Here is a 110113-nt window from a genome sequence, read left to right as displayed (position 1 = left end):
GCTGGCCCTGACGCCGGCGGGCACCGGCGAGCGTGCTCGCGAGGTCGCCGAAGCGGGCAGTGGCTTGATGCCGCTCGCCTCCGGCCTTGCCCCGCAAGAGAGTCGGATCAGCCCGGCGATGGCGAGCCTCGATATCCAGGGGGTGAGCGTCTCCCAAGGGCGTGAGGGCGTGACCCTGCGCATCGACGACAGCCTGCTGTTTGGAAGCGGCGCCGCCGAGCTGACGGCCCAAGGCGAAGCGGTGCTGGAGGGGCTTCGCGAGGCGATCGGAAGCTTCGACGGCGAGGTCTCCGTGGAGGGGCACACCGACGACGTGCCGATCGCCACTGCGGCGTTCGCCTCCAACTGGGAGCTCTCGACCGGGCGGGCGATCGCTGTGGTGCGCTACCTGGAAAGCGAGGGGGTGGCGCCGTCACATCTGCGCGCGGTGGGCTACGCCGATACCCGGCCGCTTCAAAGCAACGCCACCGCAGACGGGCGCGCCGCCAATCGGCGCGTCGAGCTGCTGCTGCGCCAGCCGCTCGCCGACGACGTCACGCGTTAGGCATCCGCACAGCGCTGGCGCATCTCGGCGAGCGCCTCTCCGGCGCCGTCGAGGTCGAAGGTCATGGTCCAGGGCTCGGCTTCGCCCTGATCGAAGCCGATGAAGAGTTTCTCGCCGCCGCTCATCTGGGAAAGCAGGGTATCGAGCTCGCCGAGATAGAAGTGGCTGTAGAAGCCGTCGTCGCCCCGCTCGACGATGAACTCCGCCATGGTGTCCACCAAGGGCTCGCGATCGACGCGCAGCCGCGCCGGCACCAGGTTCACTGCCCGGTCGTCGGTCTGGGTTTCTTCCAGGGTGACGCGCATCTCGAGCCAGGGCAGGTGGCATACGCCCTGAGTCGCGTTGACGCTGAGCGTGGCATCCGAGTAGCTTGTGGCCTCGACGGCGCGAAAGTGGCGCTTGTCGCCGTCGTCGAGGGTCAGCGCCTGCCAGGCGCCATGGTCGTGCGGCTCGCTGATCGTCAGCGGCGCAGCAAAGGCCCCGGCGGCGAACACGAGCCCCGCCGCGCCGAAGGCGAAAGGGGCGAGGGAGCGGTACAGCGGTAGGGTCATTCGGGCGAATCCAGCAGCGGGCGTACGTTGTCGCTCAAGTAGCAATCGTCGAACTCGCCTTCGGCGGCCAGCGCCGCGAGGTCGGGAATGTTGACGTGGTGGCGGTCGCGGTAGACCAGTCCATCCTCGCTGAGTGCGGTGAAGGTGCGGCTGACGTGCACCGGGCTCAGACCGAGCACGTCGGCGAGCTGCTCCTGGGAGAGCGGCAGGCGAAACTGGCCGCCCAGCCCCGGGTTGGTCTGGCTCAGGCGAGCGTGCATCTCGTTGAGAAAGTGCGCCATCTTCTGGCGCGCGCTGCGCCGTGCGAGATTTACCAGCCGCTCGGTCATCATCGCCTGCTGGCGGCTGCTGATGGCGAACATCACCGAGGTGAGCGGAAGCGACTGGCGAAACAGGTCGATCATCCGCTTGTGGGGAAAGCGACACGCCACCCCGTCGGTGATGAAGCGCACGTTCTCCAGGTGCTGGGAGAAGGCGAATTCACGCAGCCCGATGATGTCGCCGGGCAGAAAGATCTCGAGAATGTGACGATCGCCGTTCTCGAGATGGCGGTAGGAGTAGGCCCAGCCGCTCTTGATGGTGCAGAACTCGTGGGCATGATCCTTCATTTCCCACAGCAGCGACCCCGCCTTGTACTCGGCGGGGCTATCCTCCAGCGAATCCAGCAGTTCCTCGTCTTCCTTCGAGATCGAATAGTAGTGATCGAAGTGACGTGCCAGGCAGCTTCTTTCCTTTCCCATGTTACTGCTCCTTCAAGCGGGTCGTCCGAAAACGATGACATGTTTCAGCGCCGCCATCCCTGGCGTCGCGTGCAGACTATCGGCGCTTCAAGAGCGGCGCCAGGAACCGCCCGGTGTGCGATGCCTGCTTTTTCGCCAGCTGCTCCGGCGTGCCTTCGGCGATGATGCGCCCGCCGCCGGAGCCGCCTTCCGGGCCGAGATCGACGATCCAGTCCGCGGTCTTGATCACGTCGAGATTGTGCTCGATGACCACGATGGTGTTGCCGTGATCGCGCAGGCGGTGCAGCACCGTCAACAGCTGGCGAATATCCTCGAAGTGTAGACCAGTCGTGGGCTCGTCCAGAATATATAGCGTCTGGCCGGTATCGCGCTTGGCGAGCTCCCGAGCGAGCTTGACCCGCTGGGCCTCGCCGCCGGAGAGCGTGGTCGCGCTCTGGCCCAGGCGAATGTAGGAGAGCCCCACGTCCAGCAGTGTCTGCAGCCGCCGGGCGATAGCCGGTACCGGGCTGAAGAACTCGAGCCCCTCCTCGACGGTCATCTCGAGCACATCGTGGATGTTCTTGCCCTTATAGTGGATGTCCAGAGTCTCGCGGTTGTAGCGCTTGCCCTTGCACACGTCGCAGGGCACGTAGATGTCCGGCAGAAAGTGCATCTCCACCTTGATCATGCCTTCGCCCTGGCACGCCTCGCAGCGCCCGCCCTTGACGTTGAAGCTGAAGCGGCCGGGCTTGTAGCCGCGCGAGCGCGCCTCCTGGGTGCCGGCGAACAGCTCGCGAATCGGCGTGAAGATGCCGGTGTAGGTCGCCGGGTTCGAGCGCGGCGTGCGTCCGATCGGGCTCTGGTCGATATCGATCACCTTGTCGAGCTGATCGAGCCCCTCGATCGCCTGGTAGGGCGCCGGCGTCATGGTGGTGGCGCGGTTCAGGTCGCGCGCCGCGATCGGCATCAGCGTGCCGTTGATCAGCGTTGACTTGCCCGACCCGGAGACGCCGGTGATGGCGATGAACAGCCCCAGCGGAAGCGACAGCGTGACGTCCTGCAGGTTGTTGCCGGTGGCGCCGCGCAGCACCAGCGCCTTCTCCGGGTTGCCGGGAATGCGGTGCGGCGGCACCGCGATCTCGCGGGTGCCACACAGATACTGGCCGGTCAACGAGTTCTTGTTGTCCATGATCTGCTGGGGAGTGCCTTGGGCGACGATCTGGCCGCCGTGGACGCCGGCACCGGGGCCGATGTCGAGCACGTGGTCGGCGGCGCGGATGGCGTCCTCATCGTGCTCGACCACGATCACGGTGTTGCCCAGGTCCCGCAGCCGCTCCAGGGTCTTCAGCAGACGGTCGTTGTCGCGCTGGTGCAAGCCGATCGAAGGCTCGTCAAGGATATACATCACCCCGACCAGCCCGGCGCCGATCTGGCTCGCCAGGCGGATGCGCTGGGCCTCGCCGCCGGAGAGCGTGTCGGCACTGCGCTCGAGGGTCAGGTAGTCGAGCCCGACGTTGACCAAAAACTCGAGCCGCGAGTGGATCTCGTTGACGATCTTCTCGGCGATCTCGCCGCGTCGCCCGGGAAGCGCGAGCTCGGCAAAGTAGTTCCAGGCCTCGCCGATCGGCGTGCGCACGATATCGGCGATGTTGCGGTCGTCGACGAAGACGTGGCGCGACTCGCGGCGCAGCCGCGAGCCGTGGCAGGTCGAGCAGGTCTGGACCGCGATGTACTTGGCCAGGTCGTCGCGCACCATGTTCGACTCGGTTTCGCGGTAGCGGCGCTGCATGTTGGGCAGCACGCCCTCGAAAGCGTGTTCGCGGGTCACCTTGCGGCCGCGGTCGTTGACGTAGCTGAACGCCACCGGCTCGCTGCCGCTGCCGTTGAGGATGACATCGCGCTGGCGCTTGGTGAGCTCCTTCCAGGGCGTCTCAAGGGCAAAATCGTAGTGGCTGGCCAGGGCCTGGAGCTGGGTAAAATAGTAGATGTTGCGCCGGTCCCAGCCCTTGATCGCACCTTCGGCCAAGGAGAGCTCGTCGTGGCTGATCAGCTTCTCCGGGGCGAAGTACTGCTGGATGCCCAGGCCGTCGCAGGTGGGGCAGGCGCCGGCGGGGTTGTTGAACGAGAACATGCGCGGCTCGAGCTCGGAGAGCGAGTAGCCGCACACCGGGCAGGCGAAGCGCGAGGAGAAGGCGAGATCCTCGCGCTCGCCCTCCATGAAGTGGATCATTGCCGTGCCGTCGGCCAGGTTGAGCGCGGTCTCGAAGGACTCGGCGAGGCGCTGGGCGATATCGTCGCGCACCTTGAAGCGGTCGACCACCACGCTGATGTCGTGCTTCTTGCGCTTGTCGAGCGGGGCGATGTCGTCGAGCTCGAGCACCTGGCCGTCGATCTGCACGCGCACGAAGCCCTGGGCGCGCAGCTCCGATAGAAGCTGCAGATGTTCGCCCTTGCGGCCCTTGATCACAGGCGCCAGCAGCATGAGTTTCGTGCCTTCTTCCAGGTTCATCACCTGGTCGACCATCTGCGAAATGGTCTGCGCTTCCAGATCCTCGCCGTGCTCCGGGCAGCGGGGCGTGCCGGCGCGGGCGAACAGCAGGCGCAGGTAGTCGTAGATCTCGGTGATCGTACCCACCGTCGAGCGGGGGTTGTGGGAGGTGGATTTCTGCTCGATGGAGATCGCAGGCGACAGCCCCTCGATGTGATCCACATCGGGCTTCTCCATCATCGACAGGAACTGGCGGGCGTAGGTCGAGAGCGACTCCACGTAGCGGCGCTGTCCTTCGGCATACAGCGTATCGAACGCCAGCGACGACTTGCCCGAGCCGGAAAGCCCGGTGATCACGATCAGCTTGTCGCGCGGCAGTTCCACATCGATCTGCTTGAGGTTATGAGTGCGGGCACCTCTGACCAGAATGCTGTCCATCAACACCTCGAATCGCGTGGCAAAAGCGTAAGTATATGTTTGACGTCCCGGATACGGCAAAGCGGCAGGGACGCTTTGTCGCAAGGGCGGCGTTTCCAGCGTCAGTGCAAAGCGCTAGAATGGAGGGCTTTCCCGGGCCTTGGTCCTCTACCGTTTCAACCGGGCACTTTGTCAAAAGGGCATTATGCGCAACGTTTCCACCCTGCTGCTGGGCTCTGAACGCCGTGCAATCAGCGGGCTGGCGGGGCTCTACGCATCCCGCATGCTGGGGCTGTTCATGGTGCTGCCCGTGCTCGCCCTCTACGCCGACGCGCTGCACGGCGCCACGCCCTTGCTGATCGGCGTGGCCCTGGGGGTCTACGGGCTCACCCAGGCGGCGCTGCAGATTCCTTTCGGGCTGCTTTCGGACCGCTTCGGGCGCAAGCGCATCATTGCGCTGGGACTCGTCGTCTTCGCGCTGGGCAGCGTCGTGGCGGCCTCGGCGGACTCCATCGGCGGCATCATCGTCGGCCGCGCCCTTCAGGGCGCTGGCGCCGTCGCTGCTGCCATCATGGCGCTTCTGGCCGACCAGACCCGCGAGCAGGTGCGCACCGCCGCCATGGCGACCATCGGGCTCTCCATCGGCGTGTCCTTCGCCATCGCCATGGTGCTCGGGCCCTGGCTCGCCGGTTGGGCGGGCCTGTCCGGCATCTTCTGGGCCACGGCGCTGCTCACGGTGATCGGGCTTCTGGTGCTGTGGCGCTGGGTGCCGCCGGCGCCACGCCGGGTCCGACACAAGGATGTGGGGATGGATCGCGCCCAGTTCAAGAGCGTGGCCGCGCGAAAGGATCTGTGGCGGCTCAACGGTTCGATCTTCTCGCTGCATCTGGTATTGATGGCGATCTTCGTGGCGATTCCCTTCCGGCTGGTCGACGCCGGCGTTGCGATGGAGTACCACGGCCTGGTCTATCTTTCGATCATGGCGCTGTCGTTCGTTGCCATGGTGCCGCTGATCATCGTCGGCGAGAAGCGCCAGCGCATGAAGGCGGTCTGCCTGCTGGCGATCGGCGCCATCGCCGTGAGCCTGGCCGCGCTCGCCTTGCCAGCGTTTCACGGCAAGGCGCTGTTCGTCGGACTGTTCGTGTTCTTCACCGGTTTCAACCTGCTGGAGGCCACGCTGCCCTCGATGCTCAGCAAGCTCGCCCCGGCCGGTGCCAAAGGCACCGCCATGGGCATGTACTCCACCAGCCAGTTTCTCGGCGCTTTTCTCGGCGGCACCCTGGGCGGGGCGCTCTCCAGCGCCTTCGGGCTCGACGCGGTGTTCATCGGCTGCGCGCTGCTGGGCGCGGTGTGGTGGCTTGGCATGTGGCACCTGCCGTCGCCGCCGCCGCTTTCGAGCGAGGTAGTGGCGCTGGAGGATACCCATCCGGACACCTTGGACATGCTGATGCAGCGTCTGGCCGACGTGGTCGGCGTCGAGGACGTGATGGTCGTGCCCGAAGAGCGGCTGATGTATCTTAAGGTGAATCGCCAGGCGCTCGATCGGGCGGCGCTGGACGAGCTGATTCCCCCCTCCAAGCCGTGACCGGCGAGTTTACACAGGGTGAATCCGTGCCGAGTCAATCGGTGATACCCTAACGAGCAACGACGGCGCGGCGCAGCTTCGCCGCCCACGACATCGAACGATCCAATCAACGAGGAGCGAGCCATGGCGCGCGGTATCAACAAAGTCATCCTGATCGGCAACCTGGGCCAGGACCCGGAAGTACGCTTCACGCCGTCCGGCACGGCGGTGGCGAACCTGAACCTGGCGACCTCGGACACCTGGACCGACCGCCAGAGTGGCCAGCGCCAGGAGCGCACCGAGTGGCACCGTATCGTGCTGTTCAACAAGACCGCCGAGATCGCCCAGCAGTACCTGAAGAAGGGCTCCAAGGTGTACATCGAAGGCCGCCTGCAGACGCGCAAGTGGCAGGACCAGAACGGCCAGGACCGCTTCAGCACCGAGATCGTCGCCAACGACATGCAGATGCTCGACGGTCGCAGCGGCGATTTCCAGGGCGGCGGCGCCCCGCAGCAGAACTATCAAGGCGGCGGCTACCAGAACGGTGCTCCCCAGAGTGCGCCGCCCCAGAACCAGGGCTATCAGAACGCGCCGGCGCAGAGCAACCAGTACGCTGGTGGCGCAGCCCAGGGCACGCCGCCCGGCCAGTACGGCCAGAACCCCCAGCAGGGTGGTCAGGGCGCACCCAGCCGGGGTGGCCAGCCGCAAGGCGACAACAACCGCTTCGGCGCGCCGGATCCGGGCAACTTCGACGACTTCGACGACGAAATCCCGTTCTGACGACGCCATGACCCGGTCGGCCGGGTAACAGGAGGCCTTCCGCCTTGAAGCTTTTGATACTGGATGCCGGGCACTGTCTGAGTCTGGCGCTCGCCCGGGAAGCCAGCCGGCGCGCCGATACCGAACTGGTCATCGAGCAGGGGTTCGGCGTGGGCGCGACCGAACTTGCAGCGATCGACCCGGATGCGGTGATCGTGCCGCCCATGACGCACCCGGGTCGACGTCCACCTGCCGAGGTGCAGGCCCACGCCGATGCGGTAGAGGCGTGCATGGAGGCGTGCAAGGCCAATGGCGTGGCGCTGGTGTGGTGCGTGGCCGACGAGCTCTACGAGGAAGGCTTCGAGATTCCCATCGACGAGCACGTGGTGCCCGCTCCGCGGGATGAGTCGCTGCGCCGGCTGGTGACCACCGGCGATCGCATTCGCGCCGAGTACCACCGCCACCTGATCGTGCGTCTGGGGCCGCTGTTCGCCCTCGAAGGCAGCCACGCCTGGCTCAGCGAGATCATCGATAGTCTGATGTTGGGGCAGAGCGTGCGCGCCGCCGAGGACGTGATCTGTTGCCCCACCTCGGTCGACGCGGTCGCCATGGCGCTGATCGGCATGCTTGCCCAGCAGGGGTGTGGTGCCGATGCCTGGGGCGCCTACCATCTGGCGGGCATCGAGCCGGTCAGCGCGTTCACCTTCTCCTCGGTGGTGCGCACTCAGCTCGCCACGCATCTCGAAGGACGCGGCGAGACGGTGGCGCTGGGGGCGGTCCAGGCGCTCAATCATCACCACGATGCCAAGCTGCGGCGTGTGCTCAACTGCCGCCGGGTGCTGGACGTCTTCGGCGTGCACCAGAAGCCGTGGCGCCTGGAAGTGGGGCGCATGCTGGATGCGTGGTGCCTGACCCGCGACGAAGCGCGCCCGCCACAAGGAGAGACGGCTTGACCAACGCTTTTCGCAGCCTGGTGTTCTATCTGGGCTACTTTTCGGCGATGCTGCTGTGCGGCGTGCTGTTTTTGCCGCTGGCGCCGTTTCTGCCGCTGGCCGGTCGCTACCGGCTGCTGAACCTGTACAACTACTTCCTGATCTTCTGGTTCCGTGTGGCGTGCAACGTGCGCTACGACATCCAGGGTCGCGAGCACATTCCGGCCGGGCCTTGCGTCATCCAGGCCAATCACCAGTGCGAGTGGGAGACGGTGTTTTTGCAGGTGATGAAGCCGCCGGTCTGCACGGTGCTCAAGCAGGAGCTGTTGCGCATCCCCATCTTCGGTTGGGGGCTGCGCCTTCTGCGTCCGATCGGCCTCGACCGCTCCAAGCCCGCCCGGGCGATGAAGCAGGTGTTGACCCAGGGCGTGGCGCGGCTGCAGAGCGGGCTATCGGTGCTGATCTTTCCCGAGGGGACTCGGGTGGATCCTGGGCAGCGCAAGCGCTACAACAAGAGCGGTACGGTGATCGCATGCCGCGCCGGCGTACCGGTGCTGCCGGTAGCGCACAACGCCGGCGAGCGCTGGCCCGGGCGCTACTGGATCAAGCGTCCTGGCGTGCTGCGAGTGCGCATCGGCGCGCCGATCCCGACTGAAGGCCGCACCCCGGACGAGGTGCTGGCGGAGGTCGAGCGCTGGATCGAGATGACTCTGGAAGAGATCTCCGATGTGCCGCGCGGCGAAACGCCAACGGCGCTGGAAGCCGCACCCACGGCGAAGTAGCAAGCGAGGGTAGAGGTAGAAACGAGAACGGCGCCCCAAGGGCGCCGTTCTCGTTATCGCGGGTCGATCGGAATCGTCAGTCGACGTAGCGCTGGAGCACCAGGCTCGCGTTGGTGCCGCCAAAGCCGAAGCTGTTGGAGAGCGCACGCTCGATGGCAACGTTATCGCGGCGCTGGGTGACGATGTCGAAACCGTCCGCCTGCTCGTCGAGGGTGGTGACGTTGGCCGAGGCGGCGACGAAGCCGTGCTGCATCATCAGAAGCGAGTAGATCGCCTCCTGCACGCCGGTAGCACCCAGCGAGTGGCCGGTCAGCGACTTGGTCGAGCTCATCGCCGGGGTGGAGTCGCCGAACACCGCGCGGATCGCCTTGAGCTCCGCCACATCGCCCACCGGCGTCGAAGTGCCGTGGGTGTTGATGTAGTCGATGTCGCCATCGACGGTGGCCAGCGCCTGGCGCATGCAGCGCATCGCGCCCTCGCCGGAGGGGGCGACCATGTCGACGCCGTCGGAGGTGGCCCCGTAGCCTACGACCTCACCGTAGATCTTGGCGCCGCGCGCCTTGGCGTGCTCGAGCTCCTCGAGCACCACCATGCCGCCGCCGCCGGCGATGACGAAGCCGTCACGCGACTGATCATAAGGCCGCGAGGCCTTGTCCGGGGTATCGTTGTAGTGGGTCGAGAGCGCGCCCATGGCGTCGAACAGGCACGACAGCGTCCAGTGCTCTTCCTCGCCGCCGCCGGCGAACACCACGTCCTGCTTGCCCAGCTGAATCTGCTCCATGGCGCTGCCGATACAGTGCGCCGAAGTGGCGCAGGCAGAGGAGATCGAGTAGTTCACGCCCTTGATCTTGAAGGGCGTGGCCAGACACGCCGAGACGGTGCTGCCCATGGTGCGGGTGACCCGGTAGGGCCCCACGCGGCGCAGGCCCTTCTCGCGCATCACGTCGGCGGCTTCCACCTGATTGGCGCTGGAAGCGCCGCCGGAGCCAGCGATCAGGCCGGTACGCTCGTTGGAGACCTGTTCCGGCGCCAGGCCGGAATCCTCGATCGCCTGGGCCATGGAGACGTAGGCGTAGGCTGCCGCATCACCCATGAAGCGCAACAACTTGCGGTCGATCAGTGACTCGAGGTCGATGTCGACGCTGCCGGCGACCTGGCTTCGAAAGCCGCGCTCGGCGTACTCCTCTTTGAAGCGAATGCCGCTGCGTCCGCTTTTCAGCGCGTCCAAGACTTGGTGCTGGTCGTTGCCCAGGCAGGAAACGATGCCCAGGCCGGTGACTACCACTCGTCGCATGGAAGCCTCCTGTCAGAAATTCGCGGTGGAGGTGAATAGGCCAACGCGCAGGTCATTGGCCTGGTAGATATCGCGGCCATCCACGGAGACCGTGCCGTCGGCGATACCGAGAATCAGACGCCGCGTGATCACCCGCTTGATGTTGATGCGGTAGGTCACCGTCTTGGCATCGGGCATGATCTGGCCGCTGAATTTCACTTCGCCACAGCCCAGCGCCCGCCCGCGACCGGGGTGGCCCAGCCAGCCCAGGTGAAAGCCGACCAGCTGCCACATGGCGTCCAGACCGAGGCAGCCCGGCATGACCGGGTCGCCCGGGAAGTGGCAGTCGAAGAACCACAGATCCGGGGTGATATCGAGCTCGGCGATCAGTTCGCCCTTGCCGTGCTCGCCGCCTTCTTCGTGAATGCGCGTGATGCGGTCAAGCATCAGCATGTTGGGAGCCGGAAGCTGTGCGTTGCCGGGGCCGAACAGCTCGCCGCGGGAGCAGGCCAGCAGTTCTTCGCGATCAAAGGAGTGTTGCTTGGTCACTGAATCGTTCCGAGTATCAGGGTGGTCGTTGGCCGCCTAAGGCGCTTGACCTGAAGGATGGCGCTCAGGTCAAACGTCGCAAGCGGCTGGCAAGGCCACGCCTAGTCTACTTCCGGAAACCGCCGAATGCACGCCATCGTCGACTTAACGTCGCGCCAGCGGCGCTAGAGCGCCTTGAAGGCCTCGAGCGCCCGGGCGCGGGCCGCCTTGTGATCGACGATGGGCTCGGGGTAGTCGAGCTTGGTCAGCATGTCGCGTGGGGGGGCGTGGCGCGCCTTGGTGGGAAGCTCTTCAAGCTCGGGCAGCCAGTGGGCGATGAACTCGCCGTCTGGGTCGAAGCGCGTCGACTGGGTAGTGGGGTTGAAGATACGAAAGTAGGGGGCGGCATCGGTGCCGGTGGACGCGGCCCACTGCCAGCCGCCGTTGTTGGAGCAGAAGTCGCCGTCGATCAGGTGCTCGAGAAAGAAGCGCTCGCCGCGGCGCCAGTCGATCAGCAGGTGCTTGCTCAGAAACATTGCCGTGACCATGCGCAGGCGGTTGTGCATCCAGCCGGTATCGACCAGTTGGCGCATGGCGGCATCCACCAGCGGGTAGCCGGTGCGCCCTTCGCACCACGCCTTGAAGCCCTCGTCGTCGTCGCGCCACTTGAGCGCCCGCGTGTGCTCCTGGAAGGGTTCGTGGCGCACCACGCGAGGAAAGCCGAAGGCCACGTGCTGGTAGAACTCGCGCCAGACCAGCTCATTGACCCAGGTGGTCAGGCCCTTTGCGCCGTCGGCAAGGTGCCCGCCGTTGCGGCTCATCACTGCCTGCAGGCACTGGCGGTAGGAGATGATGCCGAGCGCCAGGTACGCGGAGAGCTCGCTGGTACCCGCTACGGCGGGAAAGTCGCGCTGTTCGCCATAGCGCTGGGCACGCTGTTGCAAGAAGCGCTCGAGGCGGTCGGCGGCGGCCTCCTCGCCGGCCGGCCACGCGTTCTTGTCCACCGGCGTACCACCGAGATCCGGCAGCGCGGCGATGGCATTGTTGCCGATGGAGAGCGGCTTTTGCTTGGCTGGGGTATCGCGCAGCGAGAGCTGTGCCTCGGTGACGTTCTTGTGCCAGGCCTTGGCGAACGGCGTGAAGACGCTGTAGTACTCGCCCTTGCCGGTCGAGAGCGTGCCCGGAGCGAAGGCAATGGCATCGTGGTGGCCGTGAGCGGAGACGCCCTTGGCCTTGAGCGCCTCGAGCACCGCCAGATCGCGCCGACGCTCGTTGAGCGGGTACTGATGATTGAAGTGAACGCGCTCGATGTCGTGCTCGGCCACGATCTCGGTGATCGCCTTGGTGGCGCCGTCGTAGGTGCCGATGTCACGAAACAGCAGCGGAATGTTCAGCGCGTTCAGACTCTCCTTGAGCGCGCGGACGTTGCGGTGCCAGAAATCGATCTTGTTGGCGCCGTGGCCATGGCGCTGCCACTGCTCGACGCTTCTCAGAAACACGGCCACCACCGGCCCCTGGGCCGCGGCGGCGGCAAGGGCGGTGTTGTCGTGAACGCGAAGATCAGTACGAAACCAGACCAGCTGTAATCCCATGGCTCCCTCCTTGGAGACTAGATCGTGGACGCGAATCTACAGGATGCCGGACTCACGCAGCAGCGGACGCAGCCGGGCGATCGCCTGGGGCAGGTCGTCGCCGAGCATGTGCACGTCGCTGTCGCGAAGCTCGGCGTCGCGCAGGCGCGCCACTTCGCCGCAGACGCCGAGCGGTACGTTCAGGGTCTTGGCAGTGTCCGGCAGGGCACGGCGAACGTAGTCGTCCGCTTCGCGCTGGCCGCTGGTGAGCAGCACCATGGAGCAGTGCAGGCGCTTCACCGCCTGAGGCAGCTCGGCAAGCGGCAGGGTGTGATCGAGAAGCTGTACGCGGTAGCCCTGTTCGCTGGCCATCAATGCGGCCATCAACATCCACAGCGGCCCCGGGTCGTCGGGCATGGCGTTGAGCAGGATCAAGGGGCCGCGAGTGGCCTGGTTGGCGTAGTGCAGGCGAATACCCACCTGGCTGCGCAGAAACGCCTCCAGCGCCCGGCGCACCAGCTCGTCCGGCTCGATGGCCCACTTGGCCTCGAGCGTCTTGACCACCGGCTGCCAGAGCTCGTTGATCACCATGCTCAAGGGATAGAGCGCCAAGCTCTGCTGGTAGAGCGCCTCGAGCCTCGGCAGGTCGATGGTCTCGATGGTGGCGAGCAACTGCTGGCGCTGGCTCGCCCAGTCGCCGGCGTCCGGCACGGGCGCTTCCACGGTTTCCGGCTGATCGAGCAGGTCGGCCACCTGGCTCACCGGTACGCCGCGATTGAGCCACTGCAAGATCCGCTCGATGCGGATGATGTCGTCCTGAGCGTAGAGCCGGTGCCCCTTGGGGGTACGCTGGGGGCAGATCAGACCGTAACGGCGCTCCCAGGCGCGCAGGGTCACCGAGTTCACGCCGGTCAATCGGGAAACCTCCCGAATGGGATAGAGGGGCGTGTCGGGTGGGTGGGTCGCCTTGGTACTCATGGGCGCCAGTGCCTCTTGGTTGCCTGCTGCAGATGCCTCAGGGGTCGGTCGTAAGTGGCGGCAACAAAGGCAGCGATCGCTGCTTGTTGCCCAATCGAATCGGGAAAAACCTTTTTTCGCTGAGCTACTTTGTACAACTTTTAGACGTCGGGTACAACCTTGGTTAGCTTGTTCGCCCTATTCTTTCTTTGTTTATCACCGTCCGGGGTCGCAGGCGTAGCGCCGCTGTAGCACCATACCAAGATCAAAATCATACCGGAATCAAAACCATGTTCGGCAGGGCGGCGCCGACCGGGCGGGGGCGGTGTGCGCTACGCGTAGCGGTAGTGCAACCATTCGTCCTTCTTCGGGCCCTCGATGCGCCACTCGAGATCAATGCCCGCCGCGCTCAGCGTCAGGTGCGCGGTATACAGGTCGGCAGCGCACTGATGGCCCTCGAGGCTTGCCAGGCGGTCGTCGTCGAGCGGGTGCAGGTCGAACAGGTGCACCGCTGCATCGGCACCGCGGCGCTCGTGGGAGAGCGCCACGTGGGTAGCGTGGATGTGCCAGCGAAACGCGTTGGTGATTGCCACGGGCGAGGCCTGACCGGCGAGCGCGAAGGTGCCGGTCTCGACGAAACGCACGCCATCGTCGAGGAGCTCGACGGCGACCTGCCCCTGGCCCTCGCCCTGCCAGCCGGTCACGGAGCGCGGGCCGGGGCGCGAGACGAAGTGCATCGAGCGCACCCGATTCAAGCGCTCCTGCAAACGTTCGATGAGTGTCAACGCTGCGTCCTCGACTGAATAAAGGGGGCTAGCTTACCCGCTCGCCGGCGCAAGTGCAGTACCTCGCGACCGGCGAACTCTACTTGTACACTGGATGTAACGGTTCGGTGCGTTGCTTGTACAAACTTACCCCTGCGAGGAAGGAGATTCACGATGCGCGTTCTCATCACCGGCGGCTCCGGCTTCGTCGGCCGGCGTCTCTGCGAACGGCTGCTGGCGCGTGGCGACCGGGTCGACGTGGTCTCCCGCTCGCCCTCGAAGGCGGCTCGGACGCTGCCTGGCGAGTGCCAGGTGCGCGACAGCGCCATGGGCTCCATCGAGACGCCGCCGGAGGCGATCGTCAACCTGGCCGGCGAGTCGATCGCCGGCAAGCGCTGGAGCGAGACGCAGAAAAAGCGCCTGCTCGCCTCGCGGGTGGAGGCGACCACGACGCTGGTCGAGTTCTGCCGGGCGATCGAGAAGACGGGCAAGCCGCTGCCCACGGTCATGGTCAGCGGCTCGGCGATGGGCTACTACGGAGATCAGGGCAGCCGCGTGGTCGACGAGCAGACCCCGCCGCACGCGGAGTTCGCCCATCGGCTCTGCGCCCAGTGGGAAGCCGCCGCCGAGCCGGTCACGGCGCTCGGGGTACGTCTGGCGCTGCTGCGCACCGGGCTGGTGCTGGACGCAGACGGCGGCACGCTTGCCAAGATGCTGCCGCCGTTCAAGTTCGGCCTGGGCGGGCGTTTCGGCGATGGCCGCCAGTTCATGCCTTGGGTGCATCGCGACGACCTGGTCGAGGCGATCCTCTATCTGATCGACCAACCGTCGCTGGAGGGGCCCTTCAACGGCTCGGCCCCACACCCAGTGACCAACGCCGAGTTCACCCGCACCCTGGCGCGCCAGCTTCACCGCCCGGCGCTCTTCCCGGTGCCCGCCTTCGCACTGAAGGCAGGCCTTGGCGAGATGTCGCGGCTATTGCTCACCGGAGCGGACATGCGCCCGGCGCGCCTGCAGGGGGCCGGCTTCGACTTCCGCTATCCAACGCTCGAAGACGCGCTAAAAGAGATCCTCGCCGACGCCTAGGCGTTGGGGTCGACGGTGATCACCACGCGCACCGCGTCCAGGCGCAGCCTTGTCGCGGCCAGGGCCTCCTCCAGCGCCTGACGCTCGCGCTCCAGCGCCTCGATCTCTTCGCTGCGCACCGCCGGGTTGTGGCGGGCCAGCGCCCGCAGACGGTCGAGCTCGCCGTCGAGCTGCTCGCGCATGCGGGCGCGGGCGGCATCGACGAGCCCGGGCAGCGATGTCTCCGCCTCCTGCTCGCCCTGGGCAAGAAGCCCGCGCAGCGGTTCGAGACGGCTCTTGATCAGATCCCGCGCCAGTGACTTGTTGACCTTCTGAAGGTTCTTGGAGAGCCCGGTAAAGGAGATGCTCGCGGTCAGGTTGGCGCCGGACTCGTCGAGCAGCACGCGCACGGCGGTCGGCGGCAGGAAGCGATTGAGGTGCAGCGCCCGGGGCGCCGGGCAGTGGGTGCGAAACACCAGTTCCGCCATCAACCGGCCGCTGGGAATCGCCGGGTGACGCAGAAGCGCCAGCGCCGTGTTGCCCATGGTACCGTCGAGCACCCGGCCCATCATCTCGCGCACCAGCGGATGCTCCCAGGAGAGCCGATGAACGTCGTCCCGGGCCAGTGCCGTCTCGCGGCGGTAGGTCGCCGAGAAACCCTCCTCGCCCTTGACCAGCCCCGGCAGCCCGTCGAGCATGTGCGAACCGGGCTTGAGATGCACGAGACCCGCACCGATCTCCTGGCTGTCGACGCCGAACACGTCCAGCGCCCGCTCCACGTAGCGCGGCAGGGCGGTGTCGTCGTCGAGCTCGCGCACCGCCTCGATCACCGCGCTTGCGCGGTGCGGGCGGCAGGCGTTGAGCTCTAAAAGGCGGTTGCGCCCGGCTTCGCGCTCGGCGAGCTTGGTCTCGAACAGTGCCCGGGTGTCGGTAATGATCTCGTCGAGCGCCTCGTCGTCCAGCAGCGCGTCCGCCAGGTCGTCGCCGAAGGCATCGAACAGCTCGCTGCCCACGCCCGTGGGGGCGCCGAAGGCGCGCATGCCCTCGTGATACCAGCGCGCGAGGCGCGCGCCGGGGCTGGCCGCGAACATCGGCACGTGCAGCTCGATGGCGTGGCGCTGGCCGATCCGGTCGAGGCGGCCGATGCGCTGTTCGAGCTGATCCGGATGCTGGGGCAGGTCGAACATCACCAGGTGGCGGCAGAACTGGAAGTTGCGCCCCTCGGAGCCGATCTCCGAACACACCAGCACCTGGCTGCCATCCTCCTCGTCGGCGAAGGCGGCGGCGGCGCGGTCGCGCTCGATCAGCGACAGCCCCTCGTGGAACACCGGCGCATGGTAGCCGCCGAGCACGCGCAGCGCCTCGGACAGGCCCTCGGCGGTCTCGCGGTGGTGCGCGATCACCAGCACCTTGTCGCCGGCCAGGCCATCTTCGCCCGTGTCGGCGAGCTTCTCGAGCAGCCAGTTCACGCGCGGGTCGATCTGCCACCAGGGCTCACCGTTGAGCGGATCCTCCGAGAGCGCCCGGTAGGTGGCGTCCGGGTAGATCAGCACGTCCGGGTGATCCATGCCGGTCTCGATCAGAAGCTCGTCGAGGTAGTCCTCGTCGCGCTCGACCCGGCGCTGCACGCGGCGGTAGGCCGATGGCAGCTCAAGCTCGCTCTGGTGCAGGCGCCGCTCCGGGAAGCCGCCAACGTGGCGGCGGCTGTTGCGAAACATCACCCGCCCGGTACCGTGGCGATCGAGCAGCGCGTTCTGCAGCTGCTCGCGAGCCTGGGCCTTCTGCTCGTCGCTCGCGGCGGCGTCGCACAGCGTGGCCAGCAGCATCTGGCTGTCCGGGTCGTCGGCCACCGCCGCCACAGCGTCGCGCGTGGCGGGCAGCGTCTCCAACGCCTCGATGGCGGAGGCCACCTCAGCGTAATGGCTCTCTTCCTGCTTGAAGCGGGCGATGTCGTGGTAGCGCTCGGCGTCGAGCAGGCGCAGGCGGGCGAAGTGGCTTTCGAGCCCCATCTGCTCCGGGGTCGCGGTCAGCAGCAGAAGCCCCGCGATCTGGCCGGCGAGCTGCTCGACGCAGCGATAGCCGGCGCCGCCGCCCTCCTCGACGCTCCAGTCGAGGTGGTGGACCTCATCGACGATCAACAGATCGAAACGGCTCTCCAGCGCCTGGGCCTGGCGGGCGGCATTGGCGAACAACCACCCCTGGCTTGCCAGGATCAGCTGGGCGCTCTCGAAGGGGTTGTGCTCGCCGTGGGCCTGGCTCTGAGTCTCGTCGAGCAGCGTCACCTCCAGCGAGAAGCGGCGCAGAAGCTCGACCAGCCACTGGTGGGTGAGGCTGTCCGGCACCAGAATCAGCGCCCGCGAGGCGCGCCCGGTCATCAACAGGCGATGCAGGATCAGCCCGGCTTCGATGGTCTTGCCCAGGCCTACCTCGTCGGCGAGCAGCACGCGCGGGGCGTGGCGGCGCGCCACTTCGTCGGCAATAAAAAGCTGGTGAGGAATCAAATCGATGCGCGGCCCGCCAAAGCCGAGTGCGGCGTGCTGCTCGATGCGCTGGTAGTGGTGCAGCGTGCGAAAGCGCAGGTCGAACCAGTCGTTGCGATCCACCTGCCCGGTGAGCAGGCGATCGCGGGCCTGGTTGAACTGCATGGTGTCGGCCAGCTTGGTTTCAGGCAGTTCACAAGCGGTGCCCTCGGCATCCTCGCCGTAGTAGGTGATCAGGCCGCGGTGCTCCTGGCTTTCGCTGACGGTCATCTGCCAGCCGTCGGCGGCGAGCACGCTGTCGCCGGCGCCAAAGGCGACCCGGGTCAACGGCGCCTGGCGGGTGTTGTAGGTGCGGGTTTCCTGGCTGGCACTGAACAAGATGGTCACGCTACGGGCGTCGCAGTTCAGGACGGTGCCCAGTCCAAGCTCGGCTTCACCGTCGCTGATGAAGCGCTGGCCGGGGGTAAAATCGCTCATGATGCCTCGAGGAAGTTCACAAAACGGGGGCGGCCGCCTGGAGCAGGCGGCTACGGGGCGGGGGATTCTAACGCAAAGCCTGGCGGGGATTAAGCGGTGACTGCGCTATTCGCCGAGCCAGCGCTCGAGGTGTGAGCGGGTCAGCTCACCGACATGGATGTCGCGGGTGCGCCCGTGAATGTCGAACAGCAGCGTGGTAGGTAGCCCCGGAGCGTTCGAGCGCGCCATCAGTGTCTGGCTCGGGTCGAGCAGAGCGTGGCGAAAGTCGAGCGACTGCTCGTCGAGATAGCGCACCACCGGTAGGAGCTCCTCGCCCTGGTTGACGATCACCACGCTTACGCCGTCGCGGGCGTCGGCCTCGGCCAGCAGCGGCATCTCGCGCAGGCACGGCGGGCACCAGGTGGCCCACAGGTTGAGCAGGATCACGTCGCCGCTGTCGGCAAGATCCGGCAGATGGACGGCATTGCCGTCGAGATCCTCGAGGGTAACGTCCGGAAGCTCGGCCAGGGCGAAGCGCTCGCTCGACACGGTGAGCGTGATGGCGAGCAGCCACAGCGCCGAGGCGGCGGTGAACAGCGCCATGGCCACCGCCATCGGTTTCAGGGTGTGGCGCAGGTACCAAGCGCTCCAGGCGAGCCCGGCGAGGAAACCGCCGAGCGGATGATAGCCCGGCTGCCAGAACTTGAGCGCCTCGAGCGGCGCCGGGGCGAAGCTCTCGAGGTTGAGCGCCACGTAGGTGAGCCGCGCGCCCAGAAGCCACGTCAGCAGCAGGCCGTTGAACCAGTGGCGCTGGCGATGACCGGGCAGTGACAGCAAAAAATGGCAGGCCAGCAGCAGGGCGAGCGCGCAGCCCACGGCGTAGAGCCTGGGCAGTGAAATTAATAGCGGCCCGAGAGCGATCGCGTTCATGGTTTTCCCGTTAAGCGGTTACACTGGATCACCATATCATGCACGTGACCGATTACGGAGTTGTCTATGCACTCGCCCGGCGTTGATGTACTGCGCGCACTGGCCATTGGATCGCAGGCACTGGGCCTTGCACTGATCATCACCCTGGAAACCGTGATGGGCAACGCCGCCCGGCCCTGGCAGGGCGTGGTGCTCGGTGCCATGGTGGCCTTCGCGCTCGCCATCGCGCTGGTGCGTCTCTACCGGCGCAACCGCCAGCGCAAGGCCGCCGATGCTCGCCAAGGCGAGGCGGGGCGGCTGGATGGCTAGCCGGCGGCGCGCGCTCGGCGCGCTGCTCGCGATCACGCTGTTGGCGCTCGTCGGCTGCGTCGACGAGGACGCCCCTCGCGAGCCGAGCGCCGCCCTGGAGCGCTCGCTTGCCCGCGATACCTGGCTCGGGGAGCAGGTCGCCCAGGCCTTCGAGGGGCAAAGCGCGCCGGACGGCTTTGCGCTGCTGGCCAACGGCCAGGAGGCCTTCGCGGTACGCGTCGAGCTGATCCACCAGGCCGAGCGCACCCTCGACATCCAGACCTACCTGTTCGGCGACGGCCAGACCACGCGGCTGGTCATGGAGGAGCTGCTCAGCGCCGCCGAACGCGGCGTGCGGGTGCGCCTGCTGCTCGACGACATGGGCGCCATCGGCCAGGGCGATCGGCTGGCCGCACTCGCCAGCCACCCCAACGTCGAGGTGCGGGTGTTCAACCCGGTCGCTTTCGGGCGCGGCTATCTGGTCACCCGAGTGCTGGCCTCGCTCACCGACCCTGCCCGTCAGCACCGTCGCATGCACAACAAGCTGTGGATCGCCGACAACAGCGTGGCGATCGCCGGCGGACGCAACCTCGGCGACGAGTATTTCGACGCCAACGACGCGGTCAACTTCGCCGACCTGGATCTGGTCAACCTGGGCGAGGTAGTGCCCGCGCTCTCCCAGAGCTTCGACGACTACTGGAACCATGCGCTTGCCCAGCCGATCGCCCGCTACCACGCGGCAAGCGACGACGCCTGGCAGCCGCTGGCCCATGATCTGTCCGCCTGGCTCGACGACAACGCCGACGACGCCTACATTCGCGAGCTGCGCGAGACGCCGAGCGACACGCCCCCCTGGCAGACGCTCTACTGGGGCGAGGGCGTTGCCCTTTACGATTCGCCGGACAAGCTCACCCACGCCACCGCCCCCCCCTGGCAGGAGACGCTGCTGGGAGATTTGATGGCGCGCACTACCACCCGCGAGCGGCTGGTGCTGGTCTCGGCCTACTTCGTGCCCACCGAGGCCGGGGTCGAGCGGCTGGTGGCGCTGGCCGGCGACGGCGTCGAGGTTGACGTCATCACCAACTCGCTGGAGTCCACCGACGCCGCCGTGGTGCATGGCGCCTACGCGCCCTGGCGCAAGACGCTGCTCGCGCACGGCATCCGCCTGTTCGAGCTGCGCCCGGAGCAGGAGCCCGGCGACGGCAATGGCGAGGAGGAGATGCGCGTGCCCGGCGCCTCCGCCTCGGCGCTGCACATCAAGGCGCTGCGCATGGACGACCAGGTGTTCATCGGCTCCTTCAACGTTGATCCACGCTCGATTCTGTGGAACAGCGAGATCGGCGTGCTGGTACGCAGCGAAGGGCTCCAGACAGCCTTCGACGAGCTGGTGGAGGTGGGCCAGGAGCCGACCATCAGCTACCAGGTGCTGCTCGATGACGACGAGGAGCTCGTCTGGCACTACGAGCATCGTGGCGAGCCGCTGGCCGCCGAGAAGGAGCCCGGTAACGCTTGGCGCCACCTGAATGCGTGGGCGAGCCACACCTTCCGCTTGGAGCGCTGGCTCTAGCGCAAGCGTTAACAGCCCGCGCTTGTGTTTTTCACGCGGCGGTTCCAGATTAGAGGCAGCGTCGGCGAAGGCCCGCGCGCACCTCACATTGGGAGCGATGAACAACATGATAAATAAACGCGCATTAGTGACCGCCGTGGCGGCGTCTTCCCTGGCCCTGGCGGCAAGCGCCCAGGCCGAGGTCAAGATCGGTTTTCTGGGGGGCTTCACCGGCGGCATCGAGAGCCTGACGCCGCCGATCTTCGAAGGTGCCAAGCTCGCCGTGGCCCAGGTCAACGAGCAGGGCGGCATCCTCGATGGCCAGACGCTGTCGATGCCCTCCGGCGACACCACCTGCTCCGACGCCTCGGCGGCCTCGAATGCCGCCGACCGCATGGTCAACTCCGAAAACGTCACCGCGATCGTCGGCGCGCTTTGCACCGGCGCGACCATCGCCGCGGCCAACAACGCTGCCGTGCCCGGGGGCGTGGTGATGGTCTCGCCGGCCTCCACCGCACCCGCGGTGACCGAGCTCGATGACAACGACCTGGTGTTTCGTACCGTGCCGTCGGACGCCTTCCAGGGCGATATGCTCGCCAAGCTCCTGCTCGACAAGGGCATCGACGTCGTGGCGGTCACCTACGTCAACAACGACTACGGTCAGGGGCTGTCGGACGCCTTCGCCACTGCGTTTGAAACCGGCGGCGGCGAGGTGGTGGCGAATCTCGCCCACGAAGACAACCGCGCCGACTACCGCTCGGAGCTTGGTTCGCTCTCCGCCGGCGGCGCCGACACCCTGGTGGTGCTCGCCTACGCCGACACCTCCGGCCAGACCGTGCTGCGCCAGGCCTATGAGAGTGGCATGTTCACCCAGTACGTGGGCGCCGACGGCATGGTCGGCGATAGCCTGGTCGAGGCGATCGGCGCCGACGTGCTCGACGGCATGATCGCCACCCGCCCGGGCAGCCCCGAGCTGCCCGGTACCGAGATCTTCGAGAGTGCCGCTAATGATGCCGGCTTCGACCCAAGCGCGGTGTTTGCCGCTCAAGCCTATGATGCCGCCTTCCTGCTGGCGCTGGCCATCCAGCAAAACGGCAGCGCCGAGCGTGAAGGGCTGTCTGAGGCGCTTCGAAGCGTCGCCAGCGCCCCGGGCGAGGTGATCCTGCCCGGCGAGTGGGAGAAGGCCGTGGAGCTGATCGCCGCGGGCACCGAGATCAACTACGAAGGCGCCTCCGGCTCTCACGAGTTCGACGAGAACGGCGACGTGCCCGGCGTGGTGGTCGAAATGGCAGTAGAAGAGGGCCGCTTCGTCACTAAAGGACAGCTCGACCTGTAAGCCACGAGGCGTAGCGCCTGGACAAAAAAACGCCCCGAGTCGACTCGGGGCGTTTTTCGTGGTGCCTTTGCTTAGCCGTGGGCCTTGATGTTCTCCGGCAAGAGCCCCTTGGGCGCGAAGCGCAGCACGACGGTGATCAGCATGCCGATCACCAGCACCCGGGCCTGCAGCGCGCGGCTGTCCAGGTTGCTCGGAAGCGTCCATCCGGCGCTCTCGCCCAGGGTCGCCACCAGCTGCATGACGTAAAGCGCCAAAGGCTCCGACATGATCCAGATGATGTAGACCGCCACGGCGCCGAAGATCGTGCCCAGGTTGTTGCCCGGCCCGCCGAGGATCACCATCACCAGCACCAGGAAGGTGTGATTCAACGGCAGATACCCCTGGGGGTCGAACAGGCTGTTGAAGGTGCCGAGCACCCCACCGCCCAGGCCCATCAAAATGCAACCGAGCACGAAAATCTCGAGGCGGCGCTTGTTGATGTCCTTGCCCATGGCCGCCGCCGACACCTCGTTGTCGCGAATGGCGCGGATCATCCGCCCCCAGGGCGCGTGGTAGGCGCGGTGGAGCAGAAAGAAGATCACCGCGATGATCACTGCGGTCAGCGAGAGATAGATCGCCCGCGAAAGCGTGAAACCGAGCTCGGAGGGTCCTGGCGTCGGCCAGGGCAGCGGCGAGACCGTGGCGGTGCCACGGGTCAGCCAGTCGGAGTTCTTCAGAAACGCCTTGATGATCTCGGCGATACCGAGAGTGGCGATCGCCAGGTAGTCGCTTCTAAGCCCCAGGCAGATATGGCCGATGAAGTAGCCCACGCCACCGGCAAGCGCTCCGCCGACGATCCAGCCGACCCAGGGCGGCAGGCCGAAGCCGCCGACGAAGCCCGCACGGCTCTGGATCTCCCCGGTCACCTCGCGCAGCATGCTGATCACGATCAGATACAGCACGACGGCCAGTATTACGGCGATAAGGGTGCGTAGAAGCTTGGGCACGCCGAAGCGGTCGAGCCGGGTGGCGCCGATGACCACCACGATGGCGGCAAGGCCATAGAGCAGCACCCGGCCGAGCTCGCCGGGCAGCTCCGTGCCCCAGAAGGCGTCGTTGACCGGCACGCTGAACAGCATGGCGCTAAAGCCGCCGAGCGCGACGAACCCCATGACGCCGGCGTTGAACTGCCCGGCGTAGCCCCACTGGATGGTGAGGCCCAGGGCCAGAATGGCGTAGCAGGCGGCCTCGACCAGCATGCGCGTGCTGTAGGCCGCGCCCATCAGCGCGTAGACGCCGAGCACCGCCACCAGAAGGGCGGCGAACAGTACCACCTCGCGCAGCGGAAAGCGCCGGGCCACGGTGGTATCGCGGGGCGTGTAGGAAGCGGTTTTATCGTTCATCAGATCACCTTGCCCTTGAACAGGCCCGTGGGGCGCCAGACCAGAATGGCGACCAGGATGAAAAACGGCACCACGATCTTGTACTCGGTGCCCACGAAGGCCAGATTCGAGGGAAGCTCCAGCCACGCAGGGAAGCTCTCCTGGAACGGGCGCAGCAGCACGTTCCAGTTGAATACCGCGAGCGTCTCGGCAAAGCCCACCACGAAGCCGCCGGCGATCGCCCCGTAGGGGTGGCCCACGCCGCCGACGATGGCGGCGGCGAAGATCGGCAGCAGCAGAAAGAAGCTCAAATCCGGCTTGAAGGTCACGTCCAGCGAAAGTAGCGTGCCCGCAATGGCGGCAAGCCCCCCGGCGATCACCCAGGTCACCGCCACGATAGTGTTGGTGTTGATACCCGAGGCCTGGGCGAGCTCCGGATTGTCGGACATGGCGCGCATCGCCTTGCCCAGGCGCGAGCGGTTGAGAAACAGCGCCAGCGCCACCACGCAGGCGATCGTGATCACGAACAGGTAGAGCTGCGGTTCGGTGACCACGATCGGCGCACGCGCGCCTTCGAAGGGCAGACCGAGGCGAAAGATCTCCTTGCGATCACCCACGTAGAGGCTCTGACCGCCGGTGCCGGCGAACAGGCGAATCAGCCCCTGGAGCATCAAGGTGACGCCGAGAGAGCCGATCACCATGACGATCGGCTTGACGCCGAAGGCGCGCAGCGGCTTGTAGAACGCCTTGTCGATGCCGACGGCCAGAAGCGCGGTCAGCACCATCGCCAGGGGCAGCATGATCAGCGCGGTCGGCACGCCGATCGCCGTGCCGGCGGCGGGGAACGCCGTGGTGAGCAACAGCACCATGAAGGCGCCGAAGGTCATCATGTCGGCGTGGGCGAAGTGGGCAAAGCGCATGATGCTGAAGATCAGCGTCACGCCGATCGCGCCGATGGCGTAGATCGAGCCGGTGACGCTGCCGGCGATCACGACGTTGTTGATGAAAAAGACCAGTTCGTTCACGAATTCCTCCCCCGGGCTAGCCGCCCAAAAAGCTTCTGGCGACGTCCGGGTCGGCGAGCAGTGCCGCGCCCGTATCGGTGAAACGGTTCTGGCCGGCGGCCAGCACGAAGCCCTTGTCGGCGATGGCGAGCGCTTGCTTTGCGTTCTGCTCGACCATCAGGATGCCGACGCCGGCGGCGTTGATCTTCTTCACCCGGTCGAAGATCTCGTTCATGTAGAGCGGCGAAAGCCCGGCGGTGGGCTCGTCGAGCAGCAGAAGTGTCGGTTCGGCCATCAGCGCGCGGCCCATGGCCACCATCTGGCGCTGGCCGCCGGAGAGCTCGCCGGCGCTCTGGTGGCGCTTCTCCTTGAGCGGCGGGAAGAATTCATACACCTGCTCGAGCATGCGCTTGACGTTGTGCGGCTTCAGGTACGCCCCCATCTCCAAGTTCTCCTTCACCGAGAGGCTCGGGAAGACGTTCTTCTCTTGGGGGACGAAGCCCATGCCGCGCTTGACCAGCTGGTTCGGCGCCAGATTGTGGATCGGCTCGCCCTTCAGCAGGATCTCGCCCTGGTTCACGTTCAGAAGGCCGAACACGGCCTTCAGCATGGTGGACTTGCCGGCGCCGTTGGGGCCGACGATGACGCCGACTTCATCGGCGTGAAGCGTCATCTCGACCCCGTTCAATATGTTCATGCCGCCGTAGCCGCCGTGCACGTCCCGCGCGCACAAAAGCGGCGTGGCGCCGGGGGGGCCGGCCTTGGGTGACGTATTACTCGTCATGGTATCGGTGTCTCGTGAAATGATCGGTGTTGTTATGGGTGATGCTGCCGCGTCAGGCGGCGTCGCTGCCGAAGTAGGCCTCGATCACCTCGGGATTGCGCTGGATCTCGTCGATGGAGCCCTCGACCATGACGCTGCCCTGGGCGAGCACGATCACCGGGTCGCACAGCCTTGCGATCATCTCCATGTCGTGTTCGATGACCAGGAAGGTGTAGCCCATCTCGCGGTTGAGTCGCTCGATATTGCCCATCAGGTCGCCCAGAAGCGTGCGGTTGACCCCGGCGGCGATCTCGTCGAGCAGCACCACCTTGGCGTCGGTCATCATGGTGCGGCCAAGTTCCAGGAGCTTCTTCTGGCCGCCGGAAAGATTGCCCGCCAGCTCGTTTCTGACGTGGTGCAGGCCGACGAAGTCGATCACCTCCAGTGCCCGGCGGCGCACCTCGTCTTCTTCGCGGCGCACCAGCCCCGGCTTGAACCAGGTAGCGAACAGGCGCTCGCCGGCCTGGTGCGGCGGCACCATCATCAGGTTCTCGAGCGCACTCATCTGGCCGAACTCGTGAGCGATCTGAAAGGTACGCAAAAGCCCCTTGTGGAAACGCGCATCGGCGGGGAGGGCGGTGATCTCCTCGCCGTCGAGCAGGATATGGCCGCTGTCCGGGGTGAGAGCGCCGGCGATCAGGTTGAACAGCGTCGACTTGCCGGCGCCGTTGGGGCCGATCATGCCAGTGATCGAGCCCTTCTCGACCTGGATCGAGCAGTCGTTGATGACCTTGAGCCCGCCAAACGCCTTGTTGACGCGCTGTACTTCGATGATGGGAGTCATGCATTCCTCGTAGGAGCAGGGCAGGCGCCCGACCCGGGGTTGGCTATTATTGTTGATCGCGTGGCGCCAAGTGGCACGAGCCAAACGTTTGTATGAATTCTTGGCGAGTCGTACGTCGCGGCGCGATCTGCTTTTCACTGTGCGCCAGAACGCGCGCGCTTTCCAGCCCCCTAGCGTTTAGGCTGCGTTAATCCCGGCCCGACGAAAGGCTTTACCGCAGGCCGTATACGCGCCGGACACGAAAAAGCCCGCACGAGGCGGGCTTTCGGGGGCATGGCGGCGAGCGCTTACTTCTTGCCGGCGCGCTTGCGCTCGTTCTCGGTCAGGTGCTTCTTGCGCAGACGGATGTGGCTCGGGGTGACTTCCACCAGTTCGTCGGAGTCCAGGAACTCGATCGCCTGCTCGAGGGTGAACTTGATCGGCGGCGTCAGCACGATGTTCTCGTCGTTACCGGTAGAGCGCATGTTGTCGAGCTTCTTGCCCTTGGTGGGGTTGACCACCATGTCGTTGGCTCGGTTGTTGATGCCGATCAACATGCCTTCGTAGACCTCGGTGGCGTGATCGATGATCAGCTTGCCGCGATCCTGAAGGGCGTAGAGCGCATAGGCCAGCGCCTTGCCACCGACCATGGAGACCAGCACGCCGTTGCGACGCTCGATGGAGGCATCGGGCTTGAGCGGGCCGTAGTGATCGAAGCGGCTGGTCAGGATGCCGGTGCCGGAGGTCAGGGTCAGGAATTGGCCACGGAAGCCGATCAGGCCGCGCGCGGGGATGATGAAGTCCAGACGAACGCGGCCCTTGCCATCCGGGTTCATGTTGGTCATCTCACCCTTGCGGTAGCCGAGCTCTTCCATGATCGAGCCCTGGTGCTGCTCTTCACAGTCGATGATGACCTCTTCGTAGGGCTCCTGCTTGACGCCGTCGATCTCCTTGATGATGACCTCCGGGCGGCCCACGGCAAGCTCGAAGCCTTCACGACGCATGGACTCGATCAGCACCGACAGGTGCAGCTCGCCACGACCGGAAACCTTGAACTTCTCCGGCGTCTCGCCCTGCTCGACCCGCAGCGCCACGTTGTGGATCAGCTCCTGGTCGAGGCGGTCCTTGATGTTGCGGCTGGTGACGTATTTGCCGTCCTTGCCGGCGAACGGCGAGTCGTTGACCTGGAAGGTCATGGAGACGGTAGGCTCGTCCACGGACAGCGGCGGCAGGGCTTCGACGGCGGTGTTGTCGCAGAGGGTGTCGGAGATCGCCAGATCTTCGATGCCGGTGATGCAGACGATATCGCCGGCGGTGGCTTCGGTGGTCTGGACCCGCTCGAGACCCATGTGAGTCATGACCTGGCCGACCTTGCCCTTGCGGGTATTGCCTTCCTTGGTGATGACGGTGATCTGCTGGCCCGGCTTGACGCTACCGCGCTTGATGCGGCCAAGACCGATGACGCCGACGTAGCTGTTGTAGTCGAGAGCGGAGATCTGCATCTGGAACGGGCCGTCGATCTCGACCGCCGGCGGCTCGACGATGTCGACGATCGCCTGGAACATCGGGTTCATGTTCTCTTCGAGCGCGTCCGGCTCCATGCCGGCGATGCCGTTGAGCGCCGAGCAGTAGATGATCGGGAAGTCGAGCTGCTCATCAGAGGCGCCGAGGTTGTCGAACAGATCGAAGATCTGGTCGATGACCCAGTCCGGGCGCGCGCCGGGACGGTCGATCTTGTTGACCACGACGATCGGCTTGAGGCCCTGAGAGAACGCCTTCTGGGTCACGAAGCGGGTCTGCGGCATCGGGCCGTCGACGGCGTCGACCAGCAAAAGGACCGAGTCGACCATCGACATGACGCGCTCGACCTCGCCGCCGAAGTCGGCGTGCCCGGGGGTGTCGACGATGTTGATGTGGTAGTTCGTGCCCTTGCCATCCTGCCACTGGATCGCGGTGTTCTTGGCCAGGATGGTGATGCCGCGCTCCTTCTCCTGGTCATTGGAGTCCATGATCCGCTCCTGGCCTTCGGCCTTGCGGTCGAGGGTGCCGGACTGGCTGAGCAGCTTGTCGACCAGGGTAGTCTTACCGTGGTCAACGTGGGCGATAATGGCAATGTTACGAAGATTCTCGATCACGACGCGATCCTGCTGGAAAAATAGGGCGGCATTATAGGGTCTGGGGTGGGCCGACTACCAGCGCTGTCTTAAACAAAGGATCAAGTCAATAACCCGAAGGCGGCAGTTTTCGCCGTGATGACGCATCCGGTAAGATAGGCGTTTTCCCAACTGGGGCAAGGACATGACCATCGGTAACCTGATGCGTTTGTTGAGCGATGGCGAGGTCCATTCCGGCGAGGCGCTGGGCGAGGCGCTGGGCGTCTCCCGCGCCGCGGTATGGAAACAGCTGAAGAAGCTCGACGCCATGGGCGTTGCGCTGATCGCCGTGAAAGGGCGCGGCTACCGGCTGGCGCATCCGCTCGAGCCCCTGAGCGGGCAGCGCGTGGTCGCGGGGCTCCCCGCCGAAGCGCGCCATCTGCTTGCCCGTCTATTCGTCGAGGATCAGCTCGATTCGAGCAACGAATTCCTGCGCGCACGTTTCACCCAGGGGGCCGGCCACGGCGAGGCGTGCCTGGTCGAGCGCCAGAGTGCCGGGCGCGGGCGGCGCGGCCGGGCGTGGAGTACCGCCTGGGGGCAGGGACTTCTGCTTTCGCTTGGCTGGCGCTTCGATGCCGGCGTCGCCTCCCTCGAGGGCTTGAGCCTCGCGGTCGGCGTGGTGGTGGCCCAGGTGCTCGAGCGCCACGGCGTGGCACCAAAGCTCAAGTGGCCCAACGATATCCTGCTGCCGCTGGAGGGCGGCGAGCTCGGCAAGCTCGCCGGTATCCTGATCGAAGTGACCGGTGACGCCGCCGGCCCCTGCGAGGTGGTGATCGGCCTGGGCATGAACCTGACGCTTCCCGAGGAGCTTCGCCGGGCGATCGACCAGCCTGTGGCGGCGCTTTTCGATACCTGCCCCGGGCTTTCGCGCAACCAGCTCGCCGCCGACGCGGTCGCCGGGCTCTTGACGATGCTGGCGGACTTCGAGGCGAGCGGCTTCGCCGCCTGGCGCGATGAATGGAACGCCCGCCACGCCTTCGCCGGCAGCGACGTGCGCATTCTCCAGGGCGCGAAGGAGAGCGAGGCGGTCGCTGGCGACGTCGATGACAGCGGCAACCTGTGGGTCAGCGAGGGCGGCCAGGCACGGCGCCTGTCCGGCGGTGAGATCAGCGTGCGCAGGCGGACATGATTCTAGATCTGGATATCGGCAACACGCTCTCCAAGTGGCGCCTCAAGGACTCGGTGAGCAGCGAGATACGCTCGCGCGGAGCCGTGTGGACTCGCGAGGAGTGGCGCCCCGGCGCGGACATCCCGGATCTCGACGTGGTCGAGGCGGTGCGCATTTCGAGCGTGGCCCGCGCGGCGGTGCTCGACGACACGGTGGCGCTCTTGCGTCGTCAGGTGCGTCATGTGTTCGTGGCCCGGTCGCTGCCGGAGTCGCTCGGGGTGATCAACGGTTACGACGAGCCGGGTCGGCTGGGTGTCGATCGCTGGATGGGTGTGCTGGCCGGCTACCAGCTGGCCGGCGGCTGCTGCGCGGTGGACTGTGGCAGCGCCATCACCATCGACTTCGTGCTGCCCGGCGGCACCCACCTGGGGGGATTCATCATCCCCGGACTGCGCTTGATGAAGGAGAGTCTCAAGCTCGGCACCCGCAACGTCGCCATCGACCCGGACAGCGAAGCCGATGCGTTGCTTGAGCCTGGCCGGCGCACCGTGGACGCGGTGAATCACGGCATCTACATGGCGGCGGTGAGCGCGATCAACCGCATCTACAGCGAGGTGTGCGACCAGCAGGGCGTGGCGCTGCCGATGCTCTTGACCGGCGGCGATGCGCGGGTGGTCTCGCGCGGGGTGCGCGTGCCCCACGCGGTATGGCCGGACATGGTCTACGGCGGGCTCGAGGCCATCTGCCCGCTCACCTTTGCCGAACGCGCGGGCCGGCTGGCTGGCGCTCCGCGTGTGCCCGAACCGGTGTCGCTGGAAAAAATTCGTGCAGCGCTTGCATTCTCGGCGCTGCTTTGACAGAATGCAGCGCGTTCCAAGGCGGTGGGTGGCGCTCGGGCGCTGCAAGCTACGATAAATCAAGTAACTATCGAGCTTGACACCGAATTGGAGGCTGGCATAATGTGCCGCCACAGATGGAGAGGTTCCCGAGTGGCCAAAGGGAGCAGACTGTAAATCTGCCGCGAAAGCTTCGAAGGTTCGAATCCTTCCCTCTCCACCAGTTCGACGACAGTGCGATGGCAGTAATGCGATAGTGCTGTTCGGAGTTGAAAGCCGCAAGGCGCGTTTTCAGTTGAGCTTGCCGGTTTTTGATTCTCGATAGATCAAGCGGGCGTAGTTCAATGGTAGAACCTCAGCCTTCCAAGCTGATGGTGCGGGTTCGATTCCCGCCGCCCGCTCCAGTCGAACGGTTGTTGTGTTTAGCTCATGTAGCTCAGGGGTAGAGCACACCCTTGGTAAGGGTGAGGTCGACGGTTCAATTCCGTCCATGAGCTCCATATTCAGGAAAAAGCGGGCTTTGCTCGCTTTTTTCGTCTTTGCCGCCACGCCCGAGTGGTGGCAAGAGTGACAGGGTTGTCAGGCGGAGCTTTCTCCGCTACCATGGCGCCCGCTGTAGCGTAGGTGTCTTTGCGCACACGACGATACAGGCCAGTAGCTCAATTGGCAGAGCAGCGGTCTCCAAAACCGCAGGTTGGGGGTTCGATTCCCTCCTGGCCTGCCAACCTTCCCCAGGTTGGCATGTCTTTTTTCCAGAATTCCAAGTCGCTCGTTGCACCCTGAGGAGTCTCGTTTTTATGAAGCCTAGTTCCGTAAAACATGGCGCCGAGGTGCAGCAGTCGGGTCATGACGGGCTCAAGTGGGCGGCAGTCGTGGCGCTGCTTGCCGTTGCCGTTGTCGGTAATACTTATTTCGTCGATATCGCGCTTCTCTACCGCGTGCTGGGTGTCGTGGTGCTGTGCGCCGGCGCCGGTCTGATCGCGCTGACCACCACCAAGGGTCGTGCGCTGATGGAGCTTGCGGTGAGCGCCAAGAAAGAGATCCAGCGCGTCGTCTGGCCGACACGCCCCGAGACCATCCAGACCACCGCCATCGTGCTGGTGGCCGTGCTCGTGGTCGGGCTGATGCTGTGGTTGATCGACACTCTTCTTGGCTGGGCAATGTCCGGCGTAATCGGTTAGGAGTTTTCATGTCCAAACGTTGGTATGTCGTCCACGCCTATTCCGGCTTCGAAAAGCACGTGATGCGCTCGCTGATCGAGCGGGTGAAAATGCACGGCATGGAAGACCGCTTCGGCGAGATTCTGGTGCCAACGGAAGAAGTGGTCGAAATGCGCGACGGCAAGCGCCGCAAGAGTGAGCGCAAGTTCTACCCCGGCTACGTATTGGTCGAGATGGAGATGGTCGACGAGACCTGGCACCTGGTCAACGAGACGCCTCGCGTGATGGGCTTCATCGGGGGCACCAAGGAGAAGCCGGCGCCGATCACCACCCGCGAGGCCGAAGCCATCCTGCATCGCGTCAAGGACGGCACCGACAAGCCACGCCCCAAGACCATGTTCGAACCGGGCCAGTCGGTGCGTGTCATCGACGGGCCGTTCGCCGACTTCAACGGCGTGGTCGAAGAGGTGAACTACGAGAAGAGCCGCCTGCAGGTGAGCGTGCTGATCTTCGGTCGCGCCACCCCGGTGGAGCTCGAGTTCTCTCAGGTCGAGAAAGAGTAAGTCGAGAAAGAGTAACGAGCAGGTTCGCGCCCTCGGCGCCTGACATCGATTTTCATGTGAAGCGGCGCTGCCGCTTCACGTACACCGGGGAGCCGCAAGGCGTTATCACCCAATTGGAGTAAACAGCATGGCCAAGAAAGTACAGGCTTACATCAAACTGCAGGTCGCTGCAGGTAAAGCCAACCCGAGTCCGCCCGTGGGCCCCGCGCTGGGTCAGCACGGCGTGAACATCATGGAATTCTGCAAGGCGTTCAACGCAGAGACCCAGGACATCGAGCCGGGCCTGCCGACGCCGGTCGTGATCACCGTCTACTCCGACCGCAGCTTCACGTTCGTCACCAAGACGCCGCCTGCTGCCGTGCTGCTGAAGAAAGCCGCTGGCATCAAGTCCGGTTCCGGTGAGCCGAACAAGAAGAAGGTCGGCACCGTGACCCGCGAGCAGCTCGAAGAGATCGCCAAGACCAAAGAGCCGGACATGACGGCGGCGGATCTCGACGCTGCGGTACGCACGATCGCTGGTAGCGCTCGTAGCATGGGCCTAAACGTGGAGGGTCTCTGATCATGGCTAAGCTGACCAAGCGCGCGAAGAACATTCGCGAAAAGGTAGATTCCAACAAGGCGTACTCCCTGGAAGAAGCGGTGGCACTGCTCTCCGAGCTTTCCACCGTGAAGTTCAAGGAGTCCGTCGACATCGCCATCAACCTGGGCGTCGATCCGCGTAAATCCGACCAGGTCGTGCGTGGCGCCACCGTGATGCCCAACGGTACCGGTAAAGACGTGCGCGTTGCCGTCTTCACCCAGGGTGCCAATGCCGATGCCGCCAAAGAAGCCGGCGCCGACATCGTGGGCATGGATGATCTGGCCGAGCAGGTCAAGAAAGGCCAGATGGACTTCGACGTGGTCATCGCCTCTCCGGACGCGATGCGCGTGGTCGGCCAGCTGGGTCAGATCCTCGGCCCGCGCGGCCTGATGCCGAACCCGAAAGTCGGCACCGTGACGCCGGACGTCGCCACCGCGGTCAAGAACGCCAAGGCCGGCCAGGTACGTTTCCGTACCGACAAGAACGGTATCATCCACACTACCCTCGGCAAGGTCGATTTCGACGCTTCTGCCGTTGCCGGTAACCTGGAAGCGCTGGTCGCCGACCTGAAGAAGCTCAAGCCGAGCTCTTCAAAAGGCATCTACTTCAAGAAGATGACTCTGTCCACCACCATGGGCCCGGGTCTGACCATCGACCATTCCGCTTACGTCTAAGTCGGAATCGTCGGTTGGCGCATGGCGCCACAGGCAGTAGGGTAGATTCAAGAGCAAGAACTTTGCGGTCCTCCACGTACGCGTGGAGCGCCGTCAAAGACCGCAGGTGCCGCCTTCGTCACGAAAGCGGCTTAATCGCGAAAGCGCCTGCGCAGATGGTGTGGCCGCCAGTTGGTTGATGCTTTTCAAGCAGGGCTTGTCTGGTGAGCACCATCCCCAAGGCTTTCGGGGAGCAGTCAGCCTCGAAAGAGATGGTAACCACCGGGCCCTTCGGGTCCGGCACGAAGGAGTGATCACTGTGCCACTAGCACTTGAAGGCAAGAAAGCGATTGTTGCCGAGGTGAGTGAAGCGGCCAAGGGCGCACTCTCCGTCGTAGTTGCCGATTCTCGCGGTGTCACGGTCGGTAAAATGACCGACCTGCGCAAGCAAGCGCGCGAGAATGGCGTCCAGCTGCGTGTTGTTCGCAACACCCTGGCACGCCGCGCCCTCGAGGGCACTCAATGGGAGTGCCTGAACGAGAGCTTCGTTGGTCCGACTCTGTTGGCTTTCTCTTCTGAGCATCCGGGCGCTGCCGCTCGTCTGTTCAAGGATTTCGCCAAGACCGAGCAGAACTTCGAAGTGAAGGCACTGGCCTACGAAGGCGAGCTGATTCCGGCTGCAGACATCGACCGTCTGGCAAGTCTGCCGACTTACGACGAGGCAATCGCCAAGTTGATGTCGGTCATGAAAGAAGCCTCCGCTGGCAAGCTGGTTCGTACCCTGGCCGCCCTGCGCGACCAAAAGCAGGAAGAAGCCGCTTAAGGCCTTCTTGCACGCCGCCTAGGCAAACGAACCGAGCAATGAATCCTGAGTCGTTACGACTCCCGCAAAGTTAGGAATGAAACAATGGCACTGTCCAAAGACGATATCATCAATGCTGTAGCCGACATGTCCGTAATGGAAGTTGTCGAGCTGATCGAAGCAATGGAAGAGAAGTTCGGCGTATCTGCAGCGGCAGCCGTCATGGCTGGCCCGGCGGGTGGTGGCGAAGCCGCTGCTGAAGAGCAGACCGAATTCGACCTGGTTCTGGCCTCTGCCGGTGACAAGAAAGTCAACGTCATCAAGGCCGTTCGCGAGATCACTGGTCTTGGCCTGAAAGAAGCCAAGGGTGCCGTCGACGGCGCACCGGCCACCATCAAAGAAGCGATGTCCAAGGACGACGCCGAAGCGGCCAAGAAGAAGCTGGAAGAAGCAGGCGCAACCGTCGAGCTCAAGTAATCCTTGTGCCGGTGGCTTTACGCGCAGCGTAAGCTTCCACGGCTGGCGGCGGGCTTTCCCGCTGCCGGCCTTTTTCTGTTGTAGCTGGTATCGCCAGGCGAGACGTGCTATGCAGAAAGGCTGCCCACAAGGCAGCGACACAGTAAGACCGGTGTTTGGTATCGCACAGTGGTCACCGACCATTGATAGCACAGCGATAGCACTGTTATCTATCGAGATTTTTGACGGCGAGCTACCAGTTCTGGAGCTTGCTGTCTGCGTCTGAGACGCCCGCGGGGCAGATGACCACGCATCGGCCACCCATGGTGAACAAGCTGGGGAATACAGATGGCTTACTCATATACTGAGAAAAAACGCATCCGCAAGGATTTCGGCAAACTGCCCCAAGTAATGGATGTGCCTTACCTGCTGGCTATCCAGCTTGATTCCTACTACGACTTTCTCCAGCAGGACCGTTCGCCCGACGAGCGTCACGAAGTCGGCCTGCACGCGGCTTTCAAGTCGGTGTTCCCGATCGAGAGCTTTTCCGGCAACGCCGCCCTCGAGTACGTGAGCTACCGCTTCGGCACGCCGGCGTTCGACGTGAAGGAGTGCCAGCTGCGTGGCGTGACCTACTCGGCGCCGCTGCGCGTGAAGGTTCGCTTGATCATCTACGATCGCGACTCGTCGAACAAGGCCATCAAGGATATCAAGGAGCAGGAAGTCTACATGGGGGAAATCCCCCTGATGACCGAGAACGGTACCTTCGTGATCAACGGTACCGAGCGGGTAATCGTCTCCCAGCTCCACCGCTCACCCGGTGTGTTCTTCGATCATGACAAGGGCAAGAGCCACTCCTCGGGCAAGCTCTTGTACTCTGCTCGCGTGATTCCTTACCGTGGCTCCTGGCTCGATTTCGAGTTCGACCCGAAGGACAACGTGTTCGTGCGTATCGACCGTCGCCGGAAGCTTCCGGCGTCCGTGCTGATGCGCGCGCTCGGCATGAGCGCCGAGGAGATCCTCGATGAGTTCTTCGACACCAGCGTCTTCCACATCGAGAAGTCCGGCTTCTCCGTGGAGCTCGTGCCGTCGCGCCTGCGCGGTGACACCGCCACCTTCGACATCAAGGATGGCAGCGGCGAGATCATCGTCGAGGAAGGCCGCCGGATCACCCAGAAGCACATCCGTCAGCTCGAGAAAGCCGGCCTTGAGCGTCTGGAAGTGCCGATGGAGTATCTGTTTGGTAAGACCCTGGCCAAGGATCAGATCGACGCCAAGACCGGCGAACTGATCGTTGCCTGCAACACCGAGATCACTCCGGAAGTGCTCGAGCGCATGGCCGAAGGCGGCATCACGCGCATCGAGACGCTCTATACCAACGATCTCGACTGCGGTTCGTTCATCTCCGACACCTTGAGGCTCGACACCACCGGGTCGCAGCTCGAGGCGCTCGTCGAGATCTACCGCATGATGCGCCCCGGCGAGCCGCCCACCAAGGAAGCCGCCGAGACGCTGTTCCACAACCTGTTCTTCACCGAGGATCGCTACGATCTCTCCGGTGTCGGTCGGATGAAGTTCAACCGCCGCCTGCGTCGTGAATCCGACACCGGCTCCGGCGTACTCGACCGCAAGGACATCCTCGATGTACTGCGCGAGCTGATCAACATCCGTAACGGCTTCGGCGACGTCGACGACATCGACCACCTGGGCAACCGCCGCATCCGCTGCGTCGGCGAGATGGCGGAAAACCAGTTCCGCGTGGGTCTCGTGCGCGTCGAGCGCGCGGTGAAAGAGCGTCTCTCCATGGCCGAGAGCGAAGGCCTGATGCCGCAGGATCTGATCAATGCCAAGCCGGTCGCGGCGGCGGTGAAGGAGTTCTTCGGCTCGAGCCAGCTCTCCCAGTTCATGGACCAGAACAACCCGCTGTCGGAAGTCACGCACAAGCGTCGTGTCTCCGCGCTCGGCCCGGGTGGTCTGACCCGCGAACGCGCCGGCTTCGAGGTGCGCGACGTTCACGCCACGCACTACGGCCGCCTGTGCCCGATCGAGACGCCGGAAGGTCCGAACATCGGTCTGATCAACTCGCTAGCGACCTACAGCCACACCAACAGCTACGGTTTCCTCGAGACGCCGTACCGCAAGGTGAACGCAGGCCAGGTGACCGACGACATCGTCCATCTCTCGGCGATCGAGGAGGGCGACTTCGTCATCGCCCAGGCCTCGGCGGCGGTCAACGAAGCCAACCAGCTTACCGATGACCTGGTCCAGGTACGCCACCGTGGCGAGACCACCTTCATGCGCCCCGAGCAGGTGACGCTGATGGACGTGTCTCCGCGCCAGGTCGTCTCCGTGGCCGCAGCGCTGATCCCGTTCCTCGAGCACGATGACGCCAACCGCGCCCTGATGGGGGCGAACATGCAGCGTCAGGCGGTGCCGACCCTGCGCGCTGACAAGCCGCTCGTGGGTACCGGCATGGAGCGCTTCGTGGCGCGCGACTCCGGCGTGTGCGCCGTGGCGCGCCGCGGCGGCGTGATCGACTCCGTCGACGCGCGGCGCGTGGTGGTACGGGTCAACGAAGACGAGATCATCGGCGGTGAAGCCGGGGTCGACATCTACAACCTGACCAAGTACACCCGTTCGAACCAGAACACCTGCATGAACCAGCGCCCGATCGTGCGCCCCGGCGACAACGTCGCGCGTGGCGACATCCTCGCCGACGGCCCGTCCGTCGACATGGGTGATCTGGCACTCGGCCAGAACATGCGCATCGCGTTCATGCCCTGGAACGGCTACAACTTCGAGGACTCCATCCTGCTCTCCGAGCGTGTGGTCCAGGAAGACCGTTTCACCACGATCCACATCCAGGAGCTGACCTGCGTGTCTCGCGACACCAAGCTCGGCCCGGAAGAGATCACCTCGGACATCCCCAACGTCGGCGAGTCGGCGCTGGGCAAGCTGGACGAGGCGGGTGTCGTCTACATCGGTGCCGAAGTCGGCCCCGGCGACATCCTGGTCGGCAAGGTCACGCCGAAGGGCGAAACCCAGCTGACGCCGGAAGAGAAGCTCTTGCGTGCGATCTTCGGTGAGAAGGCCAGTGACGTGAAGGACACCTCCCTGCGTGCCCCGACCGGCATGAAGGGCACCGTCATCGACGTTCAGGTCTTCACCCGTGACGGCGTCGAGAAGGACTCCCGTGCGCTTTCCATCGAGCAGATGCAGCTCGACGAAGTGCGCAAGGATCTCCAGGAGACCTACCGCATCGCCGAAGACGCGACCTTCGAGCGTCTCAAGCGTACCCTGGACGGTCAGGCCGTCAACGGTGGTCCGCAGCTCAAGAAGGGCGACGTGCTGAGCGAGTCCTACCTGGAGGAACTGCCGCGTCAGCAGTGGTTCAAGCTGCGCATGCAGGACGAGTCGTTCAACGAACTGCTTGCCCAGGCCGACGAACAGCTCGAGAACCGTCGCAAGGAGATGGACGAGCGTTTCGAGGACAAGAAGCGCAAGCTCACCCAGGGCGACGACCTCGCACCGGGCGTGCTCAAGATCGTCAAGGTCTACATGGCGGTCAAGCGTCGCATCCAGCCGGGTGACAAGATGGCCGGTCGTCACGGTAACAAGGGTGTCATCTCGGCGATCATGCCGATCGAGGACATGCCGTTCGACGAGAAGGGCGAACCGGTCGACGTGGTGCTGAACCCGCTGGGCGTACCGTCGCGCATGAACGTGGGCCAGATCCTGGAAACCCACTTAGGCATGGCGGCTCGCGGTCTGGGCGTGAAGATCGACGCCATGCTGCGCGATGCTCGCGATCAGCAGGTGGCCGAGATTCGCGACTTCCTGGGCCAGGTGTACAACACCCCGGGCACGCGCCTCGAGGACATCGACTCGCTCAGTGACGAGGAAGTCATTGCGCTGGCGAAGAACCTCAAGGGTGGTGTGCCGATGGCAACGCCGGTGTTCGACGGTGCCAAGGAGCACGAGATCAAGCACCTGTTGAAGCTTGCGGACATCCCCGAGTCCGGCCAGATGAAGCTCTACGATGGCCGTACCGGTGACGCCTTCGATCGTCCGGTGACCGTGGGCTACATGTACATGCTGAAGCTCAACCACCTGGTCGATGACAAGATGCACGCACGTTCCACCGGCTCGTACTCGCTGGTCACCCAGCAACCGCTGGGCGGCAAGGCGCAGTTCGGTGGTCAGCGCTTCGGTGAAATGGAAGTGTGGGCGCTGGAGGCTTATGGCGCGGCGTACACGCTACAAGAGATGCTCACCGTCAAGTCGGACGACGTCGAAGGCCGCACCAAGATGTACAAGAACATCGTGGATGGCGACCACACCATGCAGGCAGGCATGCCGGAATCCTTCAACGTGCTCGTGAAGGAAATCCGCTCGCTGGGCATCGATATCGAGTTAGAGAGCTAGGAGCCGTCCAATGAAAGATTTGGTGAAAGTACTCAAATCGCAGTCTCAGTCCGAAGAGTTCGACGCGATCAAGATCACGCTTGCGTCGCCGGACATGATTCGCTCCTGGTCGTTCGGCGAGGTGAAGAAGCCCGAGACCATCAACTACCGGACCTTCAAGCCGGAGCGTGATGGCCTGTTCTGTGCCAAGATCTTCGGCCCGGTCAAGGACTACGAGTGCCTGTGCGGCAAGTACAAGCGCATGAAGCACCGCGGCATCATCTGCGAGAAGTGCGGCGTCGAAGTCACCAAGGCCGCCGTGCGCCGCGAGCGCATGGGCCACATCGAGCTTGCCTCGCCGGTTGCCCACATCTGGTTTCTGAAGTCCTTGCCGTCGCGTATCGGCATGTTCCTCGATATGACCCTGCGTGATATCGAGCGCGTGCTCTACTTCGAATCGTTTGTGGTGATCGATCCGGGCATGACCACCCTCGAGCGTGGTCAGCTTCTGAACGACGAGCAGTACTTCGAAGCGCTGGAAGAGTTCGGTGACGACTTCGACGCCCGCATGGGTGCCGAAGCCGTGCAGGAGCTTCTCAAGGACATCGATCTGGAGGAGGAGATCAACACCCTGCGTGAAGAGATTCCGCAGACCAACTCTGAAACCAAGATCAAGAAGCTCTCCAAGCGCCTGAAGCTTCTGGAAGCGTTCTACCACTCCGGCAACGCGCCGGCGTGGATGGTCATGGAAGTGCTGCCGGTGCTGCCGCCGGATCTGCGTCCGCTGGTACCGCTGGACGGTGGCCGCTTCGCGACCTCGGATCTCAACGACCTTTACCGTCGCGTGATCAACCGTAACAACCGTCTCAAGCGTCTTCTCGACCTGAACGCGCCGGACATCATCGTGCGTAACGAAAAGCGCATGCTGCAGGAAGCGGTCGATGCGCTGCTCGACAACGGTCGTCGCGGCCGAGCCATCACCGGCTCCAACAAGCGTCCGCTGAAATCCCTGGCCGACATGATCAAGGGCAAGCAGGGGCGTTTCCGTCAGAACCTGCTGGGCAAGCGCGTCGACTACTCCGGTCGTTCGGTCATCACCGTCGGCCCGACCCTGCGCCTTCATCAGTGTGGTCTGCCGAAGAAGATGGCGCTCGAGCTGTTCAAGCCGTTCATCTACTCGAAGCTTCAGTCGCAGGGCTTCGCGTCCACGATCAAGGCGGCCAAGAAGATGGTCGAGCGGGAGCTTCCGGAAGTGTGGGACATCCTCGCCGACGTCATCCGCGAACACCCGGTACTCCTGAACCGCGCGCCGACCCTGCACCGTCTGGGTATCCAGGCGTTCGAGCCGCTTCTGATCGAAGGCAAGGCGATCCAGCTGCACCCGCTGGTGTGTGCCGCCTACAACGCCGACTTCGACGGTGACCAGATGGCGGTCCACGTACCGCTGACCCTGGAAGCCCAGCTCGAAGCCCGCGCGCTGATGATGGCCACCAACAACGTGCTGTCGCCGGCCAACGGCGAGCCGATCATCGTGCCGTCCCAGGACGTGGTACTGGGTCTCTACTACATGACCCGCGAGAAGATCAACGCCAAGGGTGAAGGCATGGTGTTCTCGGATCTCAACGAGGTCGAACGTGCCTTCGGTACGCAGAGCGTCTCGCTGCACGCCCGCATCAAGGTGCGCCTGGACGAGGTGGTGATCAATGAGGAGAGCGGCGAGCGCAGCGACAAGCGCTCCATTTACGACACCACTGTCGGTCGCGCCCTGCTGTTCCGCATCCTGCCGGAAGGCGTGCCCTTCGAGCTCATCGACAAACCGATGAAGAAGAAGGCGATCTCCGGACTGATCAATGAGGTGTACCGTCGCTCCGGGCTCAAGCCCACGGTGATCTTCGCCGACCAACTGATGTACACCGGTTTCCGCCTGGCGACCTGGTCGGGTGCCTCCATCGGCGTCAACGACTTCGTCATTCCGGACGCCAAGACTGAGATCGTCGAGGCGGCGGAAGCCGAGGTCAAGGAGATCGAGGACCAGTTCTCCTCGGGTCTCGTGACCGCGGGCGAGAAGTACAACAAGGTCATCGATATCTGGTCCAAGGCCAACGACAAGGTGGCCAAGGCGATGATGACCGGCATCTCGAAAGAGACCGTGGTGGATCGCGACGGCAACGAGGTCGAACAGGACTCGTTCAACAGCGTCTTCATCATGGCCGACTCCGGTGCCCGTGGTAGCGCTGCCCAGATTCGTCAGCTCGCCGGTATGCGTGGCCTGATGGCCAAGCCCGATGGCTCGATCATCGAGACGCCGATCGTCGCCAACTTCCGTGAAGGTCTGAACGTACTCCAGTACTTCATCTCGACCCACGGCGCGCGTAAGGGTCTGGCGGATACGGCACTGAAAACCGCCAACTCCGGTTACCTGACCCGTCGTCTGGTCGACGTGGCCCAGGATCTGGTGATCACCGAGGTCGATTGCGGCACCGAGAACGGTCTGACGCTGCACCCGATCATCGAAGGTGGCGATATCATCGTGCCGCTGTCCCAGCGCGTGCTCGGTCGCGTGGTCGCTCAGGACGTCATCGATCCGAGCACCGAGGAAGTGCTGATTGCGCGCAACACCCTGCTCGACGAGAAGTGGTGTGCGGATCTCGACACCATGGGCGTGGACGAGATCATCGTGCGCTCGACGATCACCTGTGACACCGCGCACGGCGTCTGCTCCTCCTGCTACGGTCGCGATCTGGCCCGTGGTCACCAGGTCAACATCGGTGAGTCCGTGGGCGTCATCGCCGCGCAGTCCATCGGTGAGCCGGGTACCCAGCTGACCATGCGGACGTTCCACATCGGCGGCGCGGCGTCGCGTTCCTCCGCCGTGGACAGCGTCCAGGTCAAGCACGGCGGCAAGGTACGCCTGCACAACATCAAGCACGTCGAGCGCAGTGACGGCAAGCTGGTCGTGGTGTCTCGCTCCAGCGCCTTGGCCGTCGCCGACGAGCACGGTCGCGAGCGCGAGTACTACAAGCTGCCTTACGGTGCTGAGCTTTCGGTACGCGACGGCGACGTCGTCGATGCCGGCGCCACCGTGGCCAAGTGGGACCCGCACACCCACCCGATCATCGCCGAAGTGGAAGGCAAGGCGCAGTTCATCGACCTCGACGAGGGTGTCACCATGCACCGCTCCGTCGACGAGATGACCGGTCTCTCTTCTATTGAGGTGATCGAGTCCGCGGCGCGCCCGATGGCCGGCCGCGACAAGCGTCCGATGGTCATGCTGCAGGACGCCGCCGGCGAGTACGTGTCGGTTTCGGGCTCCAACACGCCGGTGCAGTACCTGCTGCCGGGGAACTCGATCATCTCCGTGGACGATGGTTCGACCATCGGCGTCGGTGAGGTCGTCGCCCGTATCCCGGTCGAGGCATCGGGCAACAAGGACATCACCGGGGGTCTGCCGCGCGTGGCGGATCTGTTCGAGGCGCGCAAGCCGAAGGAATCATCGATTCTCGCCGAGATCAGCGGTGTGGTGAGCTTCGGCAAGGAGACCAAGGGCAAGCGTCGTCTGACGATCACTCCGGAATCCGGCGATCCCTTCGAGGCGCTGATTCCCAAGTGGCGCCAGATCGCCGTGTTCGAGGGCGAGAGCGTCGAGAAGGGCGAGGTCATCTCCGATGGCCCGAGCAACCCGCACGACATCCTGCGTCTTCTGGGCGTGGCGGAGCTGGCCAAGTACATCACCGCCGAAGTGCAGGACGTCTACCGTCTGCAGGGCGTGGGCATCAACGACAAGCATATCGAAGTGATCGTGCGTCAGATGCTGCGCAAGGTCGAGATCACCGACTCCGGTGATTCCGACTTCATCACCGGCGACCAGGCGGAACTCGTGCGCGTGCTCGAGCAGAACGAGCGTCTGGAGAAGGAAGGCAAGTTCCCGGCCAAGTACCAGCGTCTGCTGCTGGGTATCACCAAGGCGAGCCTGGCGACCGAGTCGTTCATCTCCGCGGCGTCGTTCCAGGAAACGACCCGCGTGCTGACCGAAGCGGCGGTCACCGGCAAGCGCGACTACCTGCGCGGCCTGAAGGAAAACGTGGTGGTAGGGCGTCTGATTCCGGCAGGTACCGGTCTGACCCACCACGCCGAGCGTCGTCGCAAGCGCGAAGACGTCGAGCGCCTGTTCACCCCCTCGGCCACCGAGGTGGAGCAGGAACTGGGCGCCCAGCTCACCGCCCTGGATACCGACGACGAGCTGTAAGCGTCGGGTCTGGGCGGGGCAGGCGCCCCACCGTCTGGCTTCGGGCACGGTCTTGCCGGCGAAAACGCCGGCAAGACTTGACGTCGCCCGGGACCAGCCATTAGAATGCGCAGCCTTTAACAGTGGGGTGGGTGCGCCCGCAACCACGAGAAGGCCAAGGCAACCATTGGAGTCAGCTAAACACCATGGCAACGATCAATCAGCTAGTGCGCAAGCCGCGCAAGCGCCCCGTCACCAAGAGTGACGTGCCCGCGCTGCAAGCTTGCCCGCAAAAACGCGGCGTTTGCACCCGCGTCTACACCACCACCCCGAAGAAGCCGAACTCGGCCCTGCGTAAGGTTTGCCGTGTGCGCCTGACCAACGGGTTCGAAGTCTCTTCCTACATCGGTGGTGAAGGTCACAACCTGCAGGAGCACTCCGTTGTTCTGATCCGCGGCGGTCGCGTAAAGGACTTGCCCGGTGTGCGTTATCACACCGTTCGCGGCGCGCTCGACACCTCCGGTGTCCAGAACCGTAAGCAGGGTCGTTCCAAGTACGGTACCAAGAAGCCGAAGTCCTAAGACTTCCGCTCTCTTTCACACGAAATTTGCTGGTCTGATAAGAGTAAGGTCGGGCAACGCCGCAAGGCGCTGATAAGCCCCGGGTTTACCTGAAGGATCCTTAATCGAGGGCTTATCATGCCTAGAAGAAGAGTTGTAGCCAAACGCGAAATCCTGCCGGATCCGAAGTTCGGAAGTGAGCGCCTGGCGAAGTTCATGAACCACCTGATGGTCAGCGGCAAGAAGTCCGTAGCTGAGCGCATCGTGTACGGTGCGTTGGACAAGGTTGCCGAGCGTAGTAAAGAAGAGCCGCTGGAAATCTTCGACAAGGCGCTGGAAACCATCCAGCCGATGGTCGAAGTGAAGTCGCGCCGCGTCGGTGGTGCGACCTATCAGGTGCCGGTTGAAGTTCGTCCGTCTCGCCGTCAGGCGCTCGCCATGCGCTGGCTGGTGGACGCTGCGCGTCGTCGCGGTGAAAAAACGATGGTTCAACGCCTGGCTGGCGAAATGCTGGACGCCGCCGAAGGCAAAGGCTCTGCAGTGAAGAAGCGTGAAGACGTGCACCGTATGGCGGAAGCCAACAAGGCCTTCTCTCACTATCGTTTCTAAACTCGGCGCTGCTGAGTGTGGGCTTTCTTCAGCCCGCTGCGCGCGCCCAGGGCGCTTGACGCAGCCCGCCGCCGCTATCTTCGTGATGGCGGCGGCGGCATGAAGAAAGTCGCGGGAATGGAAAGCATCGCCAACTAACGGGAGTTTCACCGTGGCACGCAAGACTCCACTAAAGCGTTATCGCAACATCGGTATCGTCGCCCACGTCGACGCGGGTAAAACCACGACGACCGAACGCGTTCTGTTCTACACCGGCCTGTCCCACAAGGTAGGCGAAGTGCACGACGGCGCGGCGACCATGGACTGGATGGAGCAGGAGCAGGAGCGTGGTATCACCATCACGTCCGCTGCGACCACCTGTTTCTGGCAGGGCATGGCCAAGCAGTTCGACGAGCACCGCATCAACATCATCGACACCCCCGGGCACGTCGACTTCACCATCGAAGTCGAGCGCTCGCTGCGCGTACTCGACGGCGCGGTCGTCGTGCTGTGCGGCTCCTCCGGCGTTCAGCCGCAGACCGAGACCGTATGGCGTCAGGCCAACAAGTACGAAGTGCCGCGCATGGTCTTCGTCAACAAGATGGACCGTACCGGTGCCGACTTCTTCATGGTCGTCGACCAGCTGAAGGATCGCCTGGGCGCCAACGCCGTGCCGATCCAGATCAACTGGGGTACGGAAGAGGACTTCAAGGGCGTCATCGACCTGATCGAGATGAAAGCGATCTTGTGGGACGAAGAGAGCCTGGGCATGAACTTCGAGCTCGTCGACATTCCGGCCGAGCTGCAGGAGACGGCCGAGAAGTACCGCGAAGAGATGGTCGAGTGCGCGGCTGAAGCCTCTGAAGAGCTGATGGACAAGTACCTCGAAGAGGGCGATCTGTCTATCGAAGAGATCAAGGCCGGTCTGCGTGCGCGTACACTCGCCAACGACGTCGTGCTGGTCACCTGTGGTTCCGCGTTCAAGAACAAGGGCGTACAGGCGGTTCTGGACGGTGTCATCGAGTACATGCCGTCTCCGACCGAAGTCAAGGCGATCGAAGGTGAGCTGGACGACCGGGACGGCACCATCGCGACCCGTGAAGCGGACGACAGTGCTCCCTTCGCCGCGCTTGCGTTCAAGATCGCGACCGACCCCTTCGTCGGCACCCTGACGTTCATCCGCGTCTACTCGGGCGTTCTGAAATCTGGCGACGGCGTGTACAACTCCGTCAAGCAGAAGAAAGAGCGCGTTGGCCGTATCGTTCAGATGCACGCCAACTCCCGCGAAGAGATCAAGGAAGTTCTGGCCGGCGACATCGCCGCCTGTATCGGCCTGAAGGACGTCACCACCGGTGATACCCTGTGCGACATCGACAACAAGATCGTTCTCGAGCGCATGGAATTCCCGGATCCGGTCATCTCCGTTGCCGTCGAGCCGAAATCCAAGGCCGACCAGGAGAAGATGGGCGTTGCTCTGGGCAAGCTGGCCCAGGAAGACCCCTCCTTCCAGGTCAAGACCGACGAAGAGACCGGCCAGACCATCATCTCCGGCATGGGCGAGCTTCACCTGGACATCATCGTCGACCGCATGCGTCGCGAGTTCAAGGTCGAGGCCAACATCGGCAAGCCCCAGGTCGCCTACCGCGAAACCATTCGCGGCAGCGTCGAGCAGGAAGGCAAGTTCGTACGCCAGTCCGGTGGTCGTGGTCAGTTCGGTCACGTATGGCTGCGTATCGAGCCGTTGACCGCCGAAGAGAAGGGTGAAGGCGAAGAAGAGATCTTCTTCAAGTTCAACTCCGAAATCGTGGGCGGCGTGGTTCCGAAGGAATACGTGCCGGCGGTCGAGAAGGGTGCTTTCGAGCAGCTGAAAAACGGTGTCATCGCGGGTTTCCCGATGATCGACGTCAAAGTGACGCTGTACGATGGCTCCTACCACGACGTGGACTCCAACGAGACCGCGTTCAAGATCGCTTCTTCCATGGCAGTGAAGGAAGGTGCCCGGAAGGCCAAGGCCGTGCTGCTGGAGCCGGTGATGAAGGTCGAGGTCGTGACTCCCGAGGAATTCATGGGTGACGTCATGGGCGACCTGAACCGTCGTCGCGGCTTGGTGCAGGGCATGGATGACTCCTCTGCTGGTAAAGTCATCCGTGCAACGGTGCCGCTGGGTGAGATGTTCGGTTACGCAACCGATCTGCGCTCTCAGACCCAGGGCCGTGCGAGCTACTCCATGGAGTTCGCGAAGTACGATGAGGCGCCCAACAGCGTCGTTGAAGCCGTCATCAACCAAAACGGTTAACCGTTAGCTAACGTAAAGAGGTTATAGCAGTGGCTAAGGAAAAATTCGAACGTTCCAAACCGCACGTCAACGTCGGCACCATCGGTCACGTCGACCACGGTAAAACGACTCTGACTGCGGCCCTGACCCGCGTGTCTGCTGAAGTTTTCGGCGGCGACTGGCGTGAATTCGATACCATCGACAACGCTCCGGAAGAGCGCGAGCGTGGTATCACCATCGCGACGTCCCACGTCGAGTACCAGTCCGAAGAGCGTCACTACGCGCACGTCGACTGCCCGGGACACGCTGACTACGTCAAGAACATGATCACCGGTGCTGCCCAGATGGACGGCGCGATCCTGGTATGTTCTGCCGCTGACGGCCCCATGCCGCAGACTCGCGAGCACATCCTGCTGTCTCGCCAGGTTGGCGTTCCGTTCATCGTCGTGTTCCTGAACAAGGCCGACATGGTCGACGACGAAGAGCTGCTCGAGCTGGTCGAGATGGAAGTTCGTGAGCTTCTGTCCGAGTACGACTTCCCGGGTGACGACACTCCGATCATCACCGGTTCTGCCCTGATGGCGCTGAACGGCGAAGACGAGAACGGCATGGGCACCACCGCCGTTGCCAACCTGATCAAGGCGCTGGACGAGTACATCCCGGAGCCGGAGCGCGCTATCGACCAGCCGTTCCTGATGCCGATCGAAGACGTATTCTCCATCTCCGGCCGTGGTACCGTTGTTACCGGTCGTGTAGAGCGCGGTATCGTCAAGTCTGGTGAAGAAGTCGAAATCGTGGGCATCCGCGACACCACCAAGACCATCGTCACCGGTGTCGAAATGTTCCGTAAACTGCTCGACGAAGGTCGTGCAGGCGAGAACGTCGGCGCGCTGCTGCGTGGTACCAAGCGTGATGACGTCGAGCGTGGCCAGGTTCTGGCCAAGCCGGGCACCATCAAGCCGCACACCACCTTCGAAGCCGAAGTCTACGTACTGTCCAAAGAAGAAGGCGGTCGTCACACTCCGTTCTTCAAGGGCTACCGTCCGCAGTTCTACTTCCGTACCACCGACGTGACCGGTACCTGTGAACTGCCGGAAGGCGTTGAAATGGTTATGCCGGGCGACAACATCAAGATGGTTGTCACCCTGATCGCCCCGATCGCCATGGACGACGGTCTGCGCTTCGCGATTCGCGAAGGCGGCCGTACCGTTGGTGCTGGCGTCGTAGCCAAGATCGTCGAGTAATCGAATTACTTGATCGATGAAAGGGGGGCTCGCAAGAGCCCCCTTTTCTGCGCACCAATAGCAATTGTTTGACACGCGCTATTGGCGTGCCTATAATGCGCATCCTTTGAATGCGTGGGTAGACGGCTCGCGCCGTCGACATCCATTGGAGTTTAGGGCAAATGCAGAACCAGAAGATTCGCATTCGGTTGAAAGCGTTCGACCATCGCCTGATCGATCAGTCCACAGCGGAAATCGTTGAAACCGCTAAGCGTACTGGTGCTCAGGTTCGTGGGCCGATTCCGCTGCCGACCAACCGCGAGCGCTACACCATTCTGATTTCTCCGCACGTCAACAAGGACGCGCGCGATCAGTATGAGATTCGTACGCACAAGCGCGTGCTCGACATCGTCGAGCCGACCGAGAAAACGGTCGATGCACTGATGAAGCTCGATCTCGCCGCCGGCGTCGACGTGCAAATCAAGCTCGACTAACCACACTAGACACTTGCGGCCCAGCGTTCATCACTTTTGCATGTGAACAGCAGCCGCCGCGTCGTGAGACGCCACACAATGTGCTAGTGGAATGCTCTGGAAAGGGCAGCCATAGCGGGTGATAGCCCCGTACACTATAGGAGACTGAGTATGACTATCGGTTTAGTCGGTAAAAAGGCCGGGATGACCCGTGTCTTTACCGAAGATGGCGCATCCGTGCCCGTGACCGTTATTGAAGTGGATCCTAACCGTGTAACGCGCGTAAAAACCGTCGAGTCCGACGGCTACGCGGCGGTTCAGGTCACCACTGGCTCTCGCAAGGCCAAGCACCTCACCAAAGCGCAAGCGGGTCAGTTTGCCAAGGCGGGTGTCGAGGCCGGTCGTTCACTGATGGAATTCCGTCTTGCAGAAGGCGAGGAAGCTCCGGAAGTGGGTGGCGAACTCACCGTATCCCTCTTCGAAGCTGGTCAGATGATCGACGTGACCGGTACCTCCAAGGGTAAAGGCTTCCAGGGCGCAGTTAAGCGCTGGAACTTCCGTACCCAAGATAACAGCCATGGTAACTCCCTGTCGCATCGTGCGCCGGGTTCTATCGGCATGTGTCAGACCCCGGGTCGCGTATTCAAAGGCAAGAAAATGGCCGGTCAGATGGGCAACGTCCGCTGCACCGTTCAGAGCCTCGAGATCGTCCGTGTCGATGCCGAGCGTAACCTGCTGCTGATCAAAGGTGCTGTTCCGGGTGCAACCGGTAGCGACGTCATCGTTCGCAGCGCCGTGAAAGCTGGCTGAAGGGGATAATTACCAATGAATCTGAATCTTGCTGCAGGCACGGGTACCGTTGAAGTAGCCGACGCCACTTTTGGCAAAGAATTCAACGAAGCACTGGTTCACCAGGTGGTCACCGCCTATCTGGCAGGTGCCCGTCAGGGAACTCGTGCTCAGAAGAACCGTTCGGACGTACGTGGCGGTGGCAAGAAGCCGTGGCGTCAGAAGGGTACCGGCCGCGCACGTGCCGGCACCATCCGCTCTCCGCTGTGGCGCAGCGGCGGCGTGACCTTCGCGGCTCGTCCGCAGGATCATTCCCAGAAGGTCAACCGCAAGATGTACCGCGCGGCGATGCGTTCCATCCTGTCCGAGCTCGTTCGCCAGGAACGTCTGGTGGCGGTCGAGGAGTTCAGCGTTGACGCGCCGAAGACCAAGCAGGTCGCTGCCAAGCTGAAAGAGCTCAACCTTGAGAAAGTGTTGATCGTCACCGAAGAAGTCGACGAGACGCTCTATCTGGCCGCACGCAACCTCCCCCACGTCAACGTGGTGGACGTCGCGGCAGCTGATCCGGTGAGCCTGGTTGCCTACGACAAGGTCCTGGTCACCGTCTCCGCCCTGCGTAAATTCGAGGAGAAGCTGGCATGAACCAGGAACGCGTATTCAAGGTTCTGCTTGGACCGCACGTGACCGAAAAGGCAGCGTCAGCCGCCGAGCGCAACCAGTACGTCTTCAAGGTGGCAAGTGACGCTACCAAGCCCGAGATCAAGAAAGCCGTCGAAGCACTGTTCGGCAAGAAGGTCGGCAGCGTTCAGACACTGAACGTCAAGGGCAAGACCAAGCGTACTGCTCATGGCGTTGGTCTGCGCAAGGGTTACCGCAAGGCGTATGTGACCCTGGCTGCGGGTGAAACGCTCGAAGACTTCTCTGGCGCCGAATAAGGGCAGGAGTACGGATAATGGCAATCGTCAAGACCAAACCCACATCCGCCGGTCGTCGCCACGTCGTCAAGATCGTTGGTGAGGAACTGTACAAGGGCCGCCCTCATGCGCCGCTCTTGGAGAAGCAGTCCAAGTCCGGTGGCCGTAACAACTACGGTCGCATCACTACCCGCCACGTGGGCGGTGGTCACCGTCAGCACTACCGTCTGATCGACTTCAAGCGCATCAAGGATGGCATTCCGGCCACCGTCGAGCGCCTCGAGCACGATCCGAACCGCAGCGCCCATATCGCGCTTTTGAAGTACGCCGATGGCGAGCGTCGTTACATCATCGCACCGAAAGGTGTCAGCGCGGGTGACGTGCTGGAATCCGGTGTCAACGCGCCCATCAAGAAAGGCAATGCCTTGCCGCTGCGCAACATCCCGCTCGGTTCGACCATCCATGCGATCGAACTCAAGCCGGGCAAGGGCGCGCAGATTGCTCGCAGTGCCGGTACTAGCGCTCAGCTGGTCGCCCGTGAAGGCAACTACGCCACCCTGCGTCTTCGCTCCGGCGAAATGCGCAAGATCCTGGCCGAATGCCGCGCGACCCTGGGTGAAGTGAGCAACTCCGAGCACAGCCTGCGTCAACTTGGCAAGGCCGGTGCGAAACGCTGGAGAGGCGTGCGCCCGACTGTTCGCGGTGTCGCGATGAACCCTGTCGATCACCCGCACGGTGGTGGTGAAGGCCGCACCAGCGGTGGCCGTCACCCGGTATCCCCGTGGGGCATGCCGACCAAGGGTTACAAGACGCGTAAGAACAAGCGCACCGACAAGCTGATCGTCCGTCGTCGCAACAAGACGCGCTGATCTAAATTGCCAAGACATTAAGAGGTAACGGCTGTGCCACGTTCACTTAAGAAAGGTCCCTTCATTGACCTTCATCTTTTGAAGAAGGTTGAGGCTGCAGTGGAGAAGAACGACCGTAAACCGATCAAGACCTGGTCGCGTCGTTCAATGATTCTGCCCAACATGGTAGGTCTCACCATCGCAGTCCATAACGGACGCCAGCATGTCCCGGTGCACGTCTCCGAGGAAATGGTGGGTCATAAACTGGGCGAATTCGCTGCTACTCGCACCTATCGCGGGCATGCGGCGGACAAGAAAGCCAAACGGTAAGCCAGAGAGGATTAGAGATGGAAGTCACAGCTAAGCTGCGTGGCGCTGCTTTATCCGCACAGAAGGCCCGTTTGGTGGCTGACCAGGTGCGCGGTAAACCGGTCGCCGAAGCTATTGATCTGCTGACCTTCTCACCGAAGAAGGCTGCCAAGCTGGTCAAGAAAGTGCTTCAGTCCGCCATTGCGAATGCGGAAGAAAATAACGGCATGGACATCGACGAGCTGCGTGTCTCGACCATCTGTGTCGATGAGGGCATGACGCTCAAGCGTATCAAGCCGCGCGCCAAGGGCCGTGCGGATCGTATCTTGAAGCGCACCTGCCACATCACCGTCAAGGTAGCCGAGAAGTAGGAGTCGACCAGATGGGTCAGAAAGTCAATCCAACAGGCATTCGACTGGGCATCGTCAAAGACCATGCTTCTGTCTGGTATGCCGAGCGCGGCGCTTACGCCGACAAGCTCAACAACGATCTCGAAGTGCGCAGCTTCCTGGACGAGCGTTTGAAGAACGCCTCCGTGAGCCGCATCCACATCGAGCGTCCGGCGAACAACGCCCGCATCACCATTCACACTGCTCGTCCGGGCATCGTGATTGGCAAGAAAGGGGAAGATGTCGACCGTCTGCGTCGCGATCTCTCCGACATGATGGGCGTTCCGGTTCATGTGAACATCGAAGAAGTTCGCAAGCCCGAGCTGGACGCCAAGCTGGTCGCCGCCAACGTGGCCGGTCAGCTTGAACGTCGCGTGATGTTCCGTCGTGCGATGAAGCGCGCGGTACAGAACGCCATGCGTCTTGGCGCTGGCGGCATCAAGATTCAGCTCTCAGGTCGTCTGGGTGGCGCCGAAATCGCGCGTACCGAATGGTACCGTGAAGGTCGCGTACCGCTTCACACCCTGCGTGCTGATATCGACTATGCCACCTTCGAAGCTCACACCACCTACGGTGTCATCGGCATCAAAGTGTGGATCTTCAAGGGCGAAATCCTCGGCGGTATCGAGGAAGTGCGTGCCAAGGCTAAGCAACAGCAGCCTGCCGGCAACGCGCCCAAGAAAAAAGGTTCCAGGTAAGGGGAGAGCGAGTCGATGTTACAGCCCAAGCGTATGAAATTCCGCAAGATGCAGAAAGGCCGCAACCGTGGCCTGGCGCATCGCGGAAGCAAGATCAGCTTCGGTGAGTATGGCCTGAAAGCTACCGGTCGCGGCCGCATCACTGCGCGCCAGATCGAAGCCGGCCGTCGTGCGATCACGCGTCACGTCAAGCGTGGCGGCAAGATCTGGATCCGCGTATTCCCGGACAAGCCGATCTCCAAGAAGCCACTCGAAGTTCGTATGGGTAAAGGTAAGGGTTCCGTTGAGTACTGGGTAGCCCAGATCCAGCCGGGTCGGGTCCTGTACGAGATCGAAGGCGTATCCGAAGAGCTCGCTCGCGAAGCATTCGAGCTGGCGGCCCAGAAGATGCCCTTGTCCACCACCTTTGCGAAACGGACGGTGATGTGATGAAAGCGCAAGAAATTCGTGAAAAGTCCGCAGGAGAGCTCCAAGAGCAGCTCCTCGAGCTCCTCCGCGAGCAGTTTAACCTGCGCATGCAGAAGGCCTCTGGCCAACTGAGCCAGACTCATCTGCTCAAGCAGGTCCGCCGGGATATCGCCCGCGTAAAGACTGTGCTCAACGAGAAGGCAGGTGATTGAGATGGCCGAAGAGAAAAAGACACGTACCCTCACTGGCAAGGTAGTGAGCGACAAGATGGAGAAATCCATCGTTGTCATGATCGAGCGTCGTGAACGTCACCCGATCTACGGAAAATACGTTAAGCGCTCCACCAAGCTGCACGCCCATGATGAGGCGAACCAGGCAAAGGCAGGCGATACGGTTTCCATTCAGGAGTGCCGTCCGCTTTCCAAGAAGAAAGCTTGGACGCTGGTCGAGGTGGTCGAGCAGGCCAAGGGTTAACCCTGCGGTCTTTCAACCAGTGCAGTCAGGTTAGGTTTGGAGAAAACCGATGATTCAGACTCAGACAATGCTGGATGTCGCCGACAACAGCGGAGCGCGCCGGGTGCAGTGCATCAAGGTGCTGGGCGGTTCACACCGCCGCTACGCTCGCGTGGGTGACGTCATCAAGGTAACGGTGAAAGAAGCCATTCCGCGGGGCAAGGTCAAGAAAGGCCAGGTCCTCAAGGCGGTGGTCGTTCGCACCCGTAGCGGTGTCCGTCGCAGCGACGGGTCACTCATCCGTTTCGATGGAAATGCGGCGGTCTTGTTGAACAACACCAACGAGCAGCCGATCGGCACCCGTATTTTCGGACCGGTCACTCGTGAACTGCGTAACGAGCGGTTCATGAAGATCATTTCCTTAGCGCCTGAAGTGCTGTAAGGAGCGAGGCGGATATGCAAAAGATCAAACGTGACGATGAAGTCATCGTCATCGCCGGGAAGGACAAGGGCAAGCGCGGCACCGTCAAGCGGGTTCTCGAAAACCGCTTCGTGGTGTCCGGTGTGAACATGATCAAGCGTCACACCAAGCCTAATCCCATGGCGGGAAATCAGGGCGGTATCGTCGAGCGTGAGGCTCCGATTCACGCGTCCAACGTAGCCATCTTCAATTCGGAGACCGGTAAGGCGGATCGCGTCGGCTTCCAGATGAAGGAAGACGGTACCAAGGTACGTATCTACAAGTCGACGCAGACGCAGATCGACGCCTAACGCGAGTCGGGTAGCAAAATGGCGAACTTGAAAGAACGTTATCAAAACGAGGTGGTGGCTCAGCTCAAAGAGCAGTTCAGCTACGCCAACGTAATGCAGGTGCCCCGCATCACGAAAGTGACGCTCAACATGGGTATCGGTGAAGCGGTCAGCGACAAGAAGCTGATCGACAATGCCATCGGCGACCTGGAGAAACTCTCCGGTCAGAAACCGCTGGTGACCAAGGCACGCAAGTCCATCGCGGGCTTCAAGGTGCGCGAAGGCTGGCCGATCGGTATCAAGGTGACTCTGCGTGCCGAGCGCATGTGGGACTTCCTGGACCGTCTGGTGAACATCGCGATTCCTCGCGTGCGTGACTTCCGTGGTCTCAACCCGAAGTCCTTCGACGGTCGTGGCAACTACTCCATGGGTGTGCGTGAGCAGATCATCTTCCCGGAGATCGAGTATGATAAGATCGATCGCGTTCGGGGACTTGACGTCACCATCACCACTACCGCCAACACCGACGAGGAAGGTCGTGCGCTGCTGACGGCACTGAACTTCCCGTTCAAGAAATAAGGGTGGGATCATGGCTAAGAAAAGCATGGTAGAACGTGAGCAAAAGCGTGCACAGCTGGTCGAGAAGTACGCGGCCAAGCGCGCTGAGCTCAAGAAGATCATCTCGGACGTGAACTCGTCCGAGGAAGAGCGCTTCGAGGCGACGCTGAAGCTGCAGCAACTGCCGCGCGACTCCAGCCCGGTTCGTCAGCGTAACCGCTGCCGCATCACTGGCCGTCCGCACGGTTTTTACAACAAGTTCGGTCTCGGCCGTAACAAGCTGCGTGAAGCCGCCATGCGTGGCGACGTCCCTGGTCTGAAGAAGTCCAGCTGGTAACGTCACGTAGAATCATCAGGAGCGCACATTAAATGAGCATGCAAGATACTCTGGCGGATATGTTCACTCGTCTCCGCAATGCGCAGATGGCCACTAAAGAGACGGCAACCATGCCGTCTTCCAAGCTGAAAGTGGAAGTGGCCCGCGTGCTGAAGGAAGAAGGTTACATCACCGACTTCTCGGTTGCCGAAGGCGTGAAGCCCGAGTTGACCGTGACCCTCAAGTACTTCGAGGGCAAGCCGGTCATCGAGCACATTCAGCGGGTTTCCAAGCCGTCTCTGCGTCAGTACAAGGGCAAGGACAACCTGCCCAAGGTAGCCGACGGTCTGGGCATCGCGATTGTCACCACCTCCAATGGTGTCATGACCGACCGTGCCGCGCGCCAGGCTGGCGTCGGTGGCGAAGTCATCTGCACCGTATTCTAGGAGGCTGGAATGTCCCGCATAGCGAAATATCCGGTTAAAGTGCCTGCCGGCGTTGACATCAAGATCAACGGCGACCAGCTGACCGCCAAAGGCGGCCAGGGCACACTGTCGATGCCCATTCACCAGGACGTGGTGATTGGACAGGAAGACGGCCAGCTGACCTTCGCCCCGAGCGAAAACGCCAAGAGCTGGGCCATGGCCGGTACGACCCGCGCCCTGGTTCAGAACCTGGTGACGGGCGTCTCCGAGGGTTTCACGAAGACTCTCGAAATTGTCGGCGTCGGCTACCGCGCGCAAGCGAAAGGCCAGACGCTCAACCTTTCACTGGGCTTCTCGCACCCGGTCGACTATGAACTGCCCAAGGGTGTGACGGCGGAAACGCCGAAGAACACCGTGATCGTGCTGAAGAGCGCGGACAAGCAGATGCTCGGCCAGTGCGCCGCGGAAATCCGCGCCTTCCGTCCGCCTGAGCCGTACAAAGGCAAGGGTGTCCGGTACGCCGACGAGCAGGTGCGTCGCAAAGAAGCCAAGAAGAAGTAAGGCAGGGTTATGAACGCGAAGAAAGAATCTCGTCTCCGTCGTGCCCGCCGCGCTCGCGCCAAGATCCGCGAGCTGGGCGTGTATCGCCTGTGCGTCAACCGTACCCCGCGTCACATCTACGCGCAGATTATCTCGCCGGATGGTGGCAAGGTGCTGGCCAGCGCTTCTACGCTGGACAAGGCACTGCGCGAGGGTGCGACCGGTAACTCGGATGCGGCCTCCAAGGTCGGCGCCCTGATTGCCGAACGCGCTAAAGAAGCAGGCATTACCCAGGTGGCCTTCGATCGTGCTGGCTTTAAATATCACGGTCGCGTCAAGGCTCTGGCCGACGCCGCTCGTGAAGGCGGCCTGGAATTCTAAAGGGTTTTACGATGGCGAAGAACGAACAGCAAAACGGTGATCTGCAAGAGAAGCTCGTGCAGGTCAACCGCGTCGCCAAGGTGGTCAAGGGTGGTCGTATTTTCGGCTTCACCGCGCTGACCGTCGTGGGCGATGGTAAAGGTCGTGTCGGTTTCGGTCGTGGCAAGGCGCGTGAAGTGCCGGTCGCGATCCAGAAGGCGATGGACCAGGCGCGTCGCAACATGGTCAAGGTAAACCTCGCCGGCCAGACGCTGCAGTACCCGGTCAAGGCCCGTCACGGCGCCTCCAAGGTGTACATGCAGCCGGCTTCCGAAGGTACCGGCATCATCGCCGGTGGCGCCATGCGCTCCGTACTGGAGCTCGCCGGTGTCCACGACGTACTGGCCAAATGCTACGGTTCCACCAACCCGGTAAACGTGGTGCGAGCGACCGTCAAGGGTCTCTCCTCCATGCAGTCACCGGACGACGTGGCCGCCAAGCGCGGTCTGTCTGTCGAAGCGATTACGGGGTAAGACACCATGGCAGCTATGATCAAGGTTACCCAGATCCGCAGCACCATCGGCGTTTTGCCCAAGCACAAGGCCACCATGAAAGGTCTGGGCCTGCGTCGCATCGGTCACACGGTTGAACTGGAAGACACCCCGGCCGTACGCGGCATGATCCACAAGGTAACCTACCTTGTGCGCGTTGAGGGAGAGTAATCCATGAAACTCAATACCTTAAGCCCGGCTCCGGGTGCAAAACACGCCGAGAAGCGTGTGGGTCGTGGTATCGGTTCCGGTCTGGGCAAGACCGGTGGCCGTGGCCACAAGGGTCAGAAGTCTCGCAGTGGCGGCAGCGTCAAGCCTGGTTTCGAAGGCGGTCAGATGCCGCTGCAGCGTCGTCTGCCGAAATTCGGCTTCACGTCGGCCAAGTCACTGGTCTCTGAAGAAGTACGCCTGGCCGAGCTTGCCAAGGTCGCCGGTGACGAAGTCACCCTCGAGACCCTGAAGCAAGCCAACGTGCTGAAGGACTCTACGCAATTCGCGAAGATCATCCTGTCCGGCGAACTGAACAAGGCGGTTACCGTTCGCGGTCTCAAGGTCACCAAAGGTGCCCGTGACGCGATCGCAGCCGCTGGCGGCAAGGTAGAGGACTAAATGGCGAAGTCAGGAAACATGCCGGCGACGGGCAGCGGTCTGAGTGAACTGTGGGCGCGTCTGCGCTTCGTGCTCCTCGCCATCGTGGTGTACCGAATCGGTGCCCACATTCCCGTACCCGGTATCAATCCTGACCAGCTTGCTGCCTTGTTTCGGGAGCAGCAGGGCACCATCCTGGGCATGTTCAACATGTTCTCGGGTGGTGCGCTGGAGCGCATGAGTGTTCTCGCCCTGGGGATCATGCCCTATATCTCGGCGTCGATCATCATGCAGCTCATGACTGCGGTCTCTCCTCATCTTGAACAGCTCAAGAAAGAGGGCGAGGCCGGCCGCCGAAAGATCAGCCAGTACACCCGCTACGGCACGGTGATACTGGCGCTTGTCCAGGCCACCGGCATGTCCGTGGGTCTGGCGAGCCAAGGCATCGCTTACAGCGCTGACTTCAGCTTCTACTTCACCGCCGTGGTGACGTTCGTTTCCGGCGCGGTGTTTATGATGTGGCTAGGTGAGCAGATCACCGAGAAAGGCATCGGCAACGGTATTTCGCTGCTGATCTTTGCCGGTATCGTCGCCGGGCTACCCAGCGCCGTGGGTCAGGCTTTCGAGCTTGCCCGCAACGAAGGGGCCTGGAATGTTCTTCCGCTGTTAGCGCTGTCGGTACTCGGCATCGCCACCGTGGCGTTCGTGGTGTTCATCGAGCGCGGCCAGCGCCGCCTCAAGGTGAACTATCCGCGTCGCCAGGTCGGCAACAAGATGTATGCAGGCCAGAGCAGCTATCTCCCCTTGAAGGTGAACATGGCCGGTGTCATTCCGGCGATCTTCGCCTCCAGCATCCTGCTCTTTCCGGCGTCGATCGGTCAGTGGGTGGGTGCCGGTGAAGGGATGGAGTGGCTGCAGCGTGCATCGCAAGCGCTTGGCCCCGGCCAGCCGCTCTACATCTTGCTTTTCGCGGCGGCAGTGGTATTCTTCTGCTTCTTTTACACAGCGCTGGTCTTCAATCCCAAGGATGTGGCTGACAATCTGAAAAAGTCAGGCGCCTTCCTGCCGGGCATTCGCCCCGGCGAGCAGACCGCTCGCTATATCGACAAGGTGATGACTCGTCTGACCTTGTTCGGTGCCTTGTATATCACTGCGGTTTCCCTGATGCCCCAGTTCCTCATCGTTGCCTGGAACGTGCCGTTCTTCTTTGGCGGTACGTCGCTTCTGATCGTGGTAGTGGTCATCATGGACTTCATGGCTCAGGTGCAGTCGCATCTCATGTCGCATCAATATGACTCGGTGATGAAGAAGTCCAACCTGAAAGGCTACGGTAGCGGCGGCATTATGCGCTAAGCGCTGCCTCCGGGGGTCTCGGCCCCCGGACGTGCCGAGAGCCGTTTTTGGAGAAAGAACGATGAAAGTTCGAGCTTCCGTGAAGAAGATGTGCCGTAACTGCAAGATCATTCGTCGCAACGGCGCCGTTCGCGTCATCTGCGTCGAGCCGCGGCACAAGCAGCGTCAGGGCTAAGCACCTCGCTGCAATCAAGCGGGCGCCGGCATACCCCTTGCCTTCGGGCAGCCAAAGGGGTATGCTGTTGCGCCTTTTAAAGATGAACAAACGAGCAAGCCGCTCAAATTTCGGAGTAAGCTGATGGCCCGTATTGCAGGCGTCAATATCCCGGACAACAAGCATGCGGCGATCTCGCTGACCTATATCTTCGGGATCGGCCGTACCCGCGCTGCGCACATCTGTGCCGCCGCCGGCGTCGAGCCGACTGCCAAGATCCAGGACCTGTCTGCTGAAGAAGTCGACACCCTGCGTTCTGAAGTTGGCAAGTACACCGTAGAAGGCGACCTTCGTCGTGATGTCACGCTTAACATCAAGCGTCTCATGGACCTGGGCTGCTACCGTGGTCTGCGTCATCGTCGTAGTCTTCCGCTGCGTGGTCAGCGGACCAAGACTAATGCGCGTACCCGTAAGGGCCCGCGTAAGCCGATCCGCAAATAACACGCAGGCTCTCGTATAGAGAGCTGGCGTTAAGACAGGAATAGACATCAACATGGCTAACCCGCGTAGTAACCGTAAAAAGGTTAAAAAGCAGGTAGTGGACGCCGTTGCGCACATCCATGCCTCTTTTAACAACACGATCGTGACGATCACAGACCGCCAGGGCAACGCGCTTTCTTGGGCGACTGCCGGTGGTTCGGGTTTTCGTGGTTCTCGCAAGAGCACCCCGTTCGCAGCTCAAGTGGCGAGTGAACGTGCAGCGACTGCTGCAGCCGAATATGGTGTGAAAAACGTAGACGTGCTGGTCAAGGGCCCCGGTCCCGGCCGTGAATCCGCCGTGCGTGCACTCAACGCCGCCGGCTTCCGCGTGCAAAGCATCGTAGACGCGACGCCCATTCCCCATAATGGCTGCCGTCCGCCTAAGAAACGCCGCGTTTAAGGAGACAGATTCATGGCTCGTTATATTGGACCGAAGTGCAAACTGTCTCGTCGCGAGGGTACCGACCTCTTTTTGAAGAGCGGTGTGACCCCCTTCGAGAAAAAGTGTAAATCCGAGCAGATCCCGGGTGTACACGGCCAGCGTCGTCAGCGTCTTTCCGACTACGGCTTGCAGCTTCGCGAGAAGCAAAAGGTACGTCGCATCTACGGCGTACTCGAAAAGCAGTTCCGCAACTACTACAAGGAAGCCGCTCGCCTGAAAGGCGCGACCGGTGAAGTCCTTCTGCAGTTGCTCGAATCCCGACTGGACAACGTCGTCTACCGGATGGGCTTCGGCTCGACGCGCTCCGAAGCGCGTCAGCTGGTCAGCCACAAGGCGATCTCCGTCAACGGTAAAACCGTCAACGTACCTTCCTTCAAGGTTCGTCCGGGCGACGTGATTGCCGTTCGTGAAAAGGCGAAGAATCAGGCACGTATCCAGAACGCGTTGACCATCTCGGCCAACCGTGGTGACGTTGCTTGGATCGACATCGACGCCAAGAAGATGGAAGGCACTTTCAAGGCTCTGCCTGAACGCGGTGACCTGACTGCCGACATCAACGAAAACCTGATCGTCGAGCTGTACTCCAAGTAAGCGAGTTGCCTGGCAACTCTGCTTCTTGAAGCCTGGGCGGGGCGTTTCGCGCCTCGCCCGGGTGCTCATGAGTACACGCTCTAGAGTACTCAGTATCCGTTTGGCAGCCTGAAAGGTGTTCATATGCAGCGTTCAGTGACAGAGTTTCTTCGCCCGCGCGATATCAAGGTCGAAGAAATCAGCGCACATCATGCCAAGATCGTCCTCGAACCGTTCGAGCGCGGTTTTGGTCACACCCTGGGGAATGCTCTGCGTCGCATTCTGCTTTCGTCCATGCCCGGCGCCGCCGTGGTCGAGGCCGAAATCAGCGGAGTCGAGCACGAGTACAGTGCCCTCGAAGGGGTGCAGGAAGATGTCATCGAGATCCTCCTGAACTTGAAAGATGTCGCGATCAAGATGCACAGCCGCGATGAGGCGGTGCTCTCGCTGAACAAGCAGGGCCCGGCCGTTGTCACCGCTGGTGACATTGCGCTTGATCATAGCGTCGAAATCGTCAACCCGGACCACGTCATTGCACACGTCAATGAAGGGGCCGAGCTGAAGATTCAGCTGAAAGTGGCGCTGGGTCGTGGTTACGAACCGGCTGACGCTCGTGGCTCTGACGAAGAGACCCGCGCGATCGGTCGCCTGCAGCTGGATGCCACCTTCAGCCCTGTTCGCCGTGTTTCCTACTCGGTCGAAGCCGCGCGTGTCGAGCAGCGTACCGACCTCGACAAGCTGATCATCGACCTGGAAACCGACGGTACTCTGGATCCGGAAGAGGCTATCCGCCGCAGTGCGACCATCCTGCAAGAGCAGCTGGCCGCCTTCGTCGACCTGGAAGCTGATAAAGAGCAGGAAGTCGAAGAGGAAGAGGATCACATCGATCCGATCCTGTTGCGCCCCGTAGACGATCTCGAGTTGACCGTACGCAGCGCGAACTGCCTGAAAGCCGAGAATATCTATTACATCGGTGATTTGATCCAGCGCACGGAAGTGGAGCTGCTCAAAACCCCGAACCTCGGCAAGAAGTCCCTGAACGAAATCAAGGACGTTCTGGCAGCGCGCGGTCTTTCCCTCGGCATGCGGCTGGAAAATTGGCCACCCGCGAGCCTGAAGGACGACAAGGCCTCCGCGTAAGCGTCGTCTCGAGTCCCAGTTTGGTAAGGAATCACAACCATGCGTCATCGTAAGAGTGGTCGTCATCTGAATCGTACCAGCTCGCACCGTCAGGCGATGTTCAAGAACATGTCTGTCTCGCTGGTCGAGCACGAAGTCATCAAGACAACCCTGCCCAAGGCCAAGGAACTGCGTCGCGTCATCGAGCCGCTGATCACCCTGGCCAAGCAGGATAGCGTCGCCAACCGCCGTCTGGCGTTTGCGCGCACGCGCTCCAAGGAAGCTGTTGGCAAGCTCTTCAACGAGCTGGGCCCGCGTTACTCCGAGCGTCCGGGTGGCTACATCCGTATTCTCAAGTGCGGTTTCCGTCCCGGCGACAACGCCCCCATGGCGTACGTCGAGCTGGTCGACCGTCCGGTTGCCGATCAAGCGGCCTCCGACGAGTAAGCGGCTTCGCAGCACAATGAAAACCGACCCTCCGGGGTCGGTTTTTTTATGCCCCCACTTCTATCGCTGCGGCATTGCCTCGTAGAATACGTGGTCGAGGCACGTCGACGTGCTAACCTGAGCGTTTGGGGCGAGGGCGGGCGTCAAGGCCGCAGGATCAATCGAGTCAAGCAAGGGGCGAATGATGGCAACGAGGGGAGTAGGGGCAGTCACCGCCGCGCGGTGGTGGCTCGTGTGGACGCTGGTGCTGGCGTGCCTGGTGTTCGCCACTACGGCGCAGGCGAACAACCCCCGCTACGCGGGGATCGTGGTGGATCTCGAGAATGGCGAGGTGCTCTATTCGGAGAACGCCGATCTACAGCGCTACCCCGCATCGCTCACCAAGATGATGACGCTGTACCTGGCCTTCGAGGCGCTCGGCCAGGGCCAGCTGAGCCTCAACCAGCCGCTGGCCGTCTCCGCCCAGGCCTCTGCCATGCCGGCCACCAAGCTGTGGCTCTCCGCCGGTAGCACGATCCCGCTGGACACCGCCATCCGCGCGCTGGTTGTGCGCTCGGCCAACGATGTCGCCGTGGTGGTGGCCGAGGCGCTCGGCGGCAGCGAGTCGCGCTTTGCCAGCATGATGACCGCCAAGGCCCGCGAGCTCGGCATGAACAGCACCACCTTTCGCAACGCCTCCGGCCTTCCGGACGATGGCCAGACGACCACCGCCCGCGACATGCTGATCCTCGCCACCCGGGTCATGCAGGACTTCCCGCAGTACTACCACTATTTCGGCCTGCAGGAGTTCAGCTACAACGGTACCCGCCACACCAGCCACAACCGCCTGGTGCGTGACTATCCCGGCGCCGATGGCCTCAAGACCGGCTTCATTCGCGCCTCCGGGTTCAACGTGGCGACTACCGCGGTCCACGATGGCCGGCGGATGATGGCCGTGGTGATGGGGGGCTTCAGCTCCTCCTCCCGCGATGCTCACATGGCAGACCTGCTTGATCGCAGCTTCGCTCGGGCGCGTCTGCGCGACAACACCAGCTGGATGGCCGATACCAACTTTTCCCGTGAGTTCATGGCCTTCGACGGCCCGTCGCGGCCGCTGACCTCGCCGCCGCCCAGCACGCCGCTGTCACCGATTCTCGCCAATGTCGACACCTCCACGCTCTCTCCGGCGGCCACCCGGCCCGCGACCCCGAGCGTGGCCCAGGCGGTGGCGTCCACGGCTGCATCTTCATCCGCTACGGCAGCGCACGATCCGCTTCAAGAACTGATCAATCAACAGACCCAGGCTACCCAGGCCCCGACTCCCATCGCGCCCTCTACCTATACCGGCGGCGACTGGGGCATCCAGGTGGGCGCCTTCAGCCAGGCAAGCCATGCCGAGCAGCTCGCCCGTCAGGCGGCCAACCGGCTGCCCAATGGGGTGGGGGGACGCGTCACGGTGGACCAGCTCGGCGGCCAGACGCCGGTGTTCCGCGCCCGCGTGGTGGCCCTCGACGAAGCGCGTGCCATCCAGGCCTGCCAGACTCTGCACGCCCAAGGCATGGATTGCATGGTGGTCAACGCAAGCCTCTAGTCTCGCGCGAAGCCCTCAGCGCCGGAGCCTCACTGATACGCTATCAGCGAGGCTCCGGCGTTTTTCATGCCACTCAAACCTCAGCGCTCTCGTTAGGCGAACGCGTAGACATCCATTGCCAGCACGCCATGTTCGCAGCTGTGATGAAGCTTGTGGCCCTCCCCTCCGGCGCCCATAGCCACCAGCAGCGGCTGGAAATGTTCTGGCGTGGGGTGATTGCGACTCGCTTGAGGCGCTTTTTCCCACTCGATCAGCGCCTGACGGTCATCCTGTTCGACTCGATCGCTGACCCAGTCGGCGAACTCGCCGACCCAGCCGGGCATGCGGCTGCCCATCGGCATCGTCTCGTAGAGGTTGTGGGTCAGGCTGCCCGAGCCCACGATCAGAATGCCTTCGTCACGCAGCGGCGCGAGCTTCTCGCCGAAGGCCACCAGTTCTTCGTTGGACCAGCGAATAGGCAGCGATACCGACACGACCGGAACGTCCGCCTTGGGGAACATCAGCGACAGCGGCACCCAGGCGCCGTGGTCGAAGCCGCGCTCGACCAGATCGGCATCCAGCAGCGACGAAAGCCGCTTGGCAAGCGCAGGCTCCCCCGGGGCCGGGTAGCGGCACTCGAAGAGTTCACGCGGGAAGTTGCCGAAGTCGTGGATGGTGTCCGGCCAGGCGTCACTACTGACCTTGAGCTTCACGCTTTCCCAGTGGGCGGAAACGACCACCACTGCCTTCGGGGTGAGGGTCTGGCCGAGCTCGCGCAGAAAGCGGTGAGCGGACGTCGGGTTCAAGGCGAGCATGGGGGAGCCGTGGGAAATAAACAGACTGGGTAGCATGGTCGATCTTCTCGTGCGGCCCCCGGCGTACCGGGGGCGTAATGGTATCAGTGAGTGCGGCCGGTCAGGCGGAAGCTGCCGCCACCGAGGCCAGCCTGTACCAGCAGTGCCATGGCCCAGAACACCGGGAACTCCCAGTCGCCGCCCTGGTTGGAGAACACGGGGTGTGAGTGCTGTTCATCAGGTTTCTCCAGTGGGCGGTCAGGGGTGGCCGATGGAGATACTTTATGTCAGCGAGAAATGAAGATAATCTGCGATTTCGTCACTTCACTGTTGCGCCATACGCGACAATCCCATGGCCTCCTCCCAGCATGGCGGCTCGCCCCAGGTCGCGCGCAGCAGCTCGATGAACCCCTCTACCTTCGCCGGCAGGTAGCGCCGGGCGATATAGAGCGCGTTGATATCCAGCATCGTCGGCGGCTGGTCGAGAAGGATTGGCACCAGCCGGCCCGCCAGGATGCTCTCGGTAACCAGAAAGCTCGGCTGCTGAGCGATGCCCAGCCCCGCCTCCGCCATGTGGGTCAGCACGTCGCCGTTGTTGCTCTCCAGCGGCCCCCGGGGTATCACGCTGGTACCGTCGCCCAGCATCCATTCGCCGCTGGTCTGGCCGCTGCGATAGCGCAGACAGCGGTGGTCGGCCAAAGCCTTCGCGGTGGCGGGAGTGCCGTAACGCTTAAGATAATCGGGCGAGGCGCAAAACAGCATGCGACAGCGGGTGATGCGCCGCGCCACCAGAGTGGAGTCGGCCAGCTGGCCGATGCGAATCGCCACGTCGTACCCCTCCTCGACGAGATCCACCCGGCGGTCGTTGAGATCCAGGCGCACCTGGAGCTTCGGGTGCTCGACCATGAAGCGGGCCACCAGCGGCGCCAGGTAGCGCACGCCGAAGCTCATCGGCGCGTTGATGCGCATGTCGCCCTGAATCTGCTGGGTGGTGCTGCTGACGTCGCTTGCCGCCTCGTCCAGGGCGGCCAGGATGGCCTGGGCGTGGGCCAGGTAGCGCTCGCCTTCGGTGGTCAGGTGGATACGCCGCGTGGTGCGCTGCAAAAGGCGCACGCCGAGGGTTTCCTCCAGTGCCATCACCTGACGCGACAGGCGCGTGCGCGAGATGTCCAGCGCCTCGGCGGCGCGGGTATAGCTGCCAAGCTCCGCCACCTTGACGAAGGCGGCGATATGCTCGATCTGGTGCTTCACCGCCGAAATGCCTGCGCGGCGCGGCGCGGGTCCGGCGTGCCGCAGATGGCGGAAATCACCGCCAGGCCCTGGGCGCCCGCCGCGAACACCTGATCGACGTGCTCGGCCTTGAGTCCGCCGATGGCCACGCTTGGCAGTCGGCTCGCCCCGGCCAGCGCTGCCAGGCCGGCAAAGCCTAAGGGAGCGGCGTGGTCCTGCTTGCTGGGCGTGGCGAACACCGGACCCAACCCCACGTAGTCCAGCGCCTCCATCGGGGCGGTGTCGAGCTCCTGGCGGGTATTGATGGAGAGCCCCAGGATCGCGTGCGCACCGAGCGCCTGGCGAGCCTGCAGCACGGCGGCATCGCTCTGGCCTACATGCAAGCCGTCGGCGCCACTTTCGAGCGCCACCTCCAGGCGGTCGTTGATGATCAAGGGCACGCCGCTGCCGGCGAGCACCGCCTTCAGGCGCCGGGCCTGGTGGATCAGCGTGGCATCGTCGGCGTGCTTGTCGCGCAGCTGGACGACGGTCACCCCGCCGGCCACCGCGTCCTCGACGGTTCTCTCGAGGCCATAGTTGCGGCACAGCCCGGCATCGGTGACCAGGTAAAGCGATAGGTCCAGCGTCATGGGTGCTCTCCTGCGTCGCTGCTCGCAGCGCCTGACGGCACGACGTCTTCCCAGCGAGCCTGGTTCGACAGCGTTTCGGGCGTCAATTGATAGAGCGCGTCGAGCAGCTCGACCTGGAAGCTGCCCGGTCCCTGGGCGCGCTTACCCGCGTTACGGCCCGCCAGCGCGAAGCTCGCAAGGGCCGCCACCGTCGCCTCGAATCGATCGTCGGGCGAGGCCGCGACGAACGCGGCGACAATGGCGCTCAAGCCGCAGCCGAGCGTGGTCACGCGCGGCATCAGGGGGTGTCCGCCGCTGACCCGGGCGTGTCGGGTGCCGTCGGTGACGAAGTCGCGCTCGCCGGTCATCGCCACCACGCAGCCCTGCTTTCGGGCCAGGGTCACGGCGGCGTATTCGGCGTTCTGCGCGGCGGGGTCGGTGTCCACGCCGCGCCCCTTGCTCTCGAGCCCGGCCAGCGCCAGCACTTCCGAAGCATTGGCGCGGATCACCCAGGGCTTGCGGGCGAGCAGCGCCTCGCACAGCGTCTGACGGTAGCGCGTGGCGCCGACAGCCACCGGGTCCAGCACCCAAGGTGTGGATTGCGTACCGGCTACCTCGGCGCAAGCCAGCATGGCCTCGGCCCAGGGTGGCGAGATCGTGCCGATGTTGATCGACAGTGCCTGGGCTAGCTCGGTGAAGGCCGGCGCCTCTTCCTGTGCATGGAGCATGGCGGGCGAGGCGCCGATGGCGAGCATCAGGTTGGCGGTGGAGTTCATGGCGACGAAGTTGGTCATGCAGTGAACGAGCGGAGTCTGATCTCTCAGCGCGTCCAGGTAGCGGCCCAGGGCGGGGTGGTTCATAGCATCCTCCCGGCGGGGAGGTGGTGGTGGGCGTACCACGACTCCCTACGCCGGCATTATCCGGTTCAGGTTCCAAGGGTGCGTCTCAGCCCGAAGGGGCGCCCCTGTCGTGGTGCTACTATCCGGGTCCTGGCGCGGCTTGTAAAGCCGCCGCAATGTCAGTGCACCGCGTCCATGGCGTGCTGACGCAGCGTGGTCATCGGCACGATGTCCAGCGTCTTCTCGTTGGTGCCGGAAAGGATGACCGGCGGGGCCAGGCCCACCTCGGCGGCCTCCAGCCAGCGCTTGGCGCACAGGCACCAGCGGTCGCCCGGGGCAAGGCCCGGAAAGCCGAATTCCGGGCGCGGCGTGGTCAGGTCGTTGCCCTGGGCCTGGGAAAACGCCAGAAACTCCTCGGTGACGATGGCGCATACCGAGTGCACGCCCACATCGTCCGGGCCCACGCGGCAGAAACCGTCGCGGTAGAAGCCGGCCTTGGGGCTATGGCAGCAAGGCGTCAGGGGTTCGCCTAGAACGTTACGGTCGCGAGACATGGTGCCTCCGTGGCGGGACTGGAATTAGCCAGTCCCTGCCCTCATTGTCATGGAAGTGGATGTGCGTGGCGCGAAATAGCACGTCACTTGCATCGATTAGTGTACATACTTGTACACGGTATCGGTTTCGTCAAAGTATCACGGCCCATCAGGAGCATTTAATGAGTTTCAACGGCGAACAGCATCCCGGCGTCGTCCCCGCGCCGGGCAATACCCAGGGATTTCGCTTGAACCACACCATGCTGCGGGCAAAGGATCCCGAGGTAGCCCTTGCGTTCTACTCCAGGGTGTTCGGCATGCGCGTGCTGAGAAAGCTGGATTTCGAGGAGATGCAGTTCTCGCTCTACTTCCTCGCCAACGTCGAGCAGGGCGAGGCGATTCCCGAGGATACCCGCGAGCGCACCGCCTGGACCTTCGGGCAGAAAGGGCTTCTCGAGCTGACCCACAACTGGGGCACCGAGCAGCAGGCGGATTTCGCCTACCACGACGGCAACGCCGAGCCCCAGGGCTTCGGGCATATCTGCTTCAGCGTGCCGGATCTCGCTGCCGCCCAGGCCTGGTTCGACGTGTGTAACGTCACCTTCGTCAAGCGCGCCGAGCAGGGCAAGATGAAGGACGTGATCTTCGTGAAGGACCCGGACGGCTACTGGATCGAGGTCATCCAGGCCGACCTGATGGCCGGGATGGGCGACTAACGTGGCGCATCTGCTGTTCCGGCTGCGCCACGTGACCGATGAGGAGGCTCAGGAGGTCCGCGCGCTCCTTTTCGAACGCGGCTTCGACGTCTATGAAACCCAGGCGGGCTTTTTCCGCCTGGGGGTGGATGCGATCTGGCTGCGCCGCGACGACCAGCGCGACGCTGCCGAGGGCGCCCTCGATGCCTACCAGAAGGAGCGCCAGGCGGATCAGCGTCGCGCCTTCGAGCAGGCCCGGGCGCGCGGCGAGAACCCGACGCTGTGGCGGCGTTTCATGGCCCACCCCGTGCAGGTAGCGCTGACGCTGGCGGCGGTACTGGTGATCGTGCTGCTGACGCTGGCGCCGTTTGTCGGCCTGCACGCGCCGTGACGACCCGTCAGGCCGCCGAGAGATGGCCGCGCTTGAGGTAGAGGGTGACGCCTTCGCTACCCGCCGCGAGGGCGGGCTGCGCCCCGAACGGGTAGCGACACCAGCTGCCCGCTGGATACGCGGTATCACCTTCCATGAGGGTGCCTTCGAGCACCAGAAGCTCCAGCCCCTTGCTCGATGACGGGTCGTCGACCGTTACTCCGGTGTCCCATCGTTCGATACTCACCCGTTCCTGGCCGTGGGCGTGCAGTGCCTTGTAACGAATGCCCTGGCGGCGGTCGGGCTGCCAGGGCAGCCGGTGGGCGGGCAGGGCGACGTGGCGGATATCGCTATGCTCGAACTGGTGGAGTTTGACCAGAATCAGCGCCCCCTCCTCACCGATACAAGGCGCGTGCGCCGTGCCGATGGGGTTTCTCAGGTAGCTGCCCGCCGGGTAGCGGCCGTGCTCGTCGCCGAACACGCCCTCCAGCACCAGAATCTCCTCGCCGCCGCCGTGGGTGTGCGCCTCGAAGCGACTGTTCGGCGCGTAGCGCACCAGGCTCGTGGCGCGCGCCACCTCGTCACCGATCCGGTCCAGCATCATGCGCTCGACCCCGGCGCTGGGCGAGGCGACCCACTGGTACGCCTTGGGCGTCACGCAGGCAAACCGTGAAAAATCGGCATTCAGTCGCATGGGAGGCAAGCTCGTCGTCACTGGGCAGGAGGGCCAGTCTCACCATCCGCGCGCCAAAAAGCAACGACGACGCAGGCGCTGGCCCGTCATCAGTCGGCGCGCAAGCGCTCGACGAGCCGGTAGGCGGCTTCGATGCGCGCCGCATTGGGGTAGTTGCGGTTGGCCAGCAGCACCACGCTGATACGCTCGCCCGGGGCGATGGCGACGTAGTTTCCGAAGCCGTTGGTGGCCCCGGTCTTGTGTAGCCACCCCGCCGTCGAAGGCGGTAGCGGCGGCGTCATCCGCTCGACCGCGTTGGGCTCGAGCACCACCTCCAGGGCACTGCCCGCCGTCAGCTGCTCCAGGGCGGCCGGCGCGGCGTAGCGCTCCCAGCCAAGCCCCTGGGCCATGTCACCGAGCGTGAAGTAGCCAGCCTGCGTCGTGTTCATCGCTGCCTGCAGGGAAGCCGTGGGCGCGCCAGCCCGATGCGCCTCCAGAAAGCGCAGCACGTCGCTGGCGGTCGCCTTCAGCCCATAGGCCTGAGCGTCCAGCAGCCCGGGGTTGACGCGAAGCGGCGCGTCGCTCGCTGAATAGCCGTAGGCGTAGTGTTCGCGCTCGTCGGCGGGCACGTCGAAGAAACTGTGTGTGATCTCCAGCGGGGCGAACACGTGCTCGGTCATCGCCTCTTCAAACGGCTGCCCCAGGCGCTCGGCGGTGATATAACCCAGCAGTCCGAGGCTCGGGTTGGAGTAGAGCCTGTGGGTGCCCGGGGCGAAATCCGGCCTCCAGTCGCGAAAGTACTCGAGCATGGCCTGCTCGCCCTCGAGCGTCTCGGGAAACTGCAGCGGCAGGCCGCCTGCCGTATACGTAGCGAGCTCCAGCAGGCTAATGTCGTCGAAGGCGCTGCCGGCAAGCGCGGCCAGGTGGCGGCTTGCGGCATCGTCCAGGGCGAACACATCCTGGGTCTCGGCGTAGGCGGCCAGCGTCGCCGTGTAGAGCTTGCTGATCGATCCAAGTTCGAACAGGGTGCGTTCGTCCACTGCGCGGCTCGCCTCGATGTCGGCCAGGCCGTAGTAGAAGAGATGTTGCTCGCCGTCCACGCTCAGTCCCACCGCCATGCCGGGGATCCGGTGTTCGGCCATCAGCGGGCGAATGACGTCGTCGACCTGTGCCGCCAGGCGGTTGTCCGGTTCGGCATGGGCTAGCGTGGCCGGCAGCAGCGCAGCCGCTCCCAGCGCGAAGGCGGTGAATAGGTAGGCAGACATGAAAGGGCACCGTGTGATTGAAAAGGGCCAAATGGCCGGTGCCGAGAGTATGGCGCGTTAGCGGCGCGGCCACCAGCGCGAGCGGCCACGAAAAAGCGCCCGCGAAGGGCGCTTGAGAAGGGTGTACTACTCAGTGGCTATGCTCGTGCTCGTGGCTATGGTCATGATCGTGAGCATGGTCATGGCCGTGATCGTGGTCATGAGCCTGCTCGCCGTGGCCGGGGCGGCCCAGGGCGTCGTGCAGGAGCTCGGCGTTGTGGCGCATCATGCCGAGATAAGTGCTGGCCGAGCCGTCGCTCGACAGCGCGTCGGCATACAGCGTGCCGGCGACCGCAAGTCCGGTCTCTTCGGCGAGCTGGTCGATCACCGCCGAGTTGGTCATGTTCTCGTAGAACAGCGCCTGCACGCCCTCGGCGTTGATCAGGTCCACCAGGGCCGCCATGCTGGCGCCGCTGGGCTCCACTTCGCTGGAGAGCCCGGTGGGCGACAGAAAGCGCACGCCGTAGGCGTTGGCGAAGTAGCCGAAGGAGTCGTGCCCGGTGATCACGCTGGTCGAGGGCGGAATGTCACTGATCAGGGCGCGAATCTCGCCGTCGAGCTCGCCCATTTCCTCCAGGTAGCGCTCGGCGTTGGCGCGGTAGTCGTCGGCGTTCTCCTCGTCGGCATCGATCAGGCCGTCGCGGATGTTGGCGATGTAGGTGCGCGCCTGGTCCATGTCCTGCCAGGCGTGAGGGTCGAACTCGCCGTGCTCATGATCGTGGGCATGGCCGTGATCGTGGTCGTGATCATGTGCGTGCTCATGCTCATGCTCATGCTCATGCTCATGCTCGTGCTCGTGCTCGTGCTCGTGAGAGTGGCCGTGATCGTGCGGGTGGTAGTCGAGCTTGTCGATGCCGTCGGTGGCGACGACCAGCTCGCCCTGGTAGTCGCTGGCGTCGAGCAGGCGCTCCATCCACCCTTCGAGCAGCAGGCCGTTGAAGACGACCAGATCCGCCTCGGCCAGGGCGCGGGCGTCACCGGGGCGAGGCGAGTAGACGTGGGTGTCGCCGTCGGGGCCGACCAGCGAGGTCACCTCGACGTGCTCGCCGCCGACGTTCTCGACCATGTCCGCCAGAATCGAGAAGCTGGTGACGACCTGGACGCGATCGTCGGCGAGTGCGGCGGGAATGGCCAGCAGGGCGGAAATGCCCGCCACGAGTGGGGCAAAACGCAGTGACATGATTAACTCCTGTCCAGAGGGAGGTGATCCCGTGGGGTGTCATCCACGGGCACCGAGGGGTCGGGATGCGCATGCAGCGGCAGGGGCTTGCGCCGCAGCCTTGCCGTCAGGCTGTGGTAGCGCCCGAACAGCGCCGAGAAGAAGTACGCGCCGCCGGCCAGCAGGATGATGCTCGGCCCGGAAGGAATGTCCAGATGGTAGGAGAGCAAGAGCCCACCAACGCTTGCCAGCATCGCCAGCACCACGGCAATGCCCATCAAACCTTCCAAACGCCGGCTCCAGAAGCGCGCCGCGGTGGCGGGCAGCATCATCAGGCCTACCGCCATCAGCGTGCCCAGCGTCTGGAACCCGGCGGTGAGGTTGAGCACTAAAAGCGCCAGGAACACGCTGTGTACCCAGCCGTTGCGCTGGCTCTGGCCGCGCAGAAAGAGCGGGTCGAGACACTCGACCACCAGCGCGCGAAAGATCAACGCCATGGTCAGCACGATCAGCGTGCTGATGCCGGCGATCAAGAGAAGGGCAGTGGAGTTGACCGCCAGGATCGAGCCGAACAGCACGTGGGTCAGGTCCACGCTGCTGCCGCCGATCGAGATCAGCATCACCCCCGCCGCCAGCGACGTGATGAAGAAGCTCGCCATGGCGGCGTCCTCGCGCTGGCCGCCCATCTTCGACACCGCCCCGGCCATCAGCGCCATCAAGAGCCCGAACAGCACGCCGCCGATGCTCATGATCGGCAGCGAGAAACCGGCCAGCAGAAAACCCAGCGCCACGCCAGGCAGGATGGCGTGGGCCATGGCGTCGCCGATCAGGCTCATGCCGCGCAGCACCAGGAACACGCCCAAAGGCGGCGCGGCCAGCGACAGCGCCAGCCCTCCCACTGCCGCGCGGCGCATGAAACCGTAGTCGAACGGGGCGATGAACCAGGCGTTAAGCAGATCCCACATGGTGACCTCCCGAGGTGAAGGTCATGGGCTGGGTCGGCATGTGCGCGGGGTGCTCGAGGGCCTGCGGCGCCATCCACTCCCCGCGACCGCCGGCGAGCATCAGCACCTCGTCGGCCAGGCGCTTAAGGTGATCCATGTCGTGGAGCACCACGATGATCGTCATGCCGTTGTCGGCCATCTGACGCAGGATGCTCACCAGGATGTCCACCGTCTGGCTGTCGACGTTGGCAAACGGCTCGTCGAGCAGCAGCAGTTCGGCTTCCTGCATCAGCGTGCGGCCGATCAGCGCGCGCTGGCGCTGGCCGCCGGATAGCTCGCCCAGCGGGCGGTGGGCCAGGTGCGAAATGCCGAGCCGGCCCATGATGTCGCGCCCCTTGCGGTAGTGTGCCGCGCAGTAGCCCTTGAGCGCGCCGTGGCTTGGCCAGGTGCCGGTCATCACCAGCTCCTCGACGCTCATGGGAAAGGTCAGGTCGAGCGCCAGTTGCTGGGGCAGCCAAGCGCAGCGCTCGCGGGCGACCAGGCACTCCACCTTGCCGGACACCGGGCGCAGCTCGCCCATGATGGACTGGATCAAGGTGCTCTTGCCCGCGCCGTTGGCGCCGATCAGCGCGGTGATCGCCCCGGGCAGGAAATCGCCCTGGAGGTGTTCGAGTACCATGCGCCGCCCCTGGGCCAGGTGAAGATCGTGCAGTCGCAGGCGGCTCTCGTCGCGATGGTTCATCAAAGCCAACCGCCGGCCCACAGCACCAGGGCCCAGAGCATCAGCAGTGGCAGCGCGACCAGCAACAGCCGCTTGATGGCAGACAGCGACATCAATGAAAAGTGGCAGGGCCCTTCGCGGTTATGGCGATGTGTTTGGTGACTCACGATGACTCCTCTTGCCTGGCAAGTAGGTTATAACATAACAATATTCGCATAAAAATTGCCGGATATTCTACTCTCTTCGCTGCGCTTGACAATGCATGCGACACGATACCGCGATACGGAAGTGCGTATTGGCGGCATCACTGGCGTAGCTGCGCTGGTGAGGCCGCCATTGTAGAGGGAGCGGGCTCAGTAGCGCCAGGTGGCGCCGAGCTGGTTGGGCGCCACGGTCAGCGCGTACTCGCCTTCCAGCGTCACCGGCCCCAAGGACACCCGCGCTGGCTGGAAACGGTTGATGGCGGAGGAGGCCTGGTTCGGCTGGGTCCAGATCTGCAGCTCGTTGACCAGCATGCCCGAGGCGAAGTTGATCGCCGCGTCGTCGCCCCGCCCGTCTGCCGCGATCACCCCGGCCGCCAGGCCGTTGACCACCAATGAGCCGACCCGCGCCCCAAACCCCCGGCGCTCGCGCTCGGCCTGGGCGAGTTCCAGCCCCAACGCCTGCACGCCGCTCAGCTCTCCATTGGCTTTCAAGCGCTCGTAACGTTCCAGCGCCGCCGGGTGGGGCTGGCGATCAGTGAACATGCCGCCCAAGGCCAGGGCGGATTTCACCGCCCCGACCCGCGCGTCATAGCGGTCGTCCCGGTCGCTCGCTTCGCTGGCCTGGTAGGCATTCACGGCCAGGCTCGTGGCGTAGATGCCCGTCCACCCCCACTGCCACAGGTTCGCCTGGGTCGCGCCGTTTTCAAACACGTCATCATAAGCCGCCCAGTCGCTTGAAGACTGCGCAAACGCGGGAAGGGTGAACGCGCACGCAAACGCGCAGAGCCAGAGACGTAGCCGCATGATCGAAAACCTGTAGGGAGAAAAAAGTAACGCTAAGCGTAGCACGCTCGTGAAAACCCGCCCGACGCAATTGTTGCTGTTCGATGCTTGTACATTCGCTGCTCTACAGAACTCAGAAGGGTATGGGTAGCCGATCTTTAATCTAATGTTGCTTAAATATGACGTTGTGAGTGGGGCACCGCTGTGCGGTGCTTCGCGGGTGCGCTGTCGCTTACGCCGCGCTACTCCCTATGGCGGGGCATCGTGATAAATGAAGAGCCGGTCTAGAGGGGGAGTCAGCGTTTCGTAGGAGATGGGGAGCCTCGAACTCCCCATTCGCGGGCTTGGAAGCTGACGGGGCAGCGGCGCGTCGTGAGGCGTTCAGCGAGCTTTCTCGTCCTCGTCCCAATGCTCCATGGCGCGCTTGTCGTCGGGCAGGCGGACGATGTCGTCGATGTGGAGCTTGTCTTGGCTCTTGTAGCGGTGGCCGTGCTCGTCGAGGATGGCGGCGACGGTGCCGATGCTCACCCCTTCGTCCTCGCGGTAGGTCTGTACCTTCACGCGGACGATGCGGTGCTGGAAGCGGGCGGAGAGGATGGCGCCGGGATAGGGTTCGGTATGGTTGGGGTCGTTCTTGAAGTACTCGGATACGCTGGCGCGGCCTGGATCGTCCCATTCGATGTGTTGATGCATCCTCAATATCCTTTTGTCGAGAGAGGGGTGTTCTTAGTGTAGGTTGTAGCTTCGCCATTCGGCCAATTTAGCCGCTCACGGTGCTGCCAACGCCTGCGCGTCACCGTCGACGTGCTGGAACAGGAAGGTGAGCGCCGCCGGCAGGCTCGCCCGCCATACGCGCCAGGTGTGCCCGCCGGGGTAAAGATCGAGCCGTACCTGGCCGGGCTGGATGCGCTCCAGCGCCTGGCGCAGCAGGCGGGCGTGGTATTCGGCATCGTACACGTCGCGGCGCCCGGCGCTGATGTAGGCGGGCACCGGCGGCGTGTCGCCGGGCCGGTCGTCGGCCCGCGGGGTCACGGCCAGGCGGTACGCTTCCAGGTAGGCCGGGTAGTTGACCCGCTCCCACAGCGCGCGGTCGAACTGGCCCTCGGCGTCGAGAAACGCCGGGTGGCGGTGGGCGGAGGAGTTGGACGGCGGCACGGGTACGTAGCTTGCCGGGCTCAGCGCAGCCACGGCGGCGAACAGCTCCGGGCGCTCCAGGGCGAAGTTGAGCGCGCCGAAGCCGCCGGCGGAGAGCCCGCCCACGGCGCGCTGCTCGCGGGTGGTACCCACGGCGTAGGTGGTTTCGATATGCGGCATCAGGTCGTCGAAGAAGGCGCGGCGGGCGGGCTCGTTGTAGCCGTCCACCCACCAGCTGCGGCTGCCCGGCATGACGAACACCGCCGGTGGAATGTGTCCGGCCTTGATCAGCCGGTCGGCGGTCTGGGCCAGGCGACCACGGCTCGTCCAGTCGTGTTCGTTGCCGAAGGAGCCGTGGAGCAGGTACACCACCGGGTAGGTGGCGTCCACATGGTAGCCGTCGGGCAGGTAGAGCGTGTAGGGGTAGTCGTGGCCGAGCGTCGGCGAGTGGAACCTGTGGTGACTGACCTCGCCGGCGACGGCCTGAAAGGACAGCAGTGCGCCGATCAGGAGGCTCAGGGCGCGGGCCCTGGTGAACAGGCGGGTCGTGTTGGACGAGAAGCGCACGCGGCCTCCAGGCGTTGGGACGATGGTTAACGGTACGAGATACAGGCTGCGACAGTCAGCATAGCAGCCCGCTCTCGGGCAGGAGGCCCGATGCAGAAGGTAGAGGAGATTTATTGGCTGCGCGCCTATGGCTGTGTGGCGGTGTTCCTGTTCCATTGGCTGGACCATCTCAACCAGCGCCTTGACAACCTGGCTACCGACCTTGCGCGTATCCCCCTGGTGCTGGGGACGCCGGTCTTTCTGTTCATCTCGGTCTTCGTGTTCGCCCTGCGCTACGGCCGCCAGGTACCGCCGGGTTTTCTGGGGCAGCGGGTGAAGTACGTGATGCTGCCCTACCTGGTCTACGGTTTCATCTATTCCACCGCCCAGTGGGTGCACCTGGAGACGAGCGGCGAGCCGGTGAGCTTTTGGGCCAACGCGCGGGAGTACTTCCTTTACGCGGGCTGGCACGGCTATTTCCTGATCATCGCCATGCAGTTCTACGTGGCCTACTGGCTCTTCACCCGCTGGCGGCTCTGGCGCTTCGATCCGGTGCCGTGGCTTTGGGTGAGCTGTGTGGTCAGCATGAGCTACTGGGGGCTCGCCTACTGGCTGGAGGTGACGCCTCCCGGCTATCTGCTCTGGGTGGCGCCGCTGGGTTGGGTCTATCTGTTCTTTCTCGCGCTGGTGCTGGTGCGCGACTACCCGGTCTCGCCCGAAAGGCCCTGGTCACTCTCGCCGGGGTGGATGAAGACGCTCTCCTCGCCGCTCTGGCTGGCGGTGTTCGTGGGGCTGGTCGTGCTGGCCACCTTTGCGGGATGGCTCGCCTTCTCGTCCAAGGAGGTATGGGTCATTCCGTTTTTCGTGCTGGCGACGCTGTGTGCGCTGCGCTACCTGAAAGGGCGCCGGGCGCCGGCGTGGGTGCGCACCATCAACCGGTACTCCTTCGGTATTTACCTGGCGCATCCGATGTTCTTCGCCATCGTCGATGCCCTGGTTGGTGTCGACACGCTGCCGCTGGTGCTCTATGCCGCGCTGCTGGTGGCGGTGGGGGCAACGGGTTCGGTGCTGCTGAACAAGGTCGCCAACATCTCCACGCTCGGGGCCATGCTGTTCGGCAAGCGCCTCAAGATCTGAACACCGCCGCTTGATCGCGAAGCGAGAAACTGATCATTACGGTGCGTCCAGGCGAATAAAAGTCCACTTGGTGCACCGCTTTGGTTCGCGAATGCGTTTTTTGCACTACATTGGTGCTTGGCGAAAGGGTTTCAGGCCACCGAGGCCCGTCTGCGCGCCGTGCATTTTATTCGGGCGCGTATTGTCGACGATAAATTGATTTTCAAAACAAGGTGTTGTGACCGGGTCATGCCATATTGGTGCAAAGTTGGCACGCTACATGCTTAATATATGGTAGCGGCCGGTGCCGTAGGCAAACGCCTGGTGGCGTGCTACAACGACAGCCGGTTCGAACTCATCGCGTGACCCGGGGCGGGCCTTTGGCAACCTCCCGCGCCGCCTGAGAGAACAGCCCGGAGAGAACAACAAAGGCGCTCGCTGCGCATCGACGGTCTTGTTCAACAATTACGTTTAATCGATCGCTTACAGTACACGCTTTAAGCCACGCTCATACCGGAGACGGAGAACAGTATGTCAGCCAAGACGCTCGCGCTAATCGAAGAACATGAAGTCAAGTGGGTAGACCTGCGTTTCACCGACACGCGCGGTAAAGAGCAGCACGTCACCGTACCGGCACGGGATGTGAACGAAGAGTTCTTCGAGAACGGCCAGATGTTCGATGGTTCCTCCATCGAAGGCTGGAAGGGCATCAACGAATCCGACATGATCCTGCGTCCGGAAGATGGCACCGCCTTCCTCGACCCCTTCACCGAAGACGCCACCCTCATCCTGCGCTGCGACATCATCGAGCCGGCCACCATGCAAGGCTATGATCGCGACCCGCGCTCCATCGCCAAGCGCGCCGAAGCCTACCTCGAGTCCACCGGCCTTGGCGACACCGCCTTCTTCGGCCCGGAACCCGAGTTCTTCATCTTCGACGAGGTGCACTGGAAGACCGATATCCAAGGCTCCATGTTCAAGATCAGCTCCGAAGAGGGCGCCTGGGCGACCGACTCTACCCCGGAAGGTGGCAACCTTGGTCACCGTCCGCGCGTCAAGGGCGGCTACTTCCCGGTACCGCCGGTCGACAGCTTCCACGACATTCGCGGCGCGATGTGCAATACCCTCGAGGCGATCGGCCAGACCGTCGAGGTGCATCACCACGAAGTGGCGAACGCCGGCCAGAACGAGATCGGCGTCAAGTTCAACACCCTGGTGAAGAAGGCCGACGAAGTCCAGGAAATGAAGTACGTGATCCACAATGTGGCCCACGCCTACGGCAAGACCGCGACCTTCATGCCCAAGCCCCTGGTCGGCGACAACGGTTCCGGCATGCACGTGCACCAGTCGTTCTGGAAGGATGGCGAGAACCAGTTCGCCGGCGACGAGTACGCGGGCCTGTCCGAAATGGCGCTCTACTACATCGGCGGCGTGATCAAGCACGCGCGCGCCCTGAACGCCTTCACCAACGCCTCCACCAACTCCTACAAGCGTCTGGTGCCGGGCTTCGAAGCGCCGGTCATGCTCGCCTACAGCGCGCGTAACCGCTCCGCCTCGATCCGTATTCCCTACACCGCGAGCCCGAAAGGCAAGCGCGTGGAAACCCGCTTCCCCGACCCGACCGCCAACCCGTATCTGGCGTTCGCGGCGATGCTGATGGCCGGTATCGACGGTATCAAGAACAAGATCCATCCTGGCGATGCCATGGACAAGAACCTGTACGACCTGCCGCCGGAAGAGGGCAAGTCCGTACCCACCGTGGCCTCCAGTCTCGATCAGGCGCTGGAAGCGCTCGACGCCGACCGCGCGTTCCTGACCGAAGGTGGCGTGTTCACCGACGACATGATCGACGCCTACATCGAACTCAAGATGGAAGAAGTCACGCGCATGCGCATGGCCACCCATCCCATCGAGTTCGACATGTACTATAGCTGCTAAGTACAGCTGCTAATATCACCTGCGAGGTGAATTGGCTCTAAACCCCGCCTCGGCGGGGTTTTTTATTGGCTGTCCGCCAGGAGGATGAAGTGAATCGACGCGTGAAGGAGATCTCGAAATGGGCCTGGCTGGGGCTGGCCGTGGCGCTGGCAGCGATGGCCGTCGAGGCCCAGACGGTGTACCGGTTGACCGATGCCCAAGGCAACGTGACCTATACCGACGACCCGGAGCGCGGCGGCGAGGCGGTGACGCTCGCACCGCTGCCCAGCGTCTCGCCGTCGGCCACCGCCGCATCCCGTGCACGCCCCGGCCAGCCCTTCATGCCTTACGATCGCTTCGTGATCGAAAGTCCCGCCGCCGGGGCGCTGATCGCCGGTGCCTCCACGCCGGTCGAGGTGCGCATCGAACCGCCGCTGCGTGACGATCACCGCGTCCAGCTGCGAGTCAATGGCGAGCTCAGTCAATCCGCCCTGCACAGCAGCGCGTTCTGGCTGGCCGGGCTTCCCGGTGGCCGCCATCACCTGCAGGCGGAACTGGTCGACGGTCAGGGACGGGTGCAGCACCGCACCGAAGCAGTGAGCATCGAAGTCGTTGCTCGCTAACTTGCACTTTTTTGGTGCATCATGAGGCGTCGGCATTGGCTGTTGTGCTTCATCGCGCAGCTCGCTGGCGGCCGTGCATGCCTTAAAGCCGTGCAGGGCGGGCCCGGCGAACAGTTGGCGCGCTTCTTGCAATTTCTCCTCCAGCGACGAAGCGCCACGCCAATGGTGATGGCCCTTCAGGACACGCCATGTCTTTTCAGGACACGCCATGTATCAGCGTTTAATCGAACACCTCACCACGGCGGTTCTGCTGCTCGATGGGGAGCTGCAGGTCTGCTGGATGAACCCGGCCGCCGAAGCGCTGCTGGCGGTGAGCATCAGCCGCGTGCAGGGCTCGAGCCTGGATACGCTCCTGGGCTGCAGCGAAAGCATCGATACGGTGCTGGCCAAGGCGCGCGACGCCTTCCACCCCTACACCCAGCGCGAGGCGCGCATCACGTCGCTCAGCGGCGAACCGTTGACCGTGGACTATACGGTCACGCCGCTGTCGCCCGATGAGCTGCTGCTGGAGGTGGAGCCACGCGACCGGTTGATGCAGATCTCCCGGGAAGAGGCGCTGACCACCCGTCAGGAGACGATCAAGGTGCTGGCTCGGGGCCTGGCCCACGAGGTGAAGAACCCGCTCGGCGGCATTCGCGGTGCCGCTCAGCTCCTCGAGCGCGACCTGGTCGACCCGGCGCTGCAGGAGTACACCCATATCATCGTCGAGGAGGTCGACCGCCTGAAGGACCTGGTGGACTCCATGCTTGGCCCCAACCGCATCGTCAAGCACGCGCCGGTCAATATCCATAAGGTGCTGGAGCGGGTACGTGCGCTATTGCTGGCCGAGCATCCCCATATCACCATCAACCGCGACTACGACCCCAGCCTGCCGGATCTCTCCGGCGACGAAGCCCAGATGATCCAGGCGGTATTGAACGTGGCGCGCAACGCCGTGCAGGCAATGACCGAAGCCGCGACCGAGGTGCCGGAGCTGGTGCTGCGCACCCGCGCCCGGCGCCAGTTCACCCTCGGCGCCGAGCGTCACCGCCTGGTCAGCGAAGTGGGACTGATCGACAACGGCCCCGGCATCCCCGAAGCGCTGCGCGAGACGCTGTTCTACCCCATGGTCTCCGGGCGGGCCGAGGGCAGCGGCCTGGGGCTCTCCATCGCCCAATCGATTCTGCACCAGCACCACGGGCTGATCGAGTGCGACTCGCGCCCGGGGCATACCGAGTTCCGTTTACTGATTCCGCTAGTCATCCCTCTTGCCGGAGAAGCGACATGACCGAGACGACACGAACCGATGTTTCACGGGTGGTCATCGTCGACGATGATCGCGCCATTCGCTGGGTGCTGGAGCGCGCCCTGGCCCAGCCGGATCTCGAGGTCGAGTGCATCGAGCGTGCCGACACGGCCCTCGAGCGTCTGCTGAGCGACCCACCGCAGGTGCTGGTGACCGATATCCGCATGCCGGGTATCGACGGGCTCGACCTGATGTCGCGAGTGCGCGAGGCGCATCCGGATCTGCCGGTCATCGTGATGACCGCCCATTCGGATCTCGACAGCGCCGTGGCCTCCTATCAGGGCGGTGCCTTCGAGTACCTGCCCAAGCCCTTCGATGTCGACGAGGCGCTGGCACTGGTGCGCCGTGCGGTGGCCCATGCCCGCGAACGCCAGCGACCGGTCAGCGTGCCGGAAGGGCTCAACGCCGAGATCATCGGCGAGGCGCCGGCCATGCAAGAGGTGTTTCGCGCCATCGGCCGGCTGTCGCACTCGCACATCACGGTGCTGATCAACGGCGAATCCGGGACCGGCAAGGAGCGCGTCGCCCAGGCGCTTCACCAGCACAGCCCACGGGCGGGCAAGCCGTTCATCGCGCTCAACATGGCGGCGATTCCCCGCGATCTGATCGAGTCCGAACTGTTCGGCCACGAGAAGGGCGCCTTCACCGGGGCCGGTGCTCAGCGCCAGGGGCGCTTCGAGCAGGCCAACGGCGGCACGCTGTTTCTCGACGAGATCGGCGACATGCCGGCGGAGACCCAGACACGGCTGCTGCGCGTGCTGGCCGACGGCGAGTTCTACCGGGTGGGCGGGCACACTTCGGTGAAGGTGGACGTGCGCATCATCGCCGCGACCCACCAGAACCTGGAGTCGCTGGTCGCGGAGGGGCGCTTTCGCGAGGACCTCTTCCACCGCCTGAACGTCATTCGCGTGCACCTGCCTCGGCTTGCCGAGCGCCGCGAGGACATTCCACGGCTGACGCGGCACTTTCTCGCCGAGGCGGCCAAGGAGCTCGCCACCGACGTCAAGGTGCTCACCCAGGCCGCCGAGACGCATCTCACCAAGCTGCCCTGGCCCGGCAACGTGCGCCAGCTCGAGAACATCTGCCGCTGGCTGACGGTGATGGCGTCGGGGCGTGAAATCCTGATCGAGGACCTGCCGCCGGAACTGCGCACCCTCGGCGCTTCGCCGGAAGGCACTCATGGCGACTGGCGCACCGCCTTTCGCGGCTGGGCGGACCACGCCCTGGCCGAAGGCCATACGCATCTACTGGAAGAGGCCGTGCCGGATTTCGAGCGCATCCTGATCGAGACCGCGCTCAAGCATACTGGAGGGCGCAAGGGAGAGGCTGCCGAACTGCTGGGGTGGGGGCGCAATACGCTCACCCGCAAGCTCAAGACGCTGCTGCCGGCGCTGGCGGACGAGGCCTAGGTTCGGCGAAGATGACCGCCCTGGCAGCGATCCAGAAACGCCTCGAAGTCGCGCAGGATCACCTCGAGGCTGGCATGCAGGCGATGGTCATCGTCCACCAGGCGCAGCGATAGCCGCTGGCGCCTGGCGTGTTCGATGACCGGACCGCAGGGCACCACGTCATCGCCCCAACCGTGAACGATATGGGTGTGCCGCGCTTGAAGGGTAACGGTAGTTTCCGGATAGTCCGGCATGCCCAGGGCCGGCGCCAGCAGAAAGCAGCCCAGTACCGGGTGACGCTGGCTCACCGCTGCGCTCAGGAAACCGCCCAAGCTCGATCCCGCCATGATACAGCGGGCGGGATCGTCTCCACGTGTTTCGAGCGTTGCAAGCAGATGACCGAGGCGCGCGGCAACATGTGGCTGGTCGCGATAGTCCATCAGCACCGCCTCGCAGTCGTCGCGAGTCTCCACTACCCCCTTGAGTGCCTGCACCTTGAGCGCGTCCGGCCCGCTCTCGAGCCCATGTGAAAGGTATACCTGGGTCAGCATCAGTCCTCTGCCGCATCCTGAACGACCTTGCCGCCCTGTTCGATATCGCGGCCCATTCCCTGGAATGTATTGCAGCCGGTGGCCAGGAAAAGAGTCATCAGAAGCGCAAGACCCAAAGCGATGGAGCGTTTCATGGGTGGGTACCTGTAGTGAGCGTTGATCACGGGCAAGGCGCGAGTGGCCTTGCCCTTACTTTAGCCAGCAATGTGCGCTTTGGTAAATAAAATCTGACGACGGTCACGCAGGTGCCAGCGCCGGCATGACCTGCACACGAGCAGGAGTTCAGAGCAACGGGCTTTCCCGAAAGGTCGAAGGAGGTTGAAGCCTTTCCATCAGGCTTTGCCAAGCATTGAGCCAAGATGGCATGACGTTAAAGAGCTAATGTCGCATGTGTCATTTTTGCACACCCATTTCGTATCTTGAGGGTAAGAAATGCCCGAATTCGAAATTTTCTCAACTTTATTATGTGTTTGATATTTGTACATTTTTTAATATATTAGCGTTTTTGGTTCGTATCGTGCAGTTGTTTAACCAAGAGCCACCGCATCGCGTTATTAACCTAACCGTCGGTTCGAGCAGGCTAGCGGTAGACCAGGACGGCTGGAAGCCAAAGGGGAATGGATTTCAAAGGACATTAGCCTGCTCACTCTCAACGGCGCAAGGTGGCGCCGACATCACGGCTAGGGAGTGGCGGCGATGCAGACAAGTCATCTCGGGAAACCGGGGTGGCTTTTTTGCGTTTTTATTGACGTTTCAAGTGATTGATATTTATACAAAGTTTGTATATTCAGAGCGCGGAAAGAATAGCTGTGCAGAACTTTATACAGATGGCACCTGGGTTTTAGTCTATCCTCTGGGATACACCACATTCAGCGGCTATAAAACGTCAACGAGAAGCCGCCCACTCAGGGACTAACGTCATGGCAATGGTATTAATGTTCGTCATGTTTATCTTGTTTTTAGGTTTTTCAGGTGTGGGCGTCTACATGATGTTCAAGACATCCTTCACGACGCCGGAAGACCTCGACGATATCCCGCCCGATTTAAAGTAACGTCTCGATCATGCGTTCTGCGGGGAGCGAGCGCAACCCCCGAAGCCTTTTCTCATCAACGATTTTCCAAACGCCCGCCATTGCGGGCGTTTATCGTTTCGGGAAGGCGTCATTGACTACCCTGCCAGCGTCCCTTGCCCCGCTTTGGCACCATGCGCCCGAAGTAAAGAAGTCCGAAAGCGAGCCAACCAAACGTCAACAGCGCCGTGAAGATCAAAACGGCCAGCGCGCCGAACTCGGCAATCAAGGGCAGCGCCGCCGCGGTGAACAGGCCCCCGCCGACCACCGGCTCGAACATCAACTGCTTGTAGCCGAAGCTCTCCAGCGCCCCGGATTCGTTCTTGGGGTCGGCCATGCGCATCAGCAGAAGCCCGGTGACCGTCACCCCCATGGATTGGCCAAAGTCGCCGATGCCGCGCTCGAACCAGTTGTGTGGAATCACGCGCGGAGCGATGACGATCAGCACGAACAGCCCCCAGGCGATGCCTGCTACGGAGAGCAGCAAAAAGGGCAGGAAGTAGTCGCTCAGCGTGGTCAGCGACAGCGTCGCCAGTGCCGCGACGATGGTGAAATCCAGCGCCGTTCCCGCGATGCGTGACATGGTGCGCGTCGAGACGTGGCGCTCGAGGCCGAAGCGCATGATGACCAGTTGCACGATCACCCCGCCGATCATGGCGATGGGAAACAGCGGCACGTGGGCAAGAATCTCGAGCCCGCCGTCGCTTGCCCAGGTGGCCTGCTCGATCCACTGCAGCCCGGAAAGAAGCAGCCAGCCGATGACGATGGCGATGCCCACCAGACCGATGTGCAGACTCAAGGGGTCGGTGGTGCCAGCCTCCTGGGTCAGGTCCTTCTTGAACTCGCTGAACTCCTCCGTCGAGGGGCGCTCGTCGTCGCGCAGGGTGTCGTCCGGCGCCTCCTCTTCCTTGCCGGGCGTGATGACGCCACGCCGGGCGGCGAGGTTGATCATGATCGTGCCGATCAGCACGCCGGAGACGATGCCCACTGTGGCCAGACCCAGCGCCAGGTCGGCGCCTTCGGCAAAGCCCAGGTCGGCGAAGGTATCCGCCATGCCCGCAGCGGTGCCGTGGCCGCCCTCGAAGCCGATCTCGATCAGCGCTCCCGCCATCGGGTTCATGCCGAACACCGGCGCCAGTACCAGCAGCGCAAGCGTCAGCCCCACCACGTACTGCCCCCAGGCCATGGTCTGGCCGACCACCACTTGGGGGCCTGCGCGCAGCCAGATAGTCCTGATACCGGGAATGGCCTTGCCGATGAACAGTGCCGCGAACACCACGTTGATCAGAAGTCCCGGCAGTGCCGACCAGCTCTCCTGCACATAGGCCGGAAAGAGCCCGGGGCTCTCCTCGAACAGGGTGGGGGTGAAGCGCCCGATCACCTCGGGGCCCAGCAGCAGGAGCAAAAGCCCGGCGATGACGGAGCTGGGCAGGAACAGTCGACGCAGCCAGGGCAGAAGTAGGCGAATCGCGTTGCTGAGCAGAAGCGCCAGCGCGATCAGCACCAGCGCAACGAAAAGTTCACCCACGGTCATGGTCATGTCATCACTCCCTGATGAGCATCGGTTACAAAAGGGTATCAAAAGGCCTGACAGGCCTCAGGAGTGAATTAACCGTAGCGGTTTTTGTTTGAAAGCGCTATGGATCAGCCGCCCAACAGCGACGCCATCACGTAAAGGCTCAGAAGCGCGAAGCCATAGCCCATCGCCGCGCCGGCCAGCACGTCGCTTGCGTAGTGCAGGCCAAGCCCCACCCGCGAGATGGCGATCAGCGCGCTCAGCGGTAGGATCACCACCAGTAGCCAGGGCGTATGCGCCGCCACCAGTACGCTGAACATCACCGCGTGCATGGTGTGGCCGCTGGGAAAGCTGTAGCGATCGCGGGCCGGCTCGCCGCAGTGCACGCCGCCTAGATAAGTGATGAACGGGCGCTCGCGGCAAAGGCGCGTCTTGACCAGCCGGTAGGCCGCCAGCGCCACCAGCGCGATGGCGCCGTACTGGAGCACCCGCCGCTCGCCACCGGGGCCGAGCCAGGGCTGGGCGACGATCAAGAGCACCCATACCGGCCAGTCGCCCAGGCGGCTGGCGACCTGCAAGGTGATGCGCCAGGCGGGAAACAGCGACAGACGGGTGACGCGCTGGCAAAAGCGCCACTCCCAGGTATCAAGGCGATCGAATACGACAAGCGGGCGAGAGCGCATGATGAGCCTCCAAGGCGTTGTTCAGGTGGCGCTTGAACTGCTCGGCGATACCGATCCAGCTGCGTTCGAGCACGGTCAGCCGCGCCAGGCGTCCAAGACGGGCGTAGTCGGCGGGGTGCTGGCATAGCTCGGAAGCGGCCTGCTGGAAGCCGGTGGCGTCGCCGGGGTCGAGGTTGATGCCGTTGTCACCGCTCTTGATCAGCTCGGCGCTTGCGGCGTGACGAAACGCGACCACTGCCAGGCCGCTGGCCATGGCTTCGGTGATGACATTGCCCCAGGTCTCGGAGAGCGAGGGAAACACGAACAGGTCGGCGCTGGCGTAGTGGCGGGCCAGGCTCGGCTGGTCCAGAAAACCGGTGAAGTGCGCCTCGGGCAGCGCCTTTTGCAGCTGCTCGCGCGCCGGGCCGTCGCCGACGATGACCTGGGCCATGTCCGGGCGCACGTCGCGCATCGCCTGGAAGGTCTCGATCAGTAGCGCCAGGTTCTTCTCCGCCGCCAGGCGGCCGGCGTACAGCGCGACCGGCTGGTGCTCGCCGACCTGCCAGCGGGCGCGGAGGGCGCCATCGCGGTGATGCGGCGAGAAGAGCTCGCCGTCGATCCCGCGCGAGAGCACATCGGCGTCACGAATGCCCTGGGCGCGCAGGGCGCTCGCTTGGGCGTGGGTGGGAACCAGGGTCAGGGCGCAGCCGTTGTGGAAGTGGCGCAGGTAGCATCGGGTGGCCCCGCCAAGCCAGGCTACACCGTAATCCTGGCAGTAGTGGTCGAAGTTGGTGTGCCAGCCGGCCACGCAGACGATGCCCATGCGCCTGGCCGTTTGCCGGGCAGCCAGGCCGAGCGGCCCCTGGGTCGCCAGGTACGCGACGTCCGGCGGGTGGCGCTGCCAGAAGCGGCGCAGACGCCCGGGGCTCGCCAGGCCCACCTGGACCTCGGCATAACCCGGTAGCGGCAGCCTGCGTACCTGAAGCTCCTCGCCGGAAAGCGTGGCGCGTTGGCGACCGCGCGAGGCGGGGTGCACGACATCGACCGTCACGCCCAGGCCGGCGAGTTCCTGCGCCAGACGATTGAGCGTGTGGGCGACGCCATTGACGTCCGGTGACCATGTTTCGCTCACTATGCAAAGTCGCATCGGCGCCATCCCATGCCCGAAATGTCGTTCAAGCGTGGCGCGTAACGATGACAGCGGCGGGACAGTCGGGTGAAGAACTCGTGACAGGAGGAAGGCCAAAGAAGAGGCCGACATCTTGTATAAACGATAAATATTTAATTTTTATTGCTTTTTAGTTAAATAAGGAGAGTTTCATATTTAAACAGTGTTAACACGAAACCTTAAGATAACTGACATGAAACTCGCCTAAGGTTCCCTGCGCTGAAGGATTAGCCACAGAACGGATGCATCGAACGAATGGCCGGCTCGGGACCGCGCCATGCTGACTTTCAAGAATATCGAGCGGCTGCGGCTGCTCTTGACGGCAACGGGAACATTCATGTTGAAGAAATCACTACTGGCACTGGCGGTAAGCGGTTCACTGGCGGCCTCCGGCGCGCAGGCGGCCAAGGTATACGACGAGGACGGCACTGCGGTGGATCTGTACGGGCGCATCGCCATCGGCTTCGAAGGCGGCGGGCGTGACGATGGCGTCGACAACAGCGAAGAGTTTCGCAACTTCGGCTCGCGGCTCGGCTTCAAGCTGAGCCAGCAGATCAGCAGCGATCTTCGCGCCTTCGCCCGCCTGGAGTGGCGCTTTCGCGGCGACGAACGCAGCAGCCCCGGCTTCGACGAGGTGCGCAACAGCTTCCTGGGAATCGAGAGCGCACAGTTCGGTACCTTCATGGCCGGCAACTACAACAGCTTCTACAACGACTACGTCATGCAGCCCTTCGACGTCTACGTGGAGCGCGGCTACGAATTCGCCGGGGGCGGCCTGCAGGCGCGCGGCGACTCGATCGGCTACCTGTCGCCGGAGCTCAACGGCTTCCAGGCGGTGATCACCGCCAAGCACTTCTCCGAGCGCGGGCTGACCGAGGCCGAGCAGACCGACGAAGGCAGCGTCGTCGCGACCCAGGGCGGCGTGGTCTATTCGACTGGCCCGGTGCGCCTTGCCCTGGGCTACGTGGAGGACAAGGTGCGCGGCGGCGGCAACGGCAAGGTGCGCTACGGCGCCACGGCGGCCTACGACATGAACGACGACTTCCAGATGCGCCTGGGTTACGAAACCCGTAGCGACAGCGACACCTACGGCGGCGGATTCGACAAGGTCGGCCTTGGTGCCACCTACGCCGTCGGCCCCCTGGCCCTCTACGGCGACTACTACCATATCGATCTGGACGGCCAGGACGGCAACCGCGACGCCTGGGCGCTGGGCACCCTGTACAAGGTCTCCAGCGCCTTCGATGTCTTCGCCGAGCTCAACGATGCCGACCTGGACGCGCTCGACAACGTCGGCCAGGACGACCTCTACTACGCCTTCGGCGCCCGCTACCACTTCTAACAACGACAGCGACAACGACAAGGGCGCCCATGGGGCGCCCTCCTTGCGAGTTTGATGTTATCGATCCTTGCCGGCGCGGCCCTCCCGCGCCGGCTTTTTGGCGCCGCTCTTTTCAGCGCTCGTCGCGTCGTTTCTCAATGGTCTTGCGGTACTGGTCGATGAAAGGCCGCTCGGCCTTGTCGATACGGTCCATGCCGGCGACCACGCGGTGCCAGTAGGGGTACTGGGGTGCCGGGCGGGTGGCGGCTTCGATGCGCTCGATCTCCTCCGGCGTCAGGGTCATCTCGGCGGCAGCCAGGTCGTCCGCGAGGTGCTCTTCGCTTCGCGCGCCGACAATCAAGGCCGTGACCCCCGGGCGATCCTTCAGCCAGGCCAGGCACGTGCGCGGAATCGAGGCACCGTGAGCCTCGCCGATCTCGGCGAGCAGCTCGATGATGTCGTAGGCGCGCTCCATGTCGTGAACGTAGGGCTCCGGCCAGCCGTTGCCCTGGCGCGTGCCCTTCGGCGCCTTCTGGCCGCGGCGTACCTTGCCGTTGAACAAGCCCTCGCCAAGCGGCCCCCACACCAGCGTGCCGACGTTCTGGTCGATCGCCAGCGGCATCAGCTCGTACTCCGCCTCGCGGGATTCCGGCGTGTAGTAGATCTGCTGGCTGATCGGCCCTGCCAGATTGTGGAGTTCGGCCCTGCCGAGGGTCTTCATCATCTGCCAGCCGGTGAAGTTGGACGTGCCGTGGTAGCGGATCTTGCCGCTTTGCACCAGGTGGTCCAGCGCGTAGAGCATCTCCTCGACTGGCGTCACGCCGTCCCAGTTGTGTATCTGGTAAAGATCGATATGGTCGGTGCCCAGGCGCTTGAGGCTCGCCTCGCAGGCGTTGATCAGGTGGTAGCGGGAAAAGCCACTGTGGTTGGGGTTGTCGCCCAGAGGGCTTCGGGCCTTGGAGGCGAGGATGATGTCGTGACGCTTGGCGCCGAGCGCCTTGCCGACGATCTCCTCGGCTTCCCCCATGGAGTAGAGGTCGGCGGTGTCGATCAGGTTCACGCCGGCATCCAGGGCCAGGTCGATCTGGCGGCGCGCGCCTTGTACGTCCACGCTCGCCGCCTTTTCGAAGCCACCGCTGCCCCCGAAAGGCACGGTACCCAGCACGATTTCCGAAACCAGCAGGCCGGAATTTCCCAACGGGCGATATTTCATTCTGCACATCCTTGTTGAACGAAAGTAGGGGGCTTGCGCCAGACTTTCAGCCTAGGAGATGCGTGGGTGTTGTCAAAAGTCATCACCCTCGATGACTTACTCTCTGCTTAAGAAACGTCATGAACAGTGTTAATACTGTCCCAAGCGAGCTCGCGAAAGCCGGTCGAGCGAATCAAGCGAACACACTATCCAAAGGAGCTGTCATGTCCGTTTCACGTCTTTCGTTACCTGTGGGAGTGGCGCTGCTGGCGTTGTGCCCTGCCGCCTTCGCCGAACCCTTTACGCTGACGATCTACCACACCAACGACCTGCACGGGCGCACCGACCAGTACCCTCAGCTCGTCACGGCGCTGGCGAAGGCGCGCGCCGAGTACGGCGAGGGGCTGCTGCTCGATGCCGGGGACATCTTCTCCGGTACGCTCTACTTCAACGAGTTCAAGGGGTTGGATGCCGTCGAATTCATGAACCGGATGGGCGTCGACGCCTTCGTGCCCGGCAACCACGAGTTCGACCTGAACGACCCGGAGAGCGGCCACCAGGCGCTGGCCGCGTTCTTCGAGGCCGCCGACTTTCCCATCGTCGGCGCGAACCTGGACTTCTCCGCTGCGCCGGAATTCAGCGAGCTGCTGGGTGAGTCGATCGGCACCGAGCCGCAGCCCGGCCACCTGTACGACGGCGTGATCCTCGAGCAGGGCGGCGAGCGCATCGGCGTGTTCGGCCTCAGCACCCAATCGAGCGAAACCGTCTCGAGCCCGGGCAACGTCACCATTGGCGACTACCGCGCGGCGGCCGAGGCGATGGTGGCGGCGTTCGACGCCCAAGGAGTCAACAAGATCGTCGCATTGACGCACCTGGGGTTCGACAGCGACCCGAGCGTGGGCAACGATTTGCTGCTGGCTCAGCACGTCGAGGGCATCGACGTCATCATCGGCGGGCACAGCCACACCCGGCTCGAGTCGCCCGTCACCGTGGCCGAGAACGACCAGGGCGAGGCGAAGGCGCCCACGGTGATCGGCCAGGCGAACGAGTACGGCAAGTATCTGGGCGTGATGCAGGTCACCTTCGATGACGACGGCGTGGTGACGGCCTCTCAAGGCGAGCTGCTGGCGGCGGAAGATTTCGAGCCGGACGTGGAGGCCGCCGCGATGCTCGAGCCTTATACCGCCCGCATCGAGGAGCTGCGCGACGCCGAGGTGGGCGTGGTACTGGACACGGCGCTTGCCAACCCGCGCCACGGCAACGGCGACGAACAGAGTGTGCGCGCCGACGAGACGGCGCTGGGCAACCTGATCAGTGACGGTCAGCTCGCCGCCGCCCGTCGGGTGAGCCCGCAGACCGTGATGGCGCTGCAAAACGGCGGCGGCATCCGCGAGCCAATCCCCGAAGGCCCGGTGACCGTGGGCGAACTGATCGCCGTGCAGCCCTTCGGCAACCGCCTGACGCTGATGGACGTGACCGGCGCGGAGCTTCTGCAGACCTTCGAGATTGCGCTGGCCAGCGCCCCGGAGGAGAGCGGCGCCTTCCTGCAGGTATCAAACGGCACCGAGGTGGTGTATGACAGCCGCGCGCCGGCGGGCGAGCGGGTAGTGAGCCTGAAGGTGACCGAGAACGGTGAGCTCGCGGAGATCGACCCGGCACGCACCTACGTGATCGCCACCAACAACTTCACCGCCGCCGGCGGCGACGAACACGCGGCGCTCGAAGCCGCGCACGATGATGACCGCAGCCATATCGTTGGCAATACCGACTGGGAGATGCTGCGCGACTACCTGGTGGAGCAGGGCGACGTCGCGCCCCGGGTAGAGGGGCGCATCGTCGACCGGGCGCGCGACTAGCCGCCGGTACGCTTGCCCGAGGCGCTGTCGAAGGGGTGCAGCGCCTCGCGGGCAACGTAAAGACGCAGCGTCTCGCCTTCACGAACGGGCGGCTGGCCGCTGACGCGGATCACCGTGGGCTGATCGCTTTCGGATAAGCGCACGTAGAGGTGGCTCTCGGCGCCGGCGGCCTCGAAAAGCGCCAGCGTCGACTCGACCACCAGGTGCGGGGTGCTTGGCGGTGTCAGGTGCATATCGTCCGGGCGGATACCGACCACGTCGGTGCCCGCGGGCAGGTCGTCGAGCAGTGACTCCGTGCTTCGCGTGGCCAGATACTCGACGGGCACCATGTTCATCGCCGGCGAGCCGATGAAGCTTGCCACGAACATGCTCGCCGGGCGGGCGTAGATCTCCATGGGCGTGCCCACCTGCTCGATCTGCCCGGCGTTCAACACCACCAGCCGGTCGCCCAGGGTCATGGCCTCGAGCTGGTCGTGGGTGACGTAGAGGCTGGTGGTCTTGAGCCGGCGCTGCAGCTGCTTGATCTCGACGCGCATCTGCACGCGCAGCTTGGCGTCCAGGTTCGACAGCGGCTCGTCGAACAGGAAAGCGGCGGGCTCGCGCACCAGCGCCCGGCCCATCGCCACGCGCTGGCGCTGGCCGCCGGAGAGCTGGCGCGGCTTGCGGGTAAGGAACTCCTCGATCTCGAGCATTCTGGCAGCGTGGCGTACCCGTTCCTCTATCTCGGGCTTCTTGAAGCCACGGTTCTTGAGCCCGTAGGCGAGGTTGTTGTAGACCGTCATGTGCGGGTAGAGCGCGTAGTTCTGGAACACCATGGCGATGTCGCGCTCGGCGGGTTCGAGGTCGTTGACCACCCGGTCGCCGATCTTGAGCGTGCCGTCGGAAATCGTCTCGAGCCCGGCCACCATGCGCAGGAGCGTGGACTTACCGCAGCCCGATGGGCCCACCAGCACCACGAACTCGCCATCCTTGATCGCAAGGTCCACGCCCTTCACCGCCTGGACGTCGCCGGCGTAGGTCTTCTTCAGCCCTTCCAAGGTAATACTGGCCATCTTATTTCTCCGTCTCGGTCAGGCCTTTCACGAACAGTTTCTGCATCAACAGCACCACCATCACCGGCGGCACCATGGCCAGCGTCACCGTGGCCATGATCAGGTTCCAGGCGGGCACCCGATCAGAAGAGGCCATCAGGCGCTTGATGCCGAGTACGATGGTGTAGAAATCCTCCTGGGTGGTGACCAGCAGCGGCCACAGGTACTGCACCCAGCCGTAGATGAACATGATCACGAACAATGCCGCGATATTGGTGATGGATACCGGCAGCAGGATGTCCTTGAAGAACTTCATGGGTCCTGCGCCATCGACGCGGCTCGCCTCCATCAGCTCCTCGGGAACGGTCATGAAGAACTGGCGAAACAGAAACGTCGCCGTGGCCGAGGCGATCAGGGGCAGGGTGAGGCCGGCGTAGGAGTTGAGCATTCCCAGGTTCGCCACCACAGCGTAGGTAGGAATGATGCGCACCTCCACCGGCAGCATCAGGGTGATGAAGATGATCCAGAACGCCAGCAGGCGAAAGCGAAAGCGGAAGTAGACGATCGCGAAGGCCGAGAGGATCGAGATGGTGATCTTCCCGAAGGCGATGGCCAGCGCCATGATGGTCGAGTTGGCCAGCATCAGCCACACCGGCGGCGCGCCCGCCACCTGCCAGCCCGAGCCGAGCATCTGCGAGTAGGTAGCCCAGAAATGGTCGCCGGGGGTGAGCGGGATCACCCCGCGCACGAAGGCGCCGGCCTCGTGAGTCGAGGCGATGAACGCGACATACACTGGAAACGCCACCACCAAGACACCGATGATGAGTACCAGATGGGTCAGCACATTGAGAAAGCGTCTGTTTTCAACCATGTCGATAGCCTTTGATGTCGATGACCTGTGATGTCATAACCTTTGATGTCATAACCTGGGCGCACTAGTAGTTGACCCGGCGTTCCACATAGCGGAACTGGATGAACGTCAGAAGGATGACGATGCCCATCAGAATCACCGACTGGGCTGACGAGGAACCGATGTTGAGTCCCGCCACGCCGTCGGTGTAGACCTTGTAGACCAGCGTCATGGTGGCGGTGCCAGGGCCGCCGGCGGTGGTGGCGTCGATGACCCCGAAGGTGTCGAACATCACGTAGTTGATGTTGATGATCATCAGAAAGAAGGTGGTCGGCGACAGGAGCGGGAAGACGATGGTCCAGAAGCGTTTGAACGGCGTGGCGCCGTCGATGGCGGCGGCCTCGATCAGCGAGTGCGGGACCGACTGGAGCCCGGCCAGAAAGAACAGGAAGTTGTAGGAGATCTGCTTCCAGGCGGCGGCAATGGTGATCAGGATCATCGCCTGGGTACCGGAGACGCGGTGGTTCCAGTTGATGCCGAACCAGTCAAGCAGGTGCGGCAAGAGCCCGATGGTCGGGTTGAACAGAAACCACCACAGCACCCCGGCGACCACCGGGGCAACGGCGTAGGGCCAGACCAGCAGCGTGGTGTAGAACCGCGCGCTCTTGATGACCCGGTTGACGCACACCGCCAGCAGCAGCGCTACCCCCATCGAGAGCACGGTGACCGAGACGGCGAAGATCGCGGTGCGACCCAAAGCGTTGAGATAGCCCGGATCCGCCAGTACGCGGGCGTAGTTGGAGAGCCCGACGAAGGTGGTCTTGAAGCCGAAGGCATCGGTGCGCTCGAAGCTCGACTTCACCGCCTGGCTCGCCGGCCAGATGAAGAACACCAGGGTGATGGCGAGCTGCGGCGCGAGCAGAAGGTAGGGAAGCCACCGATGCCGGTAGGTGGAGCGTTTGGTCTGCATGGCACGTCCTGTCTTGCGGGTGCACGAGGCGGCAAGCCGCCGGGAATGAGTCGGGAAACGCACCATCCCATGGGCCCGGCCGGGCCCATGGGATGGCGGTCACGACACGCCCCGGCCCTGAGGGCCGGAGCACTTCAGGGGGCGGGATCAGTTGTTGGCCGACTCGAAGTCACGCAGGATCTGGTCGCCGCGGCGCGCCGCGTCGTCCAGCGCCTGCTGGCCATCCTTGGAACCCGCCAGCACCGCCTGGAACTCCTCGTCGAGGATCATGCGCACCTGCGGGTAGTTGCCGAAACGCAGACCCTTGGAGTTCTCGGTGGGCTCGTTGAGGTTGATCTGCTCGATGGCGATGTCCGCGCCCGGATTCTCGTCGTAGTAGCCCTGCTCCTGGCTCAGCTCGAACGCTGCGGTAGTGATCGGCAGGTACCCGGTGCCTTGGTGCCACTCGGCCTGCACCTCCGGCAGCGACAGGTACTCGAGGAACGCCGCCACGCCGGCGTACTCGTCGTCTTCGTGGCCGGAAAGCACCCACAGGGTCGCGCCGCCGATGATCGAGTTCTGCGGCGCGCCCTCGACGTCATCATAATAAGGCAGCATGCCGAAACCGACCTCGAAATCCGAGTTGGCCAGCACGTCGGCGCGCGAGGCCGAGGAGTTCATGTACATCGCGCAGTCGCCGGCGTAGAACGAGGGCGCCGCGTCCGGACCGCTGGCCGGGCCGCCGTAGCTGTAGACGCCGCTGTCGCTCCACTCCTTCAACTGATCCCAGAAGCGCGCCTGCACCTCGCCGTTGAAGTCGAACTCGGTGTCGAGCCCGCCGAAGCCGTTCTCCTTGGTGCCAATCGGCTGGTTGTGCAGCGCCGATAAGTTCTCGAGACCGATCCAGTTGGCGGCGTAGGCCATGGTGAAGCCGCAGGGCGCCGCGCCTTCATCGACGATCTGCTGGCCCATCTCGCCCATTTCCGCCCAGGTGGTCGGCGGCGTTTCCGGATCGAGCCCGGCGGCCTCGAAGGCGTCCTTGTTGTAGTAGAGGATCGGCGTCGAGGAGTTGAACGGCATCGAGAGCATGTTGCCGTCGGTGTCGGTGTAGTAGCCGGTCACCACGGGCAGGTAGTCATTGGGGTCGAAGGTGTTGCCGTGCTCTTCCATCAGCTCGAATACCGGGTAGATCGCGCCGCGGGCGGCCATCATGGTGCCGGTGCCCACTTCGTAGATCTGCACGATGTGCGGCTGCTCGCCGGCGCGGAAGGCGGCGATGGTGTTGACCATGGTCTGCTCGTACTCGCCCCGGTAAGAGGGAACGACCCGGTACTCGTCCTGGGTGGCGTTGAACTCCTCGGCCAGGCCGACCAGGCGCTCGCCGAGCTCGCCGCCCATGGAGTGCCACCAGGTGATGTCGGTCGCCGCCTGGGCGGAAACGCTCAGGGTGGCGGCCGCGATACCGACCGACAGCGCGCGTAACGTGAAACGAGGCATAGTAGGCTCCTTGTCGCCCTGGCATCGCCAGGTGGCACAGTGCGTTTGTTGAGGTTTTGGGTGCACCGAACAGTAGTGAGTTTAGATGACAAACTGATGAACGATAACCGGCGACGAACGCGAGGCTCATGCAACTTTGGCAGTAGGCGAGGGCAGTGGCCGGTGATAGGGTGGACGCCATTGCACAACCAGCGAGAGCTCTGTGAGAGAGCTCTGTGAGAGAGCCCCATGACTGACGCCATTTCGCTACTGACCCGCCTGGTCGCCTTCGATACCACGTCCAAAGGCTCCAACCTCGCGCTGATCGCGTTCGTGGAGGAGTACCTCGCCGGCTACGGCGTCGCCTCGGAGCGGGTGACGAGCCCGTGTGGCACCAAGGCGAACCTGATCGCCCGCATCGGCCCGGACGCGCCGGGCGGAGTGATGCTCTCCGGCCACACCGACGTGGTGCCGGTCGAGGGCCAGCCCTGGTCGACGGACCCGTTCACCCTGCACGATGGCGGCGATGGTCGGCTCTATGGCCGCGGCAGCTGCGACATGAAGGGCTTCATCGCCTGCGCGCTGTCTTTGGTTCCCGAGTGGGTCAAGGCGCCGCTCGCCCAGCCGATCTACTTCGGCTTCTCCTATGACGAGGAGGTCGGCTGCGTCGGAGCGCCTGCGCTGATCGAGCGCTTTTTCGAGCACTACTCCACCACGGCGCACGTGATCGTCGGCGAGCCGACCCTGATGCAGCCGGTGGTGGCCCAGAAGGGCGCGACCAACCTGCGCACCACGGTCACCGGGGGCGAGGCGCACAGCAGCCAGGTCAACCAGGGCACCTCGGCGATCCACGTCGCCGCGCGGCTGGTCACTTTCATCGAGGACACCATGGCCGCGCTGGTGGACGAGGGACGGGTGGACGAGGCCTTCAACGTGCCCCACACGAGCCTCCACGTGGGCAGGATCAAGGGCGGCACGGCGATCAACATCATGGCCCGCGAATGCACCTTCGAGTGGGAGATCCGCCACCTTCCCACGGAAACCTTCGAGGAGATCTTCGCGCGATTCACCGCCTACGCTGCCTCGCTCAAGACCGAGCTCGAAGCGCGCGGCAAGCGCGTCGAGATCGCAACCGAGGCGCTCAACGTCACCGTGCCGGGCCTGGCCGATCGCGACAACGCCGCCGTGCTGCGCCTGGCCAAGGATCACCTGCCCGGCGAGTGCGCAAACCATGCGGTGGCCTACGCCACCGAGGCCGGCCAGTTCCAGGGCCAGGGGCTGCAGACGATCATCCTGGGCCCGGGCAGCATCGCCCAGGCCCACCAGCCGGACGAGTACATCGAGAAGAGCGAGCTCGATGCGTGCGTCGAATTCATGACCCGGATGGGCCGGGCGCTGGAGGCGCCGTTCGAGGGATGATCGTCGAAGCTTTCGAGGCCACTGTTGGTAGTGTCGGGTAGCCCGTAGCGAGGGTCTTTCGCCAAGGAAGGCGAAAGTAGCGTACAGGGAGGTATTCACAGCGCCCTCGCGTAGGGCTACCCGGCACGGGCGACAAGCCACCAACGAAAACACCCGCCTTGTGCGGGTGTTTTGGTATCAATAAACGTTTTCGTCAGGGCGAGGAGTGCTCCTCGTAAAGCTCCGCCTTGGCGTCGCGCATCACCTGCTCGCAGGCCTGCTGGTGGGCGAGCTGGGTGATCAGGCCTTGGGTGACCTCGAAACCCTTGACCAGGCACGTGTCCACCTCGGCCCGGCTGATCGCAGGCGTGACGCGGCAATCGATTCGAACCGTACGACCGCCGCCCTGGAGGCGGTCGGCCCACTGCCTGAGTCGCCAGGCGAATCGCTCTTTCCAGCGGGCCGCGTCTACCGCGCCCTCGTTTACGCTGAACGTGCACTGCCACTCCGGTCTGTATACCTTCATGCGAACCTCCGTTGCGTCTGGAAAGATGGTTAGGGCGTGTGTCGTACTCCGTCTTTTTTGGCGATGTGACTCTGCTACTATACCCATATCGACCGTTACCGATACAGGAAAAAGGCCCGATGCACCCGCGTTGATGGGGCCACCGTTATGACCTCGAGCCTGATGACAAGTTGCCCCTGCGGCAGTGACGCCGTGTACCAAGCGTGCTGTCACGTCTACCACCAGGGCACACCCGCCCCCACGCCCGAGGCGCTGATGCGCTCGCGCTACACCGCCTTCGCGCTCGATCTGGTCGACTACCTGAGGGCCACCTGGCACCCGAGTACGCGGCCTCAAACGCTTGCGCCGGACCCGAGCACGCAGTGGAAACGGCTTTCCATCGAGAACGCCCCTAAGCCGGAAGGCGGGCGTGGCACGGTGCATTTCACGGCGTACTTTTTTGAGGGCGGCTGGCATGCGCTGGAGGAAGTCTCGCGCTTCGTGTTCGAGGCCGGGCGCTGGTACTACCTCGACGGTGAGCCGCGCCTTGCAAGACTCAAGCTTGGGCGCAACGAGCGCTGCCCATGCGGAAGTCATCGCAAGTTCAAGGCGTGCTGCAGTGGCTGACGGCGAAGGCGCACGGGCGCCGTGGTATCTTTATCTGCTGGAGTGCCGGCGCGGCACTTACGCGGGCATCACCAACGACCTGGCTCGGCGCTACCACGCCCACTGCCAGGGCAAGGGCGCGCGCTACACTCGGGCCAATCCGCCTCACGCGATACTCGGCGCGCAGCCGTTTGAGAACCGCGCCGAGGCGAGCCGCGCCGAGTACCGGCTGAAGCAGCAGACCCCCGCCGAGAAGCGCCGCTGGGCGGCGTGCTGGGCGCTGGATGACCCCTCCGTTTTCAAGGAGCTTTCGCCATGATGACGTTCTTCTCCGAGCAGAGCTTTCGCCGCCAGGCGACTACCGAGCTTTACGGCAGCACCCTGGTCACGCCTTTCGAGACGCCAAGGCGCATGGAGATCGTGCTCGAGGCCATCGAGCGTGCGGGGCTTGGCGAGGTGCGCGCCCCCAATGATTACGGCCTCGAGCCCGTGAAAGCGGTACACGACGCAGGCTATATCGAGTTCCTTGCCAACTTCTGGCCCGCCTGGCAGGCCGAAGGCCGCACCGGTGAGGCGATCCCGAGCATCTGGCCGGCGCGCACGTTGCGCTCCGACCGCATCCCCCGTTCGCTTGGCGGAAAGCTTGGCTACTACGCCCTGGCAGCGGAAACTTCGCTCTGCGAAGGCACGTTCGAAGCGGCGCTCGCCAGCAAGGACACCGCCCTCGCTGCTCTTGAGCACACGTTTGAAAGTGGTGAGCCGAGTTTCGGCCTCTGTCGCCCTCCGGGCCACCACGCGGCCACGGATCAGTTCGGCGGCTACTGCTTTTTCAACAACGCCGCCATCGCCGCCCAGCGCGCGCTGGATCGCGGCTACAAGCGCGTGGCGGTGCTCGACGTCGACTTCCACCACGGCAACGGCACCCAGCAGATCTTCTACCGCCGCTCGGACGTCTTCTTCGCCTCGCTGCACGGCGACCCGGAGGTCACCTTTCCCTACTACCTGGGCTATGCGGATGAAACCGGTGAAGGCGAGGGCGAGGGCTTCACCGCCAACTACCCGATGGCGCCGAAAACCCCGGTCAGCGTCTGGATGCAGGCGCTCGAGAAGGCGCTGGCGCAGATCGCTCGTATCGAGTGCGAGCTTCTGATCGTCTCGCTCGGGGTGGATATCTTCGAGCACGATCCGATCAGCACCTTCACCTTCACGCGCGACGACTTCACCGCGCTGGGCGAGCGGCTGGCGGATGCCGGGCTTCCGACCGTCTTTTTGATGGAAGGGGGCTATGCGGTGGACGATATCGGTGTCAATGTGGTAAGCGTACTGCAGGGGTTCGAGGCCCGGGGTGGCGCAAAGGCGTGACACCGCGGGTCATTTGGGGCAGGCTAGCGCCTTTTCACGATGCGAAGGGGCGAGGAGTCAAAGCGTGGCAGTCTACGGCGGCATACAGGCACACGAGGTGGAGCGTTGGCTCAACGCCTTGATCAACGCCGCGTTCGATCGACGCTGCCCGCTTTCCCGCGTGCACGGCGGCAACGCCCGCGCCCGCACCGCGCGCCAGGACCTTCTGTGCCTTGCCAGCACCTTTCGCGGCGAGCAGGGTGAAAGCCACCTGATCGCCGACGGCCTGAGCCGCTGGTGCCAGCACTACCTCACCGAAACCGAGTGGTACGTGCTGGTCAGCGGCCGGCCCCCCAGGCGCCTGCCTGAGACAACCCCGGCAAGCGCCGACGACACCCCCGAGGACGTGCCCGAGTTCATCGAGGTCCTGTTGCAGCATAAAGTGGGTTAACGAATAACCGCTTAACGCCGCTTTCGCGACGCTGTTAGAATGGATGGATGAACAGTGTTCTCGCCGCGCCCGCCACGGCCTCCCTGGATGACCCCTTCTATTATCTGACGAACTTTCGTTTCGTCCTCGCCTGGGTATTCGAGCGCCACCACGACCTGCTAGGCATAGAGGAGACCGCCTTCCTCGACGCCTTCGATGCCCTTCCTCGACCCTCCCAGGCGCTGCTTGCGCGCATGGTGATGCGCAAGGGCGAGCTTTTTCGCACCGACAAGCTTGTTTATCCCGAGATCGGCGACCCCCATCAGGCGCTGGCGCCACTGGCCCAGGCGGGGCTGGTCGAGCCGGCCCCGGCGCTCGCGGCCGCCGCACTGTTTCACCATCTGAAGCTCGATGAGCTCAAGCAGGCGCTGATTGATGAGATCCGCGCAGCGGGCCTGGGAGCGTCGCCTGCCAAGAAAGCGCTGGTCGAGCACCTCGTCCCGACGCTTGACAGCGTCCAGCCGCTGGCCACCTGGTGGCCCGAGGCGCCGATGGCCCTTGTCCGCCTCACGGTGATGGACGTATGCGACCGGCTGCGGCTGATGTTCTTCGGCAACCTGCGCCAGGACTGGACGGAGTTCGTGCTCACCGAGCTTGGCCTGCAGCGCTTCGAGCCGGTGGCGCTCTCGCCGGACGCCCGCGCCTTCGCCCACCGCGACGACGTCACCACCTACCTGCACCTGCACCGCCTGCGCGAGCGGCTCGGCGAGGGCGAGCCCCCGGCGGCGCTGTTCGAAAAGGTACCGCCGGCCAGCGCCAACCGCTGGCTCGCTACCCGACGCGACCGTCTGCTGGTGAGCCTCGGCCGCGAGGCCGAACGGCAAGGCGACACGGCGCTGGCGGTGACGCTCTTCGAGAGCGCCGAGGGTAGCGACGCGCGCATTCGTCTGCTGCGCCTGCTCGAGCGCCGGGGGGAGAACGCCCGGGCCTTGGACATCGCTCGCCGTGCCCTCGATGCCGACCCCATCGACAGCGAGCGCCAGGCGCTGGCACGGCTGGTGCCGCGTCTCGAACGGCGCCTGGGCGGGCCGGCGGTGGCGCGCTCGAAAAGCGCAAGCGTGGTCGAGCGCACCCTGACGCTGCCCGGCCCGCGCCCGGTGGAGCGTGCCGTGGCCGAGCACCTGGCTACCCCGAACGCCCCGGTCCACTACGTCGAGAACACCCTGCTGACGGGTCTGTTCGGCCTGCTGCTGTGGCCGGCGATCTTCGAACCGCTTCCCGGCGCGTTTTTCCACCCCTTCCACAGCGCTCCGGCGGATCTCTACCGGGAAGACTTCGCCGAGCGCCGCCGGTCGATCATCGACGCCTGCCTCGCCCGGCTCGACGACGGCAGCTACCGTCAGGCGATGCGCGACACCTTCGCCGCCAAGCAGGGCGTGGCCTCGCAGTTCGTCCATTGGCCGGCGCTGAGCCCGGCGCTGCTCGACACCGCCCTTCACTGCCTGCCCGCCGCCCACCTGCGCGCCGTGTTCACCCGCTTGCTGGCGGACCTGAAGCACAACCGCGCGGGGTTTCCCGACCTGATCCAGTTCCTCCCCGAGGCCGACGACGGCGCGCGCTATCGTCTGATCGAAGTGAAGGGCCCGGGTGATCGGCTGCAGGACAACCAGCGCCGCTGGCTCGACCACTTCGCTCGCCACGACATCCCCGTCGAGGTGTGCCACGTGCGCTGGCAGCAAGCCCCGTGAGCGAGTACCGGGTCGCGGTTAGAGCGCTTTGCGAGTTCACCGCCCGCCGGGGCGATCTCGACTACCGCTTCACTCCGGCGCCCAGTGCCCAGGAGGGCATCGCCGGGCATGCGCTGGTGGCGAGCCGCCGGGGCGAGGACTATCTCGCCGAGCTGCCTTTGGCCGCCACTTTTGAGGGCTTGACGGTGTCCGGCCGCGCCGACGGGTTCGACCCCACCGCCCACTGCCTCGAGGAAGTGAAGACCCACCGCGGCGATCTTTCGCGCATGGCGGAGAACCAGCGCGCGCTGCACTGGGCTCAGGTGAAGGTGTACGGGGCGCTTCTGTGTGCCGAGCGAGAGCTTCCCCGGGTGACGCTTTCGCTGGTCTACTTCGAGATCACCAGCCAGAAGGAGACCCGCCTGAGCGAAACCTTCGAGGCCTCTGAGCTCCAGGCGTTCTTTCATGAACAGTGCCGGCGCTTTCTCGCCTGGGCCCGCCAGGAAGCCGCCCACCGCGAGGTGCGCGACCAGGCGCTCGAGACGCTGGCCTTTCCCCACGCGCGCTTTCGCCCCGGCCAGCGCGAGCTCGCCGAAAATGTGTTCAAGGCGGCGAGCACCGGGCGCTGCCTGCTCGCCCAGGCGCCTACCGGTATCGGCAAGACGCTCGCCACGCTCTACCCGACGCTGCGCGCCGCCGCGCGCAAGCGCCTCGATGTGGTGGCGTTTCTGACCATGAAGACCCCCGGGCGGCGGCTGGCGCTCGAGGCGCTGGAAACGCTCACCCGCGATGAAACGCCGCTGCGCGTGGTCGAGCTGGTGGCGCGCGCAAAGGCCTGCGAGTATCCCGATCGCGCCTGCCACGGCGAGGCCTGCCCGCTGGCGGCGGGCTTTTATGATCGCCTGCCCGAGGCACGCGCGGCCTGTGTGGCGCGCGGCTTTCTCGACCGAGGCGCCCTCAGGGAAGTGGCGCTGGAACACGGCGTCTGCCCCTATTACCTTGGCCAGGAGATGGCGCGCTGGGCGGACGTGGTGGTGGGCGACGTCAACCACTGGTTCGATGCCCACGCGCTGCTTCACGGCCTGGCAGCGGCCTTTGAGTGGCGGGTGGGGCTTCTGGTCGACGAGGCCCACAATCTGGTCGAGCGTGCCCGGGGCATGTACAGCGCCGAGGTATCGCAAAAGCGGTTCAGCCAGGCGAAGAAGGCCGCCCCGGCGGCGCTGAAAAAGCCGCTGGATCAGCTTGGGCGCCAGTGGAAGACGCTGTCGGAGGGCGAGGGTGACGCCGAGCGCTACCGCCTGCTCGAGGAACTGCCCGGCAAGCTCGTCGGCGCCCTCCACAAGGTGGCAAGCGCCATCACCGAGTATCTTGGCGAGCACCCGGAGGCGGCAAGCCTCGAGCTTCAGGAGCTTCTGTTCGAGGCGCTGGCGTTCTGCCGGCTGGCGGAGAGCTTCGGCGAGCACTCGCTGTGCGACGTGACCCGCTTCGGGCGAGGCCGTGCGGTGCTCGGTATTCGCAACGTCGTTCCGGCGGATTTTCTCGCCCCGCGCCTGGCGCGCGCCCAGAGCGCGGTGCTGTTTTCCGCCACCCTGAGCCCGCCGCGCTACTACCGCGACCTGCTCGGCCTGCCCGCGAATACCGTGTGGCGCGAAATCGAATCGCCCTTCGCCGCCCACCAGCTCAAGGTAGAGATTGCCCGGCACATCTCGACGCGCTACCGCGACCGCGAGCGCTCGATCGTGCCCATCGTCGAGACCATCGCCGGCCAGTACCGGGAGATGCCCGGCCACTACCTGGCGTTTTTCAGCAGCTTCGCCTATCTCGAATCGGCGCTGGCGCGTTTTCAGGCCGACTGGCCGGAGATCCCCGCCTTCGCCCAGACCCGGAGCATGGGGGAGCGCGAGCGCGAGGCGTTTCTTGCCCGCTTCACCCCCGGCGGGCGCGGCGTGGGCTTTGCGGTGCTCGGCGGCGCCTTCGGCGAAGGTGTGGATCTGCCCGGCGACCGGCTGATCGGCGCTTTCATCGCTACCTTGGGGCTGCCGCCGTTCAACGTTTTCAACGAGGCGCTCAAGGCGCGTCTCGAGGCGCGCTTCGGCGAAGGCGACGCCTACACCTACCGCATTCCCGGCATGGTCAAGGTGGTGCAGGCTGCGGGCCGAGTGATTCGAGGCCCCGAGGACGAAGGCGTGGTGGTGCTGCTTGATGACCGCTTCGACCAGCCGGCCATCCGCACACTGCTGCCGAGCTGGTGGGCGCTCCCGCGGTGGGCGAGCGGCTAGGAGGCCAGCGAGAACGCAAGCCCCAGCACGCTCACCGCGATCAGTACCGCCCCCAGCACGCGAAAGAACAGCACCGTATCGGCCTTTTGAAGCGCCTGGTGGGCGCGCTCGCCGAGCAGGTGGCCAGCAAAGGCGCAGGGCAGCAGCCAGAGTTGGTGGATGAGCTGCAGGTCGACCCCGGCGACGATGAACGAGACCATCTTGATCACCACCAGGATGAACCAGAGCACGAACATGGTATCGCGCAGCTGCTCCTTCGCCACGTGGGCGGCGAACACCGCCACGATCAAGGGTGCGCCGATCAGTGAGGTGCCGCTGACGTAGCCGCCCAGGCCCAGCAGTACTACATCCACGTAGCGGTGCCGGCTGGTGAACGGCTTGTTGAGCACGTAACCCACGGCGTAGACGATGACGATGGCGAAGATGATGTTGGTCATGATCATGGCCGGCAGGGTCAGAAGCCCCACCACGCCGATGAGCTTGGGCACGATCATGATCTTCAGCGCCTTTTTCAGGTAGCGCCAGTCGATGTTGCTGCGGGCGGGGTTCGAGGTGTCCGCCTTGAGCTGGCGATTGCCCTGCCAGGCGATCCAGCTCGAGAAGATCAAAAGGTGAATGGCGATGATCGGCAGAAACACCAGCGGGTCGTCGTGCACCAGCAGCAGAAAGGGGAGTGCGAGCACCGCACCGCCAAAGCCAAGGCTTGTGCGCACGAAGCCGCTCCAGGCGAAGATCAGTCCGATCAGCGCGTACTGGTACCACAGAAGATCCGCCATCGCCCGGCTTCCTCGATCCAATAAACGTTAAAGAGTAACGCCGCCGGGCGTGCTTTTCCCCGCCGGCGGCTATGCTGGTACAAGCCTACCAACAAACCGCCGCGAAGGAACGCCGTTCACCACGGCCACGCGGACCTGCCACCACAACGGAACGTGTGACTCATGACTGCCAAGAAACCGATCAGCTTTTTCGTCCATCACCAGGGCCGCGGCCACGCCCGCCGCGCCATGGCGATCATCCGCCACTTCTCGAAGGAGCGCCCGGTCAGCGTGATGACCGCCGATCCCAGCCTGTTCGACGGCTTCGAGCGCGACATCGATGTGGTGGCCCTGCCCAACATGATTGGCGCCGCGGTGCCGACCCAGGCGCTTTTCGACCAGCCCACGCCACCCGTGATGCACTGCGTGCCCATGGGCGTGGCCGAGATGCGCCAGACCATGCGCGGCGTGCTCGATCACCTCGACGACATCGACGCGGGGCTATTCGTGATCGACGTCTCGGCGGAGCTGGCGCTGCTGTCGCGCATCGCCAGCATCCCGGCGGTAAGCATTCGCATGCACGGCGATCGCAACGACCCGGGCCACCTGGGCGCCTATGAGGCGAGTGTCGCCATGCTCGCGCCCTTCGACGAGCGCCTGGAGCAGGCGGATTACCCGGCCCATCTGCGCAAGAAAACCTTCTACAGCGGCGGGCTTTGCACCACCACGGCGAGCGTGCCGAGCCGCGAGGAGGCGCGTGCACGGCTGGGACTCGACCCGGATCGCGAGATCGTCGTCGCGCTGACCGGCGGCGGCGGGGCGGGCACGCCTTATGCACCGCTCACCATGGCCGCCCGCGCCGCGCCCGAGACACTCTTCATCACCATCGGTCCGCTGCATCTGGAGGGTCATGAAACCGACTTCGCCAATCTGGTCAACCGCGGCTGGGTGGAGAACGTGGTGGAGTATCTTGCCGCCAGCGACATCGTGCTCGCCTCCGCCGGCGACAACACGGTGCACGAGATCGCCATGCTGGGACGCCCCTATATCGTCGCGCCGGAGTGGCGCTACTTCGGCGAGCAGGTGCGCAAGGCCGAACGGCTGGCCGAGCTCGGGGCGGCAGTGAACATGCCGGTGTGGCCGGGGGACTTCGCCGGCTGGCAGGCAGTACTGGAAAAGGCGCGCGGGCTCGACGTCGAGCGCCTGACCACGCTGTTCGACGAAGACGCCGCCCGCCGCGCCGCCGAGTGGCTGGAGGCCTGCGTCGATCGGCTCTGGGAAGGCGAGCCCACCGCCGCCGCGCTCAATGCCAAGGCTGTGGACGCGGCGCTGGCGCAGGCTGTCAACCGCTAGCCAAAGCGCGCGCTCTCGGGCAGGCGCGCGCGCTCGATGTCATCTCGCGTCGGGTAGCGAAGAAGCTCGATATCCGCCGCCCGGGGCGACCAGCGGATCGCCCCGGCTTTGGCAAACTGATCCAGCCAGTACTCCATGCACCAGCGCCCCCAGCGGGCGTGAAAGCGCCGGGCGTTCTCGATGATCGCCTCGAAGTGCGGCCAGGGCGGTGCGTACACCGCGTGGTGCTGGTGCCAGGCAAGCGCCCCGCCGACCCAGAAAAGCGGAACGCCGGCGCTTTCGAGCCGCCAGGCGTAGTCGGTTTCCTCGCCGCCATAGCCCACATAGCCTTCGTCCATGCCGCCGGCGCGGCGATGATCTGCCTTCATCAGCGCGAACGACAGCCCCCACAGGTTGCCGTGGTCCGGCTCCGGGCGCAGCTCGTGCTCGTCGAGCGCCGGGCGTGCCGGGTGACGCTCGCCTTCGGCGTAAAGCGCCTCGATATCGAGCGCGCCGCTCTCGAGGCGCGGCACCGCTCCGGCGGCCAGGTAGTGCACCTCGCCGATATAGAGCGCGGCGCGCTCAAGCAGCGCCTGGCGGTAGCGGCCGATGAGCGTGGGTGATGCGATGCAGTCGACGTCGAGAAACACCAGGGCGTCGAAGGATGCCGCCTCGACCGCAGCGTTACGGGCGCGGGCGAGCGGCAGCGCTTCGCCCTCGACGAACACGTGGTGCACGGGAAAGCCGACCTCGGGCAGGTTCACATGCGCCGTCGGCTGCATCCAGGCGATCACCAGCTCGTCCGGCGGGCGGGTCTGGGCGTCGAGGCTTTGCATCAGGTTGATCAGGTGCTCGCGGCGCCCGCGCACCAGGGTAAGTGCGCTGATCTTCATGAGGCGATGTCCTTGGCCGCAGGCGTCGGCGAGCGGCCCTGGAAGTGCTGCACGCCCTCGATCACTCCCTGGGCGTGGGAGGCGCGGGCGACGTAGACGTGGTCCATGCCCGGCGCCTGGGCCAGGCCGTCGCTGTAGTTGGCCACCAGGATCGAGCATTTCGAGGCGCGCAGCATGTCCAGGTCGTTGCCGGAATCCCCCGCCACGTAGAGTGCTGCTTCGTCGACCCCGAGGTGCGCGCGCACGTGCGCGACCGCCAGGCCCTTGGAGGCGGTTTCGGGCAGGATGTCGACGTAGCGCCCGTGGCTGTGGACCACGGTACAGCGTAGCCCGCGCTGCTGGAGGTGGCGGGTCAGGCGCAGGGTGATGTCGTCGCTGTCGTCACTCAGGAAGCTGAGCTTGTGGCGGCGCTGCTCGAGCGGCCCCTGGGGCGTGATGGCATCGAACTCGCCAAGCGCCTCGCTGAGCGCCTCGCGCTGCCAGCGGCGGTCGAGGGTGGCAAGCCAGGCGGAGTCTTTCCGGTAGGTGACGCCGTCGTCGTTGAGGTAGTGAATCTCGGTGCCCACCGAAGAGATGATCAGCGGCGGGTAGGGAATGCCCGCCTGGGAGAGAATCGCCAGGGCGCTGTGGAAGCTTCGCCCGGTGGCCACGCCGAAGCCGAGCCCTCTCTGTTCGGCGAACCAGGTGTTGAACGCCAGCACGCCCATCGGCGAGCCGGTCAGAGTGTTGTCGATATCGCAGATCAGAAGCGCCGTGACCCCCTCGAGGATGGAGCGCCGGGGCGGGCGCAGCAGACGGGCCACGAGGTCGTGGTAGCGCTCGGCGTGGCGCTGCCAGTCGAAGGCCAGCACCGCCCGGCGGCCGTTGTCCGCCATGGCCTGCCAGCGCGCCGGGTCGTCGAGCAGCGCAAGCGCCGCTCGAGCGATGTCATCGGGGCGCCGGGGGTTGACCAGCACGCCGTTGGCGCACTGCTCGATGATGTCGTTGGGCCCGCCGCTGTCGGTGGCGATCAGCGGAAGCCCCGCCGCGGCGGCTTCCAGCAGCGTCAGGCCGAAGGGCTCGTTGAGCGCCGGATTGACGAAGACCCCGTGGCGCTCGCGCGCCCAGGCGTAGAGCGCCTTGACGTCCTCCGGGGCGTGGTGTTTGGGGTAGGCGACGTGGCCGTAGAGGTCGAAATCGTCGATCAGGGTCAGAAGTTCGTGCAGGTTGTCGGCAAGCTCCGGCTCGAGCGCGTCGATGTGATCGCGCACGCCGGCGACGATCACCAGGTTCGCCTTCTCCCTGAGCGCGGCGTTCTCGCCGAAGGCGCGCACCAGGGTGGCCAGGTTCTTGCGCGTCACCGGCCGGGCGATGGCGATCAACGCGGGCTTGTCGGGGTCGACCAGAAAAGGCGCGAGCAGCGACTCGACCGCCGGGGTCGAGCGGGCGGTCGCGAACGCGTCGAGATGGCTGCCCGGGGCGATCACGCGAATCTTGCCCGGCGTGTAGTGGTCGTAGTCGGCGTACTGGCTCTCGGCCTCGTCGCGCGAGCTTGCGACGATCAGTGCCGCCTCGCGGATCGCGCGCTCCTCGAACACGATGCGTCGGGCGAGTGCTGCCCGGGTCGGCTCGTCGATATCGCCGTCGGCCAGGCACTTGAGCTTGCTGCGCCCCAGCGAATGAGCGGTGAACACGAAGGGAATGCCGCGACGCGCCTGGATCTCGGCGGCGACCTCGCCAGCATCGGCGTAGTGGGCGTGCAGAATGTCCGGGGCGTCTGGCTGGGTATCGAGCCAGGCGTCCAGCGCCTCGACGAAGGAGGGCAGCTCCCGCCACAGCGCTTCCTTGGAAAGATAGCCGGGGCTCTGGGTGGCCAGGCGAACCAGCTCGACCTTGGGGCCCACCCGCTCATGGGCGAGGGTGTAGTCGATGTCGCTGAACTGGCACTCGAAGGCGCGGGTGACTAACGTTATACGCGTCACGGCGGGGTCGCGGGCGCTGGCCTCCACGAGTTCCAGCAGGTAGCGAATGTGCCCGCCGGTATCTGCCGTCACGCCGTATTCGACCTCGCTGCCCCGAAGGCAGCCCTGCAACGCGATATGTACGATATGCATGTCGTGAATTCCTTTTCACTTTGAGGCCGAACACGCTATGCCCATCGAAAAGCGTATACGCATCGCCCAGGTTGCTCCAGTTATCTTTCCCACCCCGCCGCCGGGCAGCGGGGGGACTGAACGCATTGTGGCCGACTTGACCGAAGCGCTCTTTAACCTTGGTTACGATGTCACGCTGATCGGCCCCTCGGACTGCCGGACGCCGGCGCGCCATCTGGCCTGTGCGCCGAGCCTTTACGCACTCGAGCGCCAACACGGCCAGGTGCCGCCCGGGGTGCCCGGCGTGCTCGAAGCGCGGGTGCTGGAAACGCTGCGCGCGCACCTCGACGAGTTCGACGTGATCCACTGCCACGGCGAGTTCGCCCACGCGGCGCTTCTGGGCAGCCGTCGCCGCCATAGTCTCACCACCGTGCACTGGCGGGTCGACGAGCTCGACCGCACGCTCTTCTTCGAGGGCTTTCCCGACCTTCCCGTGGCGGGGATCTCCCACGCCCAGGCCCGCGCCATTCCCGAGGCGAACCTCGCCGGGGTCATCCACCACGGGCTCAAGGCCAAGCGCTTCACGCTAGGGACGGGCGACGGCGGCTATCTGGCGTTCATCGGCCGGATGACCGACCAGAAACGTCCGGACCGCGCCATCGAGGTGGCGCGAAGAACCGGCCATGCGTTGAGGCTCGCCGGCGGCGTGGACGTGGGCAACCCGGGCTGGTTCGACGCCCACGTGGCAGGCGAGCTCGATGAATCCATCGTTCACGTCGGTACCATCGACGATACGCAGAAGCAGGCGCTTCTGAGCGGCGCGAAGGCGCTTCTGTTTCCCATCGACTGGCCGGAGCCCTTCGGGCTTGTGATGATCGAGGCGATGGCCTGCGGCACGCCGGTCATCGCCTGGCGCAACGGCAGCGTCGAGGAGGTGATCGAGCACGGCGTGACGGGATTCATCGTCGACTCGATCGAAGAAGCCACGGCCGCAGTGGCGCTGCTGGCGGAGCTTGACCGCGGCCGCATCCGCGAGCGCTTTCTGGAGCGCTTCACCGCCGAGCGCATGGCGCGCGACTACGTCGCACTCTATGAGCGGCTGCTGGCGCGCTAGAGGGCGCTATCGGCCTTCAGAAGCGTTCTGCCCAGCACCGCCACCACCACCGCCAGCGTCACGCACAGAAGCCCCATCGCCAGGTACACCTCGCGCAGCGAATCGAGCCAGGGCGAGATCCCGG

114 protein-coding genes, 4 tRNA genes and 1 riboswitch (2 of these 119 cut by a window edge) are annotated in these 110113 nt (G+C 64.1%); of the genes, 74 read left to right on the top strand and 44 right to left on the bottom strand.

Going from position 1 to position 110113, the window contains the following annotated elements:
* Nucleotides 1-544 carry the 3' portion of an OmpA/MotB family protein gene (locus GEV37_RS05015; protein ID WP_227389130.1) on the top strand. The gene continues 122 nt to the left of window position 1, outside the view, so only the last 544 of its 666 coding nucleotides appear in the window; its start codon lies off the left edge, out of view; the stop codon is at nt 542-544.
* Here the strand turns inward: GEV37_RS05015 and GEV37_RS05010 are convergent.
* The 3 genes from GEV37_RS05010 to uvrA all read right to left on the bottom strand — a co-directional run bounded on the left by GEV37_RS05010 (nt 541) and on the right by uvrA (nt 4740).
* The gene (locus GEV37_RS05010) at nt 541-1095 is read right to left on the bottom strand and encodes a type VI secretion protein (protein WP_227389129.1); all 555 of its coding nucleotides are present in this window, start codon (nt 1093-1095) and stop codon (nt 541-543) included. The genes GEV37_RS05015 and GEV37_RS05010 overlap by 4 nt on opposite strands.
* On the bottom strand, nt 1092-1835 hold the full coding sequence (locus tag GEV37_RS05005) for a Crp/Fnr family transcriptional regulator (RefSeq protein WP_227389128.1): 744 nt from the start codon (nt 1833-1835) through the stop codon (nt 1092-1094). The genes GEV37_RS05010 and GEV37_RS05005 overlap by 4 nt, the downstream gene beginning before the upstream one ends.
* Before the next feature lie 76 nt (nt 1836-1911).
* Nucleotides 1912-4740 carry an excinuclease ABC subunit UvrA gene (uvrA, locus tag GEV37_RS05000; RefSeq protein ID WP_227389127.1) on the bottom strand — a complete coding sequence of 943 codons (2829 nt, stop codon included), beginning with the start codon at nt 4738-4740 and terminating at the stop codon, nt 1912-1914.
* A gap of 184 nt (nt 4741-4924) precedes the next feature.
* Between uvrA and GEV37_RS04995 the strand changes: the two genes are divergently transcribed.
* From GEV37_RS04995 to GEV37_RS04980, 4 genes are all read left to right on the top strand, one after another.
* Complete coding sequence (locus GEV37_RS04995) at nt 4925-6304, top strand: MFS transporter (protein WP_227389126.1); 1380 nt, start codon at nt 4925-4927, stop codon at nt 6302-6304.
* Nucleotides 6305-6427: 123 nt separating this feature from the next.
* Nucleotides 6428-7063, top strand: coding sequence for a single-stranded DNA-binding protein (ssb, locus tag GEV37_RS04990; protein ID WP_227389125.1), 636 nt, complete (start codon nt 6428-6430; stop codon nt 7061-7063).
* A gap of 44 nt (nt 7064-7107) precedes the next feature.
* Complete coding sequence (locus tag GEV37_RS04985) at nt 7108-7995, top strand: sugar nucleotide-binding protein (protein ID WP_227389124.1); 888 nt, start codon at nt 7108-7110, stop codon at nt 7993-7995.
* Entirely contained in the window at nt 7992-8756 is a 765-nt protein-coding gene (locus GEV37_RS04980; protein ID WP_227389123.1) for a lysophospholipid acyltransferase family protein, read from the top strand. Before GEV37_RS04985 ends, GEV37_RS04980 begins: the two co-directional genes overlap by 4 nt.
* A 76-nt stretch (nt 8757-8832) precedes the next feature.
* Here GEV37_RS04980 and fabB read toward each other — a convergent pair whose 3' ends face one another.
* The 5 genes from fabB to GEV37_RS04955 all read right to left on the bottom strand — a co-directional run bounded on the left by fabB (nt 8833) and on the right by GEV37_RS04955 (nt 13870).
* Nucleotides 8833-10050: a beta-ketoacyl-ACP synthase I gene (gene fabB, locus GEV37_RS04975; RefSeq protein WP_227389122.1), complete on the bottom strand. Its 1218-nt coding sequence runs from the start codon at nt 10048-10050 to the stop codon at nt 8833-8835.
* Between the two features lie 12 nt (nt 10051-10062).
* Nucleotides 10063-10578 (bottom strand): 3-hydroxyacyl-[acyl-carrier-protein] dehydratase FabA, encoded by a 516-nt coding sequence (fabA, locus tag GEV37_RS04970; protein ID WP_227389121.1) that lies wholly within the window; start codon nt 10576-10578, stop codon nt 10063-10065.
* A gap of 164 nt (nt 10579-10742) precedes the next feature.
* Complete coding sequence (gene phrB / locus GEV37_RS04965; protein ID WP_227389120.1) at nt 10743-12149, bottom strand: deoxyribodipyrimidine photo-lyase; 1407 nt, start codon at nt 12147-12149, stop codon at nt 10743-10745.
* Nucleotides 12150-12185: 36 nt separating this feature from the next.
* On the bottom strand, nt 12186-13106 hold the full coding sequence (locus GEV37_RS04960) for a MerR family transcriptional regulator (protein ID WP_227389119.1): 921 nt from the start codon (nt 13104-13106) through the stop codon (nt 12186-12188).
* Nucleotides 13107-13417: 311 nt separating this feature from the next.
* Nucleotides 13418-13870 (bottom strand): DUF6314 family protein, encoded by a 453-nt coding sequence (locus tag GEV37_RS04955; RefSeq protein WP_227389118.1) that lies wholly within the window; start codon nt 13868-13870, stop codon nt 13418-13420.
* Between the two features lie 153 nt (nt 13871-14023).
* On the opposite strand from GEV37_RS04955, the gene GEV37_RS04950 reads away from it, so the two are divergent.
* Nucleotides 14024-14935, top strand: coding sequence for a TIGR01777 family oxidoreductase (locus GEV37_RS04950; RefSeq protein ID WP_227389117.1), 912 nt, complete (start codon nt 14024-14026; stop codon nt 14933-14935).
* Here GEV37_RS04950 and rapA read toward each other — a convergent pair.
* Complete coding sequence (gene rapA, locus GEV37_RS04945) at nt 14932-17871, bottom strand: RNA polymerase-associated protein RapA (protein WP_227389116.1); 2940 nt, start codon at nt 17869-17871, stop codon at nt 14932-14934. The two genes, GEV37_RS04950 and rapA, sit on opposite strands and share 4 nt — an antisense overlap.
* A gap of 105 nt (nt 17872-17976) precedes the next feature.
* Nucleotides 17977-18780: a TlpA disulfide reductase family protein gene (locus GEV37_RS04940; RefSeq protein ID WP_227389115.1), complete on the bottom strand. Its 804-nt coding sequence runs from the start codon at nt 18778-18780 to the stop codon at nt 17977-17979.
* A gap of 66 nt (nt 18781-18846) precedes the next feature.
* Here GEV37_RS04940 and GEV37_RS04935 point away from each other — a divergent pair, with 66 nt between their 5' ends.
* The 3 genes from GEV37_RS04935 to GEV37_RS04925 all read left to right on the top strand — a co-directional run bounded on the left by GEV37_RS04935 (nt 18847) and on the right by GEV37_RS04925 (nt 21950).
* Nucleotides 18847-19089 carry a hypothetical protein gene (locus tag GEV37_RS04935; RefSeq protein WP_227389114.1) on the top strand — a complete coding sequence of 81 codons (243 nt, stop codon included), beginning with the start codon at nt 18847-18849 and terminating at the stop codon, nt 19087-19089.
* Nucleotides 19082-20635, top strand: coding sequence for a phospholipase D family protein (locus GEV37_RS04930; RefSeq protein ID WP_227389113.1), 1554 nt, complete (start codon nt 19082-19084; stop codon nt 20633-20635). Before GEV37_RS04935 ends, GEV37_RS04930 begins: the two co-directional genes overlap by 8 nt.
* A 106-nt stretch (nt 20636-20741) precedes the next feature.
* Nucleotides 20742-21950, top strand: a complete 1209-nt coding sequence (locus tag GEV37_RS04925; RefSeq protein WP_227389112.1) for an ABC transporter substrate-binding protein — start codon at nt 20742-20744, stop codon at nt 21948-21950.
* A gap of 71 nt (nt 21951-22021) precedes the next feature.
* Here the strand turns inward: GEV37_RS04925 and GEV37_RS04920 are convergent, their stop codons facing one another.
* From GEV37_RS04920 to typA, 5 genes are all read right to left on the bottom strand, one after another.
* Nucleotides 22022-23332, bottom strand: coding sequence for a branched-chain amino acid ABC transporter permease (locus tag GEV37_RS04920; RefSeq protein WP_227389111.1), 1311 nt, complete (start codon nt 23330-23332; stop codon nt 22022-22024).
* Complete coding sequence (locus GEV37_RS04915) at nt 23332-24336, bottom strand: branched-chain amino acid ABC transporter permease (protein WP_227389110.1); 1005 nt, start codon at nt 24334-24336, stop codon at nt 23332-23334. The genes GEV37_RS04920 and GEV37_RS04915 overlap by 1 nt, the downstream gene beginning before the upstream one ends.
* A 16-nt stretch (nt 24337-24352) precedes the next feature.
* Nucleotides 24353-25099 (bottom strand): ABC transporter ATP-binding protein, encoded by a 747-nt coding sequence (locus GEV37_RS04910; protein ID WP_227389109.1) that lies wholly within the window; start codon nt 25097-25099, stop codon nt 24353-24355.
* Nucleotides 25100-25151: 52 nt separating this feature from the next.
* Entirely contained in the window at nt 25152-25922 is a 771-nt protein-coding gene (locus tag GEV37_RS04905; RefSeq protein WP_227389108.1) for an ABC transporter ATP-binding protein, read from the bottom strand.
* Between the two features lie 287 nt (nt 25923-26209).
* Nucleotides 26210-28036, bottom strand: a complete 1827-nt coding sequence (typA, locus tag GEV37_RS04900) for a translational GTPase TypA (protein ID WP_227389107.1) — start codon at nt 28034-28036, stop codon at nt 26210-26212.
* 163 nt (nt 28037-28199) lie between these two features.
* Between typA and GEV37_RS04895 the strand changes: the two genes are divergently transcribed.
* The 47 genes from GEV37_RS04895 (at nt 28200) to GEV37_RS04665 (ending at nt 63051) form a co-directional block, all read left to right on the top strand.
* Nucleotides 28200-29183: a biotin--[acetyl-CoA-carboxylase] ligase gene (locus GEV37_RS04895; RefSeq protein ID WP_227389106.1), complete on the top strand. Its 984-nt coding sequence runs from the start codon at nt 28200-28202 to the stop codon at nt 29181-29183.
* Nucleotides 29180-30019 carry a type III pantothenate kinase gene (locus GEV37_RS04890; RefSeq protein WP_227389105.1) on the top strand — a complete coding sequence of 280 codons (840 nt, stop codon included), beginning with the start codon at nt 29180-29182 and terminating at the stop codon, nt 30017-30019. The genes GEV37_RS04895 and GEV37_RS04890 overlap by 4 nt, the downstream gene beginning before the upstream one ends.
* 118 nt (nt 30020-30137) lie before the next feature.
* Nucleotides 30138-30221: transfer RNA gene (locus tag GEV37_RS04885), tRNA-Tyr, on the top strand.
* A gap of 107 nt (nt 30222-30328) precedes the next feature.
* Nucleotides 30329-30402, top strand: a tRNA-Gly gene (locus GEV37_RS04880).
* A 21-nt stretch (nt 30403-30423) separates the two neighbouring features.
* Nucleotides 30424-30498 (top strand) — tRNA-Thr (locus tag GEV37_RS04875).
* 148 nt (nt 30499-30646) lie between these two features.
* Nucleotides 30647-30722: transfer RNA gene (locus GEV37_RS04870), tRNA-Trp, on the top strand.
* Nucleotides 30723-30795: 73 nt separating this feature from the next.
* A complete protein-coding gene (secE, locus tag GEV37_RS04865) occupies nt 30796-31179 on the top strand; it encodes a preprotein translocase subunit SecE (protein WP_227389104.1) in 384 nt (127 codons plus the stop codon).
* An 8-nt stretch (nt 31180-31187) separates the two neighbouring features.
* Complete coding sequence (gene nusG, locus GEV37_RS04860) at nt 31188-31721, top strand: transcription termination/antitermination protein NusG (protein ID WP_227389103.1); 534 nt, start codon at nt 31188-31190, stop codon at nt 31719-31721.
* 127 nt (nt 31722-31848) lie between these two features.
* Nucleotides 31849-32280: a 50S ribosomal protein L11 gene (gene rplK, locus GEV37_RS04855; protein WP_227389102.1), complete on the top strand. Its 432-nt coding sequence runs from the start codon at nt 31849-31851 to the stop codon at nt 32278-32280.
* A 2-nt stretch (nt 32281-32282) separates the two neighbouring features.
* Complete coding sequence (gene rplA, locus GEV37_RS04850) at nt 32283-32975, top strand: 50S ribosomal protein L1 (protein ID WP_227389101.1); 693 nt, start codon at nt 32283-32285, stop codon at nt 32973-32975.
* Between the two features lie 298 nt (nt 32976-33273).
* Nucleotides 33274-33777 carry a 50S ribosomal protein L10 gene (gene rplJ / locus GEV37_RS04845; protein ID WP_227389100.1) on the top strand — a complete coding sequence of 168 codons (504 nt, stop codon included), beginning with the start codon at nt 33274-33276 and terminating at the stop codon, nt 33775-33777.
* An 84-nt stretch (nt 33778-33861) separates the two neighbouring features.
* Nucleotides 33862-34233, top strand: a complete 372-nt coding sequence (gene rplL / locus GEV37_RS04840; RefSeq protein ID WP_054640897.1) for a 50S ribosomal protein L7/L12 — start codon at nt 33862-33864, stop codon at nt 34231-34233.
* A gap of 327 nt (nt 34234-34560) precedes the next feature.
* Entirely contained in the window at nt 34561-38637 is a 4077-nt protein-coding gene (rpoB, locus tag GEV37_RS04835) for a DNA-directed RNA polymerase subunit beta (protein ID WP_227389099.1), read from the top strand.
* Nucleotides 38638-38647: 10 nt separating this feature from the next.
* On the top strand, nt 38648-42862 hold the full coding sequence (rpoC, locus tag GEV37_RS04830) for a DNA-directed RNA polymerase subunit beta' (RefSeq protein ID WP_227389098.1): 4215 nt from the start codon (nt 38648-38650) through the stop codon (nt 42860-42862).
* Between the two features lie 185 nt (nt 42863-43047).
* A complete protein-coding gene (gene rpsL / locus GEV37_RS04825; protein WP_106374972.1) occupies nt 43048-43422 on the top strand; it encodes a 30S ribosomal protein S12 in 375 nt (124 codons plus the stop codon).
* A 117-nt stretch (nt 43423-43539) separates the two neighbouring features.
* Nucleotides 43540-44010, top strand: a complete 471-nt coding sequence (gene rpsG / locus GEV37_RS04820) for a 30S ribosomal protein S7 (protein WP_016915771.1) — start codon at nt 43540-43542, stop codon at nt 44008-44010.
* Nucleotides 44011-44161: 151 nt separating this feature from the next.
* Nucleotides 44162-46285, top strand: a complete 2124-nt coding sequence (gene fusA / locus GEV37_RS04815; RefSeq protein ID WP_227389097.1) for an elongation factor G — start codon at nt 44162-44164, stop codon at nt 46283-46285.
* Nucleotides 46286-46314: 29 nt separating this feature from the next.
* Nucleotides 46315-47508: an elongation factor Tu gene (tuf, locus tag GEV37_RS04810; RefSeq protein ID WP_227389096.1), complete on the top strand. Its 1194-nt coding sequence runs from the start codon at nt 46315-46317 to the stop codon at nt 47506-47508.
* A gap of 161 nt (nt 47509-47669) precedes the next feature.
* Nucleotides 47670-47981, top strand: coding sequence for a 30S ribosomal protein S10 (gene rpsJ / locus GEV37_RS04805; protein WP_009098983.1), 312 nt, complete (start codon nt 47670-47672; stop codon nt 47979-47981).
* A gap of 150 nt (nt 47982-48131) precedes the next feature.
* Nucleotides 48132-48770 (top strand): 50S ribosomal protein L3, encoded by a 639-nt coding sequence (gene rplC / locus GEV37_RS04800; RefSeq protein WP_227389095.1) that lies wholly within the window; start codon nt 48132-48134, stop codon nt 48768-48770.
* 15 nt (nt 48771-48785) lie between these two features.
* Nucleotides 48786-49391, top strand: coding sequence for a 50S ribosomal protein L4 (gene rplD, locus GEV37_RS04795; protein ID WP_227389094.1), 606 nt, complete (start codon nt 48786-48788; stop codon nt 49389-49391).
* Entirely contained in the window at nt 49388-49684 is a 297-nt protein-coding gene (rplW, locus tag GEV37_RS04790) for a 50S ribosomal protein L23 (RefSeq protein WP_227389093.1), read from the top strand. Before rplD ends, rplW begins: the two co-directional genes overlap by 4 nt.
* Before the next feature lie 17 nt (nt 49685-49701).
* The gene (gene rplB / locus GEV37_RS04785; protein WP_227389092.1) at nt 49702-50532 is read left to right on the top strand and encodes a 50S ribosomal protein L2; all 831 of its coding nucleotides are present in this window, start codon (nt 49702-49704) and stop codon (nt 50530-50532) included.
* Nucleotides 50533-50565: 33 nt separating this feature from the next.
* A complete protein-coding gene (gene rpsS, locus GEV37_RS04780; RefSeq protein WP_009098993.1) occupies nt 50566-50841 on the top strand; it encodes a 30S ribosomal protein S19 in 276 nt (91 codons plus the stop codon).
* 17 nt (nt 50842-50858) lie between these two features.
* Nucleotides 50859-51191: a 50S ribosomal protein L22 gene (gene rplV / locus GEV37_RS04775; protein WP_227389091.1), complete on the top strand. Its 333-nt coding sequence runs from the start codon at nt 50859-50861 to the stop codon at nt 51189-51191.
* A gap of 11 nt (nt 51192-51202) precedes the next feature.
* Nucleotides 51203-51907, top strand: a complete 705-nt coding sequence (rpsC, locus tag GEV37_RS04770; protein WP_227389090.1) for a 30S ribosomal protein S3 — start codon at nt 51203-51205, stop codon at nt 51905-51907.
* A gap of 15 nt (nt 51908-51922) precedes the next feature.
* On the top strand, nt 51923-52336 hold the full coding sequence (gene rplP / locus GEV37_RS04765; RefSeq protein ID WP_227389089.1) for a 50S ribosomal protein L16: 414 nt from the start codon (nt 51923-51925) through the stop codon (nt 52334-52336).
* Entirely contained in the window at nt 52336-52527 is a 192-nt protein-coding gene (rpmC, locus tag GEV37_RS04760; RefSeq protein WP_227389088.1) for a 50S ribosomal protein L29, read from the top strand. The genes rplP and rpmC overlap by 1 nt, the downstream gene beginning before the upstream one ends.
* Before the next feature lies 1 nt (nt 52528).
* Nucleotides 52529-52789 (top strand): 30S ribosomal protein S17, encoded by a 261-nt coding sequence (gene rpsQ / locus GEV37_RS04755; RefSeq protein WP_227389087.1) that lies wholly within the window; start codon nt 52529-52531, stop codon nt 52787-52789.
* A gap of 49 nt (nt 52790-52838) precedes the next feature.
* Complete coding sequence (gene rplN, locus GEV37_RS04750) at nt 52839-53210, top strand: 50S ribosomal protein L14 (RefSeq protein WP_162217890.1); 372 nt, start codon at nt 52839-52841, stop codon at nt 53208-53210.
* Between the two features lie 14 nt (nt 53211-53224).
* Nucleotides 53225-53539, top strand: coding sequence for a 50S ribosomal protein L24 (gene rplX / locus GEV37_RS04745; RefSeq protein WP_227389086.1), 315 nt, complete (start codon nt 53225-53227; stop codon nt 53537-53539).
* Between the two features lie 18 nt (nt 53540-53557).
* On the top strand, nt 53558-54097 hold the full coding sequence (gene rplE / locus GEV37_RS04740) for a 50S ribosomal protein L5 (protein WP_227389085.1): 540 nt from the start codon (nt 53558-53560) through the stop codon (nt 54095-54097).
* A 10-nt stretch (nt 54098-54107) separates the two neighbouring features.
* A complete protein-coding gene (gene rpsN, locus GEV37_RS04735; RefSeq protein ID WP_227389084.1) occupies nt 54108-54413 on the top strand; it encodes a 30S ribosomal protein S14 in 306 nt (101 codons plus the stop codon).
* Between the two features lie 32 nt (nt 54414-54445).
* Nucleotides 54446-54838, top strand: coding sequence for a 30S ribosomal protein S8 (gene rpsH / locus GEV37_RS04730; RefSeq protein WP_227389083.1), 393 nt, complete (start codon nt 54446-54448; stop codon nt 54836-54838).
* Between the two features lie 9 nt (nt 54839-54847).
* A complete protein-coding gene (gene rplF / locus GEV37_RS04725) occupies nt 54848-55378 on the top strand; it encodes a 50S ribosomal protein L6 (protein ID WP_227389082.1) in 531 nt (176 codons plus the stop codon).
* 9 nt (nt 55379-55387) lie between these two features.
* Nucleotides 55388-55738 carry a 50S ribosomal protein L18 gene (gene rplR / locus GEV37_RS04720; RefSeq protein ID WP_008959159.1) on the top strand — a complete coding sequence of 117 codons (351 nt, stop codon included), beginning with the start codon at nt 55388-55390 and terminating at the stop codon, nt 55736-55738.
* Nucleotides 55739-55749: 11 nt separating this feature from the next.
* Nucleotides 55750-56250: a 30S ribosomal protein S5 gene (gene rpsE / locus GEV37_RS04715; protein ID WP_227389081.1), complete on the top strand. Its 501-nt coding sequence runs from the start codon at nt 55750-55752 to the stop codon at nt 56248-56250.
* Nucleotides 56251-56256: 6 nt separating this feature from the next.
* Nucleotides 56257-56439, top strand: coding sequence for a 50S ribosomal protein L30 (gene rpmD, locus GEV37_RS04710; protein ID WP_227389080.1), 183 nt, complete (start codon nt 56257-56259; stop codon nt 56437-56439).
* 3 nt (nt 56440-56442) lie between these two features.
* Entirely contained in the window at nt 56443-56877 is a 435-nt protein-coding gene (rplO, locus tag GEV37_RS04705; protein ID WP_227389079.1) for a 50S ribosomal protein L15, read from the top strand.
* Nucleotides 56878-58209: a preprotein translocase subunit SecY gene (gene secY / locus GEV37_RS04700; RefSeq protein WP_227389078.1), complete on the top strand. Its 1332-nt coding sequence runs from the start codon at nt 56878-56880 to the stop codon at nt 58207-58209.
* Between the two features lie 61 nt (nt 58210-58270).
* Nucleotides 58271-58384 carry a 50S ribosomal protein L36 gene (rpmJ, locus tag GEV37_RS04695; RefSeq protein ID WP_081139244.1) on the top strand — a complete coding sequence of 38 codons (114 nt, stop codon included), beginning with the start codon at nt 58271-58273 and terminating at the stop codon, nt 58382-58384.
* Nucleotides 58385-58507: 123 nt separating this feature from the next.
* Nucleotides 58508-58864, top strand: coding sequence for a 30S ribosomal protein S13 (gene rpsM, locus GEV37_RS04690; RefSeq protein WP_227389077.1), 357 nt, complete (start codon nt 58508-58510; stop codon nt 58862-58864).
* Nucleotides 58865-58916: 52 nt separating this feature from the next.
* Nucleotides 58917-59303: a 30S ribosomal protein S11 gene (gene rpsK, locus GEV37_RS04685; RefSeq protein WP_009099028.1), complete on the top strand. Its 387-nt coding sequence runs from the start codon at nt 58917-58919 to the stop codon at nt 59301-59303.
* Nucleotides 59304-59315: 12 nt separating this feature from the next.
* Nucleotides 59316-59936 (top strand): 30S ribosomal protein S4, encoded by a 621-nt coding sequence (rpsD, locus tag GEV37_RS04680; RefSeq protein ID WP_227389076.1) that lies wholly within the window; start codon nt 59316-59318, stop codon nt 59934-59936.
* Nucleotides 59937-60059: 123 nt separating this feature from the next.
* Entirely contained in the window at nt 60060-61055 is a 996-nt protein-coding gene (locus GEV37_RS04675; protein ID WP_227389075.1) for a DNA-directed RNA polymerase subunit alpha, read from the top strand.
* A 39-nt stretch (nt 61056-61094) separates the two neighbouring features.
* Complete coding sequence (rplQ, locus tag GEV37_RS04670) at nt 61095-61481, top strand: 50S ribosomal protein L17 (RefSeq protein ID WP_227389074.1); 387 nt, start codon at nt 61095-61097, stop codon at nt 61479-61481.
* A gap of 184 nt (nt 61482-61665) precedes the next feature.
* On the top strand, nt 61666-63051 hold the full coding sequence (locus tag GEV37_RS04665; RefSeq protein WP_386111206.1) for a serine hydrolase: 1386 nt from the start codon (nt 61666-61668) through the stop codon (nt 63049-63051).
* Nucleotides 63052-63143: 92 nt separating this feature from the next.
* Here GEV37_RS04665 and GEV37_RS04660 read toward each other — a convergent pair whose 3' ends face one another.
* The 5 genes from GEV37_RS04660 to GEV37_RS04640 all read right to left on the bottom strand — a co-directional run bounded on the left by GEV37_RS04660 (nt 63144) and on the right by GEV37_RS04640 (nt 67055).
* Complete coding sequence (locus GEV37_RS04660; protein ID WP_227389072.1) at nt 63144-63881, bottom strand: DODA-type extradiol aromatic ring-opening family dioxygenase; 738 nt, start codon at nt 63879-63881, stop codon at nt 63144-63146.
* A gap of 267 nt (nt 63882-64148) precedes the next feature.
* Nucleotides 64149-65075 (bottom strand): LysR family transcriptional regulator, encoded by a 927-nt coding sequence (locus GEV37_RS04655; RefSeq protein WP_227389071.1) that lies wholly within the window; start codon nt 65073-65075, stop codon nt 64149-64151.
* Entirely contained in the window at nt 65072-65683 is a 612-nt protein-coding gene (gene thiE / locus GEV37_RS04650; protein ID WP_227389070.1) for a thiamine phosphate synthase, read from the bottom strand. Before thiE ends, GEV37_RS04655 begins: the two co-directional genes overlap by 4 nt.
* Nucleotides 65680-66522 (bottom strand): hydroxyethylthiazole kinase, encoded by an 843-nt coding sequence (gene thiM / locus GEV37_RS04645; protein ID WP_227389069.1) that lies wholly within the window; start codon nt 66520-66522, stop codon nt 65680-65682. The genes thiE and thiM overlap by 4 nt, the downstream gene beginning before the upstream one ends.
* Before the next feature lie 25 nt (nt 66523-66547).
* A riboswitch (TPP riboswitch) is annotated at nt 66548-66638 on the bottom strand.
* 42 nt (nt 66639-66680) lie between these two features.
* Nucleotides 66681-67055: a DUF2237 family protein gene (locus GEV37_RS04640; protein ID WP_227389068.1), complete on the bottom strand. Its 375-nt coding sequence runs from the start codon at nt 67053-67055 to the stop codon at nt 66681-66683.
* Nucleotides 67056-67216: 161 nt separating this feature from the next.
* Between GEV37_RS04640 and gloA the strand changes: the two genes are divergently transcribed.
* Complete coding sequence (gene gloA, locus GEV37_RS04635) at nt 67217-67750, top strand: lactoylglutathione lyase (RefSeq protein WP_227389067.1); 534 nt, start codon at nt 67217-67219, stop codon at nt 67748-67750.
* Nucleotide 67751: 1 nt separating this feature from the next.
* Nucleotides 67752-68120, top strand: a complete 369-nt coding sequence (locus GEV37_RS04630) for a DUF6164 family protein (RefSeq protein ID WP_227389066.1) — start codon at nt 67752-67754, stop codon at nt 68118-68120.
* Nucleotides 68121-68127: 7 nt separating this feature from the next.
* On the opposite strand, the gene GEV37_RS04625 is transcribed toward GEV37_RS04630, so the two are convergent.
* The 9 genes from GEV37_RS04625 to GEV37_RS04585 all read right to left on the bottom strand — a co-directional run bounded on the left by GEV37_RS04625 (nt 68128) and on the right by GEV37_RS04585 (nt 75587).
* Nucleotides 68128-68793 carry a cupin domain-containing protein gene (locus GEV37_RS04625; protein WP_227389065.1) on the bottom strand — a complete coding sequence of 222 codons (666 nt, stop codon included), beginning with the start codon at nt 68791-68793 and terminating at the stop codon, nt 68128-68130.
* An 89-nt stretch (nt 68794-68882) separates the two neighbouring features.
* The gene (gene ampC, locus GEV37_RS04620) at nt 68883-70037 is read right to left on the bottom strand and encodes a class C beta-lactamase (RefSeq protein WP_227389064.1); all 1155 of its coding nucleotides are present in this window, start codon (nt 70035-70037) and stop codon (nt 68883-68885) included.
* A gap of 130 nt (nt 70038-70167) precedes the next feature.
* The gene (locus GEV37_RS04615) at nt 70168-71256 is read right to left on the bottom strand and encodes a metal ABC transporter substrate-binding protein (RefSeq protein WP_227389063.1); all 1089 of its coding nucleotides are present in this window, start codon (nt 71254-71256) and stop codon (nt 70168-70170) included.
* 2 nt (nt 71257-71258) lie between these two features.
* Nucleotides 71259-72200: a metal ABC transporter permease gene (locus GEV37_RS04610; protein WP_227389062.1), complete on the bottom strand. Its 942-nt coding sequence runs from the start codon at nt 72198-72200 to the stop codon at nt 71259-71261.
* On the bottom strand, nt 72184-72921 hold the full coding sequence (locus GEV37_RS04605) for a metal ABC transporter ATP-binding protein (RefSeq protein ID WP_227389061.1): 738 nt from the start codon (nt 72919-72921) through the stop codon (nt 72184-72186). Before GEV37_RS04605 ends, GEV37_RS04610 begins: the two co-directional genes overlap by 17 nt.
* Nucleotides 72921-73067, bottom strand: a complete 147-nt coding sequence (locus tag GEV37_RS04600) for a hypothetical protein (protein ID WP_227389060.1) — start codon at nt 73065-73067, stop codon at nt 72921-72923. The genes GEV37_RS04605 and GEV37_RS04600 overlap by 1 nt, the downstream gene beginning before the upstream one ends.
* 186 nt (nt 73068-73253) lie before the next feature.
* A complete protein-coding gene (locus tag GEV37_RS04595) occupies nt 73254-73907 on the bottom strand; it encodes a hypothetical protein (protein WP_227389059.1) in 654 nt (217 codons plus the stop codon).
* Nucleotides 73908-74267: 360 nt separating this feature from the next.
* The gene (locus GEV37_RS04590) at nt 74268-74579 is read right to left on the bottom strand and encodes a hypothetical protein (protein WP_227389058.1); all 312 of its coding nucleotides are present in this window, start codon (nt 74577-74579) and stop codon (nt 74268-74270) included.
* Nucleotides 74580-74654: 75 nt separating this feature from the next.
* The gene (locus GEV37_RS04585; RefSeq protein ID WP_386111199.1) at nt 74655-75587 is read right to left on the bottom strand and encodes an alpha/beta hydrolase; all 933 of its coding nucleotides are present in this window, start codon (nt 75585-75587) and stop codon (nt 74655-74657) included.
* 90 nt (nt 75588-75677) lie between these two features.
* On the opposite strand from GEV37_RS04585, the gene GEV37_RS04580 reads away from it, so the two are divergent.
* The 5 genes from GEV37_RS04580 (at nt 75678) to ntrC (ending at nt 81916) form a co-directional block, all read left to right on the top strand.
* Nucleotides 75678-76703 (top strand): acyltransferase family protein, encoded by a 1026-nt coding sequence (locus GEV37_RS04580; RefSeq protein WP_227389056.1) that lies wholly within the window; start codon nt 75678-75680, stop codon nt 76701-76703.
* Nucleotides 76704-77213: 510 nt separating this feature from the next.
* Nucleotides 77214-78620 carry a glutamate--ammonia ligase gene (gene glnA, locus GEV37_RS04575; protein ID WP_227389054.1) on the top strand — a complete coding sequence of 469 codons (1407 nt, stop codon included), beginning with the start codon at nt 77214-77216 and terminating at the stop codon, nt 78618-78620.
* An 89-nt stretch (nt 78621-78709) separates the two neighbouring features.
* Nucleotides 78710-79222 carry a DUF4124 domain-containing protein gene (locus GEV37_RS04570; RefSeq protein WP_227389052.1) on the top strand — a complete coding sequence of 171 codons (513 nt, stop codon included), beginning with the start codon at nt 78710-78712 and terminating at the stop codon, nt 79220-79222.
* Between the two features lie 208 nt (nt 79223-79430).
* Nucleotides 79431-80489: a nitrogen regulation protein NR(II) gene (gene glnL / locus GEV37_RS04565; RefSeq protein WP_227389050.1), complete on the top strand. Its 1059-nt coding sequence runs from the start codon at nt 79431-79433 to the stop codon at nt 80487-80489.
* Nucleotides 80486-81916 carry a nitrogen regulation protein NR(I) gene (gene ntrC / locus GEV37_RS04560; protein ID WP_227389048.1) on the top strand — a complete coding sequence of 477 codons (1431 nt, stop codon included), beginning with the start codon at nt 80486-80488 and terminating at the stop codon, nt 81914-81916. The genes glnL and ntrC overlap by 4 nt, the downstream gene beginning before the upstream one ends.
* On the opposite strand, the gene GEV37_RS04555 is transcribed toward ntrC, so the two are convergent.
* From GEV37_RS04555 to GEV37_RS04535, 5 genes are all read right to left on the bottom strand, one after another.
* Complete coding sequence (locus GEV37_RS04555; protein ID WP_386111276.1) at nt 81913-82443, bottom strand: YqiA/YcfP family alpha/beta fold hydrolase; 531 nt, start codon at nt 82441-82443, stop codon at nt 81913-81915. The two genes, ntrC and GEV37_RS04555, sit on opposite strands and share 4 nt — an antisense overlap.
* 2 nt (nt 82444-82445) lie before the next feature.
* Nucleotides 82446-82580 (bottom strand): entericidin A/B family lipoprotein, encoded by a 135-nt coding sequence (locus GEV37_RS04550; RefSeq protein ID WP_227389037.1) that lies wholly within the window; start codon nt 82578-82580, stop codon nt 82446-82448.
* 1027 nt (nt 82581-83607) lie between these two features.
* Nucleotides 83608-85056, bottom strand: coding sequence for a sodium/glutamate symporter (locus tag GEV37_RS04545; protein WP_227389035.1), 1449 nt, complete (start codon nt 85054-85056; stop codon nt 83608-83610).
* 104 nt (nt 85057-85160) lie between these two features.
* Nucleotides 85161-85715, bottom strand: a complete 555-nt coding sequence (locus GEV37_RS04540) for a phosphatase PAP2 family protein (protein ID WP_227389034.1) — start codon at nt 85713-85715, stop codon at nt 85161-85163.
* Nucleotides 85678-86841, bottom strand: a complete 1164-nt coding sequence (locus GEV37_RS04535; protein ID WP_227389033.1) for a glycosyltransferase family 4 protein — start codon at nt 86839-86841, stop codon at nt 85678-85680. Before GEV37_RS04535 ends, GEV37_RS04540 begins: the two co-directional genes overlap by 38 nt.
* 358 nt (nt 86842-87199) lie before the next feature.
* Between GEV37_RS04535 and GEV37_RS04530 the strand changes: the two genes are divergently transcribed.
* The gene (locus GEV37_RS04530; RefSeq protein WP_227389211.1) at nt 87200-88204 is read left to right on the top strand and encodes a porin; all 1005 of its coding nucleotides are present in this window, start codon (nt 87200-87202) and stop codon (nt 88202-88204) included.
* A 112-nt stretch (nt 88205-88316) separates the two neighbouring features.
* Here the strand turns inward: GEV37_RS04530 and GEV37_RS04525 are convergent, their stop codons facing one another.
* Entirely contained in the window at nt 88317-89396 is a 1080-nt protein-coding gene (locus tag GEV37_RS04525) for an aldo/keto reductase (protein ID WP_227389032.1), read from the bottom strand.
* 203 nt (nt 89397-89599) lie between these two features.
* On the opposite strand from GEV37_RS04525, the gene GEV37_RS04520 reads away from it, so the two are divergent.
* Nucleotides 89600-91231 (top strand): bifunctional metallophosphatase/5'-nucleotidase, encoded by a 1632-nt coding sequence (locus GEV37_RS04520; RefSeq protein WP_227389031.1) that lies wholly within the window; start codon nt 89600-89602, stop codon nt 91229-91231.
* On the opposite strand, the gene GEV37_RS04515 is transcribed toward GEV37_RS04520, so the two are convergent.
* From GEV37_RS04515 to ugpB, 4 genes are all read right to left on the bottom strand, one after another.
* Nucleotides 91228-92283, bottom strand: coding sequence for a sn-glycerol-3-phosphate import ATP-binding protein UgpC (locus GEV37_RS04515; RefSeq protein ID WP_227389030.1), 1056 nt, complete (start codon nt 92281-92283; stop codon nt 91228-91230). The two genes, GEV37_RS04520 and GEV37_RS04515, sit on opposite strands and share 4 nt — an antisense overlap.
* A gap of 1 nt (nt 92284) precedes the next feature.
* Nucleotides 92285-93133, bottom strand: coding sequence for a sn-glycerol-3-phosphate ABC transporter permease UgpE (ugpE, locus tag GEV37_RS04510; protein WP_227389029.1), 849 nt, complete (start codon nt 93131-93133; stop codon nt 92285-92287).
* A 64-nt stretch (nt 93134-93197) separates the two neighbouring features.
* Nucleotides 93198-94082 carry a sn-glycerol-3-phosphate ABC transporter permease UgpA gene (gene ugpA, locus GEV37_RS04505; RefSeq protein ID WP_227389028.1) on the bottom strand — a complete coding sequence of 295 codons (885 nt, stop codon included), beginning with the start codon at nt 94080-94082 and terminating at the stop codon, nt 93198-93200.
* Nucleotides 94083-94229: 147 nt separating this feature from the next.
* Entirely contained in the window at nt 94230-95558 is a 1329-nt protein-coding gene (gene ugpB / locus GEV37_RS04500) for a sn-glycerol-3-phosphate ABC transporter substrate-binding protein UgpB (protein ID WP_227389027.1), read from the bottom strand.
* A gap of 228 nt (nt 95559-95786) precedes the next feature.
* Between ugpB and argE the strand changes: the two genes are divergently transcribed.
* Nucleotides 95787-96956: an acetylornithine deacetylase gene (gene argE / locus GEV37_RS04495; protein WP_227389025.1), complete on the top strand. Its 1170-nt coding sequence runs from the start codon at nt 95787-95789 to the stop codon at nt 96954-96956.
* 193 nt (nt 96957-97149) lie between these two features.
* On the opposite strand, the gene GEV37_RS04490 is transcribed toward argE, so the two are convergent.
* On the bottom strand, nt 97150-97461 hold the full coding sequence (locus GEV37_RS04490) for a hypothetical protein (protein ID WP_227389023.1): 312 nt from the start codon (nt 97459-97461) through the stop codon (nt 97150-97152).
* Between the two features lie 162 nt (nt 97462-97623).
* Here GEV37_RS04490 and GEV37_RS04485 point away from each other — a divergent pair, with 162 nt between their 5' ends.
* From GEV37_RS04485 to GEV37_RS04460, 6 genes are all read left to right on the top strand, one after another.
* Nucleotides 97624-98067: a YchJ family protein gene (locus tag GEV37_RS04485; protein ID WP_227389022.1), complete on the top strand. Its 444-nt coding sequence runs from the start codon at nt 97624-97626 to the stop codon at nt 98065-98067.
* Nucleotides 98060-98365 (top strand): GIY-YIG nuclease family protein, encoded by a 306-nt coding sequence (locus tag GEV37_RS04480; protein WP_227389020.1) that lies wholly within the window; start codon nt 98060-98062, stop codon nt 98363-98365. The genes GEV37_RS04485 and GEV37_RS04480 overlap by 8 nt, the downstream gene beginning before the upstream one ends.
* Nucleotides 98362-99408: a histone deacetylase family protein gene (locus tag GEV37_RS04475; RefSeq protein ID WP_227389018.1), complete on the top strand. Its 1047-nt coding sequence runs from the start codon at nt 98362-98364 to the stop codon at nt 99406-99408. The genes GEV37_RS04480 and GEV37_RS04475 overlap by 4 nt, the downstream gene beginning before the upstream one ends.
* A 64-nt stretch (nt 99409-99472) precedes the next feature.
* Nucleotides 99473-99838 carry a hypothetical protein gene (locus tag GEV37_RS04470; protein WP_227389016.1) on the top strand — a complete coding sequence of 122 codons (366 nt, stop codon included), beginning with the start codon at nt 99473-99475 and terminating at the stop codon, nt 99836-99838.
* Between the two features lie 47 nt (nt 99839-99885).
* On the top strand, nt 99886-101565 hold the full coding sequence (locus GEV37_RS04465) for a VRR-NUC domain-containing protein (RefSeq protein WP_227389014.1): 1680 nt from the start codon (nt 99886-99888) through the stop codon (nt 101563-101565).
* Nucleotides 101562-103823: an ATP-dependent DNA helicase gene (locus GEV37_RS04460; protein WP_227389013.1), complete on the top strand. Its 2262-nt coding sequence runs from the start codon at nt 101562-101564 to the stop codon at nt 103821-103823. The genes GEV37_RS04465 and GEV37_RS04460 overlap by 4 nt, the downstream gene beginning before the upstream one ends.
* Here the strand turns inward: GEV37_RS04460 and GEV37_RS04455 are convergent.
* Entirely contained in the window at nt 103820-104599 is a 780-nt protein-coding gene (locus GEV37_RS04455) for a sulfite exporter TauE/SafE family protein (protein ID WP_227389011.1), read from the bottom strand. The two genes, GEV37_RS04460 and GEV37_RS04455, sit on opposite strands and share 4 nt — an antisense overlap.
* A 162-nt stretch (nt 104600-104761) precedes the next feature.
* Between GEV37_RS04455 and GEV37_RS04450 the strand changes: the two genes are divergently transcribed.
* Nucleotides 104762-105931 (top strand): glycosyltransferase, encoded by a 1170-nt coding sequence (locus GEV37_RS04450; protein WP_227389009.1) that lies wholly within the window; start codon nt 104762-104764, stop codon nt 105929-105931.
* On the opposite strand, the gene GEV37_RS04445 is transcribed toward GEV37_RS04450, so the two are convergent.
* Nucleotides 105928-106803 carry a glycosyltransferase family 2 protein gene (locus tag GEV37_RS04445; RefSeq protein ID WP_227389008.1) on the bottom strand — a complete coding sequence of 292 codons (876 nt, stop codon included), beginning with the start codon at nt 106801-106803 and terminating at the stop codon, nt 105928-105930. The two genes, GEV37_RS04450 and GEV37_RS04445, sit on opposite strands and share 4 nt — an antisense overlap.
* Complete coding sequence (locus tag GEV37_RS04440; protein ID WP_227389006.1) at nt 106800-108896, bottom strand: HAD-IIB family hydrolase; 2097 nt, start codon at nt 108894-108896, stop codon at nt 106800-106802. The genes GEV37_RS04445 and GEV37_RS04440 overlap by 4 nt, the downstream gene beginning before the upstream one ends.
* 37 nt (nt 108897-108933) lie before the next feature.
* Here GEV37_RS04440 and GEV37_RS04435 point away from each other — a divergent pair, with 37 nt between their 5' ends.
* On the top strand, nt 108934-109989 hold the full coding sequence (locus GEV37_RS04435) for a glycosyltransferase family 4 protein (RefSeq protein ID WP_227389004.1): 1056 nt from the start codon (nt 108934-108936) through the stop codon (nt 109987-109989).
* On the opposite strand, the gene GEV37_RS04430 is transcribed toward GEV37_RS04435, so the two are convergent.
* On the bottom strand, nt 109986-110113 hold the 3' end of the coding sequence (locus tag GEV37_RS04430; protein ID WP_227389002.1) for an MFS transporter. It continues 1054 nt past the right edge of the window; the window shows 128 of its 1182 coding nt (coding positions 1055-1182); its start codon lies off the right edge, out of view; its stop codon occupies nt 109986-109988. The genes GEV37_RS04435 and GEV37_RS04430 overlap by 4 nt on opposite strands.

It is taken from the genome of Vreelandella malpeensis, from assembly GCF_020622355.1.
Taxonomy (GTDB): domain Bacteria; phylum Pseudomonadota; class Gammaproteobacteria; order Pseudomonadales; family Halomonadaceae; genus Vreelandella; species Vreelandella malpeensis.
Note: the sequence above shows the minus strand (reverse complement) of the source record. Positions and strands in the feature narration are given on the sequence as shown.

Excerpts from the sequence above, each read along its gene's own strand:
- GEV37_RS05010 (WP_227389129.1), bottom strand. The coding sequence starts at position 1,095 with ATGACCCTACCGCTGTACCGCTCCCTCGCCCCTTTCGCCTTCGGCGCG.
- GEV37_RS05005 (WP_227389128.1), bottom strand. The coding sequence starts at position 1,835 with ATGGGAAAGGAAAGAAGCTGCCTGGCACGTCACTTCGATCACTACTAT.
- uvrA (WP_227389127.1), bottom strand. The coding sequence starts at position 4,740 with ATGGACAGCATTCTGGTCAGAGGTGCCCGCACTCATAACCTCAAGCAG.
- GEV37_RS04995 (WP_227389126.1), top strand. The coding sequence starts at position 4,925 with ATGCGCAACGTTTCCACCCTGCTGCTGGGCTCTGAACGCCGTGCAATC.
- ssb (WP_227389125.1), top strand. The coding sequence starts at position 6,428 with ATGGCGCGCGGTATCAACAAAGTCATCCTGATCGGCAACCTGGGCCAG.
- fabB (WP_227389122.1), bottom strand. The coding sequence starts at position 10,050 with ATGCGACGAGTGGTAGTCACCGGCCTGGGCATCGTTTCCTGCCTGGGC.
- phrB (WP_227389120.1), bottom strand. The coding sequence starts at position 12,149 with ATGGGATTACAGCTGGTCTGGTTTCGTACTGATCTTCGCGTTCACGAC.
- GEV37_RS04960 (WP_227389119.1), bottom strand. The coding sequence starts at position 13,106 with ATGAGTACCAAGGCGACCCACCCACCCGACACGCCCCTCTATCCCATT.
- GEV37_RS04950 (WP_227389117.1), top strand. The coding sequence starts at position 14,024 with ATGCGCGTTCTCATCACCGGCGGCTCCGGCTTCGTCGGCCGGCGTCTC.
- rapA (WP_227389116.1), bottom strand. The coding sequence starts at position 17,871 with ATGAGCGATTTTACCCCCGGCCAGCGCTTCATCAGCGACGGTGAAGCC.
- GEV37_RS04940 (WP_227389115.1), bottom strand. The coding sequence starts at position 18,780 with ATGAACGCGATCGCTCTCGGGCCGCTATTAATTTCACTGCCCAGGCTC.
- GEV37_RS04935 (WP_227389114.1), top strand. The coding sequence starts at position 18,847 with ATGCACTCGCCCGGCGTTGATGTACTGCGCGCACTGGCCATTGGATCG.
- GEV37_RS04930 (WP_227389113.1), top strand. The coding sequence starts at position 19,082 with ATGGCTAGCCGGCGGCGCGCGCTCGGCGCGCTGCTCGCGATCACGCTG.
- GEV37_RS04925 (WP_227389112.1), top strand. The coding sequence starts at position 20,742 with ATGATAAATAAACGCGCATTAGTGACCGCCGTGGCGGCGTCTTCCCTG.
- GEV37_RS04920 (WP_227389111.1), bottom strand. The coding sequence starts at position 23,332 with ATGAACGATAAAACCGCTTCCTACACGCCCCGCGATACCACCGTGGCC.
- GEV37_RS04910 (WP_227389109.1), bottom strand. The coding sequence starts at position 25,099 with ATGACGAGTAATACGTCACCCAAGGCCGGCCCCCCCGGCGCCACGCCG.
- GEV37_RS04905 (WP_227389108.1), bottom strand. The coding sequence starts at position 25,922 with ATGACTCCCATCATCGAAGTACAGCGCGTCAACAAGGCGTTTGGCGGG.
- GEV37_RS04895 (WP_227389106.1), top strand. The coding sequence starts at position 28,200 with ATGACCATCGGTAACCTGATGCGTTTGTTGAGCGATGGCGAGGTCCAT.
- GEV37_RS04890 (WP_227389105.1), top strand. The coding sequence starts at position 29,180 with ATGATTCTAGATCTGGATATCGGCAACACGCTCTCCAAGTGGCGCCTC.
- secE (WP_227389104.1), top strand. The coding sequence starts at position 30,796 with ATGAAGCCTAGTTCCGTAAAACATGGCGCCGAGGTGCAGCAGTCGGGT.
- nusG (WP_227389103.1), top strand. The coding sequence starts at position 31,188 with ATGTCCAAACGTTGGTATGTCGTCCACGCCTATTCCGGCTTCGAAAAG.
- rplK (WP_227389102.1), top strand. The coding sequence starts at position 31,849 with ATGGCCAAGAAAGTACAGGCTTACATCAAACTGCAGGTCGCTGCAGGT.
- rplA (WP_227389101.1), top strand. The coding sequence starts at position 32,283 with ATGGCTAAGCTGACCAAGCGCGCGAAGAACATTCGCGAAAAGGTAGAT.
- rplL (WP_054640897.1), top strand. The coding sequence starts at position 33,862 with ATGGCACTGTCCAAAGACGATATCATCAATGCTGTAGCCGACATGTCC.
- rpoB (WP_227389099.1), top strand. The coding sequence starts at position 34,561 with ATGGCTTACTCATATACTGAGAAAAAACGCATCCGCAAGGATTTCGGC.
- rpoC (WP_227389098.1), top strand. The coding sequence starts at position 38,648 with ATGAAAGATTTGGTGAAAGTACTCAAATCGCAGTCTCAGTCCGAAGAG.
- rpsL (WP_106374972.1), top strand. The coding sequence starts at position 43,048 with ATGGCAACGATCAATCAGCTAGTGCGCAAGCCGCGCAAGCGCCCCGTC.
- rpsG (WP_016915771.1), top strand. The coding sequence starts at position 43,540 with ATGCCTAGAAGAAGAGTTGTAGCCAAACGCGAAATCCTGCCGGATCCG.
- rpsJ (WP_009098983.1), top strand. The coding sequence starts at position 47,670 with ATGCAGAACCAGAAGATTCGCATTCGGTTGAAAGCGTTCGACCATCGC.
- rplC (WP_227389095.1), top strand. The coding sequence starts at position 48,132 with ATGACTATCGGTTTAGTCGGTAAAAAGGCCGGGATGACCCGTGTCTTT.
- rplD (WP_227389094.1), top strand. The coding sequence starts at position 48,786 with ATGAATCTGAATCTTGCTGCAGGCACGGGTACCGTTGAAGTAGCCGAC.
- rplW (WP_227389093.1), top strand. The coding sequence starts at position 49,388 with ATGAACCAGGAACGCGTATTCAAGGTTCTGCTTGGACCGCACGTGACC.
- rplB (WP_227389092.1), top strand. The coding sequence starts at position 49,702 with ATGGCAATCGTCAAGACCAAACCCACATCCGCCGGTCGTCGCCACGTC.
- rplV (WP_227389091.1), top strand. The coding sequence starts at position 50,859 with ATGGAAGTCACAGCTAAGCTGCGTGGCGCTGCTTTATCCGCACAGAAG.
- rpsC (WP_227389090.1), top strand. The coding sequence starts at position 51,203 with ATGGGTCAGAAAGTCAATCCAACAGGCATTCGACTGGGCATCGTCAAA.
- rplP (WP_227389089.1), top strand. The coding sequence starts at position 51,923 with ATGTTACAGCCCAAGCGTATGAAATTCCGCAAGATGCAGAAAGGCCGC.
- rpmC (WP_227389088.1), top strand. The coding sequence starts at position 52,336 with ATGAAAGCGCAAGAAATTCGTGAAAAGTCCGCAGGAGAGCTCCAAGAG.
- rpsQ (WP_227389087.1), top strand. The coding sequence starts at position 52,529 with ATGGCCGAAGAGAAAAAGACACGTACCCTCACTGGCAAGGTAGTGAGC.
- rplN (WP_162217890.1), top strand. The coding sequence starts at position 52,839 with ATGATTCAGACTCAGACAATGCTGGATGTCGCCGACAACAGCGGAGCG.
- rplX (WP_227389086.1), top strand. The coding sequence starts at position 53,225 with ATGCAAAAGATCAAACGTGACGATGAAGTCATCGTCATCGCCGGGAAG.
- rplE (WP_227389085.1), top strand. The coding sequence starts at position 53,558 with ATGGCGAACTTGAAAGAACGTTATCAAAACGAGGTGGTGGCTCAGCTC.
- rpsN (WP_227389084.1), top strand. The coding sequence starts at position 54,108 with ATGGCTAAGAAAAGCATGGTAGAACGTGAGCAAAAGCGTGCACAGCTG.
- rpsH (WP_227389083.1), top strand. The coding sequence starts at position 54,446 with ATGAGCATGCAAGATACTCTGGCGGATATGTTCACTCGTCTCCGCAAT.
- rplF (WP_227389082.1), top strand. The coding sequence starts at position 54,848 with ATGTCCCGCATAGCGAAATATCCGGTTAAAGTGCCTGCCGGCGTTGAC.
- rplR (WP_008959159.1), top strand. The coding sequence starts at position 55,388 with ATGAACGCGAAGAAAGAATCTCGTCTCCGTCGTGCCCGCCGCGCTCGC.
- rpsE (WP_227389081.1), top strand. The coding sequence starts at position 55,750 with ATGGCGAAGAACGAACAGCAAAACGGTGATCTGCAAGAGAAGCTCGTG.
- rpmD (WP_227389080.1), top strand. The coding sequence starts at position 56,257 with ATGGCAGCTATGATCAAGGTTACCCAGATCCGCAGCACCATCGGCGTT.
- rplO (WP_227389079.1), top strand. The coding sequence starts at position 56,443 with ATGAAACTCAATACCTTAAGCCCGGCTCCGGGTGCAAAACACGCCGAG.
- secY (WP_227389078.1), top strand. The coding sequence starts at position 56,878 with ATGGCGAAGTCAGGAAACATGCCGGCGACGGGCAGCGGTCTGAGTGAA.
- rpmJ (WP_081139244.1), top strand. The coding sequence starts at position 58,271 with ATGAAAGTTCGAGCTTCCGTGAAGAAGATGTGCCGTAACTGCAAGATC.
- rpsM (WP_227389077.1), top strand. The coding sequence starts at position 58,508 with ATGGCCCGTATTGCAGGCGTCAATATCCCGGACAACAAGCATGCGGCG.
- rpsK (WP_009099028.1), top strand. The coding sequence starts at position 58,917 with ATGGCTAACCCGCGTAGTAACCGTAAAAAGGTTAAAAAGCAGGTAGTG.
- rpsD (WP_227389076.1), top strand. The coding sequence starts at position 59,316 with ATGGCTCGTTATATTGGACCGAAGTGCAAACTGTCTCGTCGCGAGGGT.
- GEV37_RS04675 (WP_227389075.1), top strand. The coding sequence starts at position 60,060 with ATGCAGCGTTCAGTGACAGAGTTTCTTCGCCCGCGCGATATCAAGGTC.
- rplQ (WP_227389074.1), top strand. The coding sequence starts at position 61,095 with ATGCGTCATCGTAAGAGTGGTCGTCATCTGAATCGTACCAGCTCGCAC.
- GEV37_RS04665 (WP_386111206.1), top strand. The coding sequence starts at position 61,666 with ATGGCAACGAGGGGAGTAGGGGCAGTCACCGCCGCGCGGTGGTGGCTC.
- GEV37_RS04660 (WP_227389072.1), bottom strand. The coding sequence starts at position 63,881 with ATGCTACCCAGTCTGTTTATTTCCCACGGCTCCCCCATGCTCGCCTTG.
- thiE (WP_227389070.1), bottom strand. The coding sequence starts at position 65,683 with ATGACGCTGGACCTATCGCTTTACCTGGTCACCGATGCCGGGCTGTGC.
- thiM (WP_227389069.1), bottom strand. The coding sequence starts at position 66,522 with ATGAACCACCCCGCCCTGGGCCGCTACCTGGACGCGCTGAGAGATCAG.
- GEV37_RS04640 (WP_227389068.1), bottom strand. The coding sequence starts at position 67,055 with ATGTCTCGCGACCGTAACGTTCTAGGCGAACCCCTGACGCCTTGCTGC.
- gloA (WP_227389067.1), top strand. The coding sequence starts at position 67,217 with ATGAGTTTCAACGGCGAACAGCATCCCGGCGTCGTCCCCGCGCCGGGC.
- GEV37_RS04625 (WP_227389065.1), bottom strand. The coding sequence starts at position 68,793 with ATGCGACTGAATGCCGATTTTTCACGGTTTGCCTGCGTGACGCCCAAG.
- ampC (WP_227389064.1), bottom strand. The coding sequence starts at position 70,037 with ATGTCTGCCTACCTATTCACCGCCTTCGCGCTGGGAGCGGCTGCGCTG.
- GEV37_RS04615 (WP_227389063.1), bottom strand. The coding sequence starts at position 71,256 with ATGTCACTGCGTTTTGCCCCACTCGTGGCGGGCATTTCCGCCCTGCTG.
- GEV37_RS04610 (WP_227389062.1), bottom strand. The coding sequence starts at position 72,200 with ATGTGGGATCTGCTTAACGCCTGGTTCATCGCCCCGTTCGACTACGGT.
- GEV37_RS04605 (WP_227389061.1), bottom strand. The coding sequence starts at position 72,921 with ATGAACCATCGCGACGAGAGCCGCCTGCGACTGCACGATCTTCACCTG.
- GEV37_RS04595 (WP_227389059.1), bottom strand. The coding sequence starts at position 73,907 with ATGCGGCTACGTCTCTGGCTCTGCGCGTTTGCGTGCGCGTTCACCCTT.
- GEV37_RS04590 (WP_227389058.1), bottom strand. The coding sequence starts at position 74,579 with ATGCATCAACACATCGAATGGGACGATCCAGGCCGCGCCAGCGTATCC.
- GEV37_RS04580 (WP_227389056.1), top strand. The coding sequence starts at position 75,678 with ATGCAGAAGGTAGAGGAGATTTATTGGCTGCGCGCCTATGGCTGTGTG.
- glnA (WP_227389054.1), top strand. The coding sequence starts at position 77,214 with ATGTCAGCCAAGACGCTCGCGCTAATCGAAGAACATGAAGTCAAGTGG.
- glnL (WP_227389050.1), top strand. The coding sequence starts at position 79,431 with ATGTATCAGCGTTTAATCGAACACCTCACCACGGCGGTTCTGCTGCTC.
- ntrC (WP_227389048.1), top strand. The coding sequence starts at position 80,486 with ATGACCGAGACGACACGAACCGATGTTTCACGGGTGGTCATCGTCGAC.
- GEV37_RS04550 (WP_227389037.1), bottom strand. The coding sequence starts at position 82,580 with ATGAAACGCTCCATCGCTTTGGGTCTTGCGCTTCTGATGACTCTTTTC.
- GEV37_RS04545 (WP_227389035.1), bottom strand. The coding sequence starts at position 85,056 with ATGACCATGACCGTGGGTGAACTTTTCGTTGCGCTGGTGCTGATCGCG.
- GEV37_RS04540 (WP_227389034.1), bottom strand. The coding sequence starts at position 85,715 with ATGCGCTCTCGCCCGCTTGTCGTATTCGATCGCCTTGATACCTGGGAG.
- GEV37_RS04535 (WP_227389033.1), bottom strand. The coding sequence starts at position 86,841 with ATGCGACTTTGCATAGTGAGCGAAACATGGTCACCGGACGTCAATGGC.
- GEV37_RS04530 (WP_227389211.1), top strand. The coding sequence starts at position 87,200 with ATGTTGAAGAAATCACTACTGGCACTGGCGGTAAGCGGTTCACTGGCG.
- GEV37_RS04525 (WP_227389032.1), bottom strand. The coding sequence starts at position 89,396 with ATGAAATATCGCCCGTTGGGAAATTCCGGCCTGCTGGTTTCGGAAATC.
- GEV37_RS04520 (WP_227389031.1), top strand. The coding sequence starts at position 89,600 with ATGTCCGTTTCACGTCTTTCGTTACCTGTGGGAGTGGCGCTGCTGGCG.
- GEV37_RS04515 (WP_227389030.1), bottom strand. The coding sequence starts at position 92,283 with ATGGCCAGTATTACCTTGGAAGGGCTGAAGAAGACCTACGCCGGCGAC.
- ugpE (WP_227389029.1), bottom strand. The coding sequence starts at position 93,133 with ATGGTTGAAAACAGACGCTTTCTCAATGTGCTGACCCATCTGGTACTC.
- ugpA (WP_227389028.1), bottom strand. The coding sequence starts at position 94,082 with ATGCAGACCAAACGCTCCACCTACCGGCATCGGTGGCTTCCCTACCTT.
- ugpB (WP_227389027.1), bottom strand. The coding sequence starts at position 95,558 with ATGCCTCGTTTCACGTTACGCGCGCTGTCGGTCGGTATCGCGGCCGCC.
- argE (WP_227389025.1), top strand. The coding sequence starts at position 95,787 with ATGACTGACGCCATTTCGCTACTGACCCGCCTGGTCGCCTTCGATACC.
- GEV37_RS04490 (WP_227389023.1), bottom strand. The coding sequence starts at position 97,461 with ATGAAGGTATACAGACCGGAGTGGCAGTGCACGTTCAGCGTAAACGAG.
- GEV37_RS04485 (WP_227389022.1), top strand. The coding sequence starts at position 97,624 with ATGACAAGTTGCCCCTGCGGCAGTGACGCCGTGTACCAAGCGTGCTGT.
- GEV37_RS04475 (WP_227389018.1), top strand. The coding sequence starts at position 98,362 with ATGATGACGTTCTTCTCCGAGCAGAGCTTTCGCCGCCAGGCGACTACC.
- GEV37_RS04465 (WP_227389014.1), top strand. The coding sequence starts at position 99,886 with ATGAACAGTGTTCTCGCCGCGCCCGCCACGGCCTCCCTGGATGACCCC.
- GEV37_RS04455 (WP_227389011.1), bottom strand. The coding sequence starts at position 104,599 with ATGGCGGATCTTCTGTGGTACCAGTACGCGCTGATCGGACTGATCTTC.
- GEV37_RS04450 (WP_227389009.1), top strand. The coding sequence starts at position 104,762 with ATGACTGCCAAGAAACCGATCAGCTTTTTCGTCCATCACCAGGGCCGC.
- GEV37_RS04445 (WP_227389008.1), bottom strand. The coding sequence starts at position 106,803 with ATGAAGATCAGCGCACTTACCCTGGTGCGCGGGCGCCGCGAGCACCTG.
- GEV37_RS04440 (WP_227389006.1), bottom strand. The coding sequence starts at position 108,896 with ATGCATATCGTACATATCGCGTTGCAGGGCTGCCTTCGGGGCAGCGAG.
- GEV37_RS04435 (WP_227389004.1), top strand. The coding sequence starts at position 108,934 with ATGCCCATCGAAAAGCGTATACGCATCGCCCAGGTTGCTCCAGTTATC.